82 protein-coding genes, 2 pseudogenes and 1 riboswitch are annotated in these 92029 nt (G+C 71.5%); of the genes and pseudogenes, 43 read left to right on the forward strand and 41 right to left on the reverse strand.

Annotation, left to right across the window (positions count from 1 at the left end):
- Together RIN75_RS29370 and RIN75_RS29375 are read left to right on the forward strand one after the other, a co-directional pair.
- The coding region (locus RIN75_RS29370) for a hypothetical protein (RefSeq protein ID WP_309115281.1) at window positions 1-2793 on the forward strand (2793 nt) is incomplete at its 5' end.
- Between the two features lie 88 nt (window positions 2794-2881).
- Entirely contained in the window at window positions 2882-4183 is a 1302-nt protein-coding gene (locus RIN75_RS29375; protein ID WP_309115282.1) for a hypothetical protein, read from the forward strand.
- A gap of 149 nt (window positions 4184-4332) precedes the next feature.
- Here the strand turns inward: RIN75_RS29375 and RIN75_RS29380 are convergent, their stop codons facing one another.
- The 3 genes from RIN75_RS29380 to RIN75_RS29390 form a co-directional block, all read right to left on the reverse strand.
- Window positions 4333-4956, reverse strand: coding sequence for a response regulator transcription factor (locus RIN75_RS29380; protein ID WP_309115283.1), 624 nt, complete (start codon window positions 4954-4956; stop codon window positions 4333-4335).
- Between the two features lie 65 nt (window positions 4957-5021).
- On the reverse strand, window positions 5022-5693 hold the full coding sequence (locus tag RIN75_RS29385; protein ID WP_309115284.1) for a response regulator transcription factor: 672 nt from the start codon (window positions 5691-5693) through the stop codon (window positions 5022-5024).
- Between the two features lie 7 nt (window positions 5694-5700).
- Window positions 5701-6339: a sensor histidine kinase gene (locus RIN75_RS29390; protein ID WP_309115285.1), complete on the reverse strand. Its 639-nt coding sequence runs from the start codon at window positions 6337-6339 to the stop codon at window positions 5701-5703.
- A gap of 195 nt (window positions 6340-6534) precedes the next feature.
- Between RIN75_RS29390 and RIN75_RS29395 the strand changes: the two genes are divergently transcribed.
- The gene (locus RIN75_RS29395; RefSeq protein ID WP_309115286.1) at window positions 6535-7542 is read left to right on the forward strand and encodes a radical SAM protein; all 1008 of its coding nucleotides are present in this window, start codon (window positions 6535-6537) and stop codon (window positions 7540-7542) included.
- A gap of 42 nt (window positions 7543-7584) precedes the next feature.
- Here RIN75_RS29395 and RIN75_RS29400 read toward each other — a convergent pair whose 3' ends face one another.
- Window positions 7585-8574 carry a PHP domain-containing protein gene (locus RIN75_RS29400; RefSeq protein ID WP_309115287.1) on the reverse strand — a complete coding sequence of 330 codons (990 nt, stop codon included), beginning with the start codon at window positions 8572-8574 and terminating at the stop codon, window positions 7585-7587.
- A gap of 98 nt (window positions 8575-8672) precedes the next feature.
- Here RIN75_RS29400 and RIN75_RS29405 point away from each other — a divergent pair, with 98 nt between their 5' ends.
- Window positions 8673-9308, forward strand: a complete 636-nt coding sequence (locus tag RIN75_RS29405; protein ID WP_309115288.1) for a TetR/AcrR family transcriptional regulator — start codon at window positions 8673-8675, stop codon at window positions 9306-9308.
- On the opposite strand, the gene RIN75_RS29410 is transcribed toward RIN75_RS29405, so the two are convergent.
- The 3 genes from RIN75_RS29410 to RIN75_RS29420 are packed head-to-tail and all read right to left on the reverse strand — an operon-like array spanning window position 9305 to window position 12001.
- Complete coding sequence (locus RIN75_RS29410) at window positions 9305-10294, reverse strand: serine/threonine protein phosphatase (RefSeq protein ID WP_309115289.1); 990 nt, start codon at window positions 10292-10294, stop codon at window positions 9305-9307. The genes RIN75_RS29405 and RIN75_RS29410 overlap by 4 nt on opposite strands.
- Window positions 10295-10322: 28 nt before the next feature.
- The gene (locus tag RIN75_RS29415; protein ID WP_309115290.1) at window positions 10323-10787 is read right to left on the reverse strand and encodes an SRPBCC family protein; all 465 of its coding nucleotides are present in this window, start codon (window positions 10785-10787) and stop codon (window positions 10323-10325) included.
- Between the two features lie 29 nt (window positions 10788-10816).
- Window positions 10817-12001 (reverse strand): serine hydrolase domain-containing protein, encoded by a 1185-nt coding sequence (locus RIN75_RS29420; protein ID WP_309115291.1) that lies wholly within the window; start codon window positions 11999-12001, stop codon window positions 10817-10819.
- Between the two features lie 85 nt (window positions 12002-12086).
- Between RIN75_RS29420 and RIN75_RS29425 the strand changes: the two genes are divergently transcribed.
- Window positions 12087-14828, forward strand: coding sequence for an AAA family ATPase (locus RIN75_RS29425; RefSeq protein ID WP_309115292.1), 2742 nt, complete (start codon window positions 12087-12089; stop codon window positions 14826-14828).
- On the opposite strand, the gene RIN75_RS29430 is transcribed toward RIN75_RS29425, so the two are convergent.
- Window positions 14825-15991 (reverse strand): MFS transporter, encoded by a 1167-nt coding sequence (locus RIN75_RS29430; RefSeq protein WP_309115293.1) that lies wholly within the window; start codon window positions 15989-15991, stop codon window positions 14825-14827. The genes RIN75_RS29425 and RIN75_RS29430 overlap by 4 nt on opposite strands.
- 68 nt (window positions 15992-16059) lie before the next feature.
- On the opposite strand from RIN75_RS29430, the gene RIN75_RS29435 reads away from it, so the two are divergent.
- Window positions 16060-17043, forward strand: coding sequence for a helix-turn-helix domain-containing protein (locus tag RIN75_RS29435; RefSeq protein WP_309115294.1), 984 nt, complete (start codon window positions 16060-16062; stop codon window positions 17041-17043).
- A 69-nt stretch (window positions 17044-17112) separates the two neighbouring features.
- Here RIN75_RS29435 and RIN75_RS29440 read toward each other — a convergent pair.
- A pseudogene (locus RIN75_RS29440) lies at window positions 17113-17340 on the reverse strand (helix-turn-helix transcriptional regulator); the annotation flags it as partial.
- Window positions 17341-17392: 52 nt separating this feature from the next.
- On the opposite strand from RIN75_RS29440, the pseudogene RIN75_RS29445 reads away from it, so the two are divergent.
- The 3 genes and pseudogenes from RIN75_RS29445 (at window position 17393) to RIN75_RS29455 (ending at window position 23164) form a co-directional block, all read left to right on the forward strand.
- Window positions 17393-18525, forward strand: a pseudogene (locus tag RIN75_RS29445) (epoxide hydrolase family protein).
- Between the two features lie 55 nt (window positions 18526-18580).
- Window positions 18581-19195 carry a zinc-binding dehydrogenase gene (locus tag RIN75_RS29450; RefSeq protein WP_309115295.1) on the forward strand — a complete coding sequence of 205 codons (615 nt, stop codon included), beginning with the start codon at window positions 18581-18583 and terminating at the stop codon, window positions 19193-19195.
- A gap of 9 nt (window positions 19196-19204) precedes the next feature.
- Entirely contained in the window at window positions 19205-23164 is a 3960-nt protein-coding gene (locus RIN75_RS29455; protein WP_309115296.1) for an AMP-binding protein, read from the forward strand.
- Here the strand turns inward: RIN75_RS29455 and araD are convergent.
- From araD to RIN75_RS29470, 3 genes are read right to left on the reverse strand one after another with little or no spacing between them, the layout of a single operon-like run.
- Window positions 23161-24900: an L-arabinonate dehydratase gene (araD, locus tag RIN75_RS29460; protein ID WP_375296043.1), complete on the reverse strand. Its 1740-nt coding sequence runs from the start codon at window positions 24898-24900 to the stop codon at window positions 23161-23163. The genes RIN75_RS29455 and araD overlap by 4 nt on opposite strands.
- On the reverse strand, window positions 24888-25760 hold the full coding sequence (locus RIN75_RS29465) for a dihydrodipicolinate synthase family protein (protein WP_309115297.1): 873 nt from the start codon (window positions 25758-25760) through the stop codon (window positions 24888-24890). Before RIN75_RS29465 ends, araD begins: the two co-directional genes overlap by 13 nt.
- Window positions 25747-26412, reverse strand: coding sequence for a GntR family transcriptional regulator (locus tag RIN75_RS29470; protein WP_309115298.1), 666 nt, complete (start codon window positions 26410-26412; stop codon window positions 25747-25749). Before RIN75_RS29470 ends, RIN75_RS29465 begins: the two co-directional genes overlap by 14 nt.
- Window positions 26413-26588: 176 nt before the next feature.
- On the opposite strand from RIN75_RS29470, the gene RIN75_RS29475 reads away from it, so the two are divergent.
- From RIN75_RS29475 to RIN75_RS29490, 4 genes are all read left to right on the forward strand, one after another.
- The gene (locus RIN75_RS29475) at window positions 26589-27035 is read left to right on the forward strand and encodes a hypothetical protein (RefSeq protein ID WP_309115299.1); all 447 of its coding nucleotides are present in this window, start codon (window positions 26589-26591) and stop codon (window positions 27033-27035) included.
- A gap of 244 nt (window positions 27036-27279) precedes the next feature.
- Complete coding sequence (locus RIN75_RS29480) at window positions 27280-28194, forward strand: DUF1996 domain-containing protein (RefSeq protein WP_309115300.1); 915 nt, start codon at window positions 27280-27282, stop codon at window positions 28192-28194.
- An 864-nt stretch (window positions 28195-29058) separates the two neighbouring features.
- Window positions 29059-29610 carry a sigma-70 family RNA polymerase sigma factor gene (locus RIN75_RS29485; protein ID WP_309115301.1) on the forward strand — a complete coding sequence of 184 codons (552 nt, stop codon included), beginning with the start codon at window positions 29059-29061 and terminating at the stop codon, window positions 29608-29610.
- A complete protein-coding gene (locus RIN75_RS29490) occupies window positions 29607-30296 on the forward strand; it encodes a zf-HC2 domain-containing protein (protein WP_309115302.1) in 690 nt (229 codons plus the stop codon). The genes RIN75_RS29485 and RIN75_RS29490 overlap by 4 nt, the downstream gene beginning before the upstream one ends.
- Window positions 30297-30401: 105 nt before the next feature.
- Here RIN75_RS29490 and RIN75_RS29495 read toward each other — a convergent pair whose 3' ends face one another.
- Window positions 30402-31370 (reverse strand): zinc-binding dehydrogenase, encoded by a 969-nt coding sequence (locus RIN75_RS29495; RefSeq protein ID WP_309115303.1) that lies wholly within the window; start codon window positions 31368-31370, stop codon window positions 30402-30404.
- A 95-nt stretch (window positions 31371-31465) separates the two neighbouring features.
- Between RIN75_RS29495 and RIN75_RS29500 the strand changes: the two genes are divergently transcribed.
- On the forward strand, window positions 31466-32038 hold the full coding sequence (locus tag RIN75_RS29500; protein ID WP_309115304.1) for a class I SAM-dependent methyltransferase: 573 nt from the start codon (window positions 31466-31468) through the stop codon (window positions 32036-32038).
- Here the strand turns inward: RIN75_RS29500 and RIN75_RS29505 are convergent.
- From RIN75_RS29505 to RIN75_RS29520, 4 genes are read right to left on the reverse strand one after another with little or no spacing between them, the layout of a single operon-like run.
- On the reverse strand, window positions 32022-33371 hold the full coding sequence (locus RIN75_RS29505; RefSeq protein ID WP_309115305.1) for an aldehyde dehydrogenase family protein: 1350 nt from the start codon (window positions 33369-33371) through the stop codon (window positions 32022-32024). The genes RIN75_RS29500 and RIN75_RS29505 overlap by 17 nt on opposite strands.
- Window positions 33368-34966 carry a thiamine pyrophosphate-binding protein gene (locus RIN75_RS29510; protein ID WP_309115306.1) on the reverse strand — a complete coding sequence of 533 codons (1599 nt, stop codon included), beginning with the start codon at window positions 34964-34966 and terminating at the stop codon, window positions 33368-33370. Before RIN75_RS29510 ends, RIN75_RS29505 begins: the two co-directional genes overlap by 4 nt.
- On the reverse strand, window positions 34963-35904 hold the full coding sequence (gene speB, locus RIN75_RS29515) for an agmatinase (protein ID WP_309115307.1): 942 nt from the start codon (window positions 35902-35904) through the stop codon (window positions 34963-34965). The genes RIN75_RS29510 and speB overlap by 4 nt, the downstream gene beginning before the upstream one ends.
- Window positions 35901-37325, reverse strand: coding sequence for a sodium:solute symporter (locus RIN75_RS29520; protein WP_309115359.1), 1425 nt, complete (start codon window positions 37323-37325; stop codon window positions 35901-35903). The genes speB and RIN75_RS29520 overlap by 4 nt, the downstream gene beginning before the upstream one ends.
- Before the next feature lie 104 nt (window positions 37326-37429).
- Between RIN75_RS29520 and RIN75_RS29525 the strand changes: the two genes are divergently transcribed.
- The gene (locus RIN75_RS29525) at window positions 37430-38854 is read left to right on the forward strand and encodes a PucR family transcriptional regulator (RefSeq protein WP_309115308.1); all 1425 of its coding nucleotides are present in this window, start codon (window positions 37430-37432) and stop codon (window positions 38852-38854) included.
- 273 nt (window positions 38855-39127) lie between these two features.
- Complete coding sequence (locus RIN75_RS29530) at window positions 39128-39802, forward strand: DUF4383 domain-containing protein (protein WP_309115309.1); 675 nt, start codon at window positions 39128-39130, stop codon at window positions 39800-39802.
- A 52-nt stretch (window positions 39803-39854) separates the two neighbouring features.
- Here RIN75_RS29530 and RIN75_RS29535 read toward each other — a convergent pair whose 3' ends face one another.
- Complete coding sequence (locus RIN75_RS29535; RefSeq protein ID WP_309115310.1) at window positions 39855-40799, reverse strand: aldo/keto reductase; 945 nt, start codon at window positions 40797-40799, stop codon at window positions 39855-39857.
- Window positions 40800-40876: 77 nt separating this feature from the next.
- Here RIN75_RS29535 and RIN75_RS29540 point away from each other — a divergent pair, with 77 nt between their 5' ends.
- The 4 genes from RIN75_RS29540 (at window position 40877) to RIN75_RS29555 (ending at window position 44820) form a co-directional block, all read left to right on the forward strand.
- On the forward strand, window positions 40877-41533 hold the full coding sequence (locus RIN75_RS29540; RefSeq protein ID WP_309115311.1) for a M50 family metallopeptidase: 657 nt from the start codon (window positions 40877-40879) through the stop codon (window positions 41531-41533).
- Between the two features lie 89 nt (window positions 41534-41622).
- Window positions 41623-43395, forward strand: coding sequence for a thiamine pyrophosphate-requiring protein (locus tag RIN75_RS29545; protein WP_309115312.1), 1773 nt, complete (start codon window positions 41623-41625; stop codon window positions 43393-43395).
- A 28-nt stretch (window positions 43396-43423) separates the two neighbouring features.
- On the forward strand, window positions 43424-44380 hold the full coding sequence (locus RIN75_RS29550) for a TIGR03557 family F420-dependent LLM class oxidoreductase (protein WP_309115313.1): 957 nt from the start codon (window positions 43424-43426) through the stop codon (window positions 44378-44380).
- Window positions 44381-44529: 149 nt separating this feature from the next.
- Entirely contained in the window at window positions 44530-44820 is a 291-nt protein-coding gene (locus RIN75_RS29555) for a WhiB family transcriptional regulator (RefSeq protein WP_309115314.1), read from the forward strand.
- A gap of 725 nt (window positions 44821-45545) precedes the next feature.
- Here RIN75_RS29555 and RIN75_RS29560 read toward each other — a convergent pair.
- Complete coding sequence (locus RIN75_RS29560; RefSeq protein ID WP_309115315.1) at window positions 45546-46337, reverse strand: SigB/SigF/SigG family RNA polymerase sigma factor; 792 nt, start codon at window positions 46335-46337, stop codon at window positions 45546-45548.
- On the reverse strand, window positions 46334-46759 hold the full coding sequence (locus RIN75_RS29565) for an ATP-binding protein (protein ID WP_309115316.1): 426 nt from the start codon (window positions 46757-46759) through the stop codon (window positions 46334-46336). Before RIN75_RS29565 ends, RIN75_RS29560 begins: the two co-directional genes overlap by 4 nt.
- A gap of 140 nt (window positions 46760-46899) precedes the next feature.
- Here RIN75_RS29565 and RIN75_RS29570 point away from each other — a divergent pair, with 140 nt between their 5' ends.
- Window positions 46900-47706: an ATP-binding protein gene (locus tag RIN75_RS29570; RefSeq protein ID WP_309115317.1), complete on the forward strand. Its 807-nt coding sequence runs from the start codon at window positions 46900-46902 to the stop codon at window positions 47704-47706.
- Here RIN75_RS29570 and RIN75_RS29575 read toward each other — a convergent pair.
- The gene (locus tag RIN75_RS29575; RefSeq protein ID WP_309115318.1) at window positions 47645-48049 is read right to left on the reverse strand and encodes an STAS domain-containing protein; all 405 of its coding nucleotides are present in this window, start codon (window positions 48047-48049) and stop codon (window positions 47645-47647) included. The genes RIN75_RS29570 and RIN75_RS29575 overlap by 62 nt on opposite strands.
- 449 nt (window positions 48050-48498) lie before the next feature.
- Between RIN75_RS29575 and RIN75_RS29580 the strand changes: the two genes are divergently transcribed.
- From RIN75_RS29580 to RIN75_RS29620, 9 genes are all read left to right on the forward strand, one after another.
- Entirely contained in the window at window positions 48499-48738 is a 240-nt protein-coding gene (locus tag RIN75_RS29580) for a hypothetical protein (RefSeq protein WP_309115319.1), read from the forward strand.
- A gap of 399 nt (window positions 48739-49137) precedes the next feature.
- Entirely contained in the window at window positions 49138-49725 is a 588-nt protein-coding gene (locus RIN75_RS29585) for a CDP-alcohol phosphatidyltransferase family protein (RefSeq protein ID WP_309115320.1), read from the forward strand.
- Between the two features lie 39 nt (window positions 49726-49764).
- Window positions 49765-50166, forward strand: coding sequence for a glycine cleavage system protein GcvH (gcvH, locus tag RIN75_RS29590; RefSeq protein WP_309115321.1), 402 nt, complete (start codon window positions 49765-49767; stop codon window positions 50164-50166).
- A 113-nt stretch (window positions 50167-50279) separates the two neighbouring features.
- Window positions 50280-50744 carry a glycogen accumulation regulator GarA gene (garA, locus tag RIN75_RS29595; RefSeq protein WP_309115322.1) on the forward strand — a complete coding sequence of 155 codons (465 nt, stop codon included), beginning with the start codon at window positions 50280-50282 and terminating at the stop codon, window positions 50742-50744.
- A 32-nt stretch (window positions 50745-50776) separates the two neighbouring features.
- The gene (locus RIN75_RS29600; RefSeq protein ID WP_309115323.1) at window positions 50777-51421 is read left to right on the forward strand and encodes a MerR family transcriptional regulator; all 645 of its coding nucleotides are present in this window, start codon (window positions 50777-50779) and stop codon (window positions 51419-51421) included.
- 142 nt (window positions 51422-51563) lie between these two features.
- Entirely contained in the window at window positions 51564-52037 is a 474-nt protein-coding gene (locus tag RIN75_RS29605) for a bifunctional nuclease family protein (RefSeq protein WP_033427967.1), read from the forward strand.
- A gap of 988 nt (window positions 52038-53025) precedes the next feature.
- On the forward strand, window positions 53026-53592 hold the full coding sequence (locus RIN75_RS29610; protein ID WP_121227562.1) for a MerR family transcriptional regulator: 567 nt from the start codon (window positions 53026-53028) through the stop codon (window positions 53590-53592).
- Window positions 53593-53791: 199 nt separating this feature from the next.
- A riboswitch (glycine riboswitch) is annotated at window positions 53792-53882 on the forward strand.
- Between the two features lie 156 nt (window positions 53883-54038).
- Window positions 54039-56930, forward strand: a complete 2892-nt coding sequence (gene gcvP, locus RIN75_RS29615) for an aminomethyl-transferring glycine dehydrogenase (RefSeq protein ID WP_309115324.1) — start codon at window positions 54039-54041, stop codon at window positions 56928-56930.
- 86 nt (window positions 56931-57016) lie between these two features.
- Window positions 57017-57991, forward strand: a complete 975-nt coding sequence (locus RIN75_RS29620) for a YafY family protein (RefSeq protein WP_309115325.1) — start codon at window positions 57017-57019, stop codon at window positions 57989-57991.
- On the opposite strand, the gene RIN75_RS29625 is transcribed toward RIN75_RS29620, so the two are convergent.
- The 3 genes from RIN75_RS29625 to RIN75_RS29635 all read right to left on the reverse strand — a co-directional run bounded on the left by RIN75_RS29625 (window position 57967) and on the right by RIN75_RS29635 (window position 61640).
- Window positions 57967-59751: a substrate-binding domain-containing protein gene (locus RIN75_RS29625; protein WP_309115326.1), complete on the reverse strand. Its 1785-nt coding sequence runs from the start codon at window positions 59749-59751 to the stop codon at window positions 57967-57969. The two genes, RIN75_RS29620 and RIN75_RS29625, sit on opposite strands and share 25 nt — an antisense overlap.
- Before the next feature lie 97 nt (window positions 59752-59848).
- Window positions 59849-60727 carry a 3-methyladenine DNA glycosylase gene (locus RIN75_RS29630; protein WP_309115327.1) on the reverse strand — a complete coding sequence of 293 codons (879 nt, stop codon included), beginning with the start codon at window positions 60725-60727 and terminating at the stop codon, window positions 59849-59851.
- 4 nt (window positions 60728-60731) lie between these two features.
- Window positions 60732-61640 (reverse strand): helix-turn-helix domain-containing protein, encoded by a 909-nt coding sequence (locus RIN75_RS29635; protein WP_309115328.1) that lies wholly within the window; start codon window positions 61638-61640, stop codon window positions 60732-60734.
- A gap of 58 nt (window positions 61641-61698) precedes the next feature.
- Between RIN75_RS29635 and RIN75_RS29640 the strand changes: the two genes are divergently transcribed.
- Window positions 61699-62913, forward strand: a complete 1215-nt coding sequence (locus tag RIN75_RS29640; RefSeq protein WP_309115329.1) for an MFS transporter — start codon at window positions 61699-61701, stop codon at window positions 62911-62913.
- A 384-nt stretch (window positions 62914-63297) separates the two neighbouring features.
- Here RIN75_RS29640 and RIN75_RS29645 read toward each other — a convergent pair whose 3' ends face one another.
- The 11 genes from RIN75_RS29645 to RIN75_RS29695 form a co-directional block, all read right to left on the reverse strand.
- Entirely contained in the window at window positions 63298-63573 is a 276-nt protein-coding gene (locus RIN75_RS29645) for a hypothetical protein (RefSeq protein WP_309115330.1), read from the reverse strand.
- Window positions 63574-63611: 38 nt separating this feature from the next.
- The gene (locus RIN75_RS29650) at window positions 63612-64490 is read right to left on the reverse strand and encodes a CU044_5270 family protein (RefSeq protein WP_309115331.1); all 879 of its coding nucleotides are present in this window, start codon (window positions 64488-64490) and stop codon (window positions 63612-63614) included.
- Entirely contained in the window at window positions 64483-65049 is a 567-nt protein-coding gene (locus tag RIN75_RS29655) for an RNA polymerase sigma factor (protein WP_309115332.1), read from the reverse strand. The genes RIN75_RS29650 and RIN75_RS29655 overlap by 8 nt, the downstream gene beginning before the upstream one ends.
- A gap of 115 nt (window positions 65050-65164) precedes the next feature.
- Window positions 65165-65935, reverse strand: a complete 771-nt coding sequence (locus RIN75_RS29660) for an ABC transporter permease (RefSeq protein ID WP_309115333.1) — start codon at window positions 65933-65935, stop codon at window positions 65165-65167.
- On the reverse strand, window positions 65932-66870 hold the full coding sequence (locus RIN75_RS29665; protein WP_309115334.1) for an ATP-binding cassette domain-containing protein: 939 nt from the start codon (window positions 66868-66870) through the stop codon (window positions 65932-65934). Before RIN75_RS29665 ends, RIN75_RS29660 begins: the two co-directional genes overlap by 4 nt.
- A 36-nt stretch (window positions 66871-66906) precedes the next feature.
- Complete coding sequence (locus RIN75_RS29670) at window positions 66907-68097, reverse strand: cytochrome P450 (RefSeq protein ID WP_309115335.1); 1191 nt, start codon at window positions 68095-68097, stop codon at window positions 66907-66909.
- The gene (locus RIN75_RS29675) at window positions 68094-68957 is read right to left on the reverse strand and encodes a DUF4097 family beta strand repeat-containing protein (protein ID WP_309115336.1); all 864 of its coding nucleotides are present in this window, start codon (window positions 68955-68957) and stop codon (window positions 68094-68096) included. The genes RIN75_RS29670 and RIN75_RS29675 overlap by 4 nt, the downstream gene beginning before the upstream one ends.
- Before the next feature lie 49 nt (window positions 68958-69006).
- Entirely contained in the window at window positions 69007-69492 is a 486-nt protein-coding gene (locus tag RIN75_RS29680; protein WP_309115337.1) for a toxin-antitoxin system HicB family antitoxin, read from the reverse strand.
- Between the two features lie 340 nt (window positions 69493-69832).
- Entirely contained in the window at window positions 69833-70870 is a 1038-nt protein-coding gene (locus tag RIN75_RS29685) for a hemolysin family protein (RefSeq protein WP_309115338.1), read from the reverse strand.
- Window positions 70867-72192, reverse strand: coding sequence for a hemolysin family protein (locus RIN75_RS29690; protein ID WP_309115339.1), 1326 nt, complete (start codon window positions 72190-72192; stop codon window positions 70867-70869). Before RIN75_RS29690 ends, RIN75_RS29685 begins: the two co-directional genes overlap by 4 nt.
- A 153-nt stretch (window positions 72193-72345) precedes the next feature.
- Window positions 72346-73377: a LacI family DNA-binding transcriptional regulator gene (locus RIN75_RS29695; RefSeq protein ID WP_309115340.1), complete on the reverse strand. Its 1032-nt coding sequence runs from the start codon at window positions 73375-73377 to the stop codon at window positions 72346-72348.
- A gap of 188 nt (window positions 73378-73565) precedes the next feature.
- Here RIN75_RS29695 and RIN75_RS29700 point away from each other — a divergent pair, with 188 nt between their 5' ends.
- The 3 genes from RIN75_RS29700 to RIN75_RS29710 are packed head-to-tail and all read left to right on the forward strand — an operon-like array spanning window position 73566 to window position 76656.
- Window positions 73566-74708, forward strand: coding sequence for a Gfo/Idh/MocA family oxidoreductase (locus tag RIN75_RS29700; protein ID WP_309115341.1), 1143 nt, complete (start codon window positions 73566-73568; stop codon window positions 74706-74708).
- Complete coding sequence (locus RIN75_RS29705; protein WP_309115342.1) at window positions 74705-75829, forward strand: dihydrodipicolinate synthase family protein; 1125 nt, start codon at window positions 74705-74707, stop codon at window positions 75827-75829. Before RIN75_RS29700 ends, RIN75_RS29705 begins: the two co-directional genes overlap by 4 nt.
- Entirely contained in the window at window positions 75826-76656 is an 831-nt protein-coding gene (locus RIN75_RS29710) for a sugar phosphate isomerase/epimerase family protein (protein WP_309115343.1), read from the forward strand. Before RIN75_RS29705 ends, RIN75_RS29710 begins: the two co-directional genes overlap by 4 nt.
- Here the strand turns inward: RIN75_RS29710 and RIN75_RS29715 are convergent.
- Together RIN75_RS29715 and RIN75_RS29720 are read right to left on the reverse strand one after the other, a co-directional pair.
- Window positions 76653-78062 carry a Dyp-type peroxidase gene (locus tag RIN75_RS29715; RefSeq protein ID WP_309115344.1) on the reverse strand — a complete coding sequence of 470 codons (1410 nt, stop codon included), beginning with the start codon at window positions 78060-78062 and terminating at the stop codon, window positions 76653-76655. The two genes, RIN75_RS29710 and RIN75_RS29715, sit on opposite strands and share 4 nt — an antisense overlap.
- A gap of 376 nt (window positions 78063-78438) precedes the next feature.
- Window positions 78439-79476 carry a serine hydrolase gene (locus tag RIN75_RS29720; protein WP_309115345.1) on the reverse strand — a complete coding sequence of 346 codons (1038 nt, stop codon included), beginning with the start codon at window positions 79474-79476 and terminating at the stop codon, window positions 78439-78441.
- Window positions 79477-79586: 110 nt separating this feature from the next.
- Here RIN75_RS29720 and RIN75_RS29725 point away from each other — a divergent pair, with 110 nt between their 5' ends.
- Window positions 79587-80294 carry an SDR family oxidoreductase gene (locus tag RIN75_RS29725; RefSeq protein WP_309115346.1) on the forward strand — a complete coding sequence of 236 codons (708 nt, stop codon included), beginning with the start codon at window positions 79587-79589 and terminating at the stop codon, window positions 80292-80294.
- Here RIN75_RS29725 and RIN75_RS29730 read toward each other — a convergent pair.
- Entirely contained in the window at window positions 80248-81216 is a 969-nt protein-coding gene (locus tag RIN75_RS29730) for a WYL domain-containing protein (RefSeq protein ID WP_309115347.1), read from the reverse strand. The two genes, RIN75_RS29725 and RIN75_RS29730, sit on opposite strands and share 47 nt — an antisense overlap.
- A 33-nt stretch (window positions 81217-81249) precedes the next feature.
- Here RIN75_RS29730 and RIN75_RS29735 point away from each other — a divergent pair, with 33 nt between their 5' ends.
- Window positions 81250-81882 (forward strand): alpha/beta fold hydrolase, encoded by a 633-nt coding sequence (locus RIN75_RS29735; protein WP_309115348.1) that lies wholly within the window; start codon window positions 81250-81252, stop codon window positions 81880-81882.
- A 171-nt stretch (window positions 81883-82053) separates the two neighbouring features.
- Here RIN75_RS29735 and RIN75_RS29740 read toward each other — a convergent pair whose 3' ends face one another.
- Window positions 82054-84939 carry a glycoside hydrolase family 9 protein gene (locus RIN75_RS29740; protein WP_309115349.1) on the reverse strand — a complete coding sequence of 962 codons (2886 nt, stop codon included), beginning with the start codon at window positions 84937-84939 and terminating at the stop codon, window positions 82054-82056.
- 177 nt (window positions 84940-85116) lie between these two features.
- On the opposite strand from RIN75_RS29740, the gene RIN75_RS29745 reads away from it, so the two are divergent.
- The 5 genes from RIN75_RS29745 to RIN75_RS29765 all read left to right on the forward strand — a co-directional run bounded on the left by RIN75_RS29745 (window position 85117) and on the right by RIN75_RS29765 (window position 89154).
- Window positions 85117-86058, forward strand: coding sequence for a zinc-binding dehydrogenase (locus RIN75_RS29745; protein WP_309115360.1), 942 nt, complete (start codon window positions 85117-85119; stop codon window positions 86056-86058).
- Window positions 86058-86300 carry a hypothetical protein gene (locus RIN75_RS29750; RefSeq protein ID WP_309115350.1) on the forward strand — a complete coding sequence of 81 codons (243 nt, stop codon included), beginning with the start codon at window positions 86058-86060 and terminating at the stop codon, window positions 86298-86300. Before RIN75_RS29745 ends, RIN75_RS29750 begins: the two co-directional genes overlap by 1 nt.
- Window positions 86297-87169, forward strand: coding sequence for an alpha/beta hydrolase (locus RIN75_RS29755; protein WP_309115351.1), 873 nt, complete (start codon window positions 86297-86299; stop codon window positions 87167-87169). Before RIN75_RS29750 ends, RIN75_RS29755 begins: the two co-directional genes overlap by 4 nt.
- A 53-nt stretch (window positions 87170-87222) precedes the next feature.
- Window positions 87223-87993, forward strand: coding sequence for a nucleotide exchange factor GrpE (locus RIN75_RS29760; protein ID WP_309115352.1), 771 nt, complete (start codon window positions 87223-87225; stop codon window positions 87991-87993).
- An 81-nt stretch (window positions 87994-88074) separates the two neighbouring features.
- Complete coding sequence (locus RIN75_RS29765) at window positions 88075-89154, forward strand: glycoside hydrolase family 19 protein (protein ID WP_309115353.1); 1080 nt, start codon at window positions 88075-88077, stop codon at window positions 89152-89154.
- A 67-nt stretch (window positions 89155-89221) separates the two neighbouring features.
- Here RIN75_RS29765 and RIN75_RS29770 read toward each other — a convergent pair whose 3' ends face one another.
- Window positions 89222-90238, reverse strand: a complete 1017-nt coding sequence (locus RIN75_RS29770) for a C40 family peptidase (protein ID WP_309115354.1) — start codon at window positions 90236-90238, stop codon at window positions 89222-89224.
- A 200-nt stretch (window positions 90239-90438) separates the two neighbouring features.
- Between RIN75_RS29770 and RIN75_RS29775 the strand changes: the two genes are divergently transcribed.
- Both RIN75_RS29775 and RIN75_RS29780 read left to right on the forward strand, forming a co-directional pair.
- Window positions 90439-91179 (forward strand): lytic polysaccharide monooxygenase, encoded by a 741-nt coding sequence (locus RIN75_RS29775; RefSeq protein ID WP_309115355.1) that lies wholly within the window; start codon window positions 90439-90441, stop codon window positions 91177-91179.
- A gap of 74 nt (window positions 91180-91253) precedes the next feature.
- Window positions 91254-91850 (forward strand): DUF305 domain-containing protein, encoded by a 597-nt coding sequence (locus tag RIN75_RS29780; protein ID WP_309115356.1) that lies wholly within the window; start codon window positions 91254-91256, stop codon window positions 91848-91850.
- Here the strand turns inward: RIN75_RS29780 and RIN75_RS29785 are convergent.
- Window positions 91847-92029 (reverse strand): hypothetical protein (locus tag RIN75_RS29785; protein ID WP_309115357.1); only part of this gene is annotated, 183 nt, incomplete at its 5' end. The two genes, RIN75_RS29780 and RIN75_RS29785, sit on opposite strands and share 4 nt — an antisense overlap.

The following is a 92029-nucleotide window of genomic DNA, read 5'->3' on the forward strand; positions in this document are numbered from 1 at the left end:
GACGGGGGTGAGATCGTCGTGCTGCGCGTGGCGGACGGGGTGGAGCTGGCCCGCATCCCGTTCCCCGACCACCTCGACGGGTGGGACAGCAGCCCGGCGTGGTCCCCGGACGGGCGCGGCATCGCGTTCAGCCGCGACACCGAGGCCGTGGAGATCTCGCAGGTGCACCCGCGCTCCGTGGGCGGCTCTACGCCCCTGGGCGGTTCGTTCACCACCATCGCCTCCCTGCGCACCCCGAACGTCCCGGCCCGGCCCGAGATCATGTTCCTGCTGGACACCACTGGGACGATGGGCGACATGATCGGGGCGGTGCGCCTCAACCTCGGCGAGGCGATGCGCCAGATCTCCGAGAGGGAACCGCTGGCCCGCTACGGCATCGCCTCCTACAAGGACGTCACCGACGGCACGGAGTTGCGCTACCAGCGCGTGAAGAAGCCGACCACCCGCGAGGAGATCCAAGCAGTTCTGGACGACAAGACCCAGCTCGTGACCGGCGGTGGTGGCGACGAAATGGAGGACTGGTTCAACGCCCTGCACCACATTTCCAGGGACCCCGAGATCTTCAGCCAACCCGGCACCAGCCGGATCATCGTGCTCGTCGGCGACGCCGCCAGCCACGACATCACCGACCGCTGCATCTACCCCCAGCCCACCTGCCCGAGCGAATATCCCTACTGGCGCGAGTCGGTGATCGAGAACGAGCTGGTCAGCCGGGACATCCACCTCTCCGCCGTGCCCGTCCTGTTCGAGGGCGAGCGGGACCCGGAGCTGCCGCCGTACCCGCACCTGGACTTCCGGGGGCAGGCGACCAGGCTGACCAAGGCCACCGACGGCGCCCTCACCGAGGGCTACACGTCGGCTGACATCGTCAAGGGCATCCAGGCGGGCATCGAGCGCATCCCGGTGACCGTCACCCCGCGCGCCAACTGCCCGCAGGGCGTCTCGATCGAGTTCACCCCGTCCTCGGTCACCGTGCCGGGCAACACCGACGTGCAGTTCCAGGAGACGGTCCGGCTGGAACCGCCGGGCCCGGGCGTCGCCGAGGTGGGGGACCGGCTCACCTGCACCGTGGACTTCCTGTTCGACGGCGTCGAGCCCGGGCAGCCGCACGTCCAGACCATCCACGTCACGGAAGCGGCGGCCGGCCTGCCCACAGTCGTCGTCAACGGCGACACGGTGGTCAGCCCCAACGGAACTCCGATGGTCGTGCCGTTCACCGCCTCCGCCACCTCGGTGACCGGCGCGCCCCTCACCCCGACCTGCGACGCCACGCCGGGGCAGCTGTTCCCGGTCGGCGTCACCACCGTCACCTGCACCGCGAGCGACGGCCCTCGCCGCAGCAGCGCCAGTGCGCCGGTCGCCGTGGTCGTCCCGGAGCCCCGGGCCACTCGGGACATCTGGCTCGCCGACTTCTCCGGACCGCTGCGGCAGATCAACCTGTCCCGGCTGTTCGCCCCGGACTGCGCGCGCGACGACACGTCACCCGCCTGGTCGCCGGACGGCAGCCGGCTGGTGTTCACGCACGCCGGGAGGTCGCTGTGCGTGGCCGACGCGTCGGGGGCCAACGCCCGGCGGATCTTCACCGCCGAGCTCTGCCTGGACTCGCCCGCGTGGTCGCCCGACGGCGCGCTGATCGCGTTCGACCAGTGCGCGGGGGAGTTCGGCGCCACCCGCATCTGGCAGGTCGCGCCCTCCGGCGGGCCGGCGACCGTGCTGGTGGCCGACCCGGAGGCGGAGGTCGGGGTCGCCGCGTTCCAGCCGGTGCCGGACCTCGTGGTGGTGGGCGCGGTAGCGCCGGCGGTGATCCCGTTCGAGGGCACCACGACCGTCCGGTTCACCGTCACCAACGCCGGTCTCGCGCCGACCACGCCGACGATCAACGTGACCGTCCCACCTGGACTGCGCGTCGACGCGATCACCACCACCGCCGGGTCGTGCGACGGCACGGTCTGCACGCCGGGCCGCATGCCGCCGCGCGGCCAGGCCCAGATCCGGGTCACCGTGACCGGGACCGCCGCCGGCAGCCAGGTCGTCGCCGCCGACGTGGGCCAGGACGTCAACCCGGGCAACAACAAGGCGCAGGTGACGATCCGCGTCGCCGACCCGGTCAAGCCGCCCGCCAACCCCGGTTCGCTGTCCATGGCGGTCGCCGTGCTGCCGCAGGAGAGCTTCGTCGGCGGGGACGACATCGTGTTGTCCTACAAGGTGCGCAACGGCGCGGGCGAGCCGATGACGGACGTGCGCGTGGTGACTTCCCTGCCGCCGCAACTGGTTCCGCCCAAGGCCGTCTCACCGGGCTGCGCCGCGGACGGCTCGGTGTGCACGATCGGTGTCCTGCAACCGCTCCAGGAAGCCGACGTGCGGATCACGTTGCCCGCCAAGGCCGCCGTGGACACCACCGCGGGCGGCTCGGTGCTCGGCGTCGGGCCGGACAACAACGCCGCCGACAACACCGCCGTGGCGAAGGTCGTGGTGCGCCAACCGAAGGTGACCGTCGACCCGCTGGTCGGGCCGGGCGGGTTCGTGCCGCGCGCCAAGGGCACCGGGTTCCCGCCCGGCGGCACGGTGAAGCTCGCCTGGACCGTCGGCATCTCCGCCACCCCCGGCACGGTGGTGGTCGAGGACGACGGCACGTTCGACGCCCAGGTCCTGGTCTTCGAGAACGACCTGGTCGGGCCGCGCGAACTCGCCGCCACCGCCGAAGCCGGGCCGGGGTTCGCCGAAGTGCGCTCGAACCCGTTCCTGGTCGTCCCGAAGTCGTTGCAACCACCCGACTTCGTGGGCCGCGGCTGAACGGCTGCCCGTTGGGGCAGTGCGCGGAGCACCGGCCCCCACCCTTCCGACTCGTCCTCCACGACCGCTTCTCGAACAGGATTACGACATGGGCGCTACCGCGACGCTGTCCGCCACGGGTCTGTCCGTGGAGCCGGGCTCCGAGGTCACGTGCACGGTCGTCGTGCGCAACACCGGCCAGTTGGTCGACCAGTTCACCGTCGACGTGGTCGGCGACGCGGCCGGCTGGGCCGTGGCCGAGCCGCCGTCGGTGAACCTGGTGCCGCAGGCCTCCGAAACGGTCACCGTGCGGTTCGCGCCACCCCGGGCCGCGAACGTGCCGGCCGGGTCGGTGCACTTCGGCGTCCGGGTCACCTCGCGCGAGGACCCGTACGGGTCGGTGGTCGAGGAGGGCGTGGTCGAGGTCGGCGCGTTCACCGACCTGAGCGCGGAACTGGTGCCCGGCAAGGTCGAGGCCGGTCGGCGCGGCAAGTTCGAGCTGGCCGTGGACAACGTGGGCAACCACCCGGTCGGCGTGCGGTTCCAGCCCAGCGACCCGGACGGCGAGCTGGACTTCAAGCTGGACCGCTCCGAGGTGCTGCTCGCGCCGGGCACGGCCGCGTTCGTCAAGCTGCTGGTGAAGCCGCACGACACGTTCCTGCGCGGCCAGCCGCGGTCCAAGCCGTTCCGGGTGGAGGTGCTGCCCGACGCGGGCGGCCCGCTGGTCGCGGACGGCATGTTCGTGCAGCGGTCGCTGCTGCCCAAGTGGCTGCTGCCCGCGCTGATCGCGTTGCTGGCCCTGGGACTCGTGCTGGCCACCCTGTGGTTCACCGTCCTCCAGCCCGCCGTGAAGTCCGCCGCGCGGGAGGCCGCCACCCAGCAGGCCGCCGACGTCAAGGCCGCAGCGGTCCGCGCCGAGGAGAACGCGGGCGCGGCCAAGCAGGAGGCGGAGAAGGCCAAGGGCAACTCGGACCGGGCCATGGAGGCCGTGGGCCTGGACCCCGGCGCGCCGCCCGGGGCCCAGCCCACCGGCACCCCGCCGGCGGGCAAGCAGGCCGGTGAACCCACGGACTTCCGGGTCGCGGCGGACGCGGCGATCGTGTCCAACCCGGACCAGTTCACCGACTTCGTGTTCAGCCCGCCGGAGGGCAAGACCCTGCGGGTCAGCGACATCGTGCTGCAGAACCCGCGCGGCGACACGGGCACCATCCGCGTCCTGCGCGACGCCGGCGGCTCCCGCAGCGGCATCCTCGAAGTCGGGCTGGCGAACTTCCGCGACCTGGACCGCCACTACGTCGAGCCGCTGCGGTTCAAGCCGGGCGAGAAGATCGTGATCGCGGTGAGCTGCCAGAACCCGGCCGAGAAGGGCAACTGCAAGCCCTCCGTGTCCTTCTCCGGCCGGGTGGAGTGACTAGTCGTGGTGGGCTGTGTTGGATTGGGCCGCCCCCGGCGTCGCGGACGAGGCCGCCGAAAGTCGGCTCGTCGCGCCCCGTTTCGCTCCGACCGGAAAAGCTGATCGGAGCGAAACGGGCCGCGACAAGCCGACGCGGCCTCGTCACGTCAGATCAGGCCCTCACGCAAGGCGAAAGCGACGGCGTGGGCGCGGTTGCGCAACTGGAAGCGGTTGGTGATGTCGTGCAGGATGCTCTTGACCGTCCGCTGCGAGTAGCACAGCTTCTCGGCGATCTCGCGGGTCTCGAAGCCGTCCGCGATCAGCCGCAGGACCTCGGTCTCCCGGTCGGACATGCCTGCCATGGTCCAGCCGTTCGGGTTGAGCACGTTGCGCTGCAACCGGGACACCCGGTCCAGCAGCCGGCCCAGCAGGTCCGCCGGCAGCGCGCCCTGGCCGGCCGCGGTCGCCTTCACCAGGCGCACCAACGTGTCCGGGGTGGCGTCGGAGCGGCGGATCACCGCCGAGACGCCGGAGCTGACGATGTTCAGCAGCTCCGGGTCGGCGATGTCGCCGGCCACCAGCACGATGTTCGGACTGCCCTGCACCTGGAGGCGGCGCAGCAGTTGCTGCGCCGGCCCGTCCAGCTTCTCCAGCACCACCAGCGCGACCGGCGCCGGCTCGTCGGGTTCGACCAGTCTGATCTCGGGTCGGGACCGCAGGGCCGCGGTCACCCCCGCCCGCGTGATCGAGTCCGCCGCGTGCAGCACCACCGCGATCTGCTCACCGTTCATGCCCGGCTCCCCAACCTCGTGCGTCAAGTCCCCTGACCATGGTCGCGACCCGGTGCGTCCCGGCACTATGGGCGTGTTGTCCCGATGTGTCCCGGGTCGTCGCCCAGACCGGCCTCCTTGGCCCGGGACACCGCCTGCGCGCGGTCGGCGACGTGCAGCTTGCGCAGGATGTTGGACACGTGGTTGCGCACCGTCTTCGGGCTGAGCACCAGGACCCGGGCGATGGCCGCGTTGCCGCGCCCGTCGGCCATCAGCCGCAGCACCTCGCGCTCCCGCGTGGTCAGCTCGGGGAACGCCTCCGGCCGCTTGGCCCGGCCGCCGGCGCCGAAGTAGGCCAGCAGCCGCACCGCGATGCCCGGGCTGAAGATCGCCTCGCCCTCGGCGACCGCCCGCACCGCGCGGACGATCTGCTGCGGCTTCGCGGCCTTGAGCAGGTAGCCCAGCGCGCCCGCGCGCATCGCGGCGAACACCGACTCGTCGTCGTCGAACATCGTCAGCACCAGCACCCGCACGCCCGGGTCGCGCGCCACGATCCGCCGGATGGCCTCGACACCGCCGAGGTCGGGCATGTTGAGGTCCATCACCACCACGTCCGGCTTCAGGCTGGCCGCGAGTTCGACGGCCATCTCGCCACCGGACGCCTCGCCGACCAGCTCCACGTCGGTGGCGGCGGTCAGCGCGGCGGCGAGCCCGTAGCGGAACAGCGGGTGGTCGTCCACCACCAGCGCCCGCAGCATGTCCCGCTCACACCCCACCCGCGACCGGGAGGTCCGCCGCCACGCGCGTGCCCCCCGCCGCGGCGTGATCCATCTCCCAGGTGCCGCCCACCTCGGCGGCGCGCTCCCGCATTGAACTCAGCCCGATCCCGTCACCACCGCGCGGGCACGCGCCCACCCCGTCGTCCACGACCTCGACGTGCAGCCCGCCCGCGCACCACATCCGCACCACGCAGTGCCGCGCCCCCGCGTGCCGGACCACGTTGGTCAACGCCTCGCACACGATCCGGTAGGCCGCGACCTGCACCGCCACCGGCAGCTCCGGCAGGTCCACCGGGACCTGGACCTCGACCAGCACCGGGTGCCGGTCGGCCAACGTCGCCACGTGCGCCCGCACCGCGCCCACCAGCCCCAACCGGGCCAGCTCGGCCGGGTAGGCCCCGGCCGCCAACCGCCGGATCTCCGCGACGGCGTGGTGCATCTCCTCCTCCAACCGCGCGAGCAACGGCCCCGCCGAAGCCGGGTCGTGCGCGACGAGGTGGCGGGCCGCGCGCAAACCCAGCGCGATCGCCGCGAGCGAGGGCCCCAGACCGTCGTGCAGGTCGCGCAGCACCCGGCGTCTGGCCTCGTCGGCCGCGTCGGTGGACACCGCGAACTCGCGACGCATGTCCCCTCCCCGGGTGCTCACCGCTCGGGCTTCGTCGCCACGTCCGTGAAGTCGTCCGGTTAACGGGCGTCGTTTCAAACAACCCGACAGGTTCCCACGTTCGAGGGAACCGATTGGTCCATCGGTGACGCAGTGACGTATCAGGACGGGGTTCGTCTGCTCCATATGGATAAGAGGCACCACAGGAGGGTGGAAATGCGGCAGGCTGCTGGCGGCAGGGCGGTCCTTCAGGTGCACCCGACGAGGCTGTGCAATCTCCGGTGCCGGCACTGCTACTCCAGCTCCGGCCCCGACGTGTCGGAGTCCGTGCCGATCCCCCTGTTGTCCCAGGTCGTCCGGGACGCGGCGGCGTTGGGCTACGACGTCCTGAACGTGACCGGCGGCGAGCCGTTCCTGTACCCGGAACTCCCGACCTTGCTGCGGACCGCCCGCGAAGCCGGGATGCGGACCACGGTGACCACGAACGCGGTGGCCCTGAACCAGCGCCGGATCGGTCTGGTGAGGGGCTTGGTCGACCTGGTCGCGGTGTCCATCGACGGCGACCAACGCACCCACGACCGCATCCGGGACCAACAGGGTTGCTTCACCAAGGCGCTGGCGGGCATCCGGCGGCTGACCGAGGCCGGCGTCCCGGTGGGCGTGGTGACCACGCTGACCCAGGGGAACGCGACCCAACTGGGCGATGTCGCGGTGGCCGCCACCCAGTCCGGCGCCCTGCTGCTGCAGGTGCACCCGCTGGAGCCGGAGGGCGCGGCGGGCCGGCTGATGGCGGGGGAGCGGCCGGACGCGGTGGAGTTGGCCTACGCGGCGGTCGAGTTGGGGCGGATCGCCGAGGAGCACGGGTTGGCGGTGCAGTTGGACGCCGTGCCGAGGACGTTGTTGACCCGGAAACCGGAGGCTTTCCTGGCTGCTCCGGTGGCTGCGGACGCACCGTTGGGGAGTTGGTTGACGCCGTTGGTGATCGAGGCGAACGGCGCGGCGGTGCCGATTGCCTACGGATTCGACCGGCGGTATTGGTTGGGGAACGTGTACGACCGGTCGTTGGCGGAGATGGCGCGGGGTTGGGACCGGTACCCGTTCTTGGAGTTGTGCCGGAACACGTGGCAGCGGCTGGTGGACGGCCGAACCGGCCCGCTCATCGCGTGGTACGGCCACCTGGTCCGCGCGTCCCGAACCCAACGCTCCGCCACCGCCGGCCGCTGACGCTTCACGTCGTGGAGCGCCGTTCCGAGGGAGCCGGGTGGGTCAGCGCCCGCTGAGCAAGTCCGCGGCCGACCGGGTGTTGATGACCCTGTCCGCCGTCACCCCGCACTCCTCCGCCCGCTCGCACCCGAACGACAACCAGTCCAACTGCCCCGGCGCGTGCGCGTCGCTGTCGATCGAGAACGAGCACCCCAGCTCCACCGCCAACCGCAGCAACCGCCCCGGCGGGTCCCGCCGCTCCGGCCGCGAGTTGATCTCCACCGCCGTCCCGCTGTCCCGGCACGCCTCGAAGACCGCCTTCCCGTCGAACGTCGACTCCGGCCGCCCCCGCCCCACCACCAGGCGCCCCGTGCAGTGGCCGAGGATGTCCACGTTCGGGTTGGTCACCGCCTTCACCATCCGCCGGGTCATCTCGGGCTCGGCCATGCGGAGCTTGGAGTGGACGCTCGCCACCACGATGTCCAGCTGCGCCAACAACTCCGGGTCCTGGTCCAAAGAACCGTCGTCCAGGATGTCGACCTCGATGCCGGTCAGGATCATGAATGGCGCCAACTCCGTGTTCAGCTCCGCGACCACCTCCAGCTGCCGGCGCAACCGGTCGGCGGACAACCCGTTGGCCACGGTCAACCTCGGCGAGTGGTCCGTGAGCACCATCCACTCGTGGCCCAGGTCGCGCGCGGCTTCGGCCATTTCGCGGATCGGGCTGCCGCCGTCGGACCAGTCGGAGTGGGTGTGGCAGTCTCCCTTGAGCTTCGCCCGCAACTCCCGGCCACCGACCACCGGGTGGTCGCGGAACTTCGACAGGTAGGACGGTTCACGGCCCTGCACCGCATCGGTGATCACGCCCGCGGTGGCCTTGCCGATGCCGTTCAGGTCCGTCAGGGTTCCGTTCGCCACCCGGCGTTCCAGGTCGCCGGGTGGCAGACCGGCCACCACCTCGGCCGCCCGCCGGAACGCCCGCACCCGGTACGTCGGCTCGCCGGCCCGCTCCAGTTGGAACGCCACCTGCCGCAATGCCCACAACGGATCCACCCGTCCTGTGTACCGCGTTGGGACGATCGGTGCGCGTCGGCCACGGTGTCGTCACGAAGGGTTGCGGCCGGGCGCCCGGTGGGACCAGCATGTCCGCCATGCCCCCACGGTCGACGGCCGGTTCGGTCGGGTCCCGGCGTCGCCCGAGCAAGGGCGACCTCACGTCGCAGGCCATCCTGGACACCGCGGAACGCCTGCTCCAGCACCGCTCGCTGGAGGACATCGCGGTGGACGAACTCGCGTCCGGCGCGGGCATCTCGCGCTCCACCTTCTACTTCCACTTCTCCTCCCGCGAAGCGGTGCTGCACGCCCTGTCCGCGCGCGTCCTCGACGCCCTCTACGACGCGGCCTCGTCGTGGCTGCGCCGGGGCAGCGAACCGCCGGAGGCCGCGATCCGCCGCGCCCTGGGCAGCACGCTCGCGTTGTGGCGCAAGCACGGACCGGTGCTGCGGGCGGCGGTGCGGGCGCGGGACACCGACGAGCGGATGCGGGAGTTCTGGACGGGCGTCGGCCGTCGGTTCATCGACGCCACGGCCGAGCAGATCACGTTGGAACGCGCCGCGGGCGTGGCCCCGGACGGCCCGGACGCCCGGTCGCTGGCCGCGGTGCTGGTCTCGATGAACGAACAGGCCTTCGTGTCCCGCTCGCTGTCGCGCCGGTCGGCCAAGCGGGACAACGAACTGGTGGACACGCTCGCGTTCGTCTGGCTGCGCTCGGTGTACGGGGCCGGCTAGGTGGCGGGGTACTCGGCCGTCAGGTCGCCGTCGAACAGCGCCCAGAGGAAGTCGTTCATGCGCGCGGCGGCGGGGGAGTGCCGGATCAGGATGTCCGCGACGACCGCCGGCACGTCGGCCGGGACGTCCCCGGCGGCGCAGCGGCGCACGTACTCGTTGCGCGCCACGGGAGGACCGGTGACCTCCACCCCGCACACCGCGACGACCAGCCAGTTCACCAACCGCATCGCCGCGTAGTCGACGTCGTGGTCGGTGTTGCGCCGGACGAAGTCGCGTTCGGCCGTCGACAGGTCGAAGTGAGCGGCCGTGGCCAGGCCGAAGTCGGTCAGGTGGATCGTATCCCCGGCGACGCGCATGTTGCCCAAGTGACCGTCCATGTGCAGGAGCCCGCGATCGCGCAGGAACTCCGCGGTTCCGATCAACTGCCGCTCGACGCTCGTCGCCCGCCCGACCGGGTCCTCCGCCAGCCAGTCCTCGACCGGGCGCGGGACGTACTCGCTGAACAGCACCAGGCTGTGGGTCGCGGTGGCCAGTGCGTTCAAGCGGGTCCGGACGGACGAGTGACCGCCCATCAAGTCCACGACCCGGTCGACGTCGGCGTGCTCGTCGGCGACGGGTGGGCGGCCGGGCAGCACGCGCCAGTGGTGGAGCATGGCGAACGACTCCGTCTCACCCGCCAGCACCGCCTCGGTGACGGCGAGGTTCGCGGCCAGTTCGCGCCAGGCGTTGAAGGACGGCCCGGCCACGCCGTACTGGCAGTGCACCGGCAGGTCGAACAGGTTCGCGGTGGAGTGCGGGTGCGCCAGTTCGAGGTCGGTCAGCGGGACGCGCTTGGCGAACACCGGCACACCGGCCACGTCGACGGTCGCCGCACCCCCGCCCACCCCGACCGCGGTGGCCGAGCCGGCCGCGAGGAGTGCGAGGAGGTCGTCGTCGGAGTGGGTGTCGAGTGTGGCGGCGACGTGGTGGTGCCGGGCGGTCCTCATCACTCGATCATGCCGGAGTCGAGCACGGTCATGCCGGGGTGAAGAGGGAAGTCAGGCGGGCCAGGGAGTCCTCCAGGCCGCGGGCCACCTGGCGGCGGCCGAAAGCCTTGATCAGCAAGCCTTTCAGCGCCGACACGGGTTCCTGGCACGACCGCAGCAGCACCACCGTCCCGTCCCCGTCGGGCGTCAGCTCGACCCGGAACTCCGTGCTCGCCGCGAACCGGGGCGCCGGCCTGCCGTCCAGCCGCTCGGCCAGGTGCCGCCACGCCACCACCTTGGGGCGGCGGTACTCGACGACCTCCACGTCGACCTCCGAGCGCCGCTCGCCCCACCTGCCGTACTGGGTGCGCCGTTCGCCGCAGCCCGCGCCCGAGGTCACCTCGACCCGGTCGGCGAACGCCAGCCACTCCGCCGCGCGGTCGGCGCGGGACACGACGTGCCACACCCGCTCCGGCGACGCGTCGACCCGGCCACTGCGCACGACCTCGATCACCTCGCCATGGTAAGCGCTGCCGCCCGGGTCTACCGGAACCAGCCGCCGCCCGCGCGTCGGTACCCCAGCGCCCGGTAGACCGCGTCCACAAGGGACTGTCCGCGTCCGTTCAACCCCACTCCGCCACCCTGCCGGCTCATGGCGTAGCCGAACGACATCCGCGCGGCCGGCGCGGCGAACCCGATTGACCCGCCCATGCCGGAGTGGCCGAACGCGTCCTCGGACAGGCCCATGAAGTCGCCCTCCTCCGCCGGCCGGTCGTTGGCCTTGAGGAAGCCGAGGGAGAACCGGGTCGGCCCCAGCAGCATCCGGTCGTACCCGGCGGAGGTCACCGCGGACATGACCGCGATCTGCTCCTCGGAGACCAGGTCGACGCCGTTGTAGGACCCGCCCAGCGCCAGCGGCCGGTACATCTGGGCCAGGCCGCGCGCGTTGCTCATGCCGCCGACCGCGCCGTACTGCGCCGCGTGCGCTTCGCGGCTGTTCGACGCCACCACGTAACCGCCGTTGTTCAGCAGCATCAACGCCTGCATGGACTGCGGCCGGGTGGTCGCGGCGACGAAGAGGGGTGAGACGGTGGCGCCGGGCGTGGCCGGGATGGTGGGCGCGACCAGCGGTTCCAGGTCTTCCGGGAGGGTGAGCCAGAAGTCCAGGCCCAGCGGCCCGGACACCTCCTTCTCGAAGAACTCCGCGAGCGACAGGCCGGTGACCCGGCGGACCACCTCGCCGACCAGGTGGCCGAACGTCAGCGCGTGGTAGCCGTGCGCGGTGCCGGGCTCCCAGAAGGGCTCCTGCCGGGCGAGGACGTCGGTCATCAGCGCCCAGTCGTACATGGCGTCCTGCGGGAGCGGCTCCTTCACGGCGGCCAGCCCGGCCTGGTGGCTGAGCAGGTGCCGGACGAGCGTGTGCTCCTTGCCGTTCCGGCCGAATTCGGGCCAGTACCGGGTGACCGGGGCGTCGAGGTCGAGTTCGCCGCGTGAGGCGAGGATGTGCGCACAGAGAGCGGTCGCGCCCTTCGTGCACGACCACACATGCGTGATCGTCTCCTCGGTCCAAGGGCGGCCGCCCGCATCGCCGCCCCACAGGTCGACCACGGACTCGCCGTCGACCGTCACGTGCACGCTCGCGCCGACCTCGCCGCGCTCGGCGAAGTTGCGCTCGAACTCGGCCCGGACGTCCTCGAAGCCGGGGCCGCAGAAGCCTTGGACCGTCACTGTTCCTCCCGTGGTGGCGGTGGGTGGTGACCATGCGACCACGGGTGAGCGGCGACACGTGAGTAGGGGTTCCGCGATAGGTAGGGTGGCAAGCCCAGTCCCGCCACCCCGGGAGGCCGTCGCCGTGTCGCCGTTCTTCGGTCGCGAGCCGGAACTGGCGCTGGTGTCCGACGCCCTCGACCGCGCGCCCGCGGCCGGGCTGGTGGCCGTGGTGGTGTCCGGCGAGCCGGGGATCGGCAAGTCCAGCCTGCTCGGCGAGGTGCGCCGGCGGCTCGGGCCCGAGGTGCCCGCGGCGGAGTCCGACGACGTGGCCCGGCGCATCCCGTACGCGGCGGTCGCCACGGCGTTGCGCTCGGTGCCGCGGTCGGCGGAGGTGACGGCCGCGCTGGCCGCGCTGCGGGCCGCGCCGGACGGCTCGTGGTTCGACCGGTCGTGCGAACTGGTGGCCCGCGTGCTGGAAGACCGCACCGCGCTGGTCCTGGACGACCTCGAACAGGTGGACGACGACTCGCTGGCCATGCTCGGCGTGGTGCTGCGAAGGGTGTCGGCCGCGCCGTTGGTGCTGGTCACAGCCATCCGCCCGGTGCACGACAACCCTGCTGCGGACGAGCTGCTGGACCGGCTGGAGCGGCACGCCGAGGTGGTGCGGCTGGACCTCGCGCCGCTGTCCGGCGGCGAGGTGAAGCGGATCGTGGAGACCGTGCTGGGCACCGCCGTGCACGACGAGCTGGCGCGGGAGGTGCACCAGCGGGCCGACGGCAACCCGTTCTTCGCCGTCGAGATCGCCCGGTCGCTGCGCGAGCTGGACCTGGTCGCGGTGGACGGCGGCGAGGCGCGGCTGGCGGTGCGGCCGGACGCGATCCGGCTGACCCGGCGGGAGGCCGTGCTGCGCCGGGTCGCGCCGCTGGACCGGGACACCCGGGCGGTGGCGCGGGCGGTGTCGATCTTCCGGCGGGTGCGGCTGGACCAGATCGGGCTGCTGGCGCGGGTGTCGTCGCTGCCCGAGGAGACCGTGGTGGCCGCGTTCGACGAGCTGCTGCGGCTGCACGTGGTGCGCAACGACGAGCGCGGCTACCGGTTCGCGCACGCCCTGGTCGGCGAGGCGCTCTACCAGGAGATCGGCCCCGCGCAGCGCCGCCACCTGCACAGCCTGATCAGCACCCGGCTGCTCGACGACCGGGACCGCGGCCTGCCGGTGGACCTGCTGGAACTGGCCTGGCACCTGGCCGAGTCGGCCGCGCCCGGCGACCTGCGCGCGGTCCGGGTCATGGCGGAGGCGGCCACGTCCGCCCGGACGTCCGCGCCGGAGACGGCCGCGGCGCTGTGCGGTCGCGCGTTGGAGCTGTTGCCGGTGGCCGCGCCGGAGCGGGCCGAGCTGCTGGCGTTGCAGTGCCGGGCGTTGGCCCACGCGTCCCGGCCCGCCGCCGCGATCCCGCCCGGGTTGGCGGCGTTGGCCGACCTGCCGCGCGGTCCGCTGCGCAGCCGGGCGGCGGTCGTGGTGCTGAGCAGCCTCTTCCTGGTGGGGCGGATGGCGGAGGCGTTGCGGCTGGCCGACCTGGAGGTCGAGGCCGGCGACACGACTCCGGCCCTGCAGGCCACGCGCGCGGTGCTGCTGGTGTTCACCGGCCGGTACGGCGAGGCGTTGGCGGAGGCGACGCGGATCGAGGCGATGGAGTTCTCGTCGTCCGCCGAGGCCGTCGTGGTGTTCGACCGGTTGGCCGTGCTGGCGTCGATGCTGTTCCGGCACGACAAGACCGTCGACTACGCCAACCGCGCGTTGGCCGCCGCGCAGGGCCAGCCCGCGTTGGAGTTGCAAGCGCTTGCGGTGGCCGCGTCGACCGGCGCGTTGGCGGGTCTGGTGCACGACGCCACCTGGCGGCTGCGGCGGGCCGAGCAGTTGGCGGGCTTCGCGTTCCGGGGCGAGCTGGAGCTGACCCGGGTCGCGCTGGACTGGCTGGGCGGCCGGTGGGACGCGTCGCTGGACCGGTTGGGCCGGGCGACCGCGGAGCTGGAGTCGCGGCAGGAACTCATGATGCTCCACGGGTTGCGGGCGGTGGAGCTGGAGATCCGGACGTGGCGCGGCGAACTGGACGTGGCGGCGAGGTTGGCCGCGTTGGAGCCGCCGACGAGCCCGAACATGGCACGGTTGCACGCTTTCGCGATGTCGGCGTACCTGGCGGCGCGCGGTGACGTGGAGGGTGCGCGGACGACGTTGGTGGAGGCGGTGGACGCCACCGGCAGCACCTCGTACAGCTGTGTGTTGTTGGGGCGCTTGGTGGAGCTGGACCTGGAGCACGGGCGGGTCGAGGAGGCGCGGCAGACCATGAAGCGGCTGCGCGTGCTGGCGGCGGACCGGGTTGCGCCGTGGACGCGGACCGCGGTGCGGCGGGCGGAGGGCCTCGTGGCGGGTGACGCCTCACTCTTGCGGGAAGCGGTGGTCGAGGCGGAGACGGGCGGGCTGGTCTTCGAGAAGGCTCGTGCGCAGTTGGCGTTGGGGCAAGTCGATTCTGGTGCGGTGGCGGAGTTGTTGGAGGCGTACGGGACGTTCCAACGGCTTGGCGCGCATGGACTTCGGCGGCAGGCGGGTTCGCGGTTGCGGGAGCTGGGAGCGAAGGTGCCGCGCGCTCGGGCCAAAGCGCGGGGGTTGCTGACGGAGGCGGAGGAGAACGTCGCTCGGTTGGTGCAGCAGGGGATGCGCAACCGGGACATCGCCGCCGCGTTGCACTACAGCCCGCGGACGGTCGAGGTCTACCTGTCGCGGGTCTATGCGAAGTTGCACGTGTCGTCGCGGCTGGAGTTGGCCCGCGTGCTGGACGGTCGTGCCTAGAGCTTGGACGTTTCCAGCGCGGGTCGGGCCAGGGCGAGGGTGGTGACGATCGAGGCGGCGGCCATGAGGGTGATGGCGGTCGCCGGGCTGGTCAGGTGGGCGAGGGCGCCGGCGATGAGGGCGGACAGGCCCTGCATGGCGACCATGCCGGTGCCGTGGAGGCCCAGGGCCTGACCCGTCAGGTCGTCGGGGGTGTGGGACATCAGGCGTTCCTGGAGGACCAGGCCGGCCGCGAAGCCGATGGACGCGGTGGTGGCGGCGACGGCTGACCAGATCACGTTGGGGTGGAGGAAGAAGAAGAGGTAGGGGGCGGCCAGCAGCAGGCGGAGCGGGGTTGCCAGGCGGGGGCGGAGGGCCGGGGGGACGAGGCGGCCGATGGCCAGGTCGCCGGCGAGCATCCCGAGGGCGCCGCAGGCGTACAGGGTGCCGGCGTGGTCGGGGGCGTAGGAGATGTAGAGCGAATCGCCGCCGACGACCAGGCCATTGGGGACCCACAGGCCCAGGTACGCGAGGCGGCGCGGGCGGGACGACCACAGAAGCGCGTTGGTGCGCCAGGTCGCCGAGATGGACGGGCGGCCGGTGGAGCGGGGTGGGCGGGCGGTCAGGCCCAGGCGGGTGATCACGGCGGAGAGCAGGTAGAACCCGGCAGCCACGAGCAGGCAGGTGTGGGGCGACAGGAGCGTCAGGAGAGCCCCGCCGGTGGCGAAGCCGGTGATCTGGGTGAGGCCCCACAGCATGTTGTAGACCGATCGACCCAGGACGTACCCGTCCTTGGTCAGGATCTCGGTGAGCAGGCCGCCGCGCACTCCGCCGCCCAGGGACGCGATCAAACCTTGGGCGAGCAGGACGGCGAACACGGCCCAGATCGGCAGGCCGGGTAGGGCGAGCACTGCTGTTCCGGCGGCGAAGGCGAGGCCGAGGCCGGACAGGATCGCGCGGGGTGGCAGGCGGTCGGCGGCGGAGAGCAGGAGAGCGCCGCCCAGCAGTTGTGCGAGCTGGGGTCCGAACATGCTCACCGCCGACAGCAGCGGCGAGCCGGTGGCCCGGAAGACCAGGGTGCCCAGGGCCAGCGCGCCGATCGTCTGGGCGGCGGCGGACGCGCCGAAGGACAGCAGGAACGGGGTGAACTCCGGGGTTCGGAACAGGGAGCGGTAGCTGCGCACGAGTCGGATTCTGGGCAGCGGCCCGACCGGTGTTTACTGTTTCGCCGACACGCGAAAGGTCGGGGTGCATGGGTTTGTGGCAGATCGACACCGACACGCTCGCCCGCAGCCGGTTCGTGCTCTCGCCGTTCGCCGAGACCTTCGCGAGCCTGCGGCTGCTGCACGCCGGGACCGGCGCCCACCCGGGCGAGCAGTCGTGGCTGCGCGAGCACCTGCCGGGCTACCGGGCGCACCTCGCGGCCGACCCGGCGGCCGGGCCGCTGGTGGCGGCGGCGCTCGGGACGTCGTGGATCGCGGACTTCTTCTGCCCCACGTCGAGCGTCGGGGAGAGCTTCGAGGACACCGTGTCCAGGGTCCGGGCGACCGGGGCGGACCAGGCGCGGGACAACCTCCGGGTGTCCCTCCGCGGCCCGCTACCGGCCGTTCTGGAGCGCGATGACCTGCCGGAACGGGCGACCGCGTTGTTGACCCACGTCTGGGAGGAGACCGTGCGGCCGTACTGGGACCGCCGACGGCGGGTCTTGGAGGCGGACGTGGTCGCCCGGACCGCGCGGGTGAACCAGGGCGGCTGGGCGGCGGTGCTGGACTCGCTGAAGCCGGGCACGCGGTGGTTGGGGGAGAGCCGGTTCCGGGTCAACCACAACGCCTACCCGCCTCGGGAGGTCGCGGCCGGGGCGGAGCTGCTGTTCATGCCGGTCACGCCGCGGACCAGCTGGGTGTCGTGGGAGGGGCGGGAGCGGTACGCCGTGGTCTACCCGTGCCTCGGGGTGCTCGCCGAGGGCGAACGGCCGGTGCCGGCCGGGCTGGAGGCGTTGATCGGGACGGCACGGGCGGGGTTGCTGGTGCTGCTCGGGACGCCGCTGAGCACGACGCAACTGGTCGCGGTGACCGGGCAGGGGCTGGGGTCGGTGGGCCGGCACCTGAAGGTGCTGCGGGAGGCCGGTTTGGTGGAGCGGCGGCGGGCCGGGAGGTCGGTGCTGTACGGGCGGACGGCGGCGGGGGAGGTGCTGCTGGAGGCGGCGGGTGCCGAGCGGGTGCCGGCAAGCGGGTGAACGCTACTCCGGGCACGCGGCGGACAGGCGGGCCGCGAGCGTCTTGACGTGCTCGACGAGTTCCGGCGGCTCGTCGTCCAGCAGCAACGGCGGCAGGTCCGCGCCCGCGCCCAGCCGGTAGCCCGCCGTCCCCGCCGTGGCCAGGACCGGGTAGCCCAGCGCCCGCAACCGGTCGACGTCCCGGCGCACGGTGCGCGGCGCGACCTCCAGCCGCTCGGCCAGTTCCGCGCCCGACCAGTCGCGCGGGTTCTGCAGCAGGGACAGCAGCCGCAACAGCCGCGCCGAAGTCTCCAACACGGTGTTGAGCTTAGGACCGAACCTGACCTAACCGACTCCTAGCGTCGCCGACATGGAGCCCTTCACCATCGCCATCCCCGAAGCCGACCTCGACGACCTGCGCGACTGCCTCGCGCGCACCCGCTGGACCACCGACCTGCCCGGCGTCGGCTGGAGCCGCGGCGTCCCGTGAGCTACCTCAAGGACCTGGCCGAGTACTGGCGCGAGTCCTACGACTGGCGCGTCCACGAGCGCGAGCTGAACCAGTACCCCCAGTTCACCACCGAGATCGACGGCCAGAACATCCACTTCCTGCACGTCCGCTCGCCCGAACCGGACGCGCTGCCGCTGGTCCTGACCCACGGCTGGCCCGGCTCGATCGTCGAGTTCCTCCAAGTCATCGGCCCGCTCACCGACCCGGCCGCACACGGCGGCGACCCCGCGGACGCCTTCCACCTGGTCGTCCCGTCCATCCCGGGCACCGGCTTCTCCGGCCCCACCACCGAACCCGGCTGGGACACCAACCGCGTGACCAGGGCGTTCGCCGAGCTGATGGACCGCCTCGGCTACGACCGCTACGGCGCGCAGGGCGGCGACACCGGCGCGGTCATCTCGCCCGGCCTGGGTCGGCTCAACCCGGACAAGGTCGTCGGCGTGCACGCGAACGGCCTCACCGCGTTCTCCGACGTCGACCCGGACGTCGAGCTGACCGACGCCGAACGCGCCCGGCTGGCGCACCTGGAGTACCTGCGGACCGAGCAGTCCGGCTACGCGATGATCCAGGTCAGCCGCCCGCAGACGCTCGCGCACGGCCTGCACGACTCCCCGGTCGGCCAGCTGGCGTGGATCGTGGAGAAGTTCAAGGAGTGGACCGACCCGGCCGCCGAGCTGCCCGAGGACGCGGTGGACCGGGACCTGCTGCTGACCGACGTGACCCTGTACTGGCTGACCGGCACCGCCGGCTCATCGGCCAACAGCTACTACGAGACCGCCCACGCCGGGGCCTGGGCGGCGGGGGAGAAGTCGCCGGTGCCGACCGGGGTGGCGGTGTTCCCGCTGGACACCTCGATCCGGCACACCCTCGACCGCGAGCACACCATCGTGCACTGGTCGGAGTTCGACCGCGGCGGCCACTTCGCCGCCATGGAGGCCCCGGACCTGCTGGTCGACGACGTCCGGGCGTTCTTCCGCGGGGTGCGCCCTTAGTTGTCGTGGAGTCCCCACTAACCGACCCTTAACCGGGGTGTGTTGTGTGGTTCACATGCGGGTCGTCACGGCGGGCGGGCGTCGGGCGCTGTCGTTCGACGGCGCGGTGTTCCCGGTGCCCGCCGGGGTCTCCGACGAGGCCGCCCTGGTCCTGGGCGTCCACGGGGTCACCGCGTGGCACCTGCTGCGGACCTGCGCGCACCTCGAACCGGGCGAGGCGGTGGTCGTGCACGACGCCGCCGGGCCGGTCGGTGCGCTGGCCGTGCAGCTCGCGGTGAGCTTCGGCGCGGGCCGGGTGGTGGCCACCGCGACCACGCAGGCCCAGCGCCGGACGGCGTTGCGGCTCGGTGCGGACGTGGCCGTGTCGGCCGAGGTGGACGGGCTGACCGAGCGGCTGGTCGAGCACGGGCCGGTGGACGTCGTGCTGGACGCCCGGGGCGGCGAGGTGTTCGAGCGGTCGCTGGCGGCGCTGGCCCCGTTCGGGCGGATCGTCTGCTACGGCGAGCCGCCGGCGGTGGACCCGGTGCGGCTGCTGGGCGGGTCGCGCGCGGTGGTCGGGTTCCGCCTGGGCGATTGCGCCGACCGGCCGGGCATGGTCGCGTCGGCGTTGAGCGAGCTGATGGGGTTGACCGCGGCCGGGCGGCTCAGGCCCCGCGAGTCGAGTCGATAGGGGAGCACCATGCGCACCGCGTACACGACCTGCCCGCTGTGCGAGGCCACGTGCGGGCTGGAGCTGACCGTCGAGGGCGACCGGATCACACGGGTGCGCGGCGACCGGGAGGACACCTTCAGCCGGGGGTTCCTGTGCCCCAAGGGCGCTTCGCTGGGCGCGTTGGACGCCGACCCGGACCGGTTGCGCACGCCGTTGGTCAAGCGGGACGGCGAGTTCGTGCCGGTCTCGTGGGACGAGGCGTTCGCCGTGGTGGACGAGCGGTTCAACGCCGTGGTGGCGGAGCACGGGCGGGACGCCGTCGCGGCTTACCTGGGCAACCCGAACGTGCACTCGCTGGCCGGTGGCCTGTACGCGGGGGCGTTGCGGAAAGCGTTGGGGTCGCGCAACATCTTCACCGCCTCGACCGTCGACCAGATGCCCAAACACGTGTCGTCGGGGTACCTGTACGGCGGCATGTTCTCCATCCCGGTGCCGGACGTGGACCGCACCGACTTCCTGGTGCTGCTCGGCGCGGACCCGTTGTCCTCCAACGGGAGCCTGTGGACCGTGCCGGACGTGCCGACCCGGCTCAAGGACCTGCGGGCACGCGGCGGGACGTTCGTGGTGGTCGACCCCCGGCGCAGCCGCACCGCCGCGATGGCCGACCAGCACTTGACGATCCGGCCCGGCGCGGACGTGTTCCTGCTGCTGGCACTGGTGCACGAGGTGTTCGCGGCCGGTCTGGTGGACCTGGGTCCGTTGTCCGAGCACGTTGTCGGTGTGGACGAGGTGCAGGCGCTGGTCGAGCCGTTCTCGCCGGAGGCGGTGTCGGCCCGGTGCGGGATCGCGGCCGGGGACATCCGCGACCTGGCGCACCGGTTCGCCCGCGCGCGGCGGGCCGTGGTGTACGGGCGGATCGGGACGACGACGGTGGAGTTCGGCACGGTCGCGAGCTGGCTGGTGGACGTGCTCAACATCCTCACCGGCAACCTGGACCGGCCCGGCGGCGCGATGTTCCCGCTGCCCGCGCACACCCGCCGAGGTTCGGGGCGGGGCAAGGGTTTTACCACCGGGCGGTGGCACAGCCGGGTGCGCGGCCTGCCGGAGGTGGCGGGGGAGTTCCCGGCGGTGACGCTGGCGGACGAGATCGAGGCGCCCGGCCCCGGCCAAGTGCGGGCTTTGGTCACGGTGGCGGGCAACCCGGCGCTGTCCGTGCCCAACTCCGCCCGCCTCGACGCAGCTTTGTCCACTTTGGACTTCATGGTGTCGGTCGACCCGTACCTCAACGAGACGACCCGGCACGCGGACGTGATCCTGCCGCCGCCTCCGCCGAGCCAGCGGGCGCACTACGACCTCGCGTTCCTGTCGTTCACCGTGCGCAACGTGGTGAAGTACTCCCGCCCCGCGGTGCCGCTCGCTTCGGGAGCGCTCGACGAGTCCGAGATCTTCCTGCGCCTCACCGCGATCTTCGCCGGCCTCGGCCCCGATGCCGACCTGGACGCGCTGGTCGGCCTGTCCGGTCCCTCCGACCTGACCCGCGAGGAACGTCTGCTGGACGCGAAACTGCGCTCCGGTCCGTACGGTCTGTCCATTCAGGACCTGCTGGAGAACCCGCACGGCATGGACCTGGGGGCGTTGCGGAGCCGCGTCCCGGAGATCCTGCGGACCCCGTCCGGCCGGATCGAGCTGTGCCCGGAACCGATCGCGGCGGACCTGCCCCGTGTGCGGGCGGCGCTCGATTCTTTGCCCGACGACCTGGTACTGATCGGCCGGAGGCACTTGCGCACCAACAACTCCTGGATGCACAACGTGCCCGCGCTGGTGAAGGGCAGGCTGTGCACGCTCCTGGTCAACCCGTCCGACGCCACCCGGCTCGGCCTCGCCGACGGCGGCACGGCGGAGGTGTCGTCACGGGTCGGCAAGGTCGAGGTGACGGTCGAGGTCACGCCGGACATGGCACAGGGCGTGGTCTCCATGCCCCACGGCTGGGGCCACGACCGACCCGGGACGCGCCTGTCCGTGGCCCGTGAACACGCCGGCGTGAACGTCAATCTGTTGACCGACGATCTCCGCTTGGACCCGCTGTCCGGCACCGCCGTCCTGAACGGAGTGGAAGTGGACGTACAACCGACCCATGGCGAGGCCGCGTCGGCTCGTCGCGGTGCGTTTCCCGACGATCACGCTTTTCGATCGGCGGGAAACGCGGCGCGACGAGCCGACCTTCCGGCGGCCTCGCCCGCCGCGACGAAGTCGCGGCCATTGAACACAGCCGACCTGCCGTTCCTGGCCGCCCAGTTGCACGACGGCCGCACCGCGTGGCGCAGCAAGGGCGCGGACGGATGGGTGGACCGGTCCTTCACCGAGGTCGCCGAGTGGGTGATGGACCTCGCCTCCGGCCTCGTGCACCGCGGCATCGCGCCCAGCGACCGGGTGGCCGTGCTGTCCGAGACGCGCCCCGAGTGGTCGGCCGTGGGCCTCGCGGTGCTGGCCGCGGGCGGGGTCGTGGTGCCGATCTACCCGTCCAGCGCGCCCGAGGAGTGCGCGTGGATCATCTCCGACTCCGGCGCGGTGCTCCTGGTCGCGGAGAACTCGGCGCAGCGGGCGAAGGTCGAGTCGATTCGCGCGGAAGTGCCGTCCCTGCGCGAGATCGTGGTCATCGAGGAGGACCTGGCGGAGGTGGCGTCCGCCGGTCGGACCTCCCCGCTGCCCGCCGAGCTGGACGCGCGGCGCGCCGCGATCGACCCCGACTCGCCGTCGGTGATCATCTACACGTCCGGCACCACCGGTCCGCCCAAGGGCTGCGTGCTGACCCACACCAACTGGCTCACCATGTGCCGGCTCACCGAAGAGCTGTCGTACGTGGTGTCCCACGACGTGGTGTACCTGTTCCTGCCGCTGGCGCACGTGTTCGCGCAGATCGTGCAGTTGTCCGCGCTGTACGTCGGTGCGACGCTGGTGTTCTTCGGCGGTGACGTGTCCCGGATCGTGCCCGAGCTGGCCGAGGTGCGGCCGACGTTCCTGCCGTCCGTGCCGCGGATCTTCGAGAAGATCTACACGGTGGCGTCGGCCGGCGTGCCGGAGGAGAAGCTGAAGCAGGCCGTCCACATCGGACTCTCCGTTCGCCGGTTGCGCGCTGCGGGGCAAGAGGTCCCGGCCGACCTCCAGACGGCGTTCGACCAGGTGGACCCGGAGTTCGCGCGCGTGCGGGCGATCTTCGGCGGGCGGCTGCGGCAGGCGTTGTCCGGTGCGGCCCCGATCTCGGTGGAGGTGCTGGAGTTCTTCACCGCGGCGGGCGCGCCGGTGCTGGAGGGGTACGGGATGAGCGAGTCGACCGGCGTCGGCACGGTCAACACCCTGTCCCGGCACCGCCTGGGCACGGTGGGCGCGTTCGGCATCGCGGGCCTGGAGCTGCGCATCGCCGACGACGGTGAGATCCTCATGCGCGGACCGCACGTGTTCGCGGGCTACTGGAACAACCCGGCCGCCACCGCCGCCGTGCTCACCGACGGCTGGCTGCACACCGGGGACCTGGGCGAGGTCGACGAGGACGGTTTCGTGAAGATCACCGGGCGGAAGAAGGACATCATCATCACCGCCGGCGGCAAGAACATCGCGCCCGCCAACGTGGAGAACCAGTTGCGGCAGTCCCGGTGGGTGTCGCACGCCGTGGTGTACGGGGACCGGCGGCCGTACCTGGTCGCGCTGATCACGTTGGACCAGGACGAGGTCGCGCCGTGGGCGGCGGAACGCGGCCTGCCCACCGACCTCCCGTCGCTGGCCGCGTCGCCCGAGGTGCGGGAGCTGATCCAGGGCGTGGTGGACGAGGCCAACTCCCACTTCGCCCACGTGTCCCAGGTCAAGCGCTTCGCGATCCTGGACCGCGACCTGACCCAGGACACCGGTGAGCTGACGCCGACGCTGAAGGTGAAGCGCAACGTCGTGCACACCACCCACGCCCAGACCTACGACGCGCTCTACGAGGGCTAACCGGGGTCGGCCGCCGGGTTGTCCCCTTCCCGGGCCAGGAACTCGAAGTCGCAACCCTGGTCGGCCTGCGTGACGTGTTCCTGGTAGAGCGCGCCGTAACCCCGTTCGAACACCGGCGCGGGCGGTGTCCACTCCGCCCGCCGCCGGGCCAGTTCGACGTCGGGCACCTCCAGCCGCAGCACGCGGGCGGGCACGTCGAGCGTGATGAGGTCCCCGTCGCGGACGAGTGCCAGCGGCCCGCCGACGTGGGCCTCCGGTGCGACGTGCAGGACGCACGCCCCGTACGAGGTGCCGCTCATCCGGGCGTCGGAGATGCGCACCATGTCCCGGACGCCTTGTTCCAGCAGCCTGCGGGGGATGGGCAGCATCCCGTACTCCGGCATGCCCGGCCCGCCCTTGGGTCCGGCACCCGCTAGCACGATCACGGAGTCGGCCGTGGCATCCACCTCGTCGATCCGTTCGAGCAGGTCGCGGTAGCCGTGGAAGACGAGCGCGGGACCGGTGTGCCGCAACAGTTCCGGCGACGCGGCCACGTGCTTGATCACCGCGCCGTCCGGGGCGAGGTTGCCGCGCAGCACGGCCAGTCCACCGTCATTGGCAAGCGGCCGGTCCAACGGCCGGATGACTTCGGGGTCGTGGACCTCACCGATTTCGTCCCCAAAACGCCCAGCCACCGTGGCCCGGTCGAGGTGCAGCCGTCCGGCGAGCCGGGAAGCAAGACCAGGCAGCCCACCCGCGTAGTAGAAGTCCTCCATCAGGAACCGCCCACCCGGCTGGACATCCGCCAGCACCGGCGTGTCCCGGGCCAGCCGGTCGAAGTCGTCCAGCGACAGCGGCACCCCCGCCCGCCCCGCCATGGCGATCAGGTGGATGACTGCGTTGGTAGACCCGCCAAGCGCCAACACAACCCTCACCGCATCCTGAAACGCCTCCGCACCAGCGATCTTCTTGATCGTTGTCCCTTCCCACACCAACCCCACCGCCCGGGCTCCGGACGCCGCCGCCATCCGGTGATGCGCCGAGTCGACCGCAGGCACCGACGACGCCCCAGGCAGGCTGAGCCCCAGCACCTCCACCGCGGCGGTCATGGTGGACGCCGTCCCCATCGTCATGCACGTGCCCGGCGACCTCGCCAGCCCTTCCTCCAGCTCACCCCACTCCCGGTCCCCGATCACCCCCGCACGCTTGTCGTCCCAGTAACGCCACATGTCCGTGCCACTGCCCAGCGTCCGCCCACGCCAGTTGCCACGCAGCATCGGCCCAGCAGGCACGAACACCGCAGGAACATCAGCGGAGAGCGCTCCCATGACCAGTCCGGGCGTGGTCTTGTCGCACCCGCCCATCAGCACTACCCCGTCAACGGGATAAGACCGGATGATCTCCTCGACTTCCATCGCAAGCATGTTCCGGTACAACATGGGCGTCGGCTTCTGGAACGTCTCCGACAGCGTGGAAACCGGGAACTCCACCGGATAACCACCCGCCTGCCACACCCCACGCGCGACCTCTTGCGCCCGTTCCCGCAGGTGCATGTGGCACGGGTTGATACCGCTCCACGTGTTGAGGATCCCGATCACCGGCTTACCCAGGTGCTCTTCGGCCCCGATCCCCAACTGCCGCGTCCGCGCCCGATGACTGAACGCCCGCAGCCCGTCCCCACCAAACCACTTGTGACTCCGCAGGTCCTCCGCCCGCAAGCGCCGCTCTTCCGGCTCCTCCGGTGTCAGGCCGCCCACGTGGCAAGCACCTCCCGAACCACCGCCCGATCCACCTCTCCCAACACGTGCCCCGGCGGCCGAACGTCCCGCCGACAGACCCCGAGCTGCGCCAGCGCTTCCTTCACCACCGCAACGTTGTTCGCACCCCCGTCAACCGCCCGCAACTCCTCGAACTGCCTTATCCGCCCCCAAATCCCACCCGTGTCCTCGCCGGCTTCCAGGAGTTCGAACATGCGCAGCGACATCTCGGGAACCACGTTCGCCAACCCGGAGGTGAACCCCGTCGCCCCGTAGGCGAAGTACCCGGGCGCGGACAACTCCGCCAACCCGGCCACCCACACCAGCCGATCGATCCCCGAATCCCGCGCAGCACAAGCGAACCGCACCGGATCCGCCACCGCGTACTTCACACCCACCACGTTGTCGCAGGCCCCCGCCAAAGCACCGATCTGCGCACCCCCGATCCGCGCATCCCGCACATACGGCACAACCGCCAACGAGGGAACCGCATCCGCGATCACGCGGTGGTACTCAACCCAGCCATCCAAGGACAGATAGGGATGCGCCGGCTGATGCACCATCACCCCATCAAGCCCTCGCCGCTCGGCGTACTCGGCCAGCCTCACCGCCGTGCCCAAGTCGTGCCCAACCCCGCACAACCTCATCGCGTCCGCGCCCGCCACCACATCAACCGCCGTCCGACACTCCTCTGCGGACAACGTGTAGAACTCGCTGGTGTTGCCGTTGACGGTCACCGCGTGCACTCCCGCGAGCCTCCCCACCACCCTCTCGTAGGCGGGAACATCCACCGACCCGTCTTCGTCAAACGGCGTCACCGTGATCGCAACGACTCCGCTCAACCCCTCAGTTGCCACCACAGCACTCCTCGAATGTCCGGGCGAACCGCTCGATGTGCTCCTTCAACAGTCCTGCGGCGATCATGCCGAGCCCCCGTTCGGCCGCGTCCAGGATCTGCCGGTGCTCCTGCGCCTCCGCCGCCCAGGTGTCCGAGAGCCCCCACCCGACCCGCGAGATCAACGCCGTCCGATCACTCAGCCCATCAAGAACTTCCACGAGCAGCGGATTCCCACACCCCGCATAAAGCGCCCGATGAAACTCCCTATTAGCCAAACTCCTCCCCCCACCACCTTCACCGGCCGCCTCGGCCTCCTCCAACGCCCGCCGCGCCCCTTCAACCAACTCCCGCCGGGACCCCTCATCCCCCCGCTCAACCGACCTCCGAAGCGCCTCCGGCTCCAACAACAGCCGCACGTCGTAAACCGACCGCACCAGTTCAACATCGACTTCGCGAACCGAGACGCCCTTGTAGTCGCTGATGGTCACCAGCCCCGACCCGCCCAGCAGCTTCAGCGCTTCCCGCACCGGCGTCTTGGACACCCCGAACCCAGCCGCCAGCTCCGCCTCCACCAGCGGACGCCCGGGCGGCAGGTCCCCGCTCAAGATCCCCGCCCGTATCGCGTTCACCACGAACTCCGTCCGCGACCGAGGCGGCCCAGCGTCATACATCATATCTCAGATACTATCCGCCCTGGCCCCAAACTGGCCCCGTCTCATTTGAACCCTCTGCTCCCCACCCCCGTGTCTGCTGCGCGTCCACCCGCCGGGACACCTCAGGAGCAGCTGATGAACCCCCACCGCAACCCGTCCCCGCTCGGCTTCCACGGCCCGAACCGAACAGGCGTCACATGCGCGATCCGATCCTCGAAGGCACCCTGCACAGGGTCCGCGCCGAGTCGGCAAGGGTTCACCGACGCCGCGACCGCGCCGCCGCAGTCCTGAGTGCCACGTTGTTGTCCGGCGTGCTGCTCTGCGGCCTGCACCTGGGTCACCGCAGCACGCCCCAACCACTGCACCTGAGTGCCACAAGTGGCGACATCCACCTGAGCGCCACCATCACCCCAGCCGACGGCTGGGTCAGGCTGAAGGCGACAGTCACCGGCCTCCCCCCAAACCACCCCTACCACCTGGTAATAACCAACGCGAAAGGCCAAACCTTCAAAGCCGCCGCCTGGATAACCACCACAGCTCCAGAAACCACCCTCTCCGGCGCCGCCCTAGTCCCCCTCCCCGAACTGACAACCCTCACCCTCACCACCCCAACCGGCCACCCCCTGACAACCGCCACCCGCTAACCAACCCCAACCACCCCCACACCCCCTCCTTCCCCCACCCTCCACACCACCCACCGTGCACCACCCACCCGCACCACCCACCCCTCCACCGCCCGCGCCCGCCGCCCGCGCCCGCCCGCCGACCTCCGCTCCCCTTCCCGCCCGCCCTACCTCCCCTCCGCGTCCGCCCCTCCCTCCCCTTCCTCGCCCCCTTCCCCTCTCCGCCGGATTCCTTGATCCACCCCGTAGATGGCAAGCTGATCCCGTGAGGCGGTTGCTCCCAGCGCTGGCCGCCGCGGTGGCGCTCCTCGCCGGGTGCGCCGATGCCGACGGCCGCTTCGTGGCCATCGACGACATCCCGGCGAACCTCGACCCACCCACCCCAACGCAAGACGCCTCGACCGGCACCTACACCCTCGACTGCGGCCGGAACGAGGAACGCCACCTCAACGCCGACAACGTCGTCGTCGCCCCCGGCGAACCCAACGGCGCCCACCACACCCACGAGTACGTGGGCAACCGCACCACCGACCACACCAGCACCGACACCACCCTCGCCACCGGCACCACCACGTGCACGCAAGGTGACCTGTCCACCTACTACTGGCCCGTCCTCCGCCTGACCGACCGCCCCGGCCACGACGCCCATGCCCCGGGCGGCGGCGTGCACGGGAACACCGGTGAGATCGTGCCGCCGGCCGCGGTCCGGGTGCAGTACACCGGCAGCCCGGTCGCGAAGGTCGTGCCGCTGCCGCGCTTCACCCGCCTGGTCACCGGCGACGCCGCCGCGCTGACCTCCGGCAACGGGACCGCGCGGTGGGGTTGCGAGGGCGTGCCGGGCTGGACCGATCGCTACCCGCTGTGCGACGGGCGGCGGGTGGTGCGGACGTTCGACTTCCCCGGTTGCTGGGACGGCCGCAACACCGACAGCACCTCCCACCGGGCGCACGCGACGTTCGCCGCGTCCAACGGCGTGTGCGCGCAGGGCACGTTCCCGGTGCCGCGGCTGCGTGTCCAGGCGATCTACGACGTCCCCGCCGGCCGGCCGTACGCGATCGACTCGTTCCCCGAGCAGAACCGCGACCCGCGCACGGACCACGCGATGTTCATCAACGTCATGCCCGACGGCCTGATGTCCGAAGTCGCCGCCTGCCTCAACACCGGCCGCCGATGTCCGTGACCTCGATGCCCATGACGCCAACGCCATGACGCCAACGCCATGACGCCAACGCCGTGACGCCGATGGCCGCGGCACGGCTGCCACTTCCCGTCGCGCGGCACGGCCGCCACTCCCGTGGCACGGCCGCCACTCCCGTGGCACGGCGCGGCCGCCACTCCCGTGGCACGGCCGCCACTCCCGTGGCACGGCCGCCACTCCCGTGGCACGGCGCGGCCGCCACTCCCGTGGCACGGCCGCCACTCCCGTGGCACGGCGCGGCCGCCACTCCCGTGGCACGGCCGCCACTCCCGTGGCACGGCGCGGCCGCCACTCCCGTGGCACGGCCGCCACTCCCGTGGCACGGCGCGGCCGCCACCTCGTGCGGCACGGCCGTCATTCCCCGCGGGATGGCCGCCGCTCCCCGGGACCGCCGCCAGCGCCGGTGGGGCGGGGCGTCGGGTGCGCGAGGGCGGTCGTCGGTGCGGCGGTCGTCGGTGTGGCGGGATCGGCGCGGGGGATCGGTGCGGGGGATCGGTGGCCGGATCGGGTGGGCCGGGCCGTGGTCGGGGTGACCGCTCCCGTGGGTCCTGCTGGCTGCCGGTGGCCCCGTCCCGCGCACCCCTTCCCTCTACGGGACGCGCGAGGTGGCGAAAACGGGCCGATTGGGGACTGACACGATCGGGTGATCATGTGGAAAGCCGTCCGCAAACCACCCTACCAGCGGTTTTGGTCCGGAGGCGGGTCTGGCGAGGGAAGTGGTGGAGAAAAGTTTGGGTGTGTGTTGAACCGGAGGCGGGTGGCAGCCGTGTCCTGACAGCGGCGGCGTGAAGCGTGCGGCCGGCTGACCAGTCGACGAGGTGACTAGGTGACGAGAGGAGTGGGTGGATGGCGGCTCTGTGGTCCCGTAAACGCGAGGCTGCGGCTGACGAGGCGCTGATCCGGTCCCTCTACGAGGAGCACGGTCGGGCCCTGTTGGCCTACGCCACGCGCCTCACCGGGGACCGGGCCGCCGCCGAGGACGTGGTGCAGGAGACCCTGGTCCGCGCCTGGCGGCACCCCGACGCCCTGGTCAACGGCAAGGGGTCGGTGCGCGGCTGGCTGTTGACCGTCGCGCGCAACATCGTCACCGACCGGGTCCGGGCCAAGGCGGCCCGGCCGCAGGAAGTGGCGGAGACGCCCACGACACCACCGGTCCAGCGCGACCACGCCGACTCCGTGGTGGACTCGGTGGTGGTCCTGGAAGCGCTCGACCAACTGTCCTCGGACCACCGCGACGTGCTGCTGGAGATCTACTTCCGCGGCCGCAGCGTCACCGAGGCGGCCGAAGCGCTGAACATCCCGCCCGGCACGGTCAAGTCCAGATCGCACTACGCCCTCCGTGCACTCAGGGAAACATTCACCGGACAACAGGTCGCGCTGAAGGGGGTGGCCGGATGACCACGAACCACGATCCACAGCTGCTGGGCGCCTACGTCCTGGGTGTCCTGGACGATCGGGAGGTGCGGGCAGTGGAGGAGCACCTGGCGGGCTGCCCGGCTTGCCGGACCGAGCTGGCCGACTTGCGCGCGATGGAAGAGGCGTTGGGTGACGTGCCGCCCGAGGCCCTGCTGGACGGGCCGCCCGAGGGTGGTGACCTGCTGCTGCAACGCACCTTGCGGCAGGTCCGGTCGGAACGGGGCGCCCAGACGTGGCGTCGAAGGGTTGGAGTCGGGCTGGCCGCGGCAGCGGCCGTGGCCGTGGTGTTGGGCGGCGGGTTCGCTGTCGGGCGGAGCACGGCGCCGAGCCAGCAGGCGATCACCACGCCGACGCCCGAGCCCGGTGCCAAGCTCGCCACGGCGACGGACCCGAACACCGGAGCGCGGATGACCGTGAAGGTCAAGCCGGCCGCCGGCTGGGTCCGGGTGAACGCGTCCGTGGGCGGCATCGCGAAGAACGAGAAGTGCAAGCTGATCGTCGTCGCCAAGGACGGCTCCCGCCAGGAAGCGGGGAGCTGGCTGGTCTCGGCCCTGGGCGAGAAGGAAGGCACGAACCTCGACGGCTCGGCGCTGATCGCCCCGGAGGACGTGGCGGCGGTGGAGGTGCGCAACTTCGACGGCGAGCAGATCGTCACCGTGCCCCTGTAGCGAACCGCGCAACAGGGGACAAGGGGGAGCGGGCCCCGCCCGAACCAAGGGCGGGGCCCGATCTAGCACAAGATCACGGTCTACCTCACGAAGTCACGATCTACCTCACGGCGTCAGAACGACCTTGCCGGTGGTGCGCCGGCCCTCCAGCGCCCCGTGCGCGGCGGGCGCGTCCGCCAGGCCGAACACCGTGGTCTGCGGCTTCATCCGACCCTCCGCCAGCGCCTCCAGCGCCAACGTCTCCAGCTCGCGCAGGTTGGTCCCCTTCATCATCCGCGGCCCCACCGCGACCGACGCCGTCAACCCCCGCTGGTACAGGTCCTCGGTCTCGATCCGGGTCGGCTCACCCGCCGACCAGCCGAACAGGATCGTCCGGCCGCCCACCCCCAGCAGCTCCAACGCCTGCCGCCCGGGCGCACCGCCCACCCCGTCCAGCACGACCGTGGCTTCGCCGACCTCCGCCCGCACCGCGTCCGGCCAGTCCGGCTGCGTGTAGTCGACGACGTGGTCCGCCCCCAGATCCCGGACCACGTCGAGCTTGGCCGTGCTCGCCAGCCCCACCACGGTCGCGCCGACCGCCTTCGCCTCCTGCACGAACAACGCACCCAGCCCACCGGCCGCCGACGTCACCAGCACCACGTCGTCCTTCGCCAGCTCCGCGATCCGCAGCACGCCCACCGCCGTCCGCCCGGTGCCGATCATCGCCACCGCGTCCTCGAACAGCACGTGCTCGGGCAGTTCGTGCAGCGACGCCACGTTCGCCGCGGCCAGCTCCGCGTACCCGCCACTGGCCTGCCCGAGGTGCGCGACGACCCGCTTGCCCAGCCACACCGGGTCGACGCCCGCGCCCAGCCCGGTGACCGTGCCCGCGACCTCCCGCCCCGGCGTCATGGGCAGCTCGGGCAACGGGAACGGCCCGCCCGACTCGCCCTTGCGGATGGTGGTGTCCAGCAGGTGCACGCCCGCGGCGGCCACGCTGACCAGCACCTGCCCCTCACCGGGCACCGGATCGGCGACCTCCTCGTACCGCAGGGTCTCCGGTGAACCGAACTCGTACTGCCGGATGGCGCGCATCTGGTGTTCCCCCTTCTCGATCTGCTGCGACCAACCGTAGAAGTTCGAGTTAAGTGGAGGTCAACCTCGGAGCCCCCTCGCGCGTCCTTGATCACATGGGGAATTTCGACCACAACGCGCACTACCACCCGTTGCTGCTCGCCCAGGTCCCACCCGGTGCCCGCACCGCCCTCGACGTCGGCTGCGGCCACGGCGGGTTCGCCCGCAAGCTCGCCGCCCGGGGCCTCCGGGTGACCGGCGTGGACAAGGCGGTCGAGGCCGTCGTGCCCGGCGTCGAGATCCGCAAGGCCGATGCCGCCGTGGACGACCTGGGTGGCCCGTACGACTTCGTCTCCTCCATCGCCGCCCTCCACCACATGCCGTTCACCACAGCCCTCACCCGTCTCAAAGAAGCGGTCGCCCCCGGCGGCGTCCTGGCGATCCTCGGCCTGGCCAAGGAGAAGACCGCCTGGGACTGGGTGGTCAGCCTCGCCTCCGTCCCCACCAACATCGCCCACAGGCTCGTCAAGAACGACCCGGTCGGCACCGCGCCAATCCAGGACTGGCACATGTCGGTGGACGAGATCAAGGCCGGCGCGGCCGAACTCCTCCCCGGCGCACGCGTCCGCCGCCACCTGTACTGGCGTTACTCCCTGATCTGGCGCAAACCCCTCACCACGCGCTCATGACGTGCTTGACCCGCGTGTACTCCTCCAACGCGTGCACCGAAAGGTCCTTGCCATAGCCGGACTGCCCGAACCCACCGTGCGGCATCTCAGCGGCCAGCAGCCCGTGCGTGTTCACCCACACGCACCCGAAGTCCAACGCCGCCACCAATTGCTGAACACGCGCATGGTCACGGGTCCACACCGACGACGCCAACCCCTGCTCCACCCCGTTGGCCAGCGAAATAGCCTCCTCCTGCGACGAGAACCGCTGTACGGTGATCACCGGCGCGAACACCTCCTCCTGCACGATCCGGTCCTCCTGCCGCACCCCCGAAATCACCGTGGGCGACAGGAACCAGCCACGCGACCCATAGCGCGTCCCTCCACAGTGGACAACAGCATGGGAAGGCAGATCCGCCAACAACTTCAACACCCGCGAAAGCTGAGCCTCACTGTTCAACGGCCCGTAATCCACCCCGGGAACCTGCCGAGCAGCCGCCGCGACCAAAGCCCCCACGAACCGGTCGTGCACCGACTCCTCGACCAGCACCCGGGAAGACGCCGTGCAGTCCTGCCCCGCGTTGTAGAACGCGGCCGCCACGACATCGGCGGCGACCGACTCCACCGACACGTCCCCGAACACCAGCGCGGGCGCGTTCCCACCCAACTCCAGGTGCGTCCGCTTCACCGAACCGGCCGCCGCTCGCGCCACCTCGATCCCCGCCCGCGTGGACCCGGTGATGGACACCATCGCCGGCACCGGGTGCTCCACCAGCAACCGCCCGGTCTCCCGCGTGCCCGTCACGACGTTCACCACGCCCGGCGGCAGGCACCGCTCCGCCAACGCCCCGAGCAGCAACGTCGAGGACGGCGTGGTGTCGGCCGGCTTCAGGACGATGGTGTTCCCGGCGGCGACGGCCGGCGCGAGCTTCCACACCGCCATCATCAACGGGTAGTTCCACGGCGTGATCCCGGCGACCACCCCGACCGGCTCCCGCCGCTGGTAGGACGTGAACCCCTCCAGGTACTCGCCCGCCGCCGCACCGTGCGGCAACCGCGCCGCCCCGGCGAAGAACCGCAGGTGGTCCAAGCTCTGCGGGATCTCCTCGCCGAGCACCACCGACCGGATCTTGCCCGTCTCCCGGCACTCGACGTCCGCGAACTCCTCCGCCGCCGCCGACACCGCGTCCGCCAACGCCAGCAAAGTCTCCTGCCGCACCGCAGGAGTGGTCCGAGACCAGGCCGTAAAGGCCGAACGAGCAGCCTGAACGGCCGCATCCACCTCAGCAGCACCGGCCACGGGCGCGGTACCGAACTGCTTCCCGGTCGTGGGGTCGACCAACGGGGTCGTCACTGGTCCTCCAGGTGGGTCGGGGCGAACATGCGCAGCAAAGCGGGCAGGACCACCACGTGCGGCCCGCCGGACGCCAACGCCTTGGCCAGGTCGGCCCGCAGCGACCCCGGTGTGGACAGCGTCGCGGGCACGCCGAAGGACTCCGCCAGCGCCACGAAGTCCGGCCGCGCCAGCTCGGTCCCCGTGGCCTGCCCGAACGCGTCGGTCATGTACTCGCGCAGGATCCCGTACCCGCCGTCGTCCACGATCAGCCAGGTCACCGCCAACCCGTGCTGCCGCGCGGTCGCCAGCTCCGCCAGCCCGTACATCGCGCCACCGTCACCGGACACCGCCAGCACCGGACCACCGGCCGCCGCCGCGCCCACCGCGGCCGGGAACGCGTACCCCAGCCCACCGGCCCCCTGCGCGGAGTGCATCGGACCCGGCCACGCCGACCACGCCCAGTACCCGAGGATCGTCATGTCCCAGAACGACTCCACGCCCTCCGGCAGCGCCGCCCGCACATCGGCGAGCACCTGGCGCTCCAACGCCAAACCCTGGCCGTCCAGCCGTTCCCGCACCGCCTGAAGCAGCTCGCGCACCGACTCCTCGGCCCGTTCAGCACGCTCCCGCACCAGCGGTATCAAGCCCTGCAACACCAACCGAGCGTCACCGTGCACGCCCAAAGCAGGGTAGTTCGACTCCAGCTTGCCCAGGTCCGCCTCGACCTGCACCACCGCGCCGCGCGGCGCGAACGTCCGGTAGTTGCTCGACAACTCGCCCAGCCCCGATCCCAGCACCAGCAACACGTCCGCCGACGCCAGGAACTCCGTCGTGTGCGCGTCCTCCAGCCACGACTGCGCGGAAAGCGGGTGCTCCCAAGGGAACGCGCCCTTGCCGCCGAACGTCGTCACGACCGGCGCGCGCAACTTCGTCGCCAGCTCCAACAACTCCGCCTGCGCCGAAGCCCGCACCACCCCGCCACCGGCCAGGATCACCGGCCGCTCCGCCGAGTCCAACAGCCGCGCCGCCTCCGCGACGACCTCCGCCCGAGGCGCCAACGGCTGGACCCGCGCCGACACCGAAACCGGCGGAACCCCGGCAGGCCCAAGGAGGACGTCCTGCGGGATCTCCACCCACACCGGCCCCCAGGGAGCGGTGGACGCGATCTCCCAAGCCTCGGCCAGCGCCGACGGGATCTGCGAAGCCGACCGCACCACCCGCGTGTGCTTCACGACGTCCCGAAACGAAGCCCGCTGGTCGGTCAGCTCGTGCAGGTACCCGCCGCGTGCACCACCCAGCCCGGTGCGCGGGACCTGGCTCGCGATGCCCAGCACCGGAACCGACGCGGACGCCGCTTCCTGAAGCCCCGCAAGCGTTTGCAGCGCGCCCGGACCGGTGGACACCAGCAGCGGCGTCACCCGGCCGGTCACCCGCGCGTGCCCGTCCGCCGCGAACGCCGCGCCCACCTCGGTCCGGTTGCCCACGTACCGAAGCGGCGACCGGCCCAACGCGTCGAACAACCCCAGCGCGTGCTGCCCCGGCACCCCGAACACGGTGTCCGCGCCCAACGACGCCAAGGTCTCGACGACGACGTCCCCACCGTTCCGCGTCACGACTTCCCCTTGAGAGCCAACAAGGACACCAGGTCATAAGCCACATGCGAAGCCGCGATGGACGTGATGTCGGCGTGGTCGTAAGCGGGCGCGACCTCGACCACGTCCGCCGACACCAGGTCGCACCCCGCCAGGCCGCGCAGGATCTCCAGCAGTTCCCGGCTGGTCAGCCCACCGGCCTCGGGTGTGCCGGTGCCGGGCGCGTGCGCCGGGTCCAGCACGTCGATGTCGATCGACACGTACAGCGGCCGGTCGCCGACGCGTTCCCGCAGCGCCTGCGCCACCTCGTCCACCCCGCGCCGCATCACGTCCGCCGCCGTCACGATCCCGAAGCCCAGCCTGGTGTCCTCGTCCAGGTCGGCTCGACCGTACAGGGGGCCGCGCGTCCCCACGTGGGTCAGCGCGGCCGTGTCGAGCAGCCCTTCCTCGACCGCCCGGCGGAACGGGGTGCCGTGCGTGTACGGCTCCCCGAAGTAGGTGTCCCACGTGTCCAGGTGCGCGTCGAAGTGCAGCAACGCCACCGGTCCGTGCCGCCGGGCCACCGCCCGCAGCAGCGGCAGCGCGATGGTGTGGTCGCCGCCCACGGTCACCAGCTTCGCCCCGGTGTCCAGCAGCGCGCCAGCCTGCTCCTGCACGGTCTCCACGGCTTCGCCGATGTTGAACGGGTTGCACGCGATGTCCCCGGCGTCCGCGACCTGGACCGCGTCGAACGGCGAGACGTCCAGCCCCGGGTGGTAGGGCCGCAGCAGCCGGCTGGCCTCGCGCACGGCGGCCGGCGCGAACCGCGCCCCCGGCCGGTAGGACACGCCCGAGTCGAACGGCACGCCCACCACCGCCACGTCGGCGCGGTCCACCTGGTCCAGGCGGGGGAGTCGGGCGAACGTGGCCGGTCCGGCGAACCGGGGCACGGCGGAGGAGTCGACGGGACCGATCGTCATGCCACGGGCTCCAGTTCCTCTCCCTGCACGCGCTGTTCCCAGCGGCGCAGCACTTCCGGGTCGGTGCGCGGGGTGGCGAGGCTGACCACCACGTAGCAGAGCAGGCTCGCCGCGAGCGCGTAGTAGATGGCCGCGTTGGCGTAGATGTCGACGAACACCATGACCAGCACGGACGTCGCCGCCCCCACGACCATCGACGCCATCGCGGCCGGCCGGGTCCCGCGCGGCCACACCAGCGCGCCCACGATCGCCACCAGCAGGCCGCCGACGAGGATGTTGTAGGCCACGGTGAGCGCGGCCAGGACGTCGTTGAGCACCACGGCGATCCCGATCGCGACCAGGCCCAGCACGAGCGTGAACAGCCGGTTGCCGTGGACGTCCCGGCTGCCCTCCCGGCCGGTGAGGCGCGGCCACACGTCGTTGGCGGCGACCGTGGCGGAGGCGATCAGCGCGCCCGACGCGGTGGACATCATCGCCGCCAGCGCGGCGGCCAGCACCAGCCCGCGCACGCCGGTCGGCAGCAGGTTCTCCACGATCGTCGCGAACGCCTCGTCCTTGTCGGCGATGTCGGGGTAGAGGGCCTTGCCCGCGGTGCCGATGAGCGCGCCCGCGAACGCGTAGACCAGGCAGTACAGGCCCGACCCGATACCGCCCCAAGTGGCGATGGCCGGCGTGCGGGCGGTGAAGACGCGCTGCCAGATGTCCTGGCCGATGAGCAGGCCGGGCACGAAGATCAGCAGGTAGGTCACGATGTTCTCGACCCCGATGTGCCCCATGTCGAAGTAGGCCGCGTCGAGCCGGGCCGCCATCCCGTCGAACCCGCCCGCGCTGACGACCGCGATCGGCAGGAGCAGGAACAGGATGCCGACGGTCTTCACGATGAACTGGACGATGTCGGTGAGCGTGATCGACCACATGCCGCCCAGCACCGAGTACAGGACGACCACCGTGCCGCCGATGATCACGCCCAGCGCCTTGGGCAGGCCGAACAGGACGTTGAAGATGGTGGAGTAGGCGATGGTGGAGGTCACCGTCAGCATGAGGGTGTAACCCCACATGACCAGCCCGGACACCGCCGACGACCCGCCGCCGTAGCGCAGGTCCAGCATCTCCGAGACCGTGTACACCTTCAGCCGCACGATCCGCCGCGCGAACAGGGCGGACAGCGCGAGGATGCCCAGGCCGATGGACAGCACCAGCCACGCGCCCGACACGCCCCACCGGTAGCCCAGGCCCACGCCGCCGATCGTGGACGCGCCGCCGAGGACGACGGCGGACATCGTGCCCGCGTACATCGGCCAGCCCAGGCGGCGCCCGGCCACCAGGTACTCGCTGCGGCTGGTGGCGCGGCGCAGGCCCCACCAGCCCATCCCGACCATGCCGAACACGTAGAGCGCGATCACCGCGTAGTCCAGGGCCACCGCGACCTCCTTCCCTGTTGTGCGGGTCACCCTGCCAAGTGCGGTCTGACCAGGTAAGAGGTTGTTCCGCACAGTCTGCGGTAATCAGCTGTACGGTTCGTCCCATGGTGTTGCCGACGGTGGCGTTGCGGGACGTGGTCGGGCGGCCCGAACTGGGGCTCACGGTGCTGTGCGGCGCGGAGGCGCTGGACCGGCCCGTGGCGTGGGCGCACGTCAGCGAGCTGTCCGATCCCGCGCCGTTCCTGTTGGGCGGTGAGTTCCTGCTGACCGCCGGGGTCAACTTCCCGACCGACGTGGACCGGTACGTGGCGCGGCTGGTGGAGCGGGAGGTGACGGCCCTGGGGTTCGGCGTGACACCCGTGCACGACTCGGTCCCGGCGGCCCTGGTGTCGTCGTGTGAAGCGCGGGGGTTGCCGCTGGTGGCGGTGCCGCCCGCGACGCCGTTCCTGGCGGTGAGCCAGGCGGTGGGGGCGCTGATCGCGGAGGCGCAGAACGCGGAACTGCGCCTGTTGGCGGACAGCCAACGAGCCTTGACCCGGGCCGCCGTGCGCCCACGGCCGGTGGAGGGCACTCTGCGTGCGCTGGCGGTCGCCCTGGACGGCTGGGCGTTCCTGCTCGCCGGTTCCGAGGTGGTGGCCAGTGCCGGGGGTGCGCCCGCGCCTGATTCGGACCTCATTTCCTTGGCGGGCCGGGTGGCGGCCGGGAGCGGGCCGCGCAGTGCGGCCACCGAGGTTGGTGGGGACCACGTCGTGCTCAACCCCGTCGACCACGCCACCGTGCTCGTGGTCGGCCGCCCAGCGCCGTTTTCCGTCGCCGACCGGGCCGTGGTGGCCGTCGCGCTGGGTCTGCTCGGCCTGCTGCGCGCCGACCCCGCCGAAGGCCGTGCCGCCCGCCTGGCCACGCGCCTGTTGCTCACGGACGACCGCACGTCCGTCGCGGACCTCGTCGGCCGCCCGCCCTATCGCGTGGTCATCGGCGACGGCCCCGACGACCACGACCGGCTCACCCGCCTGCTGGGCACCCCGCTGGTCGACACCGCCGCAGACGGCTTCCGCGCCGTCGTGACCGCACCGGTCGACCTGGACGCCCTGCGTCACCACGGGTGGCTGGTCGGCGTCAGTTCCCCGGCCGACGCGGCCGAACTCCCGCACGCCCATGCCGAAGCCGTCGCCCTCCTGCGCCGCGCCCGCGCCGAAGGAGCGTCCCGGCAGGCGGGGGACCGGGACGGCGTCGCCGACCTGGTCGACCCCGCCCGCGCGCGGCGTTTCGCGCTGAACCTGTTGGCCCCGCTCAAGGACAGCCGTTCACCGTCGCCCCGGCAACTGGTCGAGACCACCCGCACCTGGCTCGCCCAGCACGGCAACTGGGACCGCAGCGCCGCCGCCCTGGGCGTGCACCGCAACAGCGTCCGCCACCGCATCGCCCACGTCGAACGCGCGCTGGGTCTGGACCTGTCGAACACCCGCCACCGGACCGACCTGTGGTGCGCTCTCGAATGGCTCCCGGAGGGGTGGCCGGACCCCCGTTGAGCAGGGTTAATTCCTTTGACCGCAAGCTCTTCCACTTGGCATAGTCGCTCTTGTCGATGTGGTCCCGCGGAATCCCGCGGTGCGGCGCCCCGGTCCTAATGGGGTGGGCCGGGTATCCACGAACCCCGGCACGGCGGGGTGGACTCCTGTCCGATGGGGAGCGGGTCCGTGTGCCCGCTCCCACCCGGGTTTGCGGTGGGTGACCGACGGGTAGCCGTGGGGTCGTCCGGAGCCCGGAAGGCGGGCTCTCGCGGACCCTCACAGGAGGGCGTGATGACCCACTCGACCGTCGGTCGTGTCAAGGTCGCGGGCCTCCAGCCCGCCCAGGTGCTGGCAGGTCTGCTCGGCCTGTTCTTCCTCGTCGCAGGCGTGGCGGGGTTCGTGCGCACCGGGTTCGGTGACTTCACCGGCGAACAGCACGCGATGCTGCTCGGCTTCGCGGTCAACCCCCTGCACAACGTCGTCCACCTGGCGTTCGGTGTGCTGGGTCTGCTGATGGCCACGGGTTCGGGCCTGGCGCGCCTGTACGGCTGGATCGTGTTCCTGGTCTACGGCGTGGTGCTGGTCTGGGGCCTCATGCTGGCCGGCCTGGTGGCGGTGAACCCGGTCGAGCGGCTGGGGAACCCGTTGGCGCTCAACACCAACGACAACTGGCTGCACCTCGGGCTGGCCCTGGTCGGCCTGCTGATCGCGGTCATGCCGGCGCGGCGCAAGGTGGTCGTGCCGGAGCAGGAGGTCGAGCCGGTGGACACCACCGTGCGCGACGACAGCATCCGCGACCCCGGGATGCCGACCCAGCGCGACCGGAACCTCACCCACGACGAAGAACCGCGCGACCATCCCCACGACCAGCGCATCGAGTCGGTGGACCCGACCGTCTCGCCGCGTCCGGTCCAACCGATCGACCCGGCGGTGGCCGAACAGCACAAGGCCAGGCACTACCGCTGACATCTGTTGGGAGAAGGGCCACTGTCCAGCGTGGATGGTGGCCCTTCATGTGCTATCCGACCGAATCGAGCCGTGCCACTTGTTCGTCGTCCAGTTCCAGCTCGATCCCGCCCAACGACTCTTCCAACTGGGCCACCGACGACGCGCCCACCAGCGGGACAATTCCCTTGCGCAGCAACCAGGCCAGCACCACCTGGTTCACCGTCGCCCCCAGTTCGGACGCGACCTCGCCCAGCACCGCCAACCGCCGCGTGTTCCCCGGGTGGTCGTACGCCTCACCCAACGGCTTGTCCCGGTACGCCCCCGACAACAGGGTCGAGTACGCCACCAGCCCGACATCCCCTTCGGACCGCGCGTAGTCGAACAGCTCGTCGGTCATGTGCACGTGCCCCCACTCCGGCAACCGCACGCCGGGCCGTGGCAGCAGGTAGCTGTACCGCTGCTGCACGGTCGTGTACAGGGGCCAGCCGTTCGCCCGGGACACCGCCCGAGCCCGTTCCAGCCGCCAGGTGGCGTGGTTGCAGGCGCCGATCTCCCGCACGGTTCCCGCCGAGACCAAGGAGGCGAACGCACCCAGCGTGTCCTCCAGTGGTACTGACCGGTCCTCGATGTGGCTGTAGTACAGGTCGATCCGGTCGGTGCCCAACCGCTCCAGGCTGCCTTCGGCGGCGGCGAGGACGGTCGGCCCGGCCAGCCCTTCGCAATCCTCGATCCCGCCGCCGGGCGTGCGCGGCCGAGCACCCATCTTGGTGGCGACGACCATGTCGTCCCGGTTCCCCCGAGCGGCGAGCCACCGCCCGACGGTCTCCTCGCTCTCGTCGCCGGTGCCGCCGTCCCAGAACACGTAGTTGTTCGCGGTGTCGAGGAACGTGCCGCCCGCTTCGACGTAGCGGTCGAGGATGGCGAAGGACGTCTCCTCGTCGACGTACTTGCCGAACGGCAACGTGCCCAGACACAGGGCGCTGACCTCAAGAGACCCGATGCGCACTCGCTTCATGCACGACACCTTGAATGCTGGAGCGCGCTCCAGGTCAAGCACCGGGTTTTCGTGTGGACCTGGCATGCTGGGGAGTGATGTCGACACTCGCCAAGTGGGTCCCTGCCGTTCTCGCCCTGGTGCTGGTGGCCAGTCCCGGGATCTGGCGGATCAGCCGGAACACCATCACCATCGCGCACGAAGGCGGCCACGCCCTGATCGCGCTGCTCACCGGCCGTCGCCTGGAGGGCATCAAGCTCAACGCCGACACGTCCGGCGTGACCGTGTCCCGGGGCAAGCCGACCGGGATCGCCGTGGTGCTCATGTACTTCGCCGGTTACGTGACGCCCTCGCTGCTCGGGTTGGCCGCGGCGGTGCTGGTGACCACGGACAACGTCCGGCCGCTGCTGTGGGCGACCGTCGTGCTCCTCGCAGCCATGCTGATCATGATCCGGAACGTGTTCGGCGTGCTGTCCGTGGTGGCCACCGGGACGATCATGTTCGTCGTCTCCTGGTACGCGGCCGCGGAGTGGCAGGCGGCCTTCGCGCTGTTCGTGACCTGGTTCCTGCTGCTCGGGGGCGTGCGGCCGGTGGGGGAGTTGCAGGGGCGGCGGCTGCGGGGGCGTGCGCCCAACTCGGACGCGGACATGCTGGCGCGCATCACGCGGGTGCCGGGGCTGCTGTGGGTGGTGCTGTTCGCGGTGGTCACGGTGGGGTGCCTGCTGCTGGGTGGGCGGATGCTGCTGCCGCTTTAGGGCTGCTTCGGCGCCGCTTGAGGGCCTTGCTTCAGGGCAGCCGGCCTCGGGTACCCGACGGGCTGGTCGAGTCCGAGGAGGGGTTCCCCATGCAAGTCGCCGATTACGTGCTGCAACGCCTGCGCGAGTGGGGTGTCGAGCACGTCTTCGCCTACCCGGGTGACGGCATCAACGGGCTGGTGGCGGCGTTCGGACGGGCGGACAACGTGCCCAAGTTCGTCCAATCGCGGCACGAGGAGATGTCCGCGCTGCAAGCCGTCGGATACGCCAAGTTCAGCGGCCGGGTCGGGGTGTGCCTCGCGACCTCCGGGCCGGGCGCGATCCACCTGTTGAACGGCCTGTACGACGCCAAGCTGGACCACGTCCCGGTCGTCGCCATCGTCGGCCAGACCGCCCGCACCGCGCTGGGCGGCAGCTACCAGCAGGAAGTCGACCTGCACGCGCTGTTCAAGGACGTGGCCTCGGAGTACCTGGTCGACGTGACCGTGCCCGAGCAGCTGCCCAACGCCCTGGACCGGGCCATCCGCACCGCCGAGGCCGAGCGGGCACCCACCGCTTTGATCATCCCGGCGGACGTCCAAGAGCTGGAGTACAGCGCGCCCCAGCACGCGTTCAAGCACGTCCCGTCCAGTCCGCCGAGCCACTCCTGGCACACGTCGGTGCCGCCGCAGGACGAGATCAACCGGGCCGCCGAGGTGTTGAACGCCGGCGAGAAGGTGGCGATTCTCGTGGGGCAGGGCGCGCGCGACGCTGCCGACGAGGTCCACGAGGTGGCCGAACTGGTTGGTGCCGGGGTCGCGAAGGCGTTGCTGGGCAAGGATGTGCTGCCTGACGATCGATCCTACGTGACCGGTGCGATCGGACTGCTGGGCACCCGGCCGAGCTACGAGCTGATGCGCGACTGCGACACGTTGCTGATCGTGGGTTCGAGCTTCCCGTACTCGCAGTTCCTGCCGGAGTTCGGCAAGGCGCGCGGGGTGCAGATCGACGCCGACGGGCGGCTGATCGGCATGAGGTACCCCACCGAGGTGAACCTCGTCGGCGACGCCAAGTCGACCCTCAGGGCGTTGCTGCCGGCTTTGCGGCGCAAGGACGGGTGGCGCGCGACCGTCGAGAAGAACGTGTCGGAGTGGTGGGACGGGCTGCGCGCCCAGGCGTTCGAGGACGCCGACCCGGTCAACCCGATGCGCATCGCGTGGGAGCTGTCCGAACGCCTGCCCGAGGACGCGATCATCACCGCCGACTCCGGCTCGGCGGCCAACTGGTACGCCCGGCTGGTCCGGATGCGGGGGCGGATGCGCGGCTCGCTGTCCGGGACGCTGGCCACGATGGGCGCGGGCGTGCCGTACGCGATCGGCGCCAAGTTCGCGCACCCGGACCGGCCTGTGGTCGCGCTGGTCGGGGACGGTGCGATGCAGATGAACGGGCTCGCCGAGCTGATCACCCTGGCCCGCTACCACGACGAGTGGCCGGACCGGCGGTGCGTGGTGTGCGTGCTGCACAACAACGACCTCAACCAGGTGACGTGGGAACTGCGCGCGATGGGCGGCGCGCCGAAGTTCGAGGAGTCGCAGGTCCTGCCGGACGTGGACTACGCGGCGTTCGCGCGGTCGGTCGGGCTGGTCGGGGTCAACGTCGACGCGCCGGACGACCTGGGCGCGGCGTGGGACGAGGTGCTGCGGGCCGACCGGCCGGCCGTGCTGGACGTGCGCTGTGACCCGAACGTGCCGCCGATCCCGCCGCACGCGTCCTTCGACCAGGTGAAGAACACGGCGGAAGCCCTGCTCAAGGGTGACCCGGACGCGTGGTCCGTGGTCACGAAGGGGGTGCGCACGAAGGTTCAGGAGTTCCTGCACGGGTAACCGCTGCCGGCACGGGTAACCGCGACACATGGTGAGCATCGGTTACTTCCTGTCCAGCGAGGAGCACGGGCCGCGCGACCTGGTCCGGCAGGCGCGGTGGGCCCAGGACGCCGGCTTCGAGCGGCTGTGGATCTCCGACCACTACCACCCGTGGAACGACCAGCAGGGGCAGAGCCCGTTCGTGTGGTCGGTCATCGGCGCGCTGTCCGAGGCGACGACCCTGCCCATCACCACGGCGGTCACGTGCCCCACGATCCGCACCCACCCGGCCGTCATCGCCCAGGCCGCCGCTACCGCCGCCGTGCAGTGCGAGGGCCGGTTCGTGCTCGGCGTCGGGTCGGGTGAAGCGCTGAACGAGCACATCCTCGGCGACCCGTGGCCGTCGGCGTCGCGGCGGCTGGAGATGCTGGAGGAGGCCGTCGAGGTCATCCGCAAGCTGCACACCGGCGAGGACGTCGAGCATCGAGGCAAGCACTACACGGTCGAGAACGCGCGCATCTACACGTTGCCCGACCAGCCCGTGCCGATCTACGTGTCGGCGTTCGGGCCCAAGTCGGCGCAGTTGGCGGGCCGGATCGGGGACGGGTTCTGCAGCACCATGCCCGACGCGGAGTTGGTGAAGCGGTTCCGGGAGACCGGTGGGCACGGCAAGCCCGCGCAGGCGGGGTTCAAGGTGTGCCACGCGGCTTCGGTCGACGACGCGCTGGAAACGGCGTTCCGGCTGTGGCCCAACGAGCAGCTGCCGGGCGAGCTGGCCCAGGTGCTGCCGTCGCCCAAGCACTTCGAGCAGGCGTCGACGCTGGTCACCAAGGACATGGTGGCGTCCTCGCTGCCGTTGGGGCCGGACCCGGAGAGCTACGTGTCGGCGGTGCGGGAGTACGTCGATGCCGGGTACGACGAGGTTTACGTGTCTCAGATCGGGCCGGACCAGGAGGCGTTCTTCACCTTCTGGGCGGCCGAGGTCGCACCCCGGTTGCCGGGGTAGGCGACGCATGTGGCGCCCCGGTTCGGCTGGGACGGACCAGCGAGGTCGCCGGGGTAACCCGATTCGGGGGCAGGACGTTTGTCGGCCCCGTTGCGCGGGGTACGCCTTGATCAGCACCTGAACGACTCCACCGCAGGGGGTTTCGCCCGATGACCAGCACCGCGCGCCTGCCCAAGCCCGTGACCGAGGTCTGGGACTGGCAGAAGGACGGCCTGTGCCGGGGCCGCGACAGCGCCGTCTTCTTCCACCCGGACAACGAACGCGGCACGGCCCGCATGGCACGGGAGGAGAAGGCCAAGCAGCTGTGCCGGGTCTGCCCCGTGCTCGTGCAGTGCCGCGAACACGCTCTCGCCGTCCAGGAGCCCTACGGGGTGTGGGGCGGCATGGGCGAGGACGAACGCCGCCGCCTGATCGCCGAGGCCCGCCGCCGAGCCGCTTAGGGCTCCGTCGGGCCGCTTAGGGCTCCGTCGGGCCGCTTAGGACTCCGTCGGGCCGCGCCCGAGGCAGTACGGCACGCTCCGCGTGCTTCCCTGCCCGACGTGGCGGAGAAAGCTGGACCCTGATCCACCCCTGCTGGAGACGCCGCCGTTGCCCCCGGCGGCGTTTCTTTTTCCGGCGCTTCGCTTCTCGAACGCGCTTCTCGAACGCGCTTCGCGCTCTTCATGCGGACGCGCTGGCGCGCTCTCAAGATCAAAAGCGGCCTGGAGGCCGCCAATGGGGGAGGGAAGGGCGTCGGTTCCCCCACCGCATGGCCTGGCAAAGCCAACCACGCTTTGGCCGGGTGCCGCTAAAAATTTTGCTCGTTCCTCACAAAATTTTCGGCTGCACCCGACCAAAGCGTGGTAGCCCTCCGGGCAGGCCATACGGTGGGGAACCGAGGCCCCGCCGTGGCTGATAGCCAGCCCGCCGCGCGAAGCGCGGCGGAAGCAGCCGCTGTGCGGCGAAAGCAGCCGCTGCGCGGCGGAAGCGGGCTGGTTGGTCCGAGCCGGCCACAGCCTCGGCTCACCCCATCTCATCTCATCTCAGCATCGGCCTCAGCCCTGGCCCGGCCTCAGTCCTGCCCCGTACCCGCGCACGAAAAAGCCCGCCGAAACCAGGAATTCGAAACCCGAACTCCTGATCCGGCGCGCTTTCCACGGCTCGACGACCCGTGCCCGGCCTCGCGTCACTCCGTGAGACCCTCGCGCAATTGTCGCAAAGTCTTGGCCAGCAGCCGTGACACGTGCATCTGCGAGATCCCGACCTTCTGCGCGATCTGCGTCTGCGTCATGTTCCCGAAGAACCGCATCACCACGATCTTCCGCTCCCGCTCCGGCAGCTTCTCCAACAACGGGTGCAGAGCCTCCCGCTGCTCGATGGCCTCCAGCTCCGGGTCCTCCTCGCCCAGCGTCGACCCCAGCGAGATGGAGCTGTCGTCCGCGACAAGAAGATCATCCAGGGAAGCGCTGTGGTAGGCGTTCCCAGCCGCCAGGCCCTCGTGGATCTCCTCGCGGGTCAGGCCCAGGTGGTCGGCCAGCTCGGACGGCGTCGGCGCGCGGCCCAACTGCTGCGACAAGCGGGCCGAGCCGGCGTTGATGGCCAGGTGGAGTTCCTTCAACCTGCGCGGCATGCGGACCGACCAGCTCGAGTCGCGGAAGTACTTCCGGACCTCGCCCATGATGGTCGGGACCGCGAAGGACAGGAAGTCGCTGCCCCGCTCCGGGTCGAACCGGTCGACCGCGTTGATCAGGCCCACCGTCGCGACCTGCACCAAGTCGTCGTACGGCTCGCCGCGGTGTCCGAACCGCCGGGCGATGTGCTTGGCCACCGGCAGGTGCTCGGTCACCAGCTCGTCGCGCAGCCGCTCCCGCTCCGGGTCACCCTCGGGTGTCGCCGCCAGCCTGGCGAACAGCGGTGCCAGGTGGTCGTAGTCCCCCTGCGTGCCCGAGCGCGTCGTGCCCCCGTCGGTACCCGTCACGCCGTCCCCAGTGAGCGCTTGACCAGGTCGATGTGGATGTCGTACGCGTCCCCCCGCGGCTCGACCCAGGTGGTCACCGAGTCGACCAGGGCGCTGAGCACGCGCCAGCCGAAGCTGTCCCGGTCCGGGGGCGCCGAGCGCTTCGACCGCACCGCGGTGAACACCTGCACGGCTGGGCCGGCCACGACGAACCTCGCACTCAGCACGGCGCTCGGCGCGGCGAGGGAGATGAGGGTCGAGCAGGCCTCGTCGACGGCCAGCTTCAGGTCCTCGATGGAGTCGAGGTCGTAGTCCTGGCGCATGGCGATGTCGGCGGCCACCGCCCGGACGATCGACAGCTGCGTGGGGTCGGCGGCCATCCGCAACTCCACCCCGGCCAAGGGGTCATCCGAATCGCCGCTCTGCGGCTCCGTGTGCGACACGCTCACCTCATCGTCCGTTCTGTCTCAGCCCGTTCTATTTGGGCGGTGCTGAAGCTATCGGTACCCGAACTGATCCAACCTCACACGTGTAGCTCTCGCCGCCAGTGGGAAGACTGACTGTTGCGCGACGAGGAGGCCTGTTGACCGATCGACTCGCCGACCACCACTGGGGAGTGGAGATCCCGGCCGACGCCGGCCTTCTCTCCGCCGTGCGCATGCGCCTGGACGAGTGGTTGCTCGGCGTCGGACTGCCCGATGACGACCGCTACGACCTGCTGGTCGCGGTCAACGAGGCCGTCAGCAACGCCGTGGAGCACGCCTACGACCCGGGCGCCCGCGGCAGTGTCCGGGTGGCCGGGGAGGTCCGTCCGGACGGGAGCGTGCACGTGGTGGTCGCCGACGACGGCACCTGGCGCGTGCCGCCCGTCGAGCTGTCCGACCGGGGCCGCGGCCTGCTGCTGATGCGGGAGAACGTGGACGAGGTCCAGGTGGACCGGTCCGCGAGCGGGACCCGCGTCACGCTCGTCATGTCCGGCCGGCACACCACGCGGGGCACGTTCGCGCGCGCCACGCCCGAGGACGTCACCGTGTCGGCGCACTCCGGGTGGGTCGAGGTGGTGGTGCGCGGCGACGTCCCGGCGCGCGCCGGACCGTCCGTGCGCCGCAGGGTGCTGACCGCCGCGCGCGGCGGGGCCGTGCCGATCGTGGTGGACCTGCGCCAGCTCGGCGCCCGCAGCGAAGGGCTGGTCCGGGCGCTGCGGGCGGTGGTCGACGCCGCGGCGGCGGCCGGCAACCGGGTCGTGGTCCGCGCGCCCGAGGACAGCCCCGCGCGCGCGGCCCTGGTCACCGCGGGCGTGGACCAGGTCGTGGACCTGGTGCCGCACGTCAGCCCGCCGTCGCCCCGCCGTCCGCCGACACCGCCTCCGCCACCGATCCGTACACGCTGAACACGTCACCCAGTCCGGTGGCGGCCAGCGGTCGGGTCACCGCGCGATCGACGGCCACGACGCGGAACGCCGTGCCCCGCCGCTTGGCGTGCTGCGACGCCTCCACCAGCACCGCCAGCCCGGCCGAGCCGAGGAAGCTGACGCCGCTCATGTCCAGGACGAGGGTCTCGGCCTCGTCGATCCGCTTGAGCACGTCGGCGCGCAGGTCCGGCGCGGTGAGCATGTCGATCTCCCCGGTGGCGGTCACCACCGTCACGCCTTCGGCCACCTGCCCCGCCGGGGAGCTGGGGCTGGCGGACCCGGCTCCGCTCGTCGCCACGACGTTCGGATCCTGAACCGTCACGAGGGACTCCTCTTCACAGGTCTTGCCTTGGAAGGAGGGAAGCCCAGGCATGCGAACGCGCCGAGCACCATGAACGCAGCGTGGCGGCACACGTTGCCCGCTGGCCGGAGCTTCCCCGGCGCGGCTGTTGGCTCAACCGCTGCGCCACCCACCGTACGGAGACCCCGCGGTCACCACAAGCGGTCGGATGGCGGCTTGATCGGTATCAGTGTAATGGCGTGTCGGTGTACGGCGCGTGACGGGCGGTGAGCGGTTTCACCGGGGGTCCGGCGGCTATACCTCAGGGGTAGGGCGCTGCGCGACTCCGGTCGACTCGGCGACTCATCGGGTCCGATGGCCGAGACAACCGGCAATTCGGAGGTGGCGGAGGTCACTGGTCACGCAGAATCCTGTGCACGGGGATAACGCCGCGAAGGTCGCGCGCGACAACCCAGGTGGAGGGATTGACGATGAGCACCAGAACGGAAACCGAGTCCGAGCCCTCGAAGCCCAGGGCAGCGCGCGCCACGTCCGGCGGCGCGGGTTCGCTGCCCACAGCCCCGTGCAGCGTGGTCTGGAGCAAGGGCCACGCCTACGTGCTCGAAGGTTTCCGCGCCCGCTGGGTGGGCGTCGACGACCGCGGTCGCCCGCGTGCCCTCAGCGGTGAGCAGTTGCAACGCCAAGGCTGGACCCGAACCCGCGCGAGCTGACGCGCGGCCGACCACTCGGACTCCTCCGGCCGTTCGCCGGTCCCCCTGTCCGAGGTCAGGTCCCTCACCCGGGTGACGCGCCCTCGTCGCCGTCCCCGTTCCCCCAGTCCCACCCAGTTGCGGTTTCGGCTGCCCGGAATCGGGTTGTCATTCCCGCTGAAGTGTGGTTTCGGCTGCCCGGAAACGTGCCGGAGTCGTGAGCGCCACTGGAGTCGTGGTGGAGCGGCGCTCGAATTCCGGTTGGCGCGGGCTTGAGCGGTGGACGCGGTGCGGAAGAGCCCGCATTGACGGGTTTCGGGCGCCGGGTGCTGAATACGGAGGTCACGGTGTGTGACCGCCTCGCCCGGACGTGCCGGTCCCGGCGGTGCTCGGCGGTCCGCCGCTCTACAGTTTGCGGTTGTGTCGCACGATCCCGCCGACCGGTGGCTGACCATCCCCAACGCGCTCAGCGTGTTGCGGCTGCTCGGCGTGCCGCTGTTCCTCTACCTCCTGCTCGGGCCGCAGGAGGACGGGTGGGCGCTGGTGGTGCTGGTCGCGGCGGGCCTGTCGGACTGGCTGGACGGCAAGGTCGCGCGCTGGCTCAACCAGATGAGCAGGCTCGGCGCCCTGCTGGACCCGGCCGCCGACCGGCTCTACATCCTGGCCACGCTGGTGGCGTTCGTCGTGCGCGACATCGTCCCCTGGTGGGTGGCGGCCGTGCTGGTGGGCCGCGAGCTGGTCGTCGGCGCGTGCCTGCCGGTGCTGCGGCTGCGCGGCTACGGCCCGTTCGAGGTCACCTACCTGGGTAAAGGCGCCACGTTCAACCTGCTGTACGCCTTCCCGATGCTGCTGCTCGCCCAGGGCACGTCCACCGCCGCGCAGGTCGCCCGGCCGGTGGCCTACGCCTTCATGGTGTGGGGCGGCGCGCTGTACCTGTGGTCCGGAGCCCTGTACGTCTACCAGTTCTTCCTCGCGCTGCGCAGACGGCCGGGGGTCGCGCCGGTCTGAACCGGTCGTGGGAAGATCCGGCAGCGAAGATCCACCGTCATGAAGGAGCGCACCGCGGTGATTCCCGAGGAGCTCAAGTACACCGAGGAACATGAGTGGGTGCTGCGCACCGGTGAGGACACCGTGCGCGTGGGCATCACCGACTACGCCCAGGAGCAGCTCGGCGAGGTCGTGTTCGTCCAGCTCCCGGAACTGGGCGAGCAGGTCGGCGCGGGCCAGACGCTCGGCGAGGTCGAGTCCACCAAGAGCGTCTCGGAGATCTACGCCCCGGTCGCGGGCGAGGTCATCGCGCGCAACGACGCGCTGGACCAGCAGTCCGACCTGGTGAACTCCGACCCGTACGGCGAGGGCTGGATCGTCGAGTTGCGGCTGACCGACCCGTCCGCGGTGGACGACCTGCTCGACGCGGCCGCGTACCAGGAGATTGCGGAGCAGGAGTGACGTCGATCTTCCGGCGGCTCTTCGGTCGGTGGGGGAGCCGCTCCTCAGACCAGGGTTCGGGCACGATAGGTTCTAAAGGCCGAGACGGTTCCAGCAGCAGGAGGAGAGCTCAGGTGAGCACGAACGACGGGCCAGGCGTTCCGCCCGAGCAGTCCCCGGAGCGGACCTCCGTTTTCCGGGCGGACTTCCTCGCCGAGGTCGAGGGCGCCGAGGCGCCCGCCCAGGAGCCGGCCGTCGCCGGCGTCGACGCACTGCCCGCCGGGTCGGCCCTGCTGGTGGTCAAGCGCGGTCCGAACGCGGGTTCCCGGTTCCTGCTCGACCGCGACACGACCAGCGCGGGACGGCACCCGGACAGCGACATCTTCCTCGACGACGTGACGGTCTCCCGCCGGCACGCCGAGTTCCGCCGGGAGGGCGGCGAGTTCGTGGTGATCGACGTGGGCAGCCTCAACGGCACCTACGTCAACCGCGAGCCGGTCGACCAGGCGGTGCTCGCCAACGGCGACGAGGTCCAGATCGGCAAGTTCCGCCTCGTGTTCCTGACCGGTCCGGGCACCGGGGGTCAGGGGGCGCAGTGACGGCGGCGGCCGGGCGGCCACAGCGCGGGGGGTTGAGCATCGGCGCGGTGCTCGCGCAGCTCCGGACGGAGTTCCCCGACGTCACGATCTCCAAGATCCGCTTCCTGGAGTCGGAGGGCCTGGTCCGCCCGGCACGCACCGCCGCGGGGTACCGCCAGTTCACCGCGGCCGACGTCGAACGGCTGCGGTACGTGCTGGCGGCCCAACGCGACCGCTACCTGCCGTTGAAGGTCATCAAGGAGCAGTTGGACGCGGCGGACTCCTCGGCCCGGGTGCTGCGCGCCGTCGAGGACGGGCAAGCTGTTCCGCAGCGCATGACCCGCGAGGACCTGCTCGCCCGCTCCGGCCTGGACGCGGCGGCGCTGGCCGAGCTGGAGCAGTACGGCCTGGTTCGCCCGGGTGCCTACGACGAGGACGCCCTCCAGGTGGCGAGTGTTGTGCGCGAGCTGGCCCAGTACGGCCTGGAGCCCCGCCACCTGCGCCCGTTCCGCGCGGCGGCGGACCGCGAGGTGGCGCTGGTGGAACAGGTCGTCCAGTCGAGACAACGCGACCCGCGGCTGCGGGGGCGAACCGACGAAGTCCTGCGCGAGTTGGCGGCGCTCTCCGTAACGCTGCACACACTCCTGGTGAAAACCGGCCTCCGGGACGTCACCGGCGGCGGTGTTCCGCCCAGGTAGAGCCGTTTCCGCATCGTGATCGGCATTTTTCGAGCGGTTGCGCACAAGGCCCGCTTGGCGGGTAGCGTCGAAGGGGTACGTGGGGGATCCTCGTGGTAGCGGGGACGCCAGGATTTCAGCGCGCTGAGGGAGGCGAGACCCGATGAGCGAGATGCGCGTCGTGGGCGTGCGGGTGGAACTGCCCGCCAACCAGCCGATCCTGCTGCTGCGCGAAACCGAGGGCGAGCGCTACCTGCCGATCTGGATCGGCTCGGTGGAGGCGACCGCGATCGCGCTGGAACAGCAGGGCGTCCGGCCCGCCCGGCCGTTGACGCACGACCTGCTGAAGGACGTCATCGGCGCTCTGGGCAGGCAGCTGGAGCAGGTGCGGATCACGGACCTGCAGGAGGGGACGTACTTCGCCGAACTCGTCTTCGACGGGGATGTGCGCGTGTCGGCGCGGCCGAGCGACTCGGTGGCGTTGGCGCTGCGCATCGGCGTCCCGATCCACGCCGAGGAGTCGGTGCTGGCCGAGGCGGGGTTGATCATCCCGGACGAGCAGGAGGACGAGGTCGAGAAGTTCCGGGAGTTCCTGGACTCGGTCTCGCCGGAGGACTTCCGCGGCGCGGACACCTGAGCAGGGTCACACCCCCCGCGCCGCCTCCACGCCTCGAACTGCGCCTCCGCCACCACTCGGACCACCCCCGCCGCCCGGCTTGCCTCGGGTCGACCTCCGCACTCCGCCTGCCCCCGCCGCCGCCACGCTGCCTTGCCGGCTCGCCCGCCCGAGCCTGCCGCCTGGCTCGCCAGCTGCCGCCGCCCGCCGCCGGAGCCCGCCGCCTAACTTCCGCGACCACGGCCACCTGGCGTCGCATCTCGCCCGCGCAACCTCCCGCTCGCCGTACCGAAGCCGGCCGCCATGCGAGCAGGGCGCACACCCGCAAGGTCCGGCGGCGTGGAGCCACAGGGCGCGTGTGAGGCGGCGGAGGGCCTGCCCGAGGCGCGAAGGGGTGTGCGTGAGGCGCGAGGGGTGCGTTGAGGCGGCGAAGCGGGCCTATGCGAGGCGTGAAGGGGCGCGTGGCAGGCGCGAAGGGTGCGTTGAGGCGGCGAAGCGGACCTGTGCGAGGCGTGAAGGGGCGCGTGGCAGGCGCGAAGAGGGTGTGTGCGAGGCGCGAACCGAGATGCGTTTCAGGCCTTGGCGTGGCCTCCGGCCCCCGGTTCCATGATCGCACGGCGCACCGACGAAACCGGGCGGAAGATGGGTGGGTGGAGGGGCCACGAAGGGCCGGCTTCGTGCCGCGAGCTGGACGCCGGCCCCTCGTGGGTGTGTGCGGTGCGTTGTGAATCAGCCCCGCGTGCCACCCCCCGGTGTCACACCTCCGGATTACACAAAGTCAGGAATGGTCGGCTAAACGATCACTAAACGTCACCCGAATGGCTTACGACGGCCGTCTCTCTCAACCTCAACCTGAGGTTGAGGTGCGACACGCTCAGCGCGTCGCGTTGACCTGCCCCCTAGGCGGTCTTACCGTCGAACTCAGGTGAATTGCCACGGTGTGATTCGAGCACCGCGGCGGCTTCACGTTGGTCGCCGGCCGTCGTGGTCGGACCGAGGGGAGGCAGGCGTGGTCGAGGAAGCGCCCATCCGGGCCGGAACCGGCGAACAGGGTGAGCTGTTCCCGGACTCCTCGCTGCCGGACGAACTCGTCGGGTACCGCGGCCCCGCCGCGTGCCAGATCGCGGGCATCACCTACCGCCAGCTCGACTACTGGGCCCGCACCGGACTGGTCAACCCGACGATAAGGAGTGCCCACGGCTCCGGTAGCCAACGGCTCTACTCGTTCAAGGACATCCTGGTCCTCAAGGTGGTCAAGCGGCTGCTGGACACCGGCGTCAGCCTCCAGAACATCCGGGTCGCGGTCGACCACCTGCGCCGCCGCGGCGTCCAGGACCTCGCCCGCATCACGCTGTTCAGCGACGGCACCACCGTCTACGAGTGCACGTCGCCGGAAGAGGTCGTGGACCTGCTGCAAGGCGGCCAAGGGGTCTTCGGCATCGCGGTCAGCGGGGCCATGCGGGAGATCAGCGGCACGATCCACGAGTTCCCGGCGGAACGCGCGGACGGGCTCGCGGTCGACGAGGCGCCCAACGACGAGCTGTCCCGGCGCAGGCGCACCCGCGCCATCGGCTGAAGCGCGAGCGGCGAGGGGCGAGGGGCGCGACCAGCCAGGGGAGCGAGCGGCCCGGGGGAGCGAGGGGCGCTAGCAGCGAGGGGCCTGGGGAGCACGAAGCGCTGTTACCCGGGATGACGGGCGGGTAAACCTGTGAGATCCGCGTCGCGTCCGTGACGAAAGACGTTCACCTGCCGGGTACCATTCGCGCGTAGTCGCTTTATCCCGCGCGGGAGAGTCCGAGCCAGTCTCGGCGCCGAAGGAGCAAATCCTCCCCGGAACCTCTCAGGCGCAAGGACCGCGCGGGTGAGACGCCTCTGGAAAGCGGGTCGAGCACCAACCGACCCCGCCGACGGTGCAAGCCCGGCCGCACAGCCGGGTGAAGCTCTCAGGCGCCCGTCCGCGGGCAGAAGACAGAGGGGGAGGGCAACGGCAGACGTGTGTCCGTAGCCCGAAAGGCGCCTTATATGACGCAGGACCGCATCCCCCTCGCCGCCCTTGAGCACGGCACCCCCTTCGCCGACCGGCACGTCGGCCCGCGGCCGGCCGAACTGGCCCGCATCCTGGACGTCATCGGCGTCGGCTCCCTGGAGGAACTGGCGCAGCGCGCGGTGCCGGAGTCGATCCGGGAGCGCGAACTGGTGCTGGACCTGCCCGCGCCCGCCACCGAGACCGAGGCCCTGGCCGAGCTGCGCGCCCTCGCCGCCCGCAACAAGCCGCTCACCCAGATGATCGGCATGGGCTACTACGGCACCCACACCCCGCCGGTCATCCGCCGCAACGTCCTGGAAAGCCCCGCCTGGTACACGGCCTACACGCCCTACCAGCCCGAGATCTCCCAGGGCCGCCTCGAAGCGCTGCTCAACTTCCAGACCATGGTCGGCGACCTGACCGGCCTGCCGCTGGCCAACGCGTCCATGCTCGACGAGTCCACCGCCGCCGCCGAGGCGATGACCCTGGTCCGCCGCGCCGGGCGCAGCAAGTCCACCAAGTTCGTCGTCGACGAGGACACGCTGCCGCAGACGCTGGCCGTCATCGAGACCCGCGCCGAGCCGCTGGGCATCGAGATCGTCACCGCCGACCTGTCGCAGGGCCTGGAGGGGCTTGGCCTGGGCGGCGACTTCTTCGGCGTGCTGCTGTCCTACCCGGGCGCGTCCGGCGTCGTCCGCGACCACAAGGCGCTGGTCGAGGAGATCCACGCGGCCGGCGCGCAGGCCGTGTTCGCCGCGGACCTGCTGGCCCTGACGCTGCTGCGCCCGCCGGGCGAGATCGGCGCGGACGTCGTCGTCGGCACCACCCAGCGCTTCGGCGTGCCGATCGGCTTCGGCGGGCCGCACGCCGGGTACATGGCCGTCCGCCAGGGCCTGGAGCGGCAGCTGCCCGGCCGGTTGGTCGGCGTGTCCGTGGACGCGGACGGCAACCTGGCCTACCGGCTCGCGCTGCAGACCCGCGAGCAGCACATCCGCCGCGAGAAGGCGACCAGCAACATCTGCACCGCGCAGGTCCTGCTGGCCGTGATGGCGTCGATGTACGCGGTCTACCACGGCCCGGACGGCCTGCGCGCCATCGCGACCCGCACCCACCGCCTGGCCACCGTGCTCGCCGCGGGCCTGTGCGAGAACGGCGTGGAGGTCGTGCACGGCGAGTTCTTCGACACCGTCCGCGCCCGCGTCGAGGGCCGTGCCGCGGAGGTCGTCGCCACCGCCCGCGACCTGGGCATCAACCTGTGGCAGGTGGACGCGGACACCGTCTCGATCGCGTGCGACGAGACCACCACCCGGGGCGACCTGGAGAAGGTGTGGAAGGCGTTCGGCGTGACCGTCGCCGACGTGGACGGCCTGGACGTCGACACCGCCGACGGCATCCCCGCCGACCTGCGCCGCACCAGCGACTTCCTGACCCATCCGGTCTTCCACTCGCACCGCTCCGAGACCGCGATGCTGCGCTACCTGCGCAAGCTGTCGGACAAGGACGTCGCGCTGGACCGCAGCATGATCCCGCTGGGCTCGTGCACGATGAAGCTCAACGCGACCGCCGAGATGGAGCCGGTGACCTGGCCGGAGTTCGCCAACCTGCACCCGTTCGCGCCCGTCGAGGACGCCGAGGGCCTGCTGTCGCTGGTCGCCGACCTGGAGCGCTGGCTGGTCGAGGTGACCGGGTACGACGCCGTGTCCATCCAGCCGAACGCGGGCAGCCAGGGCGAGTTCGCGGGTCTCCTGGCGATCCGCGCCTACCACCGCGCGCAGGGCCACGCGGAGCGCGACGTCTGCCTGATCCCGTCGTCGGCGCACGGCACCAACGCCGCGTCCGCGGTCATGGCCGGGATGCGGGTCGTGGTCGTGAAGTGCGACGACCAGGGCAACATCGACATGGACCACCTGCGTGCCGTGGTGGACGAACACCGCGACGACCTGGCCGCGATCATGATCACGTACCCGTCGACGCACGGCGTCTACGAGGACACCGTGCGCGAGGTGTGCGGCCTGGTGCACGACGCCGGCGGCCAGGTGTACGTGGACGGCGCGAACCTCAACGCCCTGATCGGCCTGGCGCAGTACGGCAAGTTCGGGTCGGACGTGTCGCACCTGAACCTGCACAAGACGTTCTGCATCCCGCACGGCGGTGGCGGCCCGGGCGTCGGCCCGATCGGCGTGCGCTCGCACCTGGCGCCGTTCCTGCCCAACCACCCGCTCCAGCCGACCGCCGGTCCGGCGACGGGCGTCGGCCCGATCAGCGCCGCGCCGTGGGGTTCGGCGTCGATCCTGCCGATCTCGTGGGCGTACGTCCGCATGATGGGCGCCGACGGCCTGCGCCGCGCGACCCTGACCGCGGTGGCGGCGGCGAACTACGTGGCCCGGCGGCTCGACGAGCACTTCCCGGTCCTGTACACCGGCGAGGGCGGTTTCGTCGCCCACGAGTGCATCCTCGACCTGCGGCCGATCACCAAGGCGACCGGCGTGACCGTGGACGACGTGGCCAAGCGCCTGGCGGACTACGGCATCCACGCGCCGACCATGTCGTTCCCCGTCGCCGGCACCCTGATGGTGGAGCCGACGGAGAGCGAGGACCTGGCCGAGATCGACCGGTTCATCGACGCCATGATCGCGATCAAGGGCGAGATCGACCGGGTGGGCGCGGGCGAGTGGCCGGCCGACGACAACCCGCTGCGCAACGCCCCGCACACCGCCGCCAGCGTGACGACCGGCGAGTGGACCCACCCGTACAGCCGCGAGGTGGCCGCCTTCCCGGCGGGCACGAACGCCCCGAAGATCTGGCCCCCGGTCCGCCGCATCGACGGTGCCAAGGGCGACCGCAACCTGGTCTGCTCCTGCCCGCCGCTGTCGGCGTACCACAGCTGATCGGCTGACTTCGACGGCCCCGTGCTTCCCGGCACGGGGCCCCACGCATCTAGAAGCTGACAAGTCCTGTCAGGTACAAAGAACCGGTGCGCGCCGGACGTCTGCTCTCGCTCCTCCTGCTCCTCCAGACCAGGGGCCGGATGACGGCGCAGGAACTGGCCGACGAGCTGGAAGTCTCCGTCCGCACCGTCTACCGGGACGTCGAAGCGCTCAGCGCCGCCGGGGTCCCCGTCTACGCCGACCGCGGACCGGCAGGCGGTTACCAGCTCCTCGACGGCTACCGCACCCGGCTCACGGGGCTGACCGGCGAGGAAGCGGAGTCGTTGTTCTTCGCGGGGATGCCGGGGCCGGCGGCCGAACTCGGCCTCGGCACGGTGGTCGCGGCGGCGCAGCTCAAGGTGTTGGCGGCCCTGCCGCCGGAACTCAGGTCTCGGGCGGGACGGATTCGGGAGAGGTTCCACCTGGACGCGGGCGGGTGGTTCCGGCAGAGCGAGGACATGCCGTTCCTCGCCGACATCGCGGACGCGGTGTGGAATCCGAAGAAGCTCCGCCTGCGGTACCGGAGGTGGGGCAACCAAGTCGTCGAGCGGACGGTGGGGCCGCTGGGGCTCGTGCTCAAGGCGGGGCTTTGGTACCTGGTGGCCGAGTCGGACGGGCAGGCGCGCACCTACCGGGTCGCCCGGGTTGAAGCCCTCGAACCCACCGAAGAACCCTTCCAGCGCCCGGAAGACTTCGACCTGGTCGCCTTCTGGGCCGAGTGGTCCAAGCAGTTCGAGGAGCGGATGTACCCGGAAAGGGTCACCGTGAGGGTCACCGAAGCGGGGCTGCGGGCGGCGCGGGCCCTGCTCGGCCTGGCTGCTTTGAGAGCACTCGAAGGCGTTGTGCCGCAAGGGGAGTGGACTACCGTGGAGATCCCCACGGAGTCACTCGACCATGCGCTGTTCGACGCCCTCCGACTCGGCCCGGAAGCGGAAGTGGTCGCACCGCGCGAACTCCGGGAACGGGTCAAGGCGAGGCTGGAGGAGACCGTCCGCCTCTACCGCGACTCCGACAGCAGCTGACCCAGCGCCGCGTCCACGCCGCGACCGTCCTCGACCACCGACAGCGTCCCGCCGGTCGACCGGGCGATCTCCGAGAGCGGCTGGCGCTCCGGGTCGGAGCCGATCGCGATGATCGACACCACCACCTCGCGCCCCTCCTGCCTCGCGCCCGCCAGCTCGGACTTGAGCTGCGCCAACGTCAAACCGCCGTCGTTGGGGCTGTCGGTCAGCACGATGATCCGGTTCCGCTTGCCCGCCTGGAACTCCGCCACCGCCTGCTTGTACAGCGCGGCCAGGCTGGAGTACAGGTGCGTCGCGTTCTGCGGCTTGAGGCCCGCGACCCCGTCCAGCAACTGCTGCTTCTGCGCCACCACGGGACCGGGCGCGACCAGCTGCCGGTACGGCTTGTCGCCGGCCAAACCGCTGGAGAACTCCCACAGGCCCAGCGACCCGGACACCGAACGGTTGATCTGCCCGGTCAACGCCGACCGCACCCACTCGATGCGCGACCGGCCCTCGCCGCCCGGCTCGCCCATGGACTTGGACGAGTCCACCAGCACGGTCACCACCTGGCCGTTGTCGGCGGTGGCCCACGCGGCGGAGATCTGCTGGGTGGTGTTCGCGTCGGCCGGCACGAGCTTGTCGGTCATGGTGGGCCAGCGCAGGCCCGGCGACGGCTTGGGCCGCTCGGTGGTGGCGTCCACCCGCAGGCCCGCCGCGGCGAGCAGCTTCTGCTGGTCGGGCTCCAGCAGGAACTCGCGGAACGCCTGGGCCGCGCGCACCTGCGCCTCGCCGACCCAGTCACCGGCGAGCGGCACGAAGGGGAAGTCCGCCACCGGGGACGGGCCGCCCGCCGCCACCCCGTACAGGGGCCGCAACGGGGGTGTGCCGCTGTCCTTGCCGGTGTTGTGCCGGTACAGGTCGACCTCGAACACCGGGACCGCCGAGAAGCCCGCCGCGTTCACCTCGGGCTTGTCGGCCAGCAGCGACAGCGCCTCCCACGTGCTCGCGGGGGTCTGCGCGGGCTTGGACGCGGTCAGCCGGACCAGGGTGTCCTTCACCGGGTCCAGCGCGAGCATGTCCGTGGTGACCGGGCCCTTGCCGTCCGGGGACGCGCCGGCCAGCGCGGACTGGACCGCCATCGCGGTCGCGGCGTTGGTCGCCGGGTCGGGCATGGCGATCTTGAAGTCGCCCCACTCGGGCTTGCCGAACCGCGCCCAGCCGCCCGCTGTCGCGGTCACGTCGGGCAGGTCGGTCCACCGGAACCCGGCGCCGGACTGCACCGCCGACGCGGCGTCCTGGGTCAGCGCGAGCAGCACGGGGCTGGCCGCGACGGACTCCGGCTGCGCGCCGATCAGGGCCCGGTTCTGCGCGCCGAGCCGGTTGGCCCACAGCGTCGAGTCGGTGATCCACGCGTGCGGCTTGGCGTTGAGCTTGCCCTCGTCCCAGCCCTGGGTGAGGCCTTCGAGGACCAGTTCGGAGTCGATCGCCTGCACCTCGGGGCGGATGCAGTGGTCGTAGACGACCGGGCGCTGCTTGGCCCACGCCCGCGCGACCTCGCGCACGGCCTCGGCGACGCTGGGGGTGGCGGCGACGCGCAGCACGGCGTCACCCTCGCGGCAGTCACCGGCGACGGCGGCGGCGCGCCGGTCCACGATCCCGGCGACCCACGTCCACGCGAAGTACCCGAGGAACAGCAGCACGACCACGCCCAGGATGGCGACCGGCCACTTGGCGATCCCGCGCCGCACCTTCGTCCGCAGCGCGCGGTGTCGAGACATCGTCTTCCCTCTCGAACGTCCGACTTCCGGTATGGCGTATCCCGACCGGCGTCACGCTAACAGGTGAAGTCTGGGGACCGGGTGAAGTGACGTCGAGTTATGACGCCGTTACGGGTGCGTCGAGGAACGTCCGGGTCAGCTCGATCAGCGCCGCCCGCAGCGGGGCGGCGGCCTCGGCGAACGCGTGCTGCCGCCGGACGTACTCGGCCCGTCCCTCGGCGGTCTCCACCGCGATCGGCTCGTAGCCGAGTTTGCCCAGGTCATAGGGGCTGGCGCGCATGTCCAGCTCGCGGACCCGGAGGGCGAGGTCGAAGCAGTCCGCCATCAGCTCGGACGGTGTCGCCGGGTCGAGCTTGTAACTCCACTTGAACAGGTCCATGGACACGTGGAGGCAGCCCGGCTGCTCCAGTTCGACCTGCCGCTCACGGGTGGGGCGCAGCGCGTTGAGCGGGCGCGCTTCGGGGGTGAAGAACCGGTAGGCGTCGAAGTGGCTGCACTGGATCTTGTGCGTTTCGACCACGTGGTCCGTGCCTTGTGAACCGAGCCGCAGCGGCCACGCCTCGTGCCGCACCTGATCGGCCCGGTACACCATCGCCCACTCGTGGAGGCCGAAGCAGCCCAGCCGCGGGGCGCGCGAGGCGGTGGCGGTGAGCAGCCGGTGGGTGAAGTCGATCGTGGACCGCCGTTCGCGGGCGAAGGCCTCGACGTCCAGCGTCACCCCTTCGGGGGTCTCCTGGTACAGCGGCCACCGCAGGTAGTCACGGGCTTGGTCGCCTTCGAGGACGACGCCCGGACCGGGGTGCCAGCGCTCCAGCCGGGACGGCCGGTGCGAGTAGTAGGAGAACAGGAAGTCCAGCACGGGGTGCTTCTCGCCGCGCGCCTTGCGCTCGTGGTGCGGTCCCGTCCAGGCGCGGACGCGGGCCGCGTGCGCGTCGCGTCGCGCGGTCCACTCGGCTTCCGGCAGGACGACCCCCATGCCCCTATCGTATTTCGCCCTCGACCAGCGCTTGACCGAGGTCCGTGCGCATCGAGATGACCTTGCGCCCTTCGCGCATGCTCACGGCCAGGCCCGCGGCCCGCAGCACGGCCAGGTGCTGGGACGCCGCCCCGACCGTCACGCCGAGCCGCGTGGCCAGCTCGGACACCGTCGAGGGCCGGCTCAGCTCTTGCAGCATCCGGGCACGGGTGGGGCCGACCAGACGCGCCAGGGCGTCGTCGGCCGGTGCGCGCCGGCGCTCCCACAGCGACCCCAGGCCGTGCGCCGGGTAGCACAGCGCGAGCCGCCGGGGGCCGTCCCGCAGGTAGACGTCCGGCCAGATGAACGCCGACGGCACGAGCACGAGGTCCCGCTCACCCGCCACCACCGGCCGCCCCCACACCGCGACGCCGTCCGGGTGCGGGGCCACGTCCGGGTGCAGCTCGGCCAGCACGGTCGGCGTGCCCAGGTCCACCAGCCGCCGCGCCCGGCGCTCGATGTCGCTCTGCAGCACGTCCTCCAGCCGGGGCCACACCGGGGCGATGACCGCGTCGTACACCTGCCGGAGCCGGTCGAGGATGGCGGTCAGGGTGGTGGCCTGGTCGTCCAGCAGGGGCCGCAGGCGCGGGTCGTCCGGCAGCGCGGCGGCCACCCGCGCGGGCTGCGCGACGTGCGGCAGCCAGTGCAGCTCGGTGTCCATGTCCATCGACCGCGCCCCCGGCGTCGGGATCAGGAACTCCGGCACCACCGGCATGGTGGCCAACGTGGTCAGCAGGGTCGGGTCCGGCCCGAGTTCGGCCAGCTTCGGCTGCGCCCAGGCGGTCCAGCGCTGGTGGACGGGGGAGGGGCCGGCCAGGACGCGCAGCGCGGCGACGGTCTCCCACAACGGCGAGACGGCGAACCTGAAGGGCACGCTTCATCTGACACTAAAAGGTTCGGTGCCCGCCACCCGCGTTGGCAGGGTGATCGTCATGTCCAGGGGGTGGGTGCGGCTCCAAGCCGTCGCGGTGTCGGGTTCGGTCGCTGAGGGGTTGATGTTGACGGCGCTGCCGCTGGCGGCGGTGTCGATCACGACCGATCCGCGGGAAGTGTCGTTGGTGCAGGTGGTGGGGCAGTCCCCGTGGCTGCTGTTCTCGCTGTTCGCGGGCGTGCTGATCGACCGGGCGCGGCGAACGACCGTGCTGGGGATCGCGTACGCGGTGCAGTGCGCGGCGGCGGTCACGTTGGCGGTGGCGGGGTTCGCCGGGCTGTTGAGCTTGCCGTTGCTGCTGGTGGTGGCTTTTGTCGTGACTTCGGCCCAGGTGCTGGGTGACGGGGCCAGTGGCGCTCTGGTGCCGGAGGTGGTCGAGCCGGACCGGTTGGCGGCGGCCAACACGCGGTTGATCCTGATCGACCGCGGGGTGGTCCAGTTCGTCGTGCCGCCGGTCGGCGGGTTGCTGGTGGGGTTGGGGTTCGGGGCGCCGGCCGGGGTGGCGGTGGCGGCGGCGTTGGCCGCTCTGGTGCTGCGCCGGGGGATCCCGTCCCGGCCGGCGGCGCCGTCGGGCAAGCACCCGTTGCGGGACATCGCGGAGGGTTTGAAGTTCCTGTTCGGGACGCGGTTGCTGCTGTCGATCACGATCGCGGTGGCGCTCGGGTCGTTCTCGGCGAGTGCCGTGATGGCGATGTTCGTGCTGTACGCGCACGAGGTGCTGGGGCTCGGGTCGTTCGGCTACGGCCTGATGCTGGCCGCGATGGCCACGGGGTGGGTGGCGGTGTCGTTCGTGGTGCACCGGGTGGTGGAGCGGCTCGGGTACTCGTGGTCGATGCGGTGGGCCCAGGTCGGCATGGTGGTGACCAACGCCCTGATCGCCGTCGTGCCGCCGTGGCCGGTGGCGGTGGCGGTGGTGCTGTTCAGCTCGACGGCGATCGTGATGGTGTGGAACGTGTGCTCGCAGTCCAGCCGGCAACGGTTCACGCCGTCCGCGCTGCTGGGGCGGGTGTTGACCGGCCACCGGGCGCTGGCGTGGGGGTTGACGCCGCTCGGGGCGTTGACCGGTGGGTTGGTGGCGTCGTGGACGGGGCTGCGGTCGGTGTGGGTGATGGCGGCCGTGGTCCAGATGGGGGCGCTGGCGGTGGCTTGGCTGGGGTTGTCGCCCCGGGCGTTCGCGGCGGCGGAGCGGGCCGTTGAGGAGCGGGCTGCCGCCTAGCCCATGCTCCGCGCTCTCAAGCTCGAACGCGCTTCGCGCTCTCAAGGGACGCGCTGGCGCGCCCTCAAGATCAAAAGCGCCTCGCCGGCGGGCAGGCCACCGATGGGGGGAAGGGCGTCGGTTCCCCACCGCATGGCCACCGCATGGCCTGGCAAAGCCAACCACAGATTTCCCGGGTGCCGCTGAGATTTTTTGCTCGTTCCTCACAAAAAATTTCGGCTGCACCCGGGAAATCTGTGGTAGCCCTTCGGGCAGGCCATGCGGTGGGGGAACCGAGGCCCCACCTGTGGCTGGGAGCCCGGCCCGCCGCGCGGAGCGCGGCGAAAAGCGTTGGGGCCGCTGCGCGGCGAAAAGCGAAAAGCAGCCGCTGCGCGGCCAAAAGGGCTAGAGCGGGGGGACCAGGCCGGGGAACTTGCGGGCTGCGTGGCAGTGGGGGCACTCGCGGCCGTTGTCGACAGTTCTCGGCACGCCGCCGATCACGGCCGAGGTCGGGTGGGCGACGAAGCCCGCCCCGCCGCACAGGTGGCAGATCGTCCGGGCGTCCGAGGTGACGCCGAACAGGTCGTCCTCGTCTTCTTCCTCGTCCTCGAAGTCGTCCTCTTCCGGGTCGAAGTCGTCGTCCTCGGGGTCGAAGTCCTCGGGGTCCTCGTGCGGCTCCACAGGGGACACCGTAGTCCGGTGTCCCCTGTGCCCGCCGGTCAGGGGCGCTGGCCCACCGCGTCCACAATGGACATCTCCTCGGCCGGGCCCCAGGTGTTGCCCAGGTACTCGTAGGTGGCCGGGTCGAAGTACAGGGTGGTCTTCTGCGGCTTGTCGCCCGGGGCCACCGGGGCGGGCCACTCGATGGCCACGGCGGGCCGGCCGGTGGTGTCCTGCGTGTTCCGGACGACCTCCAGGCCCTCCACCCGCGCGGCGGCCTCGAACAGGGCGGCCTTGGCGTCCGGCTTGACCAGCGAGCCGGCCAGGTTCATGACGTCCTTGCCGCGCGCGTTGATGTTGCCCGGACCGCCGCTGGCGGTGGCGTTCAGGTAGGCCAGCATCTCGTCGGCCGTGGTCGGGAGGTCCCGCTTGTAGGCGGGGTCCGGTTCGCACGGCTCGGACAGGTTCGGCAGGATCGCGGTGCCCTTGTACACCGCGCGCACGCCGTCCCGGCAGCCGGGGAGCGGGGTCAGGCCGTCCGGTCCGCTGACCGCGCCGTCCCGGGTGCCGTCCACGGACAGCCACGACTCGCCGCCCCCGGCCGAGCGGGCGTACAGGAACTGGTCGGGGCGGGGTTCGACGAACGGCTCCGTCCGGGCCTTCGCGGCGGCCTGGTTGAGCACCTCCGCCGCACCGGCGACCGCGGGGGCCGGGCCGCCGACGACGTCCACCGGGGCCAGCGTGACCACGGCCGCGACGGCTGCCGCGGCGGCGAGGGTCGACGCGCCGGCCAGCACGAATCCGCGGTTGCGGCGGGTGCGGGGGGACTGTTCGGCGGCCAGGGCGGTCATCAGGCGGGCCCGGGCGGGTGCCAGGTCGGCGGCGGTGGGCAGGGGGGTGTCGTCGGCCAGGTCGCGGACGAGCTTGAGGTCATCCATTGCTCAGCAACTCCTCGAGAGCGGTGGGGTTTCCGAGCGCCTCACGGACCTTGCGGCGGGCTCGGTGGAGGCGGGAGCGGACGGTGCCGACCGGGATGGACAGCGCCCCGGCGACCTCCTCGTAGCTCAGCTCCTCCCAGGCGACCAGCAGCAGCACGTCGCGGTCCTCGGCGGTCAGCGCGGCCAGGGCGTCGGCCAGGGGAGCGCGCAGCGCCTGCGCGGTGACCCTGGTGGCGACCAGGTCGGCGGGTCCGGCCTCGTCCGGCACGGCGGCCTCGCGCAGCCGGAACCGCCGGACCTCGTCGCGCCGGTGTTGGCCGACGAGGTTGGTGGCGATCCCGTACAGCCACGGCCGGGCGTCGGCCCGGCCGAGGTCGTAGCGCTCCCGCTTGCCGAACGCGGCGAGGAACGTCTCCGCGACGAGGTCGTCCGCGACCTCGCGGCCGAGCCGCCGGGCCAGGTACCGCTGGATGTGCGGTGCGTGCCGGTCGAAGATCTCGGCGAACGCCTCCGGCTGCCGCCGGGAGCGTTCGATGATCTCCGCATCGGTTGTCGTCATGGTGGCCTTTCGGGCGTGTGGCGTTCGCCCTGTTATCAGTCGCCCGCGCCGATCGGGTTCACGCACGACGACGCGGGGGTGGCCGAGCCACCCCCGCGCCCATCATCCCCCCTGGTCAGCGGGCCGGGTCGCGGTTGTAGAGCTTGCGCGACCACAGGTAGCCGCCGGCCGCGGCCAGCGCGCACCAGCCGATCGCCCACCACCCGCTGTCGCCGATCGGCGTCCCGTTCAGCACGCCCCGCAGCGTGTCGATCACCGGGGTGAACGGCTGGTGCTCGGCGAACCACGCCACCGCCGGCGACATCGACTCGGTCGGCACGAACGCGCTGCTGATGAACGGCAGGAACTGCATCGGCAGCGAGAACCCGTTGGCCCCCTCCGGCTTCTTCGCCGCCAACCCGCCGGCCACCGCCGGCCACGTCAACGCCAGCGTCAGCATCAGCAGCACCGCCACCGCCAGCAACCACTCGCCGAACGAGGCCCGCGGCCGGAACCCGATCAGCAGCGCGACCCCGATCACCAGGGCGACCGTGGCCATGGTCCGGATCACCGCCCCGACCACCTGCCCGGTCAGCACCGACACCCGGGCGATCGCCATGGTCCGGAACCGGGCGATGATCCCCTCGTTCATGTCGACGCAGATGCCGATCGCGGTGCCCGCGCTGCTTGACCCCACGGCCATCACCAGGATGCCGGGCACCAGGTAGTTCACGTACGTGCTGCTGCCGACGGTGGTCAGCATCGCCCCGCCGAACACGTAGACGAACAGCAGCATCATGAACACCGGCACGAACAGGCCGGAGACCGCCATGACCGGGTAGCGCTGCTGGTGCTTGAAGTCCCGGCGCAGCATGGTCATGGAGTCGGCGAAAGCGGTCGCGCTCATCGGGCGCTCTCCTGCGGGGTCGGGTGCCCGGTGAGGGCGAAGAACACGTCGTCCAGGTCGGGGGTGTGCACGGTCAGGCCCTCCGGCTCGATGTCGGCCAGGTCGAGCCGTTCCAGCGTCGCGCGCAGCGACCGGACACCGCCGTCGCCGGGCACCTGCACCGTCAACGCCCCGTCGTCCCGGCTGCCCCCGCCCAGCACCCGCACCGCGCGGTCCACAGTGGACAGGTCGGCGAACCGCAGGCTCACGTGACCGCCGGGCACCAACCGCTTCAGCTCCTCCGCGGTGCCCTGCGCGACGAGCCTCCCGTGGTCCAGCACCGCGATCCGGTCCGCGAGCCGGTCGGCCTCCTCCAGGTACTGCGTGGTCAGGAAGATCGTGACGCCCTCCTGCGCCACCAGTTCCCGGATGATGTCCCACAGCCCGTGCCGGCTGCGCGGGTCCAGACCCGTGGTGGGCTCGTCCAGGAAGATCACCCGCGGCCCGCCGACCAGCGTCATCGCCAGGTCCAGCCGCCGGCGCATCCCGCCGGAGCAGGTCGAAGCGGGCTTGCGCGCCGCCTCCACCAGGTCGAACCGCTCGATCAGCCGCGCGGTCAGCCGCCTGCCCTCCCGGCGCGGCAGGTGGCGCAGGTCGGCCATCAGGTTCAGGTTCTCCTCGCCGGTCAGCAGGCCGTCGACGGCGGAGAACTGGCCGGTCACACCGATCACCGAGCGCACGCCGTCCGGGTCGGTCCGCAGGTCGTGGCCGCAGATGCGCACCTCGCCCGCGTCGGCGGTGATGAGCGTGGACAGGATCTGCACGGCGGTGGTCTTGCCCGCCCCGTTCGGGCCGAGCAGCGAGAAGACCGTGCCCTCGGCGACGGACAGGTCGATGCCGTCGAGGACGACCTTGTCGCCGAAGTTTTTGCGCAGCCCGAAGGCCGAGATGGTCATGGGTTCCCCTCAGAAGGTACTGCGGAAGAAGATCGGTCAGACGCGCAGCGGCAGCGTCTTGACGCCCGTCATCGTGGGCGAGGGCATGAACGTGGGCGCCTGGTCGGGGTCCACGCGCAGGCCGGGGAAGCGGTCGAGCAGGGCGTTCACCGCGACGCGGCCTTCGAGGCGGGCCAGCGGCGCGCCGACGCAGAAGTGGATGCCGCGGCCGAAGCCGATGTGCGGGTTGGGGTCGCGCGTGGCGTCGAACAGGTGCGGGTCGGTGAACCGGCGCGCGTCCCGGTTCGCCGCGGACAACCAGACCATCAGCATCTGGTCGGCCGGGATGTGTTGTCCCCCAACGGTGACGTCCGTGGTCGTGGCCCGCGCCACAGCCGCGAACGGGGTGAAGTAGCGCAGCGACTCCTCGATCGCCACCGGCACCAGCGACCGGTCGGCGCGGACCCGGTCCCGCTGCGCGGGGTGGGCGTCCAAGCACAGGGTCGTGTTGCCCAGCAGCATGGTGGTGGTGACGTGCCCGGCGACCAGGAGCACGACGGAGAAGTTGACGACCTCGTTGTCGTTCAAGCGCTCCCCGTCGACCTCCGCCTGCACGAGACCGGAGATCAGGTCGTCACCGGGGTCGGCCCGCCGGGCCCGGATGTGCTCCTTCAGGTACTCCTGCATCGGGGCGAACCCCTCGACCGCCGCGGCGAAGTCCTGTTCCATCTTCTCCTTGCTGTCGTTCAAGGAGAACTGGTTGGTCTCGGCGAACATCTTGTCCACCCACTCGCGGAACAGCCCGCGGTCGCTCGTCGGCAGGCCGAGCAGTTCGGCGATCACGATCACCGGGAGCGGGTAGGCGAGGTCCGAGACCAGCTCGAAGCGGTCGGTGTCGACCTGGTCGAGCAGTTCGTGGGTGAGGGCGGTGATGCGGGGCTCCAGATCGGCCACGACCTTGCCGGAGAAGGCCTTGCTCACCAGGTTGCGCAGCTTGCGGTGGTCCGGCGGGTCCATGTCGAGGAGGTTGCCCTCCCGCAGCGACTGGTCCACCTGGACCGGGAAGAGGTCGTTCACGTGGGCCGAGGAGAAGGTCTTCGGGTCACCGAGGACCGCGCAGGCCTCCTCGTGCCCGTAGACGTTCCACATTCCGGTCTGCTCGTCGAACGAGACCGGGCTCGGGGGGTCTTCACCGCGCAGCCAGAACTGCGCCGGGTGGATGCCCCACCGGTCGGCGAGGTCGGTCATGAGTCGTCCTCCTTCATCGGGATGGCACGGCGGACCACGATGTCGCCGTACGCGGTGCGCCCCCGGACCTCGACGGTCTCGGTGGCGGGATCGGGGGCCGCGGCGGCCTCCAGGGAGTTGTGCACGGCGCCCAGCACCGAGCCCAGGTCCAACCACGCCGCGGTGCCGTTGCGGATGCCGATCTCCAGCTGGCCCACGGACGTCTCCATGACGACCTTGCCCCGCACGACTTCGGCGATCCGGATGCTCCCGCTCGCGGTGGTGGCGGTGGCGTCGCAATGGGCGAGGTCCACGGAGATGTCGCCGTTCGCGGACTTCACGCGCAGCTCGCCGGTGACCTCGCCGACGCTGGTGCGCCCGTTGGAGTTCTTGATCACGGCGTTCCCGTCGACGTGCTCGACGCGCAGGTCACCGGACCCGGTCAGCACGTCGGCCTCGCCCGTGACGTGGTTGACGCCGACGTTGCCCATCGCCGTGCGCAACCGCAGCGGCCCGGTGCGGTCGACGTGGAGGTTCCCGGTGGCACTGCGGAACCGGAACTCGCCGAACCGACCACGAGCGTCGAGGTCGCCCAACGCCGTGTCCCCCCGGACGCTGGACCCGGCCGGCAGGTCGATCGAGACGTCCACCGAGCCGCCCTTGTTGAAGATCCCGCGCGGCTTGGGCGTCTTGACCAGCAACCGACCGTTCTCGAACTCCACCCGGGTCTGGTCGGCGGCCTTCACGTCCCCGTCCCGGTTCGGATCGCTCGGCCGCACCTCGACCACGGTGTCGGTCCGGTCGGATGCCGTGATCCGGGTGGGTCCGACGATCAGTTCGAGGGTGACGGAGATCGGTTCGGGCGTGGCGAAAATGGGCATGGCTGTCCCCTGGTAGTGGGTCTGGGAGTTGTTTGCGCTGGTAGGGCGGTTACCGGACCCAGCCGGTGTAGCGCTGGCCGAAGTGCGTGGTGGGCTGGCGGACGCCCTGGTCGAGCGCGGAGGAGGCGGCGCGGACCAGCCAGGCGTTGACCGAGATGCCGGCCTGGGCCGCGGCTTCCTCGACGCGCTGCTTGAGGTGCTCGGGCAGGCGGAGGTTGATCCGCGTCATCGCGCCGTCGTCGTCCACGGGCGGGGGCGGCGGAGTCGGCTGCGGGGGCGCTTCGGTCGTGGCAGGCGGCGGGCTGACCACGAACTCGGGGTCCCGTCCGCGCAGTCGCACGTCCACGGAGCCGGGGGCGAGGTCGCGGGTGATCTCGGCGGCGGCGGTGGAAAGCGCTTCCAAGAGGGTCAGGCGGGTCGCGGAGTCGACCTGGGAGGTGAGGCGGTCGGCCAGGGCACGGGCCTCGTCACCGACGGCCTCGGCGGCTACCGCGAGCTCGCGGCGAAGGTTCTCGACATACGGCGTGAGGTCCATGGCACAACTATGGCATCACCCTGGCACCACTTGCAACCCTGAAGTGGTGCCAACGTGTGCCATGTGGTGCCACGCCGTGCCATCCGGTGCCACCTACGCCACGAGTCAGCCCCTGCCCGACACCTCCAGCCGCACGCCGCCCGCCGGCGAGGCGCTTTTGATCTTTAGGTCGCCGCTCACCTGCTCAAATGCCCGCTTCGCGGGTCAAAACAGAACGCGCTCCACCCTCCCGGAGGAGGAACGCGCATCGCGCCCAAAAAACGCGCCGCGCACTCTCACGATGAAAGGCGAACCCGGAAGGGTGTGGCGAAGAGCAAAAGCCGCCGACGCAGGAAAGGTGTCAGAGGTCGCGGTAGACGTGGGTGCCGTCTCGGACGGTGCCCACGTACTCCTCCACCAAATCCTCCAAAGCCACCACGCCCCGCACCTCCCCCTCCGCCGTCACAGCCTTCGCCAAGTGGCTCTGCGCCCGCCGCAACGCCGTCAGCGCCTCGTCCAACCGCGCCTCGACGCCGACCTCCGGCAACCCCCGCACCCGGTCCGCCGGCAAGACCGTGGACGGGTCCGCATCGGCCAGGTCCAGCACGTCCTTCACGTGCAGATACCCCACCAACACCCCACCGTCGTCCCGCACCGGGAACCGCGAGAACCCGGTCGCCGAAACCGCCGCCTCGACGTCCCCGATCGTCGGCCGCGCGGGCACCGACGTCACCCGCTCCAACGGCACCAGCACGTCGGCGACCGTCCGCTCCGCCGACGACAACGTCTGCGTCAACCGCCGGTGCTCGGAGTCCTCCAGCAACCCCTCCTGCCGGGACTGGGCGATCAGCAGCGCCAGCTCGTCCCTCGTGTACGCGGACTCCAGCTCGTCCTTCGGCACCACGCCGACCAGCCGCAGCACAGCCGTCGACACAACGGTGAAACCCCGCAACAACGGCGCGACCAGCTTGCAGAACCAGTAGTGCACCGGCACCAGCAGCAGCGCCGTTCGCTCCGGACCCGCGATGGCCAGGTTCTTCGGCACCATCTCGCCCAACACGGTGTGCAAAGCCACCACGATCACGAGCGCGATCGCGAACGCCACACCGTGCAACAAAGCCGGCGGCAGCCCAACCGCGTGGAACGGGGCCTCCAGCATCGACGCCACGGCGGGCTCACCCAAAGCGCCCAGCCCCAGCGAGCACAGCGTGATGCCCAACTGGGCGCCGGCGATCAGCAACGGCAGCTCGCGACCAGCCCGCATGACGACCCGGGCCCGGGAACTGCCCCGATCGGCCAAGGCCTCCAACCGATCCCGCCGAGCGGTGATGATGGCGAATTCGGCGCCGACGAAGAAGGCGTTGCCCGTCAGGAGCAGCAGGATCATCAGGACGCTCATCGCGCCACCTCCGGCTCCACCCGCGACATCCGCAACTCCGCCACCCGGTGCCGGTCCATCTGCACCACGGTGATCCGCCAGCCGTCCACGCGGATCTCGTCACCGACGTCCGGGATCCGGCCCAGCCTGGCCAGCACCAGACCCGCCAGGGTCTCGTAGTCGCCCTCCGGCATGCGGAAACCGGTCGCCTCGGCCACCTCGTCGTCGCGCAGCAGACCCGACACGAGCCAACCATCCGCACCCAGTGGCCGGACCGGCGAGCCCTCGCGGCGGTCGTGCTCGTCGCGGACGTCGCCGACGATCTCCTCGACCAGGTCCTCCAAAGTCACCATGCCCGCCGTGCCGCCGTACTCGTCCACGACCAGCGCGGTTTGCAGGCCGGACGCGCGCAGGCGGTCCAGCAGGGCGTCGCCCTCCAAAGTCTCGGGAACGGTCTGCACGGGGCGGGTCAAAGCCGACACGGGGGTGGTGGCGCGTTGGTTGCGGGGCACGTTGAAGGCCTGTTTGACGTGCACGATCCCGCGGACCTCGTCCAAGTCGCCGTTGTGCACCGGGAACCTCGAAAAGCCGGTTTCCCTCGCCTTGGCCAGCAGGTCCAGCACAGTCGCGTCGGCGCGGAGGGACTCGACGCGCACGCGGGGCGTCATCAGCTCGTCCGCCGTGCGGTCGCCGAACCGGAGAGACCGGTCCAACAGGGTGGCGGTGCCCTCGTCGATCGTGCCCTGTTCGGCGCTGGAGCGGATCAGCGCGCCCAGCTCCTGCGGGGACCGGGCGGACGCCAGTTCCTCGGCCGGTTCCACGCCCAGCCTGCGGACCAGCCAGTTCGCCGCCCCGTTGAGGCCGATGATCAGCCAGCGGAACACCGCCGAGAACCCCGCCTGGATGCCCGCGACGGCCCGCGCGGTCTCCAGCGGCCTGGCGATGGCCAGGTTCTTGGGGACCAGCTCGCCGAACACCATCGACAGCGCGGTGGCCAGCGCGAGCGCGACCACCAGCGACACCGGCCGGGCCACCGACTCGGGCACGCCGATCAGCCCCAGCGCGGGGGCGATCAGCTCGGCCAAGGCCGGTTCGGCGATGAAACCGGTGATCAGCGTGGTGAACGTGATGGCCAACTGCGAGCCGGACAGCTGGAACGACAGCGTCCGGTGGGCCTTCTCCACCGTCTTGGCCTTGGCGTCGCCCACGGTGGCGACGTGCGACTCGACGGTGCTGCGCTCCAGCGCGGTCAGCGAGAACTCGGCGGCGACGGCGATGAACGTGCCGATCGTCAGCGCCACGACGGCGACCAGTCCCAGCACGCTGAGCAGGATCTCGGTCACCGGGCACCCCGGGAGGGGCTCGGGTCTTGCGGCAAGCCGGGTGTCGGACCCGGCTCAGTACTGCATCCAGGCGATTGCGCGTCGCGCACGGAGGTGATCACTCCTAGGAAGGGGTGGTCGGACTACCGATCCAGTTTAGAGAGTCGGCGCGGGTCAGCGCAGTCCGGTTCCGGAGGGTGACGACGTGCTCGCGCGCAGTACCACCTCGCCGGCCACCCGGACCGTCCGCACGCCCGGGGCTTCCTCCAAGACCAGCCGTGCGGCCCGTTCGCCCATGTCCTCCAGCGGCAGTCGGACCGTGCTCAGGCCGGGGGTCAGGTCGCGGAGGGTGGGGATGTCGTCGAAACCGGCGATGGACACGTCCTCGGGCACCCGCAGGCCGTGGTCGCGCAGGGCCGCCATGGCGCCCACCGCCATCACGTCGTTGACGGCGAAGATGCAGGTAGCGCCCGTGTTCGCGGCGAGGAGGGCCTGGGTCGCGGCGTAGCCGCCGTCGCGGGTGAAGTCGCCGTGGTGGACGACCGGGTCGGGCACGTTCTCGTCGGCCAGGCCGGCTCGGAAGCCGGCGACGCGGTCCCGGGCGACGACCAGGTCCGCCGGCCCGGCGAGCACGGCGAACTCCCGGTGGCCGAGCGCGGCGAGTTCGACGGCCAGCGCCCGCGCGCCCGCCCGGTTGGCCGGGACGACGGTGTCCACGCCGAGCTTGGCCTGCGACACGGCGGCGACCCGGCCGCCCTGGGCGGTGAACGCGTCGATCTCCTCGACCAGGCGGGCGGCGGTGGGCTTGTCGGTGGTGCGGCTGCCCGCGATGACCACGGCGCGGGCCCGGTGGGCGCGCAGGGTGTGCAGGAGGTCGACCTCGCGGCCGGGGTCGCGGCCGGTGGTGCCGAGCACGACGACGAGGCCTGCTTCCTCGGCGACCCGGGTGACGCCGGCGGCGATGGAGGAGAAGTACGGGTCCGCGATGTCGTGCACCAGGAGACCGACCAGGGCGCTGGTGTTGCGGGCGAGGGCCTGGGCGGAGGCGTTGGGCAGGTAGCCGAGCCGCTGGGCGGTCCCCACGACCCGTTCCCGCAGTTCGTCGCTCACCTGGCGGGTGCTGCCGTTGAGCACGCGCGAGGCGGTGGCCAGCGAGACGCCCGCCTGCTTCGCCACTTCGACCAGCGTGACCTGCCGGGATGCCAAGCGTTCCTCCTCGCGGTGTGCGGGCTGCGAGCCTAACCCCCGACCGGCCGCACGTCGGCGGCGCCACACCCGACAGGCCGGCGAACAGGGGTGTGTTGACGTGCGCGTGCGGCCGACCGTAGCGTGTGGAAAGCGCTTTCCAAACCCGCGCTTTCCACACCACTGCCACTTCGGCTCGGAGGTCACGCATGGCTGTGCGCACGATCGGGGTCGTGCTGAACGGGGTCACCGGGCGGATGGGGTACCGCCAGCACCTCGTCCGCTCGATCCTCGCCATCCGCGAACGCGGCGGGGTCCGCGTCGACCCGGACACCGTGCTGCTCCCCGAGCCCGTCCTGGTCGGCCGCAACGCGGAGAAGCTCAAGGAACTCGCCGCGCGCCACGACCTCGCCCGCTGGACCACCGACCTCGACGCGGCCCTGGGCGACCCGGCCACCGAGGTCTACTTCGACGCCCAGGTCACCTCGGCCCACGTCGTCGCCATCTCCAAGGCCATCGCCGCGGGCAAGCACGTCTACACCGAGAAGCCGGTGGCGTCCTCGCCCGAAGAGGTCCTCGAACTCGCCCGGCTGGCCGACGACAAGGGCGTCCGGCACGGCGTGGTCGCCGACAAGCTCTACCTGCCGGGCATCCGCAAGCTGCGCCGCCTGGTGGACTCGGGCTTCTTCGGCCGGGTCCTGAGCATCCGCGGCGAGTTCGGCTACTGGGTCTTCGAGGGCGACTGGCAGACCGCGCAGCGACCCTCCTGGAACTACCGGGCCGAGGACGGCGGCGGGATCGTCATCGACATGTTCTGCCACTGGTCCTACCTGCTGGAGAACGTCTTCGGCCCGGTCGAGGCGGTCACCGCGCGCGCCGTCACGCACATCCCGCGGCGCTGGGACGAGCAGGGGCAGCCCTACGCCGCCACCGCCGACGACGCCGCCTACGCGATCTTCGAGCTGGCCGGGGGAGTGGTGGCCCAGGTCAACTCCTCCTGGACCACCCGCGTCCGGCGCGACGAGCTGGTGGAGTTCCACGTCGACGGCACCCACGGCAGCGCCGTCGCCGGACTGCGCAACTGCGTGGCGCAGTCCCGTGAGATGACGCCGAAGCCGGTGTGGGACCCGGACGTCCCGTCGCCGCACGACTTCCGCGCGCAGTGGCAGGAGGTGCCGGACAACGAGGAGTTCGGCAACGGGTTCCGCGTGCAGTGGGAGGACTTCCTCACCCACGTCCACCGCGACCTGCCCTACCGCCACGACTTCCGCGCCGGCGCCCGGGACGTCCGGCTCGCCGCCCTGGGTCTGGAGTCCTCGCGCACCGGCCGCCGGATCGAGGTGCCCGCGTGACCACCGTCCGCCTGCCGCGGCCCGACGGCACCTTCACCACCCACACCCTCGATGAGCCCAAGGACTGGGGCGCGCCGGCCGGTCCGCCGACGTCCCGCGTCGCGTTCGCCGCCGCGCACGTCGTGGCCGACCCGTTCGCGGACAACACGCCGGGCGCGCCGGCCCAGCTCGACTGGGACGCCACGCTGAGCTTCCGCCGCCGCCTGTGGGACCTGGGTTTCGGCGTCGCCGAGGCGATGGACACCGCCCAGCGCGGCATGGGCCTGGACTGGCCGACCGCGTTGGAGTTGATCCGGCGCAGCGCCGCCGAGGCCACCGGCCGGATCGCGGCGGGCGTCGGCACCGACCACGACACCGCCGACCCGCTGACCGCCTACACCGAGCAGTTGGAGGCGGTGACCGCGCTCGGCGTGCAGCCGATCCTGATGTGCAGCCGCAAGCTGGCCGCCGTCGCACGCGGACCCGAGGACTACCAACGGGTCTACGCCGCCCTGCTGGAACAGGTGACCGAGCCGGTGATCCTGCACTGGCTGGGGCCGGCGTTCGACCCGGCGCTGACCGGCTACTGGGGTTCGACGGACGTGGCCGAGGCGACCAAGCACTTCCTCGACCTCATCCACACCTATTTATCCAAAGTGGACGGCGTGAAGGTGTCGCTGCTCGACGCCGGGCACGAGGTGTCGTTGCGGCGCGCGCTGCCCGACGGCGTCCGCTGCTACACCGGCGACGACTACAACTACCCCGAGCTGATCGCGGGCGACGACGTCGGCCACAGCGACGCCCTGCTCGGCATCTTCGACCCGATCGCCCCCGCCGCCGCGTCCGCGCTGCACGTCTTGGATTCCGGTGACGCGCAAGAGTTCCGGGCGATCCTCGAACCGACCGTGGCGCTGTCCCGGCACATCTTCGGCGCGCCCACGTTCCACTACAAGACCGGTGTGGTGTTCCTGGCCTGGCTCAACGGGTTCCAGGACGCCTGGTCGATGGTGGGCGGGATGCAGTCGGCGCGGTCCCTCGTGCACCTGGGGGAGACGCTGCGCCTGGCCGACGCCGCCGGACTCCTGGTGGACCCGGCGCTCGCGGCGGCCCGGTGGGAGCAGCTGGTGGGGGTGTTGTCGTGAGGCTGTCGCTCAACCAGGCAACGATCAAGCGCGCGACGGTCGCCGAGGCGGTGGACGTGTGCGTGCGGCACGGGATCTCCTCGATCGGGCTGTGGCGCGAACCGGTGGCGGAGTTAGGGCTGGACAAGTCCGCGCGGCTGGTCGAGGAGGCCGGGCTGCGGGTCTCGTCGCTGTGCCGGGGCGGGTTCTTCACCGGGGTCGACCAGCGGGAAGCGTTGGCGGACAACCGGAAGGCCATCGACGAGGCGGCTGCGCTGCATGCGGACTGCCTGGTCCTGGTGCCCGGCGGGGTGCCCGATCGAGACTTGATCGGCGCGCGGCAGCGGGTCGCGGACGCGTTGGCGGCCTTGGCGCCTTACGCGTCGGACGCCGGCGTGAAGCTCGCGATCGAACCCATGCACCCGGTGTTCTGCGCGGATCGGGGTGTGGTGTCGACGTTGGGGCAGGCGCTGGACCTGGCCGCGCCGTTCTCCCCGGACGTGGTGGGTGTCGTGGTCGACGCGCTGCACGTGTGGTGGGACCCGGACCTGCCCGCGCAGGTCGCCCGCGCGGCCGGCCGGATCTTCTCCTACCAGGTGTGCGACTGGATCACGCCGCTGCCGGCGGACGTGCTGCTCGGGCGCGGCCTGCCCGGCGACGGGCACGTCGACCTGCCGTGGCTGACCGCGCTGGTCGAGCCGTTCTACTCCGGTGACGTCGAGGTCGAGGTGTTCAACGCGGACGTGTGGGCGGCGGACTTTTCGTCGGTGGCCGCGGACCTGGTGCGGCGGCACGCGGCCGGGTGGCGGCCGGTCGTGGACGGCGGCCACGACCGGCCGGCCGCTTAGCGCGGCAGTTCCCGGCCCGCCGCCAGCAGCCGCAGCGTGCTGATCGACGGGACCAGGGCGTACAGCGCGCCCGTGGTGCGGACGAAGCGGGGGAACGCCAGTTCCGTTCCCCCGAACCGCGCGCCGCCCGCGCCCCCGATGACCGGGTCGGTGCCGGTCGGCGCGCCGTCCGCGCCGCCGGCGAACTCCGGGTTGTTCGCCCAGACCCGTTGCTGGAACTCGAACTGCTCGCGGATCGACGTGCAGTGGGCGACGAACACCAGCCCGCGCTCGGCGTGCGGGTCCTGCTCGTGGGGCGGCCCGAACGGGATGCCGCGCCGCAGGATGCGCCGCTGCGTGGGCTTGCGGTAGGTGAACGAGCGCGGGTTGGTCTTGCGGATGTGCGCCGCGCACGGGGTGCGCTCGCCCAGCGGGTCGCCGGCGTAGTCGAAGTCGTTGCGGTCCGGCCCGAGGCCGAGCGCCGGGTCGGCCGGGTCGGCGAGCGGGCGTCCGTCGCGGTGGCGGCCGATGAGCAGCGCGCCCATCTCGTCCGGGGTGACGCCGAGGGCGTCGGCGTGTTCGCGGAGGGCTTCCTGCCAGCCCGCGACGTCCTGGGTGAGGCGGCGGATGACCTGGAGCGACCCGTTGTGCAGCCAGCGGGCGGTGCGGTCGCTCTCGTCGCCGCGCTCGCTGTCGTGGCCGAAGACGAACTCGCCGGGCTTGACCAGCAGCGCCCCGGCGTGGCCGAGGCGGTGGCCGGGTCGGTGCGGGTCCTCCTCGTGGAAGCCGTGGACGCCCGGCTGCGAGATGCCGTCCTTGAACCCGAAGTGCTCGCGCCCCCTGAGCCGCCCGGGGAGGGTTTCGCCGAGTTCCTGGTGGACCTTGACGACGCCGAGGAGGTCGTCGAGCAGGTCGAGCATGGTGTCCACGGCCTGGAGCCGCTCGGTGCAGTCGGACGCCACCGTGACCACGGCGTGGATGTGCTGCTCGGACCGGCCGAACAACCACTCTTCCGGGTCATCCCCGGTGACGTCGGCCCGTGCTTCCGCGCCCATCCACAATTCCGGGTCTCTTCGCTCGAGATCCTCGGCAACGGCGGACGGGTTGACCGCGAGCTTGACCAGGCCCTCGGGCGTCAGCGACAGGTTCGCCCAGGTGGCCTTGAGCGTCTGCGGGTCCCCGCCGAACATGGCGCGGCCCAGCGAGAAGGCTTCGTTGAAGTCCTCGACGTCGGCGGTGACGGAGAGGTAGCCGATCATGGCGGCCAGCCAGGTTCTCCCCAGCTTGGCGTCGGTGAACCGCAGGAAGCGGAACTGCTGGTGGTCTTTGTTGAACGCGGCGAGCACGTTCCCCTGGATCTCACGCGACTTCCGCAGCGGAGGCCGAACCCCCCGCTGCTCGGCGTGCAGGTGCAGCAACTCGGACATACCGAGAGTCCCCATTCCCCCGAATGCTCTCATGAGCAGAAGAGCACATTCGACGGTCCCTGATACCGACGAGTAGCAACCACCACCCACCCGGCGTAACGAGAACCGAAACTGTCGGTGGCCCGTGGGACAAGGGAACCGGGGGCCGGAGGCCGAGCCGCAGTCGGCTCAGCGGTGGCGGTCGGAGCGGCTGAGCGCCGGCGGTTGGATCGGCTGAGCGGCGGCGGTCGGCGGGGTGGCGGCGGCAAGCGGTGGGCGTGGGATGGCGATGGCACATAGTCGGATCGTGCTGCTGAACGTGTCCTACCTGCCGAACAGCGCTCAGAACGACCGGTGATCGGGTCGCGGCCGGAAACCGCGACCCGGTCACCGGGGGTCAGCCGCCGTTGGACGCGCGGTACGGCTGGGCCGAGTACGCGCGCGGCTTGGCGGTGGTGATGCGCAGGACCGAGTCGTACAGCGTGCGGCCCAGGGCGGCGCGGGCGCGCAGGGCCGGGTGGGTGGTGCTGTAGTTGTCGGCGTTGGCCGCCTGGTCGCCGGCGAACTGGCCCGACGCGAACAGCGCGTACGTCACGACCGCCTTGCCCGACGCGTCGAACACGATCCCCGCCTCGTTGCGGCCGTCCGCGAACCACCCCGCCTTGGTGGCCACGTTCAGCCGTTCGGCGGACGACAGGTTCAGCCGGATGCCGTCCGTGAACGACGTCAGCGACCGCAGCACCTTCAGCAGGTGCTCGGTCGACCCGGCCGACAGCAGTTCACCGCGCACCAGCTTCTGCAGCAGCGTGAACGTCTCGCGCGGCGTCGTCGTGCCCAGGAAGAACCGGTTCGGGTTGGCCACCGGCACGACCTGCGTGTGCACGAAACCCTTCGACCGCAGGATCTCGTTCAGCTCCGCCGCCGGCACGACCAGCCCGCACAGCCGCACCGCCGTGTTGTCCGACACGGTCAGCAGGGCCGCCAGCGCGTGCCCGACCGTCACCGAACTGGGGTACGCCCCGTCCAGCCCGAAGATCCCGTCGGTGTCCTGGATCACGATCGACGCGGTCACGTCCACCCGCTGGTCGAGCGTGATCAAGCCCCGGTCGACCTTGTCCAGCACCGCGACCGCCACCGCGATCTTGTTCACGCTGTACGCGTCGACCACCCGGTCGGCGTTGTCCTCCACGGCGGTCTTCACCACGCCGTCCGGGTCGGCCACGCCGATGTAGGACGACCAGGTCCCGCGCGCGAGGTACGTCTCACGCTGGTACTTCCGCGCGATCTTGCGGCGGGCGAGGTCGGCGGTGGTCGGGATCAGCGCGTCCCACTCGGCGTCGGTCTCCTGCGCCGAGGCCGTGCCGGCGGTGCCCAGGACGGCGCCGGCCGCCGCGACCGAGCCCAGACCCAGCGCGAACCTGCGGTTGATGTTCATGTGCCCCCAATCAGGTGGTTGTCCGCCCACATAGACGCCGGCGGAGGCCGTTTTGTTGCCTCCCTCGGCGCAACGCGGTGCGCTGATCCAACCAGCAGTAGCCTGCCGACATGGGTGAAGGGGTATTCCTCATCACGGGTGCGTCCCGCGGCATCGGCCTGGCGACCGCGCAAGCCGCCGCCGAGGCCGGGTACCGGCTGGTGCTGACCGCGCGGGACGTCGAGAAGCTGGCCGAGCACGCGGCGCGGCTGGGCGGCCCGGACCGGGTGTGGGTGGCCTCCTGCGACGTGCGCCGGTGGGAGCAGGTCGCCGCGCTGGTCGGCCGGGTCGAGGAGGAGTGGGGGCGGCTGGACGTCGTGTTCGCCAACGCGGGCACCAGCGTCGTCACGTCGTTCACGTCCTCGCAGGGCGCGCCGCCTTCGCAGTGGGCCGACATGGTCCTGACGAACGTGTGCGGCCCGGCGTTCACCGCCCGCGCCGCCCTGCCCGCCCTGATCCGCAGCGGCGGTCACCTGGTGCTCACCGGGTCGGCGGCCGGGCGCGGGGTGCGGCCGGGCAACCTGTACTCGGCGACGAAGTGGGCGGTCACCGGCCTCGCTCAGGCGATCCGGGCGGAGTGCGTCGGCACCGGGGTGCGGGTCACGCTGGTCCAGCCGGGCCTGACCGACACCGGCGGCATCCCCGCGTCGCGGCTGGGCGACCCGAAGCTCGCGCCCGCGGACGTGGCGCGCGCCGTGCTCTACGCGGTGTCCCAGCCGTCCACTGTGGACGTCAACGAGATCCTGGTGCGGCCGGTGGGCCAGGACGCGTACCGGTGAGCCGGGCCGCGACCGCGCGCAACGCGGCCACGACCTCGTCGGACGCCTCCAGGGTGTAGTCCGCGCCGCACAGCAGCAGGTCCGCGGCGATCGGCTCGATCGTGTCCGCGCCCAGGTGCACCCGGCAGGTCGTCGCCGACACCGGCTCGACCTTGCCCGGCAGCGCCACCACCAGCCGCGCCTCCACGATCGGCGCGGGCGCGCGGACCAGGGCGGTCGCCGCGTACCGGTAGGGCGCGGTGGTCAGCCGGCGCGCGACGAACGCGCCGGGTTCCTCGGGCAGGTCGCGCGGCGGGAACCGGTGCCCGGTGGTGCGCGGCGCGCCGATCCGGTCGACCCGGAACATCCGCCAGTCCTGCCGGGCCGGGTCGAACGCGAGCAGGTACCACAGGCGGAACAGCGTCACCAGGCTGTGCGGCTCGACCTTGCGGTCCCGGCCCTTGTAGGTGAACCGCACGGCCTCGCGGTCCCGGCACGCCGCCGCCAGCACGCCCAGCGCCGCCGGGTCGGACTCCGGTGTCCCGCCGAACGGGATGCGCGACACCGTCGAGCCCAGCGCGTCGATCTGCCGGCGCAACCGGTCCGGCAGCACCGGTTCCAGCTTGGCCAGGGCGCGGAAAGCGCTTTCTTCCATGCCGCGGGTGGACGCCGCCGTGCGCAGCCCGATGGCCACCGCGACCGCCTCGTCGTCGTCCAGCAGCAACGGCGGCAGGTCGCGCCCGGACTCCAGCCGGTACCCGCCCGTCGTCCCGGTCGTCCCGTGCACGGGATAACCCAACTCCCGCAACCGCTCGACGTCACGCCGCACGGTCCGGTCGGTCACCCCGAGCCGCTCCGCCAGTTCCGCGCCGGTCCAGTCCCGGCGGCTCTGGAGGAGTGACAAGAGTCGCAGCATGCGGGCGGGCATGTTCATTACGGACATCCTATGTCCTAAGGCCGTTCTAATGTCGATCACATGACGACTTACGTGCTGATCGCCGGCGCCTGCCACGGTGGCTGGTACTACGACCCGATCGCGGACCGGTTGCGCGCACAGGGGCATGAGGTGCACGCGCCGACGTTGAGCGGCGACGGGAACTTGAAGGAACATGTCGAGCAGGTGCTGGGTGTGCTGGAGGGCTTGGACGACGTCGTGCTGGCCGGTCACAGCTACGGCGGCATGGTGATCACCGGCGCGGCGGACCGCGTGCCGGAGAAGATCAAGTCCCTGGTGTACGTGGACGCGTTGGTGCCGCGCGACGGCCAGTCCGCGTGGGACCTCGTGCACGGCTTCTGGCGGGACTGGTACGTCGACGGCGCGGCGGCCGACGGTCGCGGGGTGGCCCCGATGCCGTTCTTCGACGAGCGGGCCTTCGCCCATCCGATCGCGTCCCTGCTCCAGCGTTCCCGGTTGACCGGTGCCGTCGACAAGATCGCGGATCGCTGGTACCTGTACTGCGAGCAGACCCAGGAAAGCCCCTTCACCCAGTTCCGGGACGCGTTCCGGGACGACCCGAGCTGGCAGGTGCGGTCGCTGGACGTCGGCCACGACTTCCTCGACGGCGGCGCGGAGGAGTTCCTGGACGTGCTGGCGAAGGCGGGGGAGTAGGCCATGCCCGGGTCCGCGACCGCGTGACCGCGCTTGTGCCGGGTGCGATGACGCTCGCCGGGTCCGTGGATGTGGTCGGCCGGGCTCGTGGCCGGCGCATCCAAGAGCACCTCGCGCAAAAGTGAAGGGGCCGCCGACCGGGCGCTTGGTCGACGGCCCCTCACCGAACGGTCAGCCCCTGCTACAGCGCTGGCCGTTGACCGTGAAATCGGTCGGTTCCGTGTGCGGCGGGGTCGAGGAGGCGTTGAAGCCGATCTGGACCGTGCCACCCGGCGGGACGTTGGCGTTCCACGCCACGTTGGTCGCGGTGACCATCTGGCCCGACTGCGTCCAGTTCGCCGACCAGCCCTGCGTGATCTTCTGGTTGCCTGGCCACGTGAACTTCAGCGTCCACGTCGGCCACGTGCTGCTGCTCGTGTTCTGGATGGTGATGTACGCGGACAGACCCGTGTTCCACGTCGACTGCCGGTACGTCACCTTGCAGTACGTGGCACCGTCCGGCTTCGTGGTGAACGAGCCGAACGGCGACATGCCCGACCGCAGACCGGCGTTGTTGCGCGCCACCACCGCGAACCGGTACGCCGTGTCCGGACGCAGGCCGGTCGCCGTGTACGACGTGCCGGTGACGGTGGCGACCACGCGCAGCGCGTCACCCTCGACCGCGATCACGTCGTAGTCCTTGACGCCGCTCTCCGGGTCGGTCGACGCCGTCCACGTCAGCTTCGCCCCGGTGGCCGTGATGTCCGACGCCACGGGGGCGCCGGGCACGGTCGGCGGGGTGGTGTCGGCGGGCGCGCCGCCGGCCTTCTCCGCCGCCCAGTTGGCGATCCACGCGAACGCCGAGTTCCAGTTGACCGTGACCTCGTTGAGCGAGTACGCCTCGATGTGGTCCACGAAGCACTTCTGCGGCTTGCACCCGGGCAGCAGCCGCGCCGCGATCGGGTCCTGCAGACCGCTGTTCGGACCACCCGACAGCACGCCGGGCGGCGCGGTCGGCAGGGTGGCGTCCAACTGGTTGGCCCAGTGCCGGTGGTGGACGTTCTTCACCGGCTGGGTGCCGTAGCCGGTCACGTACGAGTAGCTGACCGGGTTGCGGCCCAACAGGTAGTGCAGGACCTCGAACACGCCCTCGCGGTACTTCGCCGCGCCCGTGAAGTCGTGCGCCAGCGCCAGCACCGACGCGTTGTTGGCGATCAGGCCGTTGGAACCCCACTCGTAGGTGCCGTTCTCCGTCTGGTAGGGCGCCGGGTAGGCCCGGGTCGTCAGCTGCGACAGCAGGCCGTCGGCCGTGGTGGTGAACGCCTGCCGGATGGCCGCCACGTCCGCCGCCGGCAGGCCGTTGGGCACGATCGCCAGCGTGATGTCACCCAGCGGACCCGTGGAACCCCAGTCGAAACCGCGCTGGTTCAACGACTGTCCCTTGTAGAGGGTCGAGCCGGTGACGTCGGCGCGGTAGGACGCCTCGCCGGTGGTCGCGAACATCTCGGCCGCGGCCCAGTAGAACTCGTCGGCCAGCTTGTCGTCGCTGTAGGAACCACCGCCGGTGCCGTCGTTCGGGTCGGCGATCTTGTTCGGGTTGGCCTTCGCCGCCGCGTACGCCTTCACCGCCGCCGCCTGCGCCTTGGCCGAGAACGCCGGGTCGATCGTCTTCCAGATGCGGGCCGCCTGCGCCGCCACCGCGGCCAGGTTCAGCGTCGCCGCGGTGCTGGTCGCCGACAGTCGCCGCGGCTGCGGGTCCTGGTGCGGCAGCAGCGGCAGGCCGGTCCACTCGGCGTCGTGGATCTTGTGGTGCGCCATGCCGTCGGGCGCCTGCATCTTCAGCAGGAACTCGACCTCCCAGCGGGCCTCGTCCAGGATGTCCGGGACGCCGTTGGCCTTCTCGGGGATGTTCAGCTTGCCGTCGCCCAGCGCGGACGCGTCGCCCAGGCGCAGCGCGCGCTCGTAGGTGTTGAGCACCTGCCACGCCGAGATGCCGCCGTTGACCACGTACTTGCCGTGGTCGCCCGCGTCGTACCAGCCGCCGCGCACGTCGAGCGTGTAGCCGCAGGGCACGTCGGCCTTGCAGGGCACGTTGTTGTCACCCTGGTTGGGCGCGACGTTGAGGTGGCCGGCGGGGCGCGCGTAGGTGTCGCCGACGTACTGCGCCTGGATCTCGATGCCGCTGCGCTGGTGGTAGAAGAACGCCAGCGCGTCGTAGCGCAGCTGCTTGAACCGGTCGGCGGAGATGTCGAACGGGAAGCTGGTGTCCGTGCCGACGGACAGGGTGTAGCCGGCGCCGGTGGTGTCGTAGGACGAGAAGTCGATGATGTGCGTCGAGTCGCCGGAGGCCGAGTCGAGGCCCTTGGGCGTGGTCTGGCCGGTCGCCACGGTCGCGCCGGCCGCGTTCTTCAGCGTCCACGTCTGCGGGGTGGTCGCGGTCGAGGTGAGGGTGGCGCGCTTGGGCAGGCCGGGCACGTACGCGACCTGGTCGGCGTTGATCTTCCTCGGGGCCGGGCCGACGTCGCCGCCCGGCGGTTTCACGCCGCCGACCAGCGAGATGTTGTCGAAGCAGATCGTGTTGTTGGCCGCGTTCCCGCCGAGCTGGAAGGAGAACTGGCCGTTGCCGAGTTCGGGGAAGTCCAGCTCGGGCGTGAAGGTGAAGCTGTAGGTCTGCTTGGTCGTCGTCAGCGCGACCGTGTGGCGGGCGATGGTGCGGTAGGGCGCGACGGACTCGCCCGCGTTGGCGTTGATGGACTGCGGCGCGGTGGCGTAGGCGTCGAACGACATCCGGTAGGACTGCCCGGCCTCGAACGGCACGCCGTTCTGGCCGATCAGGGCGTCCCAGGGGTTCGCGGTGCCGCCGGTGACCGCGGCGCACAGCTCGCCGCCGACCACGCGGTTGGTCACGCCGGCGCTGGCCCACCACGGGTCCGCGGTGCCGCCGGAGAACGTGCCGTTGACGAGCCGCTCGTAGTCGGCCGCGTGCGCGGTGCCGGAGGTCAACGCGCCGGTCAGGGCGGCGACGGCGAGGGTCGCGGTGGCCTGGCGGCGCCACCGGGGAGGGGGAAGCGATCTCATGGACAGGGTTCCTCCGTCTGCTCTGACGGTTGACGACGCTTCTGGGAACGCTCCCTGGGAGCGCTCCCAGAGACTCTAGGGTGACCCGGCGCACATCCACAAGGGCGAAAGTTGACCTCCAGTTAGCTGGAGGTCGCAGGCTGGTCCCACGAGTCGGGACGGCCCATGGGGGACGCGGTGCGCGCGGTGTGGATGAACGGGTTCGGGGGACCGGAGGTGCTGGTCGCGGGGGACGCGCCGGATCCGGTGGCGGGTCCGGGGCAGGCGTTGGTGGAGGTCGCGTACGCGAACACCACCTTCGTGGAGACGCAGTACCGGCGCACCGGGCAGGGGCCGTTCCGACTCCGACCACCCGCGATCCTCGGCAACGGGGTGGGCGGCGTGGTGACCCGGGTGGGCGAGGGCGTGGACCCCGGCCTGGTGGGGCAGCGGGTGATCACCTCGACCGGCGGGCAGGGCGGGTACGCCGAGCGGGTCGCGGTGGACGCGGCGGGCGTGGCGGTCGTGCCGGACGGCGTGCCGCTGGACACGGCGGTCGCCCTGCTGGCCGACGGCCGCACCGCCCTGCTCAACCTGCGCACCGTCGGCGACGTCGCCGGTCGGCGGGTCCTGGTGCTCGCGGCGGCGGGCGGGGTCGGCACGCTGCTGGTCCAGCTCGCCAAAGCCGCCGGCGCGACCGTGGTGGGCGCGGCGGGCGGCGCGGAGAAGGGCGAGGTCGTGCGCGGCCTGGGCGCGGACGAGGTGGTCGACTACACCGAGCCCGACTGGACCACCGACCCGGTGGACGTCGTGTTCGACGGCGTCGGCGGACCGACCGCGCGGGCCGCGTTCGAGCTGCTGCGGCCCGGCGGCCGGATGCTGAGCTTCGGCCTGGCCAGCGGCGAGTGGGCGGGCATCGACCCGGACCGCGCCGCCGAACGCGGCGTCACGCTCGTCTCGGGAAGCAGGCCCGCGCCGGAGGAACTGGCCGACCTGGTCGCCACCGTCCTGCGCCACGCCGCCGACGGGTCCGTGCGGCCGGTGATCGGGCAGCGGTTCCCGCTGGACCGGGCCGCCGACGCGCACGCCGCCATCGAATCCCGCGCCACGGTCGGCAAGACCCTGCTGGAGGTGCGGTGATGGACGTCGGCACGACCCTCCCCGGCATCGGCCACGGCCTGGTCGCCTTCGCCCAGCACGCCGAGGGCCTGGGCCTGGAGTCGCTGTGGCACGGCGACCACCTCACCGGCACGCCCGAGCAGGCGGCGGAGCGGTTCGCGGCGTTCGCGGAGGCGGGCGTGGACCGGGTCGTCGCCATGCCGTTCACCGACGACCGCTTTCGCCAGACAGGGCTGATCGCGGAGGCTACGGTCTTGGTGTGACCGAAAAGGTGTTACGCGCCAACGGCGTCGACCTCTGCGTGGAGACCTTCGGGGTGCCCGGCGACCCGGCCGTCCTGCTGATCATGGGTGTCACCGGGTCGATGGACCGGTGGGAGGTCGACTTCTGCCGCTCCCTCGCCGACGCCGGCCGGTTCGTCATCCGCTACGACCACCGCGACACCGGGCGCTCGACGTCCTACCCGCCGGGCGAGCCCGGCTACGCGTTCCCCGACATGGTCGACGACGCCGCCGGGGTGCTCGACGCCCTGGGCGTTGAACGGGCGCACGTCGTGGGGCTGTCGATGGGCGGCATGATCGCCCAGTTGCTGACGCTCGACCACCCCGACCGCGTGGCCACGCTGACGCTGATCGCCACCAGCCCCGGCGGCCCCGGCGATCCCGACCTGCCGCCGATGGCGCCGTCCCTGCTGGAGCACTTCGCCGCCGGCGGCACCACGCCGCCCGACTGGTCCGACCGCGACTCGGTGATCGACCACCTCGTCGCCGCGCAACGGCCGTACCGGGGTTCGCGGCCGGTGGACGAGGAGGTCGAGCGGGCGTTGGCGGGCCGGATCTTCGACCGGTCGACCAGCATCGCCTCCACCGCCAACCACCTCCAGGTGGTCGGTGGCGAGCCGTGGCGGGAGCGGTTGGCGGAGATCGCGGTGCCCACGCTCGTCATGCACGGCGACGTCGACCCGTTGTTCCCGTTGGGCCACGCGGAAGCGCTCGCCGCCGAGATCCCGACCGCGCGACCGCTGGTCGTCCTGCCCGACACGGGCCACGAGTTCCCGCGCGGGGTCTGGGACCTCGTCCTCACCCGTCTGGTCGAGCACACGGAGCGTGGATCCGCGACTGCGCAGGGCTGATTCACCCGGACGGCCCGATCAGGGCGCGCTCCCGCCGGACGACTGTAGAAGGGGTGTACCGAACTGCCATCGCCCTCGTCGTCCTGGGCGCGCTGATCACGTTCACCGCCTTGGCCTTGGTCCTGTCGCCTGGCGCACCTGCCGTGGACGTGCGCGAGGTGGCCGTGGGCGCGGTCGACAGCGCGCGGCGCGCCACCGACCCGGTCGGCATCGCCGACGAGGTCGCGGCCGTGCTGCCGGCCGGCGCCCGCGCGGTCGTGGTGCGGCCGGCCCGGAACAACGAACCGCCGTCCCGGACGGCGACGCCCCGCGTGGCCGTGCTGGTCGGCGAGGTCGACCAGGCGGCGGTGGGGCTGCTGGTCGCGGGCGGCGGCATGGTGGGCGCGCACGCCACGCCCGACGGGTGGTGGGCGTCGGTGGCCGTGCCCGCGACCGTGCCGCCGCCGACCGCGCCCGCGCTGGCCCTGCTCGTCGGCGCGGTCCTGCTGGGCGCGGCGGCGACCGGGGTCAACCGGGGACACGCGGCCCCGCCGTCGTCGCGCCAGAAGGACGTCCTGGTGCGCGGCCTGACCGACCTCATGCCGAAACTGCCGGAGGGCCTGGGTTGGCAGGCGGAGAACCTGCTCGCGGCGGCCGGGGTGCGGTTGGTGGTCCCTGACGGCCGTCCGGTCGACCCGCACCGGCACCACGTGGTCGGCACCGAACCGACCGACGACGAAGACGCCGTGGACACCGTCGCGCGCACCGTGCGGCCGGGTTACGCGGACGGCGAGCGGATCGTCGTGTGCCCGTCGGTCGTCGCGTACGTGCGAGAACAGGGGTAGTTCACCCTTGACTGGTGTAGACCAATCCGGTTGAGTGGCCCCCGTCACGTCCGAGGGCGCTCGAACGGAAGAAGAGATCACGTGTCGAGAATCCGTGCGGTGGCGGCGATCGCCACCATCGTGGTCGGCGCGGCCCTGACCGTCGCGGTCGCCACGACCTCCGCATCCGCCGCCGCGTGTGCCACGCCGTGGAGCGCGTCCGCCGTCTACACCGGCGGCATGACGGCCTCGCACAACGGGCACAACTGGTCCGCGAAGTGGTGGACCCAGAACGAAACCCCCGGCTCCGCGCAGGTCTGGGCGGACCAGGGGGTCTGCGGCGGCGGCACCACGCCCCCGCCGTCGTCCTGCAACCACCCCGCATGGGTGCGGGGCCAGTTCTACGCCGCCGGCAGCGTCGTGAAGTACACCGACGGCAAGTACTACATCGCCGAGCACGACAACCCGGGCTACGACCCGACGATCAGCACCTGGTACTGGGACCCGTACACCTGCGGCACCAGTCCGACGACGACCACGACGTCCAACCCGCCCAGCACCGGCGGTTTCGTGGTGTCCGAGGCGCAGTTCCAGCAGATGTTCCCGAACCGGAACGCCTTCTACACCTACAGCGGCCTCAAGGCGGCGCTGAGCGCGTACCCCGGTTTCGCGAACACCGGCAGCGACACGGTGAAGAAGCAGGAGGCCGCGGCGTTCCTGGCCAACGTCAACCACGAGACCGGTGGGCTGGTGCACATCGTGGAGCAGAACCAGGCCAACTACCCGCACTACTGCGACGCGAGCCAGCCCTACGGCTGCCCCGCCGGGCAGGCGGCGTACTACGGCCGGGGTCCGATCCAGTTGTCGTGGAACTTCAACTACAAGGCCGCCGGTGACGCCCTGGGCCTGCCGCTGCTGACCAACCCGTGGCTGGTGCAGAACGACGCGTCCGTGGCGTGGCGCACCGGCCTCTGGTACTGGAACACGCAGAACGGTCCGGGCACGATGACCCCGCACAACGCGATGGTCGGCGGCCACGGCTTCGGCCAGACGATCCGCAGCATCAACGGCGCACTGGAATGCGACGGCCGCAACCCGGCGCAGGTCCAGAGCCGGGTGGACGCCTACCAGCGCTTCACCAGCATCCTCGGCGTCTCTCCGGGTGCCAACCTGTACTGCTGATCTGCTTGACGGAACGGGACCCGCTTTCATGGCGGGTCCCGTTCTTTTGTTGGCCTATGAGGTGTTGTCAGCCCACGACACGGCGGATGGTGCTGACCGGCCCGATGGAGTCGATGTCCGCGATGCGCACCGGCACGCCCTCGGTCGACGCGTGCACCGCCCGGGTTCCGTCCACCGCCATCGCGACGTGCGACTGCTCGGCGTAGTAGATGATCAGGTCACCGGCCTGCACCTGCGCCCGCGACACCGCCCGCCCGACCGTCGCCTGCGTGTAGGTCGTGCGCGGGATCGACACGCCGGCCGCGCGGTAGGCGGCCTGGGTGAGGCTGGAGCAGTCCCACGAATCCGGGCCGTTGGAGCCGAACACGTACGGCTTTCCCCTTTGTGCCAAGGCGAACTCCAACGCGGCCCCGGCGGCGCCGGCCGGTACGGCGACGGCGGAGGTGTCGCCGGGTGCGGCGAGCGCGGCTTTGACGGGTGCCGACAGGGATTCGTAGTGCGCCCGTGCGTCGGCGACCTGTTCGTCCATCGCCTGCTTGCGCGCGGCAAGGTCGTCGACCAGTCGCGCGGCTTCGTCGGCCGCCACCGACGCTCTCTGCTCTGCGTCGGCAGCCGCGTTCTTGGACCGTTCAGCGGAATCCACGGCGGCGGAGAGGCGGCCCAGCGCCTCGCCGCTGTCCGCCGCGAGCACGCCCAACGCGCTCATCCGGTTCAGGAAGTCCTGCTGTGAATCGGCGACGAGCAGCGCGGACAGCGTCGTCAACCGCGCGCCTTCGAACGATGCCTCGGTGAGCAGATCTACTTGGCCGCGAAAGCGTTCCTGCTCCGCGAGGGCTTCCGCGCCGGTCTGGGCCGCCGCGGCGAGGTCCGCTCGTGCCCGGTCCACCTCGGCTTGCCGTGCGCCGAGGTCTTCCCGGGCCTTGAGGTGGTCCTGGTGGAGGCGTTCGGCGTCGCGGGACAACTCCTCGTACTTCTCCAGCGCTTCGGAGGCCGTGGGCTGGGCGTGGGCGGGAGCGGCAACTGTGAACGCCGCGACCACCGCCGCCGCCAGCGTTGTCGCACGTTGAACGGGATGAGGGCGCACACCGGGACCTACGGGCGGCTGGACCAGTCGGTTCAGATCCTTGACCCGGATGACGTTCCCGATTATGGTCTAGACCACCATCGCCGAGTGTGGTCCTCCCATCGCGGAGCGCCACCACGCCCGGCGGGTTCCGGCCGCCGCGGACATGGACCCTGCCCAGGAGACCTCTCGTGGGGACTCCTTGCGAAGGAGCTGGACAAATGAGCCTGAAACGCAAGCTCGCGGCGGTACTCGTCGGCGTGGGCGTGGCCCCGTTCATCGTCGTGGTGTCGGCGGGAACGGCGAGCGCGCACGGCTACATCTCGTCGCCGCCCAGCCGGCAGGCGAACTGCGCGCAGGGCCGCGTCTCCAACTGCGGCCCCATCATCTACGAACCGCAGAGCGTCGAAGGCCCGAAGGGCCAGCAGAACTGCCACGCCGGCGACAGCCGCTGGGCCCCGCTGAGCGACGAGAGCAAGGCGTGGCCCGCCGCGTCGGTCGGCAACAACGTCACCTTCACCTGGACCATCACCGCCCGGCACGCCACCACCACGTGGCAGTACTTCATCGGCGGCAGCAAGATCCACGAGGTGAACGACGGCGGCCGCCAGCCCGGCTCGACCGTGACCCACAACGTCAACCTCGGTGGCCGCACGGGCCGGATCAAGCTCCTGGCGATCTGGAACATCGCGGACACCCCGATGGCGTTCTACAACTGCGTCGACCTCCAGGTCGGCCCCGGCGGCGGCGACCCCACGACCACCACCCCGACCACGACCACCACCCGCCCCACCACCACGACCACCACCCCGCCCGTGGGCGGCACGTGGGCGCCGAACACGGCGTACTCGGTCGGTGCGCAGGTCACCTACGGCGGTGCGTCTTACAAGTGCATCCAGTCGCACACGTCCCTGACCGGCTGGGAGCCGCCGAACACGCCATCCCTGTGGCAGCGGCTCTAGACGACCTGTGTTAGAAAGCCCGTCCGCGCTGCCCTGTCACAGCGCGGGCGGGCCCGACCCAGGGGAGGACGACCTTGCGACGCCTGAAGGCGGTTCCGACGGCGGTTCCGGCGGTCTTGGTGGGGCTGCTCCTGCTCTCCGGCTGCGGCGGCGGCCCCAACCTGGTGGCACCGCCGACCGGCCCCGTGTCGACGGTCGCGGAGACCAACGAGTTCAACCCGATCGACGTGATGTTCCTGCAGATGGCGGTCGCCCACCACAAGGCGGGCATCGAGATCGTCAAACTCGCCAAGGACAAGTCGATCCGCACGGACGTGAAGACGCTGGCGGCCGCGATCGAGGTCACCCAACTGTCCGAAGTGGACTCGATGCTGAAGTGGTTGCGGGACTGGAAGCAGCCCGAGTCGCCTGGTACCGATGCACAGCTCCACGCCAACCACGGCGGCGACCACTCGACCAGTCCGGAGGCCATCGCGGCTCTGGCGGCGACGGGTCCGGGCGAGTTCGAGAAGGCGTTCCTGAATCTGTTGATCGCTCACCAGCACAATGCGGTGGAGATCGCGAAGTTCGAGCGGGAGGGTGGGATCAACCCCCAGTCCAAGGCTTTGGCCGAGCGCATCTTCCACTCGCGGACCGGCCAGATCTCTCAGATGCTCGGATACCTCGACTAGCTCCGCTCTCTTGACGCTGCGCTGGCTCGACGCGCTTCGCGCTGGGTCTTGGGACGCGCTTCGCGCTGGGTCTTGGGACGCGCTTCGCGCTGGGTCTTGGGACGCGCTTCGCGCTGGGTCTTGGGACGCGCTTCGCGCTGGGTCTTGGGACGCGCTTCGCGCTGGGTCTTGGGACGCGC

Origin of the sequence: Saccharothrix sp., from assembly GCF_031180885.1 — a bacterium.
Classification (GTDB): domain Bacteria; phylum Actinomycetota; class Actinomycetes; order Mycobacteriales; family Pseudonocardiaceae; genus Actinosynnema.

Excerpts from the sequence above, each read along its gene's own strand:
- RIN75_RS29740 (WP_309115349.1), bottom strand. The coding sequence starts at position 84,939 with ATGAGATCGCTTCCCCCTCCCCGGTGGCGCCGCCAGGCCACCGCGACC.
- RIN75_RS29625 (WP_309115326.1), bottom strand. The coding sequence starts at position 59,751 with ATGTCTCGACACCGCGCGCTGCGGACGAAGGTGCGGCGCGGGATCGCC.
- RIN75_RS29540 (WP_309115311.1), top strand. The coding sequence starts at position 40,877 with ATGTCGACACTCGCCAAGTGGGTCCCTGCCGTTCTCGCCCTGGTGCTG.
- RIN75_RS29775 (WP_309115355.1), top strand. The coding sequence starts at position 90,439 with ATGAGCCTGAAACGCAAGCTCGCGGCGGTACTCGTCGGCGTGGGCGTG.
- RIN75_RS29655 (WP_309115332.1), bottom strand. The coding sequence starts at position 65,049 with ATGACGACAACCGATGCGGAGATCATCGAACGCTCCCGGCGGCAGCCG.
- RIN75_RS29375 (WP_309115282.1), top strand. The coding sequence starts at position 2,882 with ATGGGCGCTACCGCGACGCTGTCCGCCACGGGTCTGTCCGTGGAGCCG.
- RIN75_RS29395 (WP_309115286.1), top strand. The coding sequence starts at position 6,535 with ATGCGGCAGGCTGCTGGCGGCAGGGCGGTCCTTCAGGTGCACCCGACG.
- RIN75_RS29380 (WP_309115283.1), bottom strand. The coding sequence starts at position 4,956 with ATGAACGGTGAGCAGATCGCGGTGGTGCTGCACGCGGCGGACTCGATC.
- RIN75_RS29555 (WP_309115314.1), top strand. The coding sequence starts at position 44,530 with ATGACCAGCACCGCGCGCCTGCCCAAGCCCGTGACCGAGGTCTGGGAC.
- RIN75_RS29405 (WP_309115288.1), top strand. The coding sequence starts at position 8,673 with ATGCCCCCACGGTCGACGGCCGGTTCGGTCGGGTCCCGGCGTCGCCCG.
- RIN75_RS29720 (WP_309115345.1), bottom strand. The coding sequence starts at position 79,476 with ATGAACATCAACCGCAGGTTCGCGCTGGGTCTGGGCTCGGTCGCGGCG.
- RIN75_RS29605 (WP_033427967.1), top strand. The coding sequence starts at position 51,564 with ATGAGCGAGATGCGCGTCGTGGGCGTGCGGGTGGAACTGCCCGCCAAC.
- RIN75_RS29450 (WP_309115295.1), top strand. The coding sequence starts at position 18,581 with ATGCGGGTCGTCACGGCGGGCGGGCGTCGGGCGCTGTCGTTCGACGGC.
- RIN75_RS29730 (WP_309115347.1), bottom strand. The coding sequence starts at position 81,216 with ATGTCCGTAATGAACATGCCCGCCCGCATGCTGCGACTCTTGTCACTC.
- RIN75_RS29580 (WP_309115319.1), top strand. The coding sequence starts at position 48,499 with ATGAGCACCAGAACGGAAACCGAGTCCGAGCCCTCGAAGCCCAGGGCA.
- RIN75_RS29485 (WP_309115301.1), top strand. The coding sequence starts at position 29,059 with ATGGCGGCTCTGTGGTCCCGTAAACGCGAGGCTGCGGCTGACGAGGCG.
- RIN75_RS29550 (WP_309115313.1), top strand. The coding sequence starts at position 43,424 with ATGGTGAGCATCGGTTACTTCCTGTCCAGCGAGGAGCACGGGCCGCGC.
- RIN75_RS29640 (WP_309115329.1), top strand. The coding sequence starts at position 61,699 with ATGTCCAGGGGGTGGGTGCGGCTCCAAGCCGTCGCGGTGTCGGGTTCG.
- RIN75_RS29680 (WP_309115337.1), bottom strand. The coding sequence starts at position 69,492 with ATGGACCTCACGCCGTATGTCGAGAACCTTCGCCGCGAGCTCGCGGTA.
- RIN75_RS29410 (WP_309115289.1), bottom strand. The coding sequence starts at position 10,294 with ATGAGGACCGCCCGGCACCACCACGTCGCCGCCACACTCGACACCCAC.
- RIN75_RS29545 (WP_309115312.1), top strand. The coding sequence starts at position 41,623 with ATGCAAGTCGCCGATTACGTGCTGCAACGCCTGCGCGAGTGGGGTGTC.
- speB (WP_309115307.1), bottom strand. The coding sequence starts at position 35,904 with ATGACGATCGGTCCCGTCGACTCCTCCGCCGTGCCCCGGTTCGCCGGA.
- RIN75_RS29715 (WP_309115344.1), bottom strand. The coding sequence starts at position 78,062 with ATGTCCGAGTTGCTGCACCTGCACGCCGAGCAGCGGGGGGTTCGGCCT.
- RIN75_RS29535 (WP_309115310.1), bottom strand. The coding sequence starts at position 40,799 with ATGAAGCGAGTGCGCATCGGGTCTCTTGAGGTCAGCGCCCTGTGTCTG.
- RIN75_RS29675 (WP_309115336.1), bottom strand. The coding sequence starts at position 68,957 with ATGCCCATTTTCGCCACGCCCGAACCGATCTCCGTCACCCTCGAACTG.
- RIN75_RS29670 (WP_309115335.1), bottom strand. The coding sequence starts at position 68,097 with ATGACCGACCTCGCCGACCGGTGGGGCATCCACCCGGCGCAGTTCTGG.
- RIN75_RS29495 (WP_309115303.1), bottom strand. The coding sequence starts at position 31,370 with ATGCGCGCCATCCGGCAGTACGAGTTCGGTTCACCGGAGACCCTGCGG.
- RIN75_RS29700 (WP_309115341.1), top strand. The coding sequence starts at position 73,566 with ATGGCTGTGCGCACGATCGGGGTCGTGCTGAACGGGGTCACCGGGCGG.
- RIN75_RS29650 (WP_309115331.1), bottom strand. The coding sequence starts at position 64,490 with ATGGATGACCTCAAGCTCGTCCGCGACCTGGCCGACGACACCCCCCTG.
- RIN75_RS29685 (WP_309115338.1), bottom strand. The coding sequence starts at position 70,870 with ATGAGCGTCCTGATGATCCTGCTGCTCCTGACGGGCAACGCCTTCTTC.
- gcvP (WP_309115324.1), top strand. The coding sequence starts at position 54,039 with ATGACGCAGGACCGCATCCCCCTCGCCGCCCTTGAGCACGGCACCCCC.
- RIN75_RS29660 (WP_309115333.1), bottom strand. The coding sequence starts at position 65,935 with ATGAGCGCGACCGCTTTCGCCGACTCCATGACCATGCTGCGCCGGGAC.
- RIN75_RS29735 (WP_309115348.1), top strand. The coding sequence starts at position 81,250 with ATGACGACTTACGTGCTGATCGCCGGCGCCTGCCACGGTGGCTGGTAC.
- gcvH (WP_309115321.1), top strand. The coding sequence starts at position 49,765 with ATGAAGGAGCGCACCGCGGTGATTCCCGAGGAGCTCAAGTACACCGAG.
- RIN75_RS29455 (WP_309115296.1), top strand. The coding sequence starts at position 19,205 with ATGCGCACCGCGTACACGACCTGCCCGCTGTGCGAGGCCACGTGCGGG.
- RIN75_RS29385 (WP_309115284.1), bottom strand. The coding sequence starts at position 5,693 with ATGCTGCGGGCGCTGGTGGTGGACGACCACCCGCTGTTCCGCTACGGG.
- RIN75_RS29750 (WP_309115350.1), top strand. The coding sequence starts at position 86,058 with ATGGACGTCGGCACGACCCTCCCCGGCATCGGCCACGGCCTGGTCGCC.
- RIN75_RS29500 (WP_309115304.1), top strand. The coding sequence starts at position 31,466 with ATGGGGAATTTCGACCACAACGCGCACTACCACCCGTTGCTGCTCGCC.
- RIN75_RS29490 (WP_309115302.1), top strand. The coding sequence starts at position 29,607 with ATGACCACGAACCACGATCCACAGCTGCTGGGCGCCTACGTCCTGGGT.
- RIN75_RS29630 (WP_309115327.1), bottom strand. The coding sequence starts at position 60,727 with ATGGGGGTCGTCCTGCCGGAAGCCGAGTGGACCGCGCGACGCGACGCG.
- RIN75_RS29470 (WP_309115298.1), bottom strand. The coding sequence starts at position 26,412 with ATGATGTATGACGCTGGGCCGCCTCGGTCGCGGACGGAGTTCGTGGTG.
- RIN75_RS29525 (WP_309115308.1), top strand. The coding sequence starts at position 37,430 with ATGGTGTTGCCGACGGTGGCGTTGCGGGACGTGGTCGGGCGGCCCGAA.
- RIN75_RS29435 (WP_309115294.1), top strand. The coding sequence starts at position 16,060 with ATGGGTTTGTGGCAGATCGACACCGACACGCTCGCCCGCAGCCGGTTC.
- RIN75_RS29725 (WP_309115346.1), top strand. The coding sequence starts at position 79,587 with ATGGGTGAAGGGGTATTCCTCATCACGGGTGCGTCCCGCGGCATCGGC.
- RIN75_RS29530 (WP_309115309.1), top strand. The coding sequence starts at position 39,128 with ATGACCCACTCGACCGTCGGTCGTGTCAAGGTCGCGGGCCTCCAGCCC.
- RIN75_RS29390 (WP_309115285.1), bottom strand. The coding sequence starts at position 6,339 with ATGCGTCGCGAGTTCGCGGTGTCCACCGACGCGGCCGACGAGGCCAGA.
- RIN75_RS29475 (WP_309115299.1), top strand. The coding sequence starts at position 26,589 with ATGCGCGATCCGATCCTCGAAGGCACCCTGCACAGGGTCCGCGCCGAG.
- RIN75_RS29665 (WP_309115334.1), bottom strand. The coding sequence starts at position 66,870 with ATGACCATCTCGGCCTTCGGGCTGCGCAAAAACTTCGGCGACAAGGTC.